This window comes from Halobacillus sp. GSS1 (assembly GCF_017307035.1).
In the GTDB taxonomy this organism is placed as follows: Bacteria; Bacillota; Bacilli; order Bacillales; family Halobacillaceae; genus Halobacillus; species Halobacillus litoralis.
Genome location: NZ_JAFLHE010000001.1, coordinates 629,451 through 744,793, shown reverse-complemented (window position 1 = coordinate 744,793; position 115,343 = coordinate 629,451). Strand labels below are relative to the sequence as shown.

Here is a 115,343-nt window from a genome sequence, read left to right as displayed (position 1 = left end):
TCAAATAACCGGTGTAGGGAGTGCTGTTAATAAAAATCTAGCGTCCTTAGGGCACATAACTCTGAAATTCGATGGCAGCCAAGAACCGGAACTACCTGGAACTTTGTCACTGGAAGATGTAGACGTCCCTGAAATAAGTCAGGGCGATGTATTAGAAATCATGAGATAAGTAGAAGGAGGAGAAAGAAATGGAGAATAAAGTAGCGATTGTAGCCGGTGGAGGACAGAATTTAGGCGAACATCTTTGTTACCGTTTATCAGAAGAGAATTATCAAGTGATCGTCGCAGATATTAATGAAGAAACGGCCTCGAAAGTAGCGGACAAAATTAATAATGATCTAAATGGAGAGGCGAAAGCGATACAGATTAATGTAGCGGACGAAGTAAGTGTGGAAAGCGTGGTGACCTCTGTAAAGGAAACATACGGAAGAATAGATTTGTTAGTCTTCAATGCAGGCGTTGCCAGAAGTACAAAAATAACGAACTTTGAGCTTGAAGATTGGGATGCAATGATGAAAGTGAATCTTACGGGCTATTTCCTTTGTGCTCGAGAAGTCGCAAAGGTCATGATTGACCAAGGAGAAGGGAATATCATTCAGATCAATTCGAAATCAGGGAAAGTGGGCAGTAAGCATAATGCAGGATATTCCTCTTCGAAATTCGGAGGAGTCGGTTTAACTCAAAGTCTTGCCCTGGATTTAGCGGAGCACGGGGTCAGGGTTAACAGCATAATGCCAGGGAATCTATTGAAATCCCCTATGTTTCAGAGTCTGATTCCATCCTATGCGAAGAAATTAGGAATAGCCGAAAATGAAGTGGAACAGGTTTATATCGATAAAGTTCCGATGAAGCGCGGCTGTACCTACGATGATGTTGCCAATGCAGTAGTTTTCTATTCTTCAGAACAAGCTTCATACATGACAGGTCAATCTATCAATGTTACAGGTGGACAAGTGATGCATTAAGACTACCGTTCTCTTATTGGATGCAAAATGAATAAATGAGATGATCTTAGAGTTTACCTAGGATCATCTCTTTTTCATGATAAGGATAAAGGAATCCACCTTTTCTCAGCAGGAGCATGTTTATTGATGTAATTAAACTAGTATTCGATTCTGAATGTAACTCCTTGAATCTTCTCTCCAACCTATTTATGATGAAAGGATGTTGAAATTATTGGAAAGGGAGTATGAAATGAAACGTATCTTTCGTTGAGTAGTTAAGAGAAATCGTGGACAGGGTTTGTATCTCCGGAGCTTGTATTACACGATAGGCATTATGATTCTGACATTGGGTATTGCGTTGACAATCCAGTCAAAGTTAGGGGCTTCTCCTTTTGATGCACTCCTCGTCGGATTATACCGTACGTATGGTCTGACGATCGGGAGCTGGGAGATCGTAGTGGGTTTTTCGATGATCGTATTCAACTCCATTGCGGAAAAACGACGTCCTGATTTGATTGCCTTGTTCACCTCAGCCTTAACAGGGGCAGGCATCGATTTTTGGGTCCATACCATCAAGGGCTGGATAGAGCCGGAGACATGGATTGCCCAATACGCATGTTTACTTCTCGGGTTAGTCATTCTCAGTTTGGGCATTGCCGTAAATCTGCAAGCTGACTTTGCTCCGAACCCGTTTGACCGGATGATGCTAGTTTTGAGAAATCTGACTGGCATGAGTGTGTCCTATTCCAGAGCCGCAATCAGCCTCGTTCTTGTTATCATCGCCGCCTTTTTTGGGGGAGCGATTGGAATGGGGACGTTGATTATCGCGACGGTGAGTGGTTTTGTGATTCACTCTTTCATGAATCATTTAAACCGTTTTGATACATGGCTGTTAGGTGAGGGGAAACTGCATCAGAAATAAGGGGAGGTGGGCAACAATCGCTTTGATTGTTGCCCCTGACTCTATCATTTTTCTTTATTGGAACTGATGAACACTTTGACGGTCTCTTTCACCGTAGCGACTCCGTTCGACGACAGACACATGCAATAAGATGGCACCATCAATTAAAATGAAAACATAAGTTAGAAGTGTACATAGGTTTAGATGGACAAGATTAATGCTTTTTGTTAAGTTACCTTGAAATCGAGTCTTCAACTAATGGGGGCTTTACTTTAATAGGGAATATCATAAGTTAATATTTCTTGTTTACTTGTTTTGGCATAACCCCGATTAAAATAAAGAAAGAGGTGTGACATTGAGAAAGGCTTTAGGATATGGTTTCTTATTATTAATTATATTGTCAATTACAATATTCATTAGCCCGAAAATGTTCATTAGTTTAGTTAATATTATCGGTTTTGGCTCAGCTTTAATTTCTGCTTTCCTTATGAAAACGTTTATTAGAAGGTCTGAATTAAATGTGGCTTCAACAGATAAAGGAGATATAGAAGAAAGAAGGTCAGGAATGATGATTGGCATATTCGGTTCACCATTTCTGATTACTTCAATTATTTTTTTGATAACGAAAATAAAAGCAGTTTAAGTTTTATAAGTAATGGCGAATTATCTCGAAATCAAGTCTTCATGAAACGGGGGCTATTCTATAAAAGAGGATTGCCTCCTTATTTCGGTTTGGGTAGGATACTTGTGATTCAGATTCGGGATAATAAACATTTGAAACCTTATCAAATCTGAATCGTATGTGAAATATGAGAACTTTTGATTTTGTACTTAGTAGGTAACTTTCTTTTTCTAAGGGAGCCTTTATTTAGGCATATATATGCTGCAAATTACACTTTTAACATATAGAGATCGTTTTATTGTTTCTACTATATGTAATCCATAACATGTTCTTAGAAGGGGAGATAGTATGAAAAAACTATTACTAATGATAACTTTACCATTGATTTTAGTGGCGTGTAGTTCGACAAGTGGATTACATAAATTCAATAATGATGAGCTGAGCAAAAAAACGGAAGATTTGGCTTTTAACCCCCAACTTCCGACAGAACTTCCATTTGAATTAGAACGAGCTGAATTTAGTCATCCTCCTAAGGTGCAGCAACCATATAAAACTTTAACTTTTGATTTCTATGGAGAAACTAAGGAGCACCTTAGTTTATTAACTATAAACGGAGGTGAAGTTTCTTCTACTTCTCAAGAAGAATATCAAGATGTTCAAGTAGAGGATAAATATGGAAAATATTTTGTCGATAGTTCAGGAAATAAGACTTTGAGATGGGCAGAAGGAAAGATTCATTATGTTTTAAAATATTTTGCTGAACAGTCGGAAACTAAAGTTGAAAAAAATGATTTAATTGAGGCAGCAGAGTCTTTTCAATAATATCAAGAAGGAAATTATTTTACCTTGGCCTACAAATTATATCTTGAAATTAATTCTTGAAGAATTGGGGGCGATTGCTTAATAAGGTCCTACGTTGTTTAGACAATTTAAAAGTCAGAATTCAGCTTAGTCTTTTAAAGGATATATTTGCTAATAAGAGGTACCTTAGTATTGAGGTGATCAACAAATGATTAAGTCTTTATTAGTACTAAGCTTAGTTCTTACACCACTACATAGTAATGTGGAGAGTGGGAACCCTCAGCCTTCAGATAACTGCATTAATTTAATGAAGGAACGAGATGCGAAATTTAAGGACGGAGTTTTTGAGGACGTATTAAGTTCATATGAGTATTTCAATAACTATGATCACGTACATTATTTTACTTCCGATGATCTTTCCATAATCAATGCATTGTTGGGGAAAGAGAATACTCAAATTGAAAGCTTAAGGAAATATTTTGCGGGTGTAGCCCAGGGAGAGCGCCGGCTTTACTACGTTTTAAACGGTCCAACCCATAGAGTTTTTATGTTATATAAAAATTTTTCTAATGAAAATGTCATGATTGAACTCAAGAGTGGAGAACAGGGGTGGAAGAAGGTCGATAAAACAGTCAGTAAGGGGAAAGAAATTGAAGTGGAAAGTTTAAGGTGTGAAGAGGAATTTCAGTTAGAAAGATTGTTGAATGAATTCTTTTCCCTTTAAAAAATCTGCTGTGTGTATTTTTCTATTCCAGCTAAGGGGAGTTTTGTACTCAATACAAATTAGAATATCTTGAATTAAAGTCTTTACGTATAGGGGAGTTAGTGGAATAAGACAATAATCTAACCGTATCAGTGGAGTTTATTTTTTCTACTACGATCAACTTAAGATTTAACAAAACCAACAAAATAGTAAGCCTTTTGCTATTTTTAATTCTTTGCACAAAAAAAGCGCAGCCCTGATAGGCTGCACTTCTATAAAGTTTACATGGATTGATCCGTTGGTCTTACGACAATCTCATTGATGGTCACTTCAGCAGGTTCTTCCAGTGCATAACGGATTGTTCTTGCAATGCTGTCTGGTGTTATTGCTTGCTCATAAAGCTCATCCACTCCGCCTTTGACATCCTCATCGGTGATCGTAGAGGTTAGTTCAGTAGATACCGCTCCAGGTGAGATGATCGTCGCTCTGATTTTACTTTCAGCGGACTCTTCCATTCTAAGTCCATCGGTAATTGCTCTAACTGCAAATTTCGTACCGCTGTACACCGCACTTCCTGGGAATACAACGTGTCCGGCTACAGATGAAATATTGATGATGTGTCCTTTTTTCCTTTCACGCATATGTGGAAGGACAGCAGATATTCCGTATAGCACACCTTTTATGTTCACATCAATCATTTGATCCCATTCTTTTACCTTTTGTTTATTCAAGAAGGACAAAGGCATCAAACCTGCGTTATTCACAATCGCATCAATTTGACCGAATTCCTTTTGTGCATACTCTGCCAGCTCTTCCATTTCTTCATAAGAGGTCACATCTGTTGATTTATAAATAGCATGGCCTCCGTTGTTATTCACTTTATCGGCTAACTCTTGTAAACGGTCTTCACGTCGAGCAGCCAACACAAGCTTTGCTCCTTTAGAAGATAATTCTTTCGCTGTTTCTTCTCCGATACCACTAGAAGCTCCTGTGATAATAACAACTTGATCTTGTAGATTTGACAAAATATAGCCTCCTATTAATTAATAAGTGATTTCTGCGATTTCAAACTACTAGTTACCGCTCAAACACTTTACTAAACATAGATTGGCCGATCGATAGGTTATTAGCCTATTAAACACTTTTCATAATTATTTTGGGCCGGCAGCATATTTTTGAAAAAGGAATTACCTTATTATGTACTCGCTTCAAATAGATATGAAACGGATGACATTATTGAAATGAACGGCTCTGGTAAAGTTTATATTGAATTATTAAAATTCATCTTATTTGTCTTGAGTTCGAATCTTCAGGTATTGGGGGTTAATGCAAAAAAGATAATTTTACCAAAATAGGACTATCATAGATGTAGCTTTTTTAATTATGGAGCAGGAAAATGGCCTTTTTTTGTCCTTCTCGAGTTTCGGAAACTCACCAATTTAAAGGGATACCTACTTGGCTGGGGCTGCTGAAAAGTGTTTGTAAATGTAAAAAAGGAAGAAATTCACCTTTTTTGTGTGGGTGTATTCCTCCTTTTATATCCATATCTTTTTTCGCCTTGTTAAAATAAAACAATTCCGTTTTTCGGATACACCGTTTCCCCTGCTTCATTCTGCTTACTTCAATTTAATACGCAACGGCTCGCTGTCCTGTGCATCCTGTGTATGAATGGTTTTCCTGTCTTCTTTTTTCAAAGCAGTTCGTTTTATTGAACTGGTTACATCGTGTAACATATCTCCCACATCATGAACGGAATCAATTAAGGGATCAACGGCTTCCATTTTTCCTTTTACATCATCTGAAATTTTGTTGGCTTCATGAATCAGTTCTTCTGCTTCATCTGTAATGCTGTTTACGGATTTCCGGGCATCAGACAGCGTCTCTTTTGTTTCAGATATTGTTTCCGTGAGTTTCCGTAACGTCAAAATCAAAAAAATGACGAGAAAAATAAACGCGATAGCTGCAATGGTAACACTCCATTCAATCATCAAGACCATCTCCCTTCTTCTCTCTAAGTATATGGCGGTGAAGGTTAGGACATTCCTTATCACAACACTTGTTAGTATAAAAATGTTCATTAGTATAGTTAATATTTTCGGTTTGGGACCAGCATTTATTTATGCTTTCTTATGAAAACTTTGATTAGATATACTAGGTTAACTACTTTTAATTGGAAAAGAGGGGACGGTTCTAGCGCTTCCGATAAAGGCATAAGAACCACACCCCTTAGCTTTGATTATATTGGATTCAAGTCTTATAAAACGGGGGCGATTGTTCAAAAGAGCAATAGCCCTTTATAACATAAGTGCAAGGAAACTGACGGAGCAGGATACTTGAAGATGGAATCCAAATAATCGGTATCAAATCATATAATAAATTTCATAAGGAGATAACAAACGATGAAGTTCAATACCGTTCACATTGATAGATTATTTATATAATGTACGAAAGGCTGGAATAAATCATGGCAAAAAAAGAAGCACCAAATATTCAAACAGAACGATTGGTTTTACGTCCGAGAGCTGAAAAAGACATTCCTAATATGCTTAAAATGTTTAACAATGATGAAGTAAGAAAATTTCTTGGAATTAATCCCCCTCGTGATGAACAATCATTGTTAGAAATGGTTAGGAATCGTACTGAAACAAAATGGACGGTCGCATTAAAAGATACAGATGAGTTCATCGGTGATGTAATGATTCCAGAAATAGCAGAAGGTTATCTTGGAGAAATTGGTTTTCGCTTCATGAGGGAGCATTGGGGAGGCGGTTTTGCGTATGAAGCGGTTTCCGCGGTCATTGAGCATAGTAAAAGCACATTAAACCTTAAACGCCTATTTGCTACTATAGATAATAAAAATATGCCATCAAAAAAGTTAATTGAAAAACTAGGATTTACGTTGGTAGCTGTGTTGCCAGAATCACATTTACACGGCAGAGTTGCCGATGTAGCTTACTATTCTCGTATAGTATAAGCATTTTTACGCTCTCCTGAGAGAAATGAACAAACAGGTGAGTGTTTAAATGGGGTGGTATTTTGGATCAGGCGATATGATTTTAGTGAAGAGTATTAGGCGGGAAGTCATTGAAAGAGTGATTATACAACTAATATTAGATGGTGAATTTGAAAGAGTATTTAGTCGTTGTGAATAATAGGCTTATTCCACCAACAGGGGCTTTAGTTGAATAAAACAACGAAAGAAAAAACTCTTAAAATCTGTCGTGTGATTTTAATGGGCGAGAGACAGTTTAATTCCTTAAAGGAGTTAATCAGAGATAGGTGAACAGAAATGGGAAAGGATAATTAAATTGTTTAACATCAAGAATGAGCAATCACCAATAGAATGGATATCCTTAATTTTTTTGATATTGATTGCATTATTTTTCATTTATTCTGGTTTAAAGTACACTCCTGAGAAACACCGACAAACTCAGGAAGAATCACTAGCTAACCTCAGAACTAAAAATAGCTTTGAATACAAATGGTTGGCGAAATTTGTACAAAAGGCCCCCAGGTGGGTAGGTAGAATATTCTTTTTAGCTATTGGCTTAGTAATTATGTTACTTGCAGCATTTGGAAAAAGAATACTTTAATGTCCTGATTGGAAGATATTCTAAAGATAACGGAAGTGTTAGTTTAATATATTCTTAAGAATATCTTGAAACCGAGTCTTAAAGTAACGGGGGCGATTGTTCAACAAGAGCAATTGCTTTTTTACTAACGGGCAGGTTAGTTGAAGACTCAGTTTCGAGTTATCAATCAGAAAAAGGGAACTCGCTGATGAAAAATAATAGGGATACTTGAAATGTATAGTTTCAGACGTCAAGGTGGAGGTACAAAACATAAACTTTCTCTAAATAGTTAAGTTTCTTCTTCAGATCTAATTTCTTTTCAGTATGTACCCTGCATGCTGGTAGTACATATATTGGAAAGTATAGAAAAATTTAAAATACTATCTTTCCTGCAAAAATAACCATATAAAAAAATCTGAAGCTAAATTTGCCGGTGAACTGACAATCATAGTGAAATATAAGGTAACAAAATAAAAGAAAGGGTCCGCGGAATATATCCACGGACCTTTTCCATTGATGCTTAATGCTTATTCTTGCTTTTACCTTTTACCTTTTGCTTTTTCTGTTTTCTTATCATTGTGGAAAAAGATTTTTACTTTCTTCGCTTCATCCACAGGAACATTCACATAGGTTGTTTCGTTTTCTTCATCATAAAAGTATGTGTTTTCGTTTTGTTTCACTTCTTCTGCAGAACCTACTTCTTTGTATTTCGTAGAGGCCGCTTGAACTTTTCGTGGCATGTTTTCGTTGTTTAATTTCAACGTGTATGTTTCAAGGGCAGAATCATAGTTAGAAACCTTCCGATTAGACGTGAACTCAACATGTTTCCCTTTACGATTTAGATTAAAGGTCGTTTCATTATATTCCCCATTCTTATAATCTTCCGTCTCTCCATCGTCTTCAATAAACGTGTAAGAAGACTCGTCTCCCAAGTACGTATCCAGGATCAAATTCTCAAGTGGCTTTTCTCCTGTATATTGCTGTACATTACGGTGAGGAATGATGTCGCCTTTTTTAACATAGAGAGGAAGGGTACCTAAGTCTGCTTCTCTATTGATTGTTTGACCGCCTGTGTGTTCTTCGCCAGTCCAATAATCCACCCACGTTTCCCCTTCTGGAAGATAAACCTCTCTGGAAGTAGCGCCTTCTTCTACGACAGGGGCTACGAGTAGAGAAGATCCAAACATGAATTGCTGATTAATATTATAGGTGTTTTCATCTTCTTGGAACTGGTACACAAGTGGCTGTTGAACTGGAGTGCCGTTTTCACTGGCCTCAATAAATGCGTTGTATAAGTAAGGCATTAACTTGTATCTCTGTTCAATATACTTCTTGCTGATCGCTTCAACTTCTTCCCCGTATTGCCATGGTTCTTGTCCGGGAATGTTTTTCGCGTCTGGGTCAAATGCTACAGTACTTCCGTTATCGGCATGAATACGTGAGAAAGGAACAAATACACCCATTTCAAGCCAACGAGCAAATAGTTCTGGGGATGGACGCTTAGCGAATCCTCCGATATCGTTACCTACAAAAGGAACGCCAGATAATCCAACGTTGTTATTCATAGGTGTAGCTAAACGCATGGATTCCCATGAACTCTCGTTATCACCTGTCCAAAGTGTGCTGTAACGTTGTGAGCCTGCGTACATGTCCCTTGTAAGTACAAATGGACGCTTGTTAGGTTTTAAGATATCAAAGGCTTTGTCAGAGGACATTGCTTCATAATGAGCAAACATGTTGTGGAATTCAGAGTGCAACATATCTCCGTATTGGACATCAAGAGGTTGAGTTTTTGTAGGGGTATCAAAAACTGCAGGTTCATTCATATCGTTCCATATGCCGTCTACCCCAGCATCGAAAATGCGTCTGTGGCTTTCTGCCCACCAATCGCGAACATCTTGTCTTGCAAAGTCGGGGAATACGGATGCTCCAGGCCAAACTTCTCCAACGTAAGGCGTGCCATCAGGATTGGTTGCCCAATAGTTATTGGCTGTCCCTTCATCATACAAGTAATAGCCGGGGTCTTTTTTGACTCCGGGGTCACTTACAGCAACAGAACTAACACCTTTGTCTTCAAGCCACTGGTTAAAGGCAACAGGGTCTTCAGTAAAGTCTTCGCCCCATGTGAAGTTTCGGTAGCCATCCATGTGGTCAATGTCAAGGTGAACACCATCAAGAGGAATATCTTTCTCACGGTATTTTTCTACGATTCCTTTGATTTCATCAGCTGTTTCGTAACCCCATTTACTCTGGTGGAGTCCGATTGCCCATTTCGGAGGACGCTGCATCGTCCCGGTTAATTGACTGTATCGCGTTAGCACATCTTGAATCTCCGGACCATAGGCGAAATAATAGCTCAGTTCCCCATCATTTGCGTAAAAGTAATAGTAGTCGTCACTTTCACTTGCCATTTCATAGTAGGAACGATTACTGTTATCAAAAAAGATTCCATAAGCTTTTTCATCTTTTAGTCCGATGAAAAATGGTATCGTCGTGTAAAGGTATTTTGTATCTTTGTTGTAATTATAAGCATCGTTGTTCCACATGCCCATGCTGTCTCCACGGCGGTTCAAATCGCCTGCTTGTTCACCAAAACCATAAAAAGCTTCATCATTAGACGTGTCCTTAAATACATAAGGCTTCCCATCTTCATACCCAGCACCATAGTCCATGTTATCCTGGTTGATGACATTCCCTTCACTGTCTAGGAACTTGATCCCAAAAGGCTGCTTGTTAATGATAACTGTGATTTCATCGGTAGAAAGGGTAATTGTGGCTTCAGTTTCTTCCATTTCAAAATTTGGCGTATCCCAATTGGTTTCTGTAATGGCAGCTGTTTCCTTTTCTTCTTCTCCTTGCTTCAGAATAGATATTTTAGCAACGTCATCTGTCTTTAGTTTGATGTGAGCTTTGTAGTTGTCAGATAATACAAGCTTCACTCCATCATCTACAGCTTCGATAGACTGAACCATAAGCTTTTGCTGCATAGCAGCTGCTTTGTCCAGTTCTTTTTCCGGATAGGTATCAGCTACAGCCAATACACTAGATTCTGGGATGACAGACGGCAGTAACAGAGTTGACGCTACAGTCATCGTGGCTAAACTTTTGCTAATCTTCTTCGTCCTGTGGTTCTTTTCCAAATTAATCACCTCTCCTTGAAATTTGTATGATATACATATTAAATTACGTTAATTAATGTATTAAATATGTATTCATACATTAATTCTATATGACGATTTAAAGGGTAGCAACAAGTACCACACAATCAAATTTATGGTAATAATGGATTAGATATAGTGTCATAACCACTGGGTTGATTATATTTACAGAAAAATTACATGATTAAATAAATGAATATAAAGTAATGGTTGGTTCGAGCATAATCTATTTGAACTAAGTAAAAATACAGGTGCTTTTATGTCGGTGGGATAATAAAGGCGTATGTCTATAAGGGTGGTTTAAAGGTAAAAAATGTATGTAAATTATATATGGGCTGTTTAACGACAGTATAGAATAAGCTCGTTCTAAAACTATCTCAGTGCTGAGTCTTCAAGTATCGGGGGCAATTCTGATTTAAAAGAATTGCCCCCTTCTTAATGTGATGGATAGGGGAGATAAGGACTCAGTTTCGAAATAATAGAGAACTTGAAACTAAATTGGATTGGTATCGTATGTGTATTAAGAGGAGTGATTTTAGGAGGGGTTAGATGAGAAATGAAAATGAAACTCCTGAAAACAGAAGAGAAAGCCTAAGACAAAAAGAGTTAAGCAATCCTTCAAGTAGTGTCCATGGGAGCAACCTTGCTGATTTAGTTGGTGGTTTAGGCAGGAAGGGTATTGGTATATTTATTCTCCTAATAATAGCTGGGTTAATAATTTATTCATTATTTTTTCAATAATAGTCCCTAAGGTAAATCATAAAGACACATATTTGATTCAAGGCATCAGTTTTCTTATTAGATATTTTATGGAACTAATTGATCGTCCAAACCGAAAACAAATGAAAGGTGGGATTACGTGAAGAGAAAAAGCTTTGGGATTGGCTTGGTTATTACATTGTCTACTCTTATATATGGGTTCTCAAGCAATGATTGGGAAACATCCGTGAAAATTATTGCTTTTTGTGCGCTGATACCACTTCTAGTTACGGGTGTATTATCAGGTGCTTTTGTAAGCGGAGATAGGAATAGAGCCAATTACCATACAAAAGTAGATAGAGATGAGGCCTCTAAAAATAAATGGTCAATATCTCTCTTAATGTTCAGTGCACCTAATGCAATTTCATTATTAGTGATAGTTCTTATAGCTATGAAAGGGTAACAGAAATCGTAAGTGTTTATGATTCACAAGAGTTCTGTTATTGGGGTATAGAACTAAAAATAAGTGGTGAATTAATTGGAGCTATTGATCTCAGTCTCTGGATATAGTTGAAATAATGGAATGATGTACATAGTAACAAAAATATAGGGGGACCTACAGATGGTTAGAAAAGATGATTTCGACATCATTTATCGTGAACGAAATGACTTAACCCCCTTAGTGGTAATGATGTGTGGTGTGGCTGGTTTTGGAAAAACCACATTTTCACAACAATTAGAAATAGAAGGCTTTGTACGTCTTTCTATTGATGAAGAAATATGGGCTACAAAAGGTCGTTATGGGATTGATTTTCCCATTGCAAAATTTGAGGAATACAAGAAAGATGCAGAAAGTAAATTACGTAATCTTTTAATAAAATTAATCCATGATAAACAACAGGTGGTCATTGATTTCAGTTTTTGGGATCGTGTAAGAAGGGACCAATATAAAAAAATAATTGAGGATTCTGGAGGTAAATGGAAACTTATTTATTTAAAAGTTCATCCAGATGATTTACGTGAACGACTTAAGTTACGTAACAAACGTTTTGATGCAAATTCCTTTCCTATTTCCGAAGAATTGTTAACTTCTTACCTTAAAGGCTTCGAAATCCCAAATGGTGAAGGAGAAATTGTTATTGAAAATGAGACCTATTGAATAACACAGGAGTTTTTAAATTCATATTATCTTGAAGCTGAGTCTTCTACTAAAGAGGGGAATAGCTTATCGCTTGTTGTACTAACGGAGGGGTAAAACATAAAAAATAGAAAGGTTGAGATTTATGGAAAACACATGTATTAAATGTGAATCAGTAATGGTAGAAGCTAAGTTAGACAGTCATCCTATAAGGGTTTACAAATCAACTGTGAAGGCAAACTCAAAAACTATGAGTGAGGTTTGTCCCTGTTATGCATGTCCTAACTGTGGCTATATTGAACTTTACGCTTTGAATCCTGAAAAGTTGATTTAAATAAGAAAATGGTGAGGATTGGTTATTCTAGAAACGGAGGCGTTGGCTTAAAAATGTACGCATTTAATATATAAGCTATAGGGAATATGGAAAGTCTATGAATTTATCAAGAACAATAAGAGAATCCTATTCAGTAGTAAAAAAACCAACGCTCTTAGGAGGAACGTCCGTTTTTTATTTAATTTACCGCAAGATCATGAATAGATGTTTTCATGTGTTTGGATAGTTCCTGAAACAAGTCAGCGTTAAATTCCTTCATAGGGAGAACTTTGAAATCCTGGTCATTTTCAAAGTCTACATACGTGAGTTTAAACCGGGGTTCCTTTATATCGATGGATGTTCCTTCCATCCATTTTACTTTTTGTACAGTCACTCCCGCTATCCCACCAATCCTTCGGTACTTTTCTTCCTGGCCTGAGAGAAAATTGCCGAGAGAATAAAAAACGAGGCTTTTAGACCCATCTGTATTTTGAATCCATTCCGGTGGCTGCAGCACGTGCGGGTGATGACCGAGGATAATATCTGCGCCTTGTTCAGCCGCAAAAGCTGCCAATTCCTTCTGATCAGCACTTGGGTGTCTTTCATATTCCTTACCGAAATGTAAACTCATGACGACGACATCAGATTTGCTGGAGGCCCGCTTGATGTCAGAGGCAATCAGATCTTTATCAATCCTGTTCACCAGGTAAGGCTTCCCATCAGGGGTCGATATTCCGTTTGTTCCATAGGTGTATGCCAAAAAGGAGAAAGTGATGTCATTCTTTTTGATCGTTGTAATCGCCTCTCTTTCCTCCGGTGACAAGTAGGAACCTACCGTTTTAATTCCTAGTAAATCCCATTGATTGATCGCGTTTTCAATAGCGTGAACACCCCGGTCGAGGGTGTGATTGTTGCTCATAGAAACAATATCAATCCCGTTAGCTTTTAACGTATTCCCTAATTCAAAGGGCGTGTTGAATGAAGGGTAGGTGGATACGCCGATTGCTGCACCACCCATGATGCTCTCTGAATTCGCAAATGTAATGTCAGCTTTTGAAAGATGGGGAGTGACCTCCTGAAACATAGGATTAAAATCATAGCCCGAAGAAGTCTTCGCATCATTGTATACTTCTTTATGTATTAACAGATCCCCTACGGCTGCGAGTGAAACTTCTGCCACCTCTTTCATTTCTGCCTTCTTTGATGGTTTGTATAGCGTTCTCATATTGGAAGACACGCGTTTTTCCATGTCTGCTTCGTTCGGTTGGGAGAAGATGGTGGAACCGCCAATGAAACTGGAAATCAAAATGATCACTAAAATAATAAGCAGGGTTTTATTTTTCATCATATCCTCCTGGTTTGTAGATATTTTGATTCGTTTATCCTATAAACCACCAGAAATATCCTTGAAACTTATGTTAAAGAGCATTTACAAAACCTATATAGGCAGTCACGCGCGGTTTTTTAAAAGACATAAGCGGAATAGTTTCGACATATTAATATTTTTATTATAAAATAATTGTCAAATTCAGGCAAATCATCCTATTATTATTTATTCTTCCCTAATATCTATGAAAGAATGTAAAAGGAAGAAAGTCAAAAGAACCTTTTCTTTAGCGAAACGATTCTTAAGGGCTCTTCTGTTTGGATACCTTACTTGATGGAGATAGGGATGTTTACCATTAAAAGGAAGAGGTAGGAAAGCAGATATTCCTTTTTTGCTTGCTAGGAGGAAATGCTCTTTAAGATCATCTGCACAAGATCTTAAAGAAAAGAGTGCCTTATTACATAATCATAGGAGTTTATAGTGATATAGATTGAATAACTGATTAAATATTAGTGGAGAACAGATGGGAAATGAAAAACATAATACGGAAACGGCACAAGAAGAGCAATTATTAACGTTATCCGAATGAGGAGACTATCTTGGAGTTACATAAGAGGGAGTTCAAATGTTTGTTAGGGAAGATGTTACAAAAAGCCAAATCCCATATGTGAGGATTGGAAATGAGTTCTATTTCTCTGCTAAAGCAATGGATAAATGGTTAACTGAAGCGGGATCAATGAAAGTCGGACAATGCTAAAACCCTCTCGCTTGGTAATAAGATATTAGTTAGTGTAAAGATTGTACAAAGTTAACTTAAACTAACCGGATTTCATTGTGAAACCCAATAATTATGGTAGAAGAAAAAAGGACCGGGCGTACTTTGTTCGGTTTTTTTTATATTTTTGTAAGATATTTGAGTTTATCGCGTCTTATATGTAAGGAGGTGAGATGGTGACACAGCTTGAGGATATTTATCATACATACTTTAAAGATGTATTTTTATATGTGTATAGTTTATCCGGCGATAAGAATATCTCTGAAGATATCACTTCGGAAACTTTTATGAAGGCATTAAGATCGTTAGACAGTTTCAAAGGGGATAGTGATATCCGTGTTTGGTTATGCCAAATTGCCAAAAACAGTTATTACTCTTATTTGCGTAAGAAAAAAAGCTTTGTAGATCTTGAGTCGGTTCCAGAACCAGCTAGTGAAGACAATGTAGAACAAGAAATAGCCACTTCAGAAGCGTCTGTGAAGGTACATACAGTTATCCAGAATTTAAAAGAGCCTTACAAAAAGGTCTTTACGCTCCGTGTATTTGGAGAACTGTCATTTAAGCAAATTGGCAAATTGTATGCAAAAAGTGATAACTGGGCTTGTGTTACTTATCACCGCGCTAGAGAAAAGATTAAAGCGCGATTGGGGGATTATCGATGAAAATCAGCTGTAATGTGATTAGGGATATACTGCCGCTATATGCCGAGGATATGGCAAGTCAAGATACTAGAGAACTAGTTGAAGAACATATAGCTTCTTGTGAAAGCTGCAAAAAAAGTCTTGAAGAAATGAGGACTTTTGAAGAACCGCCAGTAGATACCGATATAGCTCCCTTAAGAAACATACAAAATACATTGCGAAGGAAAAAGATGCAAACAATTATTTTTTCAGTCATGGTAACGTTGGTTTTCGCATTGGTTGCAATGGCATATCTGACAACGCCTGAATACATCTCTTATAATGAAAATGCGGTTTCAATTATTGAAAGGGATGACGGAACAGTACTTTTGAATTTTAGTGAAGAAGTCTCTGGATTCGATGTAAATCAATATCCAGCAGCAGACAATTCAGGTTATGTCTACGATATAACAACATGGGAAACGATTTGGCACCAGAAAATAAGCAAAAACAACCTGGAAAATACGGTCTTAAACCCGAATGGGGAAACGATCACTTCCATCTATTATTACAATACCGATGGAAGTGAAAATACTTTAATTTATGGAGATCCAATAACGGATGGTTCTGTCATGACGTTACCTCGGCTAGTTTTAAGCTACTATGTGTTGTTTGCTGTAGGATTTTCACTTATTTGTGGAATTGGATTGGTCATATTCCGTAAGAAAGAAAAAATAAGAAATGGACTAGAAAAGATTATTCTATTGCCTATCTCCTACGTGTTCGCTCACTTCCTTATAAAAGGTCTTCACTCTGCCACTTACCTTGCTGGACGAGACTTTTATGCAATAGTACTAGTCACATTTTCTTTATATTTTGCGTTGTTAGCTGGAAGGAACATATTTAAGAAGTTATCATTTAAGAAGCCGAAAAGCACTTTATAATAGTTGTTGCTTTCACTAGTTTATAATAGATTCACCAATCAGCGGTTCTTTTCTTAATTTTAGTTCTATGTTACTTGATACCGAAGGGTCCCTGATGGATTCAGATTTCTAAAACATGGCCAAAAAGTATTCTTTGAATTGGTTGAACCAATAAAATCTACGGATCAGAGTCCATCTTCAACAAAAGGGAGCGTTTGTGGAAGAGCCAGTTGCAGAAAATGATCAAACTTTTTAAGTGAATGCGTAATAATTCACAAAGGATGAAGCCGTTTTGATCAATCTTTTTTCAAAACGGCTTCTTTTGATTTAACGTAAGTTGTGGGTTTGTGAGGTATTTTTGATCAAACTTACTATATAGGACCGTGTGGAGGAATTTTTTACTGCAACAATTTGGAGGACAGTTCTTAATTAGCATAATGTTTGGTGTAGGGATATTCGCAGGGGGCTCTTTACTATGGGCGATTCGGAGCTATAATGGTGAACCGTTAAGAGCTCAGTATATACGATGGAATGATTTTAAGCATCATATCTCTTTATACCAACCTTCTACTTTGATCTCTAAATACTCTATCTTATTCGCACTAGGAATTTTTTATAAACAACATTATTTTTCGAAGAAGGTGCGGGAAAAGTGTGGGCAGTAAGATAACACACAAGCAGTGACCTGCTAATTCTCTACTTTAACAAAAAACACAATTAACTGTTTTTAGTAGAGAAAAAAGAGAAGCGTTATCATTTTTAATCGATATGTCGAATAAGAATTAAAATTTTAAAAGGATTTTTGGGATGGACAACCTTCTTGAAATAAGTTAGATAAATACCGCGTCTTTTCGCAGTTATTTCTAATAGTGAAGTTTCGTTTAACATGTCTTTAGATAAATTCCCCGAATATATATTGGTCAGTAAAAAATGATAAAAACTAATTAACATTTCATTATTAAGTTTATCATAGGAAGAATCGTTCAAATTTAGCCTCCTGGCCTAAGGGGACCACGTTAAAATACTTTCCAGATGACACTCAACTAAGTCCTCGACACTATCTAACCATAACACTGCATCCAATTTATTAATAGAAGAAAAAAATGATTATTTAACGGATACGGATTTTTTTATCTGAATGATTAATAGATGGTTCAACCATTCCCATTATTAACCTCATAAGCATAATCAGATGCTTGGTTTGGTGCGAACAGAGTCAATATCCCCTAGAGAACTGGTATTCACTCCAACTATAGGAAGTACCTTTAGAAAGACCATTTAAGGCTTCTGGAATTCGTCCATCATTATGCAAACTATTCCACAAGTTGGCGTTTTGTGCCCAACTCTAATAGGCAAGCATCATCCCTGGACTAACTTCTCCAATATTGTGACTAGGACTATACGTATATCGGAGTGGTTAATCAGTAATGATATTTCCAATGTTACCAGCTTCCCGAAATTTCAGTTTGAACTCTAATCCAACTTTTACAGATGAAGAAGATTCCACCTGTGATTTTATGAATTTTCAGGTACTTTTTGAAAACTAAGATAAAATGATAGATTCTTAGTTATGATTTAAGAATAGATTAGTGGGGAAGTTTATACATCGATATGTACAACAAAAAAAGTGGGGTTACCCTCACTTTAAAACAGCTCCGTAGATCAAGTTGTTTTACTGATCTCTTCTAATGCTCTTTTATATAAATCAATTTGGTTATTTACCATTGTTTTTTGACATTCAGAAATAGGTGAATCGCAGTATAATCTCCCAAGTATGGCTAATTCTCTTTGAAAAAGTAGCTTTTCGTCATATGACATCTTTTGCTCTCCTAAAGTTAGGACATAGGAGGCGCTTTCCCTTAGTGAGAACATAATAAACTAAGTTTTAAGTACAAAAGAATCTCTTAAATGACATTCAAAGAGGAATTCACCAAGTCTTAGATGGATCTACCGAATTGTCCTGAAGTTGGCTATTCCTATGAAATACTTGAAACTGCCACATTCAGGCACTATTTTCCAGCATTCCATACTCATCGCTCTAAGTTTGACTCGATTTATTGGCATGCATATATGAGAATTCACCTTTGCGTATTTTATTATAAGGCTCTGTTAAAGTTTGTTGTTGATATTTTTTCCTAGACACGGAGTATTCAATAATAGGACTTTTATAAATGTATGTTGAGCGAAGGGTCTACAGTGAATTACTCGATTTCACAGGACCTCACAAGAAGTAGGGTCGTAGAAGCATGAATCTGTGTCATATATATACCAAACCTCCAACCATGGTTTTGTGGTCATCCCTAGGGCGAGTACAGATTTCAACATTCTTGTTGTGTACATCAATGAACCTTCCTTAAGGCAAAAGAGGCTTACAGTATTCTGTTACGATAATTACTGTCATTAAAAATAATATTTTTTAATTCAGTACACTCCGAAACAAATAGCAGGGGCTTTTCGTAAGGAGTAGTAGCCATATTAGTAGGGAGAGGATTATTTTTATGATTTTTATTTTCACACTATTATTCGGGTTCTGTATCTTATTTTTCCCTTTACAAGGAATTAGAGAATTTAAATCTGAAAAATTATCGTACAAAATCATTCGGTTGATTTTCATCGGTTTGGCTCTTTCACTCATTGCAGCAGGTATTATTGATGGTGTAAGCTATGTAAATAACCCTGAAGATGCCTTACCATAAGCCAAACAGAACTTCCTTTTTTATGGGAGTTCTGTTTTTCTATGAATATCAACATTAAACTTTAACAGAGCCTATTATAAAGGGAATATGTTCTTTCTGTCGAATTAGTTCGATAGGAGGGAGGTGATGGAATGCAGCACCCATCATCAAAGCTTGATTATCTTATTGTTTACTTGGAAACCCTTTCAAAAATTAAGAGCGGGGATGAAGAAACGTATCCTGCGTGGGTCAATGAAAAGATGCAACAAACGTGTGAGCAGATTGAAGCCTTAAGCAAACAACTTTACTAAATTATGGCATCCCATAACGGGGTGCTTTTTCATGCGTACCTTTCTTATTAGATCAAGGATGCTATTGGTAAATATAAGAAAGGATATTATATGGACAGAAAGTTGTTGGTGGTATTGCACTCCTTGCTTCTTGTAGCATGCAAACTCTTAATTACTCTGGAAAGACGAAATAGGAGTGCTGACTTAAAAGTAAATCAAACCAGTGATGACTATGAAACCCAAGAGTTAGTACTAAAAAACAAGGGTGAAGATGTGAAAGAAGTTGGCCCCGTTGATTACAATGTAGATAGTCTTGGGAATTTCGTAAGGGAGGCATCACATTAAAAGAAAACGGCACTATAGTTGACAGCACTACCTCTAATCCTGCGAATGCCAAAGTCTCCTAACACACGGAGGTCAATGGGGTTAAAGGAAACATGGTGGGAATCTAAAGACAGTGCTGAGTTAGTAAAAGTAATTATTGATCCTAAGAAGAGTGGAGAAGACACGACAGGATCTACTGAAGATGGAATGGAATCCAACCTGTTTGTTTCTGCTCGTGAATTTGCTCTTTGGGGGAACCTCTTCCTAAATAAAGGGGAAATGAAGGGCAAACAAATTGTCCCTAAAGAAGTAATTGGACTAGCCATTAGCATACATACACCCAAAATTCTTACAAAGGAGTTTGCATGTAACGGATTGTTTTGGTTTGTCCAGGGCATTCCAAGACAATTGAGCGAACTAGGTGATCGAGTACCAAGTGATTCTTTTCAAATTTTAGGAATCACGGGGCCAACTTTGTTAGTTATTCCAAAATACAATGTTGTAGTTGCTAAAATGTACAATAAGAGATATAACTACGGGAATGAAAACTATCTTTATTATCTGAAAGAATTTAGCAACATAGTATCTGATACTTTTATTGGTGAGGGTAGCTTGTAAACAAGTTTAGTTAGAATACGAAATATAAGTGATAAATAACGAATATATCTCGAAATCAAGTCTTCAACTAACGGGGCGATTGTTCAATAGAGCCTTAGCTCTTTATTACATAAGCACAAGGAATATAAGGTCATTAAGCTACTTTACTAACTTAAGATGCTGCTGTGTATTTAATCTCCTGTTACTAAACACCAAATTGTTTTAAATGGTGGTCAAGATGTTTGTAGATTCCTTTTCCCCATTGATCGGAAGTAAGTTTTCCGAAAAAAGGATGTGGATGATCTGTACAAGCTTTTGGTCCATTCTTTTGAAATATGATTATTTTTTGTTTCAGTTTTTCTCGTTCAATATTAAAATCTTTTTTACTTTTAATTAAAATGGTTGGAATAGTCGACATGTTGTGGTCTAAAGGTTTGTCATTATAAAAGATGGGTTTTGCAAATCTACCTACTAATAACCCTAACCAACCTCTTGGGGGGAAAGAGTATCCCATTGCGATGTCTTGGAAAGCTGAGCAATGGGCTAACATTTGAGAGACATCCATTTTCCCCCATTTTGGTTGTGAATCTACACTTAAGTTTTCGATACGATTTAATAACTCATCTGTATACGTGATTTCAAAAATATTATTCATAAGAGAACTCCTTTAGTTTTTTATTTTAACCAAAAGTTGCTCTTCATCATTTAATATATAATTCAATACCAACGTTATTTAATCCTTTCAACTAACGAGTGCTTTAGTTTAAAATCTGCTTCAAGCTATCAAGGATATAAGTCTTCCATAAAATGGGGCGATAGCTGCATAGTGACGATCTCTATTTTGATAACAGAGTAGTTAAGTTAATGATTATGGTCTGATTGCCTTCCAAGAACCAACTTTATTGAATTAAAGAAGGAAATTTTCTGGTGATGTAGAAATTAATGTTTATGTACTTAAATGTATGTAGTTGCAGTATATTGATTGAATCGTTGGCTGATGTAGGTGGGGAAAATTTTGAGGGGAAAGGTGATCTATGAAAACAACCCAATCAAAAGACGGCACAACCTTGGCGTACGATGTCTACGGTAATGGTCCAGCTCTCATTTACATAACGGGAGCAAGCTGCCATCGCTCATTTAAGCCTATAGTGCGAGATGCCAAAATATTTGCCACTGAATTCACTGTTTACAATTACGACCGCCGTGGACGCGGCGATAGTGGTAACACACTGCCTTACACTATAGAACGTGAAATCGAAGATGTCGAAGCTATGATTGATGCGGCAGGTGGCAAGGCACATTTGTATGGTCATTCTTCTGGTGCTGTGATCGCACTTGAGGCAGCACTTCGACTTGGCAACAAAGTGCAAAAAGTAACTCTTTATGATGCGCCATATGTACGTGACGAGAAAGAAAAAGCCGAATACAAACAACTAAGCCAAAAAATACACAAACTTCTCGATAACGAGAAAAATTCTGAAGCAATGCTTACTTTTTTAAAAGGGATTGGGATGCCCAAAGTATTTGTTTTATTGTTGCCGTTATTTCCTGGCTGGAGAACAACGAAAGCTCTAGCTCCAACCCTTACCTATGATATTACTCTAACTCAAGAAAAGCCACCCGTTGAACGAGCTACTCAAATTTCCATACCTATGCAAATAATCGTTGGCGAAAAAAGCCCGGCCTCAATAAATGATGTTGGTCTCCAACTAACACAGGCAATTCCAAACGCAAAGTTTGTACAACTTGCAAAGCAAGACCATATGGTTAACGGAAAAAAATTGCTGCCAATACTTTCGAGCTTTCTCAAGTAATAATGTTTTAACAACTACATTATAAAAGATTATTGAAAAGAGTGGGTGGAATTGTGTTGCTAGACTATATAGGAATCATTAAAGTCTCAAACAATTTTTCAGCTTTCTTTAATGAGAAGGCTTTTTTACCCGCCAGTTCACCTGACTGACCAGATCATGGGCCTAACCTATGATTACCTGGACAGGGCAGAGGAATTATTGCTTCCTGTTATAGCATCCGGCCAAGAAAAAGAAGAAGTGGCTGCTGAGGTTGGAAAAAAGCAGATTGCTTCCGCTTATCTGGCCCTGCTGGATAGTCTTTACGTGGATATGTTGTACGGAGGTCCTCGTCGTTTAGAGAGAAGGCTAGAGGCTTCGTGGTCTATTTATTGGCGCGGAATTTCGCATCCATCTCAATAGAAGGAATAGGTGAAAAGGGTTACTGCAGCTCAGAAGTAAATGAATGTAAATGTTTCCAAAAGAAATGGATGATATTGAATGTGGACCTATGCGAAGCAATTGGTCACTTCTGTCCATTTGGAAAAACACGCGTTAGGCTTTCCCATTTTGAATGGGCGTCAATAGTAATTAAATAGGGGAAAGATAACTACCGAGATCCAGTACCGGAAAAGGTAGATTACTACTATAATTGCCTTCTATATTAGCAAGAATATACCGATAACTAATAGGACTATTTAGCAATAAATATCATTGCTTTTTAAACATTTAGCAACTAATTTGAATAGTATGATCCACTAAAGGGGGGGATTCTTCAATAAGAGGAATCGCCTTCTTTTTATGAAAACAGAAGGAGAATGAGTACACGAAAAGTATTGAAAATTATGTAAGATAGCGATATGATGTCATAATATTTATTTTTGAAAAAATTAATGAATGTATGGAGTGTATTCGTATGGCAATTGAAACATATTTAAGAGACATGCCTGAGTTTAGTACTGATCGATTAACACTAAGGAAGGTGGCTTTTACAGATTTAAAAGATGTGTTTAGTTTCTGTTCTAACCCTAACGTAGCACGGCCAATGACTTGGGAAGTAAATGAGTCAAGAGATGTAACCAAAGAGTTTCTGAATATGGTAATTAAAGGATACGGAAGAGGTGAATCTGGTGAATGGGCCATTGAATGGAATGAAACAGGCCGAGTAATTGGGGTGGCAGCTTTTATTGATTGGAGTAATAAACATAAGTGCGTAGAATTGGGGTACTTTTTATCGGAAGAGTATTGGGGAAAAGGAATTGCTACGGAGGCACTTCAGGAACTTGTTCGCTATGGTTTTAACGAACTACACCTTAACAGAATCGAGGGTAGGTGCGATACAGATAACTTCGGTTCTCAAAAGGTAATGAAAAAGTTAGGCATGAACTATGAAGGCACCTTAAGAAAGAATGAATTTATAAAAGGCGAGTTTAGAGATACAGAAGTGTATTCCATATTGGAAAGTGAGTATTGATCCTATAAAGAGTTTATTAGAAGAACGAATACATTAAGGTGGTAAATAAGAGTGCGTGGACAAACTAAAAAAGGTGAATTTCACAATTTCGAAGAACTTGTTAGGTTAATTTATTCAATGCCAAGAAAACAATCAACCTTATTAATTGGAATAGATGGTTGTGGTGGCTCTGGAAAAAGCACTTTCGCAAAAGAGTTTAAAGAAAAATGCTCTAATGTAACGGTTGTACATATGGATGATTTCTATTTACCCTCCTCACAACTTATGAAAGCAGACCCAAAGCAAAAGCCTATAGGTGCAGACTTTGACTGGAAACGTATCTTAAACCAAGTTCTCGAACCAATTAGTCAAAATCAAGAAGGATACTACCAAAGTTATGATTGGGAAGCTGACGAATTAGCGGGGTGGCAGACGGTTCCTGTAGGAGGAACCGTCATAATCGAAGGTGTTTATTCAATTCGTAACGAATTAGCAAATAAATACGATATTACAATATGGGTGGATTGTCCAAGAGAAACAAGACTATCACGAGGTCTTGAAAGAGATGGGGAAGAGGCGCGGGACATGTGGGAAAATAACTGGATGATTTCAGAAGATCTATATATGGAAGAACAAAAACCATTTGAAAGAGCAGATTTCATTTTTCATGGTACTAAGTGAAGATCCATCCGCAAACATATCAAAAATCAAGGAACGTTAAGAATCTGGGAACATACCTACTTTAAAAAAAGACGTAACAGAAATAGAAAGGAATCCTGCAAAATGGTGCACGAAATGTCGGATGACTAGATTTTACTCCTGTTATTCTATTGGTGAAAGGAGGTCATAGGAATGGATTTGCTCAAGGACATGAATACTGCAATGAAATATATCGATGAAAACCTTACGAACGAAATAGACTACAAAATCGTCGCAAGTTTGGCTTATTGCTCCGAATATCATTTTAAACGAATGTTTTCTTTTCTTGCAGGAATTACGCTATCAGAATATATACGCCGTAGACGACTTAGTTTAGCAGCATTTGAGCTTCAAAATAGTCATGTGAAAGTAATTGATGTTGCGATGAAATATGGATACAACTCCCCGGACTCCTTTACTAGAGCGTTTATCAATTTCCATGGTGTCACACCAACAGAAGCAAGAAACAAAGGTAAGCAATTAAAAGCCTATCCATTTATGACCTTCCAATTATCCATTAGAGGAGGAAGTGAAATGAACTATCGAATCGAACAAAAAGAAGCATTTACCATTGTTGGTATGATGAAACGAGTACCAATTGTTTTTGAAGGGGAAAATCCGGAAATAGCTGCGATGTGGAAATCCTTGACTCAGGATAAGATAGAACGATTGAAAAAACTTTCAAATGTTGATCCTGATGGGATGATTCAAGCATCTAGTAATTTTTCAGAAGGACGCATGGAAGAAAAAGGGGAGCTTGATCAATATATAGGAGTAGCAACTACCCAAGAATGCCCCGAAGACTTTACTAAACTTGAAGTACCTGAATTAACCTGGGCGATCTTCGAATCAATAGGGACATTTCCTGATACTTTACAAGAAACATGGGGAAAGATTTATTCAGAGTGGTTTCCATCTTCCACCTATCAAGTAACAGAAGGACCTGAAATCTTGTCGATTAAAAGTAAAGATTTAACGTCTCCTTCTGTAAAAAGTGAGATTTGGATTCCAGTTATAAAGAATAATAATTGAAAATTTATTTACTGATATCTTTAAATCAACTATTCATCTATTAGGTGCAATTCTACAATGAAGGAATCGCCCTCTTATTAATGTTTAGTCAATTGGAAGTTTCTTTTTGTAGGAGGAGCGACAATCAAACTTAATAAAACACATATTTAGGAAGACTATATAACAACCCCCCTTTCTCCATTAGGGAAGAAGTGTTTTTAGTTCTTCTCTTCTAACAGGTGAATAAGCTTTAAATGGGGAATCTTTGAAAGGGGTGGGTATGATGAACCAATATGGAAATCCGGATATGTTGGCATGGCAGGCTGCTAAATATGATATGCTCGCCAACAACATGTGCACTATTACCACATGCATCTGCAATGTATGCAGCAGTGGTTGATGAGTGAGCGAAGTGATCAGATGATGGGAATGACCGGCTCACCTGCAAAAGTGAGAGTTCTCCACGCTTCTCCAGATGCACCAGCTGTTGATGTGTATGTGAATGGTCAGAAGGTCTTGGAAAACGTTTCTTATAAGCAGCAAAGCGACTATTTAGAAGTTCCAGAAGGACAGTATAAAATCGATATTTATCCAGCTGGGAACACCAATCAGCCCGTACTTTCGCAGAACGTCGGCGTTGAGGGAGGGAACATGTATACCGTTGCCGCTGCTGGAAGACTAAACAACCTCCAACTGATAGCAGTCATGGATAATAACGCAGTGTCTAATGGTAAAGCTAAGGTTCGTTTCTGGCATTTATCCCCGAATGCACCTGCTGTTGACATTGCCGTCAAAGGAGGAGACGTTCTCTTTAGAAACATTCCATTTGGAAAGGCTACCCGCTATTTGACTCTGCCGCCAACCACTGTCGATTTGGAAGTCCGCGTGGCAGGAACCAATCAGAAGGCATTAGAAGTTCCTGGAGTAAGTGTAAGCCCGAATCAGATATATACAGCTGCAGCGTTAGGTTTAGCTGGTGGTCAACCACCGCTGGAAGCTATGTTTCTGCAACCTTAAAAAACAGGCATAGACTATGCCTGTTTTTTCGTTTGAAATCATTTACTATCTTCACCATATTTTACTCGTAGTGATCTTACATGAGGTTCCCAGATTATATGAATTACAAAATATGGATGATGTGGTACGGTTATATTAATAGAGTTCAACGCAATAGGTATATTTTCATGGTTACACGAATTTGCTACATACATGTCTGCCAATTAAAAAGGAGGGAGTAAATGAAAAACATAGTCATGTATTTCATTTTATTTACTGTATTGATTCACGGTGTACTAGATATATTTGATGGAGTTGCTTTAATTTACCGATTAATTAATTTAAGTTTTTTACTGCTTATTGCTGTTGTCGTTCACCTATTATCAACAAAGAGGAAGAATAGTTTAACAAATGCTGAAAACAATCAACTATAGAGACAAGGAAGAGTTTTTTTGTCTATACTGGGTGTTTTCATCAGAGAAATGTACGCTTAAGGGTTTTTCAGATGCGCTGTGTTATGTTCCAATCACTATCTTTACGGACAATCTTATCCTTTGAAAAAGAGTATTATTTTTCACTATCCATACGTCCATCTAAAGGTCAGTGCATAGAGAACTTAGATATAAAGGGGGAGGTATTTTGAAGAAAATAAAGGTTGCCTATGTTCTTAACACGATTTTCAGCGGCTTCATTGCGATTCTTATATCCACTTTTTTTGCTGGTGGCACAATAGCAGAGAACTATACCGACAAGACGTGGGTGGCCCCGGAGTTTTTTGTAATATTACCTATATGGGCTCTGGGGTGTTTACTTGGATTGCTTATTTACAGGAGTAAAGTCCCTGGAATCTATTTGTTTATATCTATTCTTATCACATGGGCTTCAATCCCGGTAGGAATACATTTTGGATTTAATCTAGCTACATAACCTTCATTCCAGGACTGCCTGTAAAGTGAGGTTAGCTTTAAAAAACCTACATAATTATGAAATGGCAAGAGGCCGGTGTTTTATAAAAACTTTAATTCAAAATGGGAGGGGGAATGGACATGATAGGAATAAGTATAGCGACGAAGTGGGAATTTGAAGCTACACTGGAATACTTTAGTATAAAAGATAATGAACGGTTCGGTTATCCTTATGGTGAGTATTTTATGAAGACAATGAATGATACTGATCTTGTTTTTTATAGTACCGGTGTAAGAAAAGTGAATGGTGTTGGTGGGAATCAGTTTATGATTTCTAAATTTGATCTAACTAAAGTCATTGTCGCTGGAACATGTGCGGGAATAGATGATAAGTTCAGTAACCTGGATATTTTTGTACCAGATAAAGCCGTTCAATATGACTGCACGGTAAAGGAGGTCGAGCCTTTTATTAAACAATCCTTCATCGTCGACATCGATCTATCCAAATATGGAAATGATTTTCATGCCGGAACCATTGGCACTGCTGATAAAGCAGTAGTCATGTGGAAGGACTATTTAGAACTTAAAGAGAACGGTATAATCATAGCTGATACAGAAGCAGGTGCCATTGCTTATATCTGTAAGAAGAATGATGTTGAGTGCATTATTATTAAAGGAATATCTGATTTTCCAACAGAAGAAAGTAACTCTGATAGATTCGAGACCAATAGTGAACAAATGAATATTTATATAGAAAACACTCCAAAAGTTATGAACAAAATATTTGGCGAATATTTAAAGAGGTTTTTTTGAAAAATGGAGCTTCCTTTGTTCAACGTTCAATAGCAAGCTTATGAAAAAATGTACTTATGCTAAAACGGTCGATGGAGGAAAATCCACTTCAAGTGTGGAAGAAGGGTTGGTTCCAGTTTCAGTATAAAGAAGAAAACATGTACTAACAGAGAGAGCAGTTTATTTGAAGAATGGTAAAGGAAATGTGGATGCAAAAAACAGACAGAAAAGCCTATTTCTGTCTGTTTCACTATTAGAATGAGTATGCCTCTCCATCATCTGGAACTAGAAGATTCGAGGAGAAACCTTTTTCATTAGAAAAACTCTTTAATTCCTCTCTTGATAATGTCCAGTGATTGACAGCTTCCATATGGACAGCAATAATTTTTGAGCTAGGAGCAGCCTTGTACACTTCATGGACATCATCTTTACCCATGACCAAAGAACCTCCTTCATAGAATTGATTATCTCCAGCATTCACTACAATAATTTCAGGTTCATGTGTTTCTATAGTCGTTTGAACTTCCTCATACCAAACCGTATCTCCAGCAACATATAGGGTTTTCTCCGAGGAATGTTTGAAGACAATACCACAAACAAGACCGGTCATTTTCAAGATTTCGCCTCTTCCATGTTGGCCTTTGGTTTTGATCAATTGAATACCTTCAAACACAGTATCTTCATGTAAAACCTCTACATTTTGGAATCCATCGTTTTGAATTTCAGTCGCATCTTCTTCATTCTGGGAGAATATTTTAATGTCCTTTGGCAATGCTTTTTTAGCAGAATCATCCCAGTGATCGGCATGCAGGTGAGTGACGATCACCGCATCAACATCTTGAATTATACGATCGATGGATGTTGGTAAACTTACCAAAGGATTGTTCTGATCTTGTCGTGGTGCGTTGGGGAAAGGTGGATAAGTCCCTTGCTCTGCAAGCATTGGATCTATTAAAAACTTTTTTCCAGCGTATTCAACCACGATTGTCGCATTTCTGATCTGGTGGATATTCATATCTGATTTCTCCTTTTCTTTTTAAATGAGTAGGTTCAATGTATATTCTATAATAGGACCCATAATGGATATATAGATTTAATAAAGTCTTTTGGACGTTTGACTTTATTTTTGAAAGGAGTTAAGGACATGTTAGATCGAACGGATTTTCTTATCTTAGATGAACTTTCCAAGAACAGTCGGATGACAATGAAGGATTTAGGCGAGAAAGTCCACTTAACAGGACCAGCTGCATCAGCAAGAGTGCTTAAGTTGGAAGAGAGTGGAGTTATTGAGGGTTATACGATTAAAATGAATCAAGCGAAAATGGGATATCCTGTGCACGCGATCATTCATATCTATACCGAGAATCCAAATCACCAACCTTACCTGTCATATGTAAAAAAACAAGATCGGTACGTCGTAAACAATTACAAAGTCAGTGGGGAAAGTTGTTACCTTCTCGAATGCAGATTTCCATCCAACGAGGCTTTGGATAAATTTTTAACAGCCATAAGTAATCTTGTGAGCTATAAATTATCGTTAGTTATTAAATGAAAAATCCGTGTGAAAAAATATACGTATACTAACGGGTGGGAGCGTTCATAAAAAAAGCTGAAATTCAATGGAAACGGAAGTTCAGCTTTTTTATACTGAAAAAATTAACACTAGCATCTACAGAGTCAAATCATTTAAACGCAAACATGGCACGGGCCTCTGTTCTCTTTTCTCATAACTGGAAAAGGTCACTAGAGTTAGAGCGAACATTAAGGAGGGGCGGTAGCTGTAGATGGACTATCCGTAAATGCATCTCGTTACGATGATTACCAAATCGTAAGAAAAATACATATGAGGTATAGTGTGAGATACAAAAATATATGACATTATTATGGTAACGGGTCATTACTTCATTAAGCCCGTGATAAAAGGATGACCCTCTAGAACAATGGAGGGTTCTCTTTTTTTGCTATTATTTGAAATTTCCTTGTTTCACTAAATTTAGAAAAATTTTGTTTTAAATTCCCGCACTTTATGTCACAGTGTGATATAGTCATAGTGTGACATACTTAAAAATGGGAAAAGGGGCTGAATGAATGAGAAAGCCAGAAAAAACATACATACCTATGACCGAAACGGCTTTCTACATCTTGCTTGCATTAACGGAACCCCGCCACGGTTACGGCATCATCAAACATGTTGAGAACCTGACAAATGGAAGAATCAGTTTAGGTTCGGGTACTGTTTATGGCACATTGACGAAGATGCAACGAGATGGTTTGATCGTCAAGTACGCGGATGGTGAGCGGAAAAAAGTATATGAAGTTACAGAAGACGGTAAAAGGATCATGAGAATAGAGATAGAAAGACTGAATGAACTTTACAATAATGCGGTTCGTTATAGGGAGGATTTTTTATGACTACATCAATCTTTCGACCATTTTGGAGTTACGACCCGATTAAAACGGAACAATGGCTTGAGAAGAAAGCGAGTGAAGGGTTAGTTCTGAGCGGCTTCAATCGTTGGTCAAGAAAGTTCCATTTTGAAGAAGATGATCCTAAAAGTTATACATTTAGACTTCATTATGAGAAGGTGGATCACTTCCCGCAGGCTTTAGAAGAGTCAGGATGGGAATCGATTACGAAAGAAGGTCGTTGGAGAATGATTCGCCATGAAGGCGCTGCGAACAGGGAGCCCTCAAGGGATCATGTGGCTTCTAGGAACAAAGTTCATTACTATATATTCCTGGCGGTTTTCATTTATATGCTCCTTTCCGCTGGTTTGGTTGGAATCCTGACACTCTCCGTATTTTTAGGTGGGGGATCTGCGACGTTCGTTCCCAGTCCATATTGGGCCATAACCATTACCGTAGGATTGACACTTTGGACGCTGGTTCCTTACTCGACACTGAAGTTACATAAAGGATTGAAGAAACTTAAAGTGGACCCTTCATTTTCTACTGAAGAGAACTCAAAACCTATTACATTCACAAAATGGCGGTTAGCCTGGGTGTTTGCTCCTGACCGTTTAGAAAATTGGTTGGAGCGTATGGAACAAAAAGGATATCACTTGGAGAAGGTAAGCAGATGGGGGATTCGGTTTTCATTCAGTGAAGGAGAACCAAGAATGGTAAGTTATGCAGCTGATTTTCAAAAATCGATTGAATCGGACTATTTCTATATGCACAGCGACCGAGGGTGGCGTCAATTGTTCCACTCTACCTCTACGTTCATGTCTTGGACGTTATGGGCGAAAACGTATACGAGTGAAGAGGATAAACCCCAGCTGTACAGTGACCCCCATCACAAGTTAAAGCATGCCAAGCGTGTGACTATATGGCAGGGAGGCATTTTCCTGCCATTGACGATTTTATATATAGGATTAATCACGACGAATATCCATACGATTCTTCAGGGAGGCATTTTGGACTCTACCTTTTGGATGGTAGTGGTGCAAACGATCGTCGTCGTCGAATTCGGTTATTTTTCTGTTCGGTCCTTTTTGTATTATTGGCGAGTAAGGAAGAGCATACAGTGAAAGGTACATTATATCTCTAATCCTTTGAATACATAAAATGAGAACTTAAAGAATAGAGAGGATTTTAGACATCTTTAAAAAATTATACGCTTCGTTTTATTTATATCTTCTCATTTTTTATTTGAGAATGAACCTCCTAATAAATAGAAGAGAAAACGTACGAAACATGTTAAAACGCGTAGAAAAGAAACTTATAGATTCCGGTGTAATGAATAAGAATTTTGAACAGGGTGCGGTCAAGCCTGAAAATAAAACCATTGAGCGGCTGCTTCATGCTTTTGTGGGGAACCGATCCTATTCAGAAGAAGAAGAATATTATGGCTGCGTAGCAGATTCATTGATTGAAAAGAAGGACGCTGTTTTCTTGAGGATTTCGCTCTTTTTTGCTTTTGTCTTTGTGTTATTGTGGCTCGGGATCCGAATATATGTGATGTATTTCTATTCCATTTCAGGAATAATCGCAATGGGAATGTTCATTGGCCTGTTTGCGGCGCCGTTCTTGGGTTTATTAAGTGCTCTTTTGGTTCCTGGTTGGAAAAAGTATCCCTTAATACTCTTGAATCTGGGGCTTCTGATTTTCATGAATTTCAGTCTCGTATAAGGTAAGTTGGACTTTTGCTAGTATAGATGTTTCCAATACGAATGGAACTGGTTAAAACCATAAACACTGCAAAAGAAAAGCGTAGGAAACCAAGATTTGAAAATCTGGTTTCCTACGCTTTTTCCTTAGTTAGAAGTCTGGAAAAATAGGGTTATACTTGTATCCAAATTTCTTTTTTACTGAACAGCCGCCTGTACGTCAATCACTCCGTTTCCATAATAGAAGGAATCACCAAGTGGAACAGCTGTGTCAATCAATGTTTGACGAATCTGATCATTCGTCAATGTAGGATCATCTGCTAGTATTAAAGCAGCTGCCCCTGCGACATGCGGGCTTGCCATGGAAGTACCATTGTAGCGGTCGTAATTATTACCTGGGACAGAACTCAAAATATCCACACCAGGAGCCATCACTTCAAGTTCTTCCCCGACACTTGAGAATGAAGCTCTATTGTTAGCACTGTCTACGGCACCAACAGCCATAGCCGCTGTATATTTCGCAGGATAACCGATGGTGTTTTTCTTCCCTTTAGACCCTTCATTACCAGCAGCAGCTACGACTAATACGCCTTGAGCATCAGCATTGTTTACCGCTTGTTCCAGAGTGGCCGATCCACGGCTTCCTCCAAGGCTCATGTTGATAATGTCCATGTCATTGCTGATGGCCCATTCAATTCCTTGAGCAATTCCACTGTAAGAACCGCTGCCTTCACTGCTTAATACTTTAACAGCGTAAAGCTCAGTGGATGGTGCTACACCAAGCACACCTAGTGTGTTATTGACGCCTGCAACCGTGCCAGCTACGTGGGTGCCGTGACCATTTCCATCCACTAAGGCGTTCGGTTCACCACTGACAAAGCTCTCTCCGCCAGCTACGTTCAAGTCTTCATGTGCGCCATCGATCCCAGAGTCCAGGATCGCTACCTTAACACCATTCCCAGTCGTTCCTTGAGCTTGTACATCATCTGCATTAATTTGGGAGATTCCATAGGGCGTCGTCTGACTTGTGGCCTGTGCCGTATGATCTTTTTCAACATAGGCGACATTAGGGTTGTTGGATAAAGCTTTTACTGCTTGTTCCGGCAGCTTGGCATGTACGACATTCATATATTTATATTCATGAAGTACTTTTCCTCCCAAGCCTTTGACAGCATTTTGGTTCACTTTTGATTTAAAACCAATTAAGTATTCTTCGACCTGTGCCTTTTGCTCCGACGCTTTTTCAACCGAAGCTTGGGCTATGTTATTGAATGAAAAGACTAAAGCTAAAGCAAACACTAACATAATCCCGGCTACTCTCCACATGTGTTTACGCATCGTATTCCTCCTTTGATTTCTATTCAGATTGGATTATATTCTGAATAGTATAAATATTATGATAACACGGATGGGAGGACGGATGTTTGGGAAATATGGATGTGAAAACAGCCCCTTAAAGGGGTGTTGAAGGGGCAACTTGGGCAAGTTTACTCAACAGGACGGAAAGTGTTGTAGTTAAAGAATCATGTATGACTCGTAACAGAGTCTTTCAAAAAGGGGACTTTTCTTTATCATCAAGGAAACTCTCTCATCGACCATCTCACTATATAAATCTCTACTGGCATTGGGGGGGCAATCAAGTTGAGAGTACAAAAAATAAAAGCAGAACAAACGTATAAACTTCGTCACAAAATACTGAGACCTCATCAACCATTCGAAGCATGTCAATATGATACAGATCATGACGATGATACATTTCATATGGGTGCGTTTATAAAAAAGGAACTAGTTAGTGTGGCTTCTTTCTATTTAGAATCACACCCTGAATTTCAAAGCTCTATTCAATACAGGTTAAGAGCTATGGCAACTGCAGAAGAATGCAGAGGTAGGGGAGCGGGAAGAGAAGTTGTCCATTTCGCTGAGAGTGAATTGAAAAATCTCAACGCTGACCTCCTTTGGTGTAAAGGAAGAACTTCCGTCCAGCTCTATTATGAAAAGTTGGGTTTTCAACCTTATGGAGATGTTTTTGATTATCCTCCCATTGGACCTCATGTGATTATGTATAAAGAATTAGGGTAGAAGGAAAGAAGTGGAAATGATAACAGACTCGTTTTCTTAAAGGACTTTTACTAAGGAGGGGAGGTGGCATGATGTCGATGAAGTCTCTTTCCATTAGTTCGGCACTTTTGTTTATATTAACTGTGTTTCCTTTATTAGCTGGTCTAACCCGATGGGGTAATGACATATTTACAGCTGTTTTAAATATCAGTATTTTTTTACCTTTAATATTTGGAGTCCTGGGATTAGCCGCTGGTTTATTTGGAATAAAAGGAAGGGTGAAAGTAAGTCTGGTTGTATTCAATCTTATTGGCATATGCCTTTCATCCTTTTTGATATTTGTAGCTGTATTCGGCTTTAAACAACCATAATAAGATCGATCTCAATGAGGAGTTAGCATCCTTATTTAAAAATCAAGAGGGTACTCAAACGTAGGTATTAATGATAAATGGAATGTTAGGACTATTAACTTGCAATGAGGTGTAATTATCAGAGCAGCCATTCATATAACAAATATTCTATTACTTGCTGGATTACTAGTGTTAGGTTTTTTCGCGTTCTTTGGGTTGCATTTCGTTCCTCAAAAGGATCCCTACACGGCTGAACACTTACATCTTACACTTATATACATAATATGGGGGATAGGATATTACCTGCAATTAAGACAATCAACCATACGGAATTTTATTATTATACTGGTTGTCTTCTTAATCGTTCAGGTAGTGAACTTCTTCTTTGGTTATTACGTCATCACGTTTTTGGAGGTCTTTTTAGAATAGTTATGCGTGTTTGGGTAAACCATGCTTCAACAATACCAGCCCAACCCATTCAGAAAAAAGGATAATGAATCTCAATAAAAGCTTGCCGAGAACGCTTACGTTTCTCAGCAGGCTTTTTTTAGATGAAAGACAGGACAGGCAGCAAGGATAGGATGGAACTTTAATGAATTAACGTAGTACTAAAGAACTCCATTTAAACAGTAGAATCTATTCATACAGTTTCTGTTACTAATGGTATAAACTAGTAATTATATCTTTTAGACTAGGGGGTAAAGAATGAAAAAAACAGTCATGACTGGTATGGCAGCCATTACGATGCTTGCAGCGCCTCTTACGGCCGCAGCCGAGGCACCGAAATGGCACAATGTCAATGTGAATGAAACATTGCAGGAGGAAGATGGCAGTCTTTTTAACAGCGAAAACTATGATTTCCTGAAGTACTCGAAGGTCGACGACAAACTACAGGAAATCGCTAAACAAAGCAACCGGATCACAGTGGAAAGTTCGGCGAAATCTTCCGGTGGACACGATCTTTATACGGTAACCATCTCCGATCCAACGGCCAAAGGGAAATATGGGTATCAAAAATCTTTGCGACAGAAGATGTTCAAGAACCCTGAAAAAGCACAGGCATTCCTTGAAAAACACCCTGACTTCAAGGTGCCGGTGATGATTAATGCGTCTATTCATGGGACCGAGTTTGTGGGGTCAGATGCTGCGCTGCAGTTGATTGAGCGTTTTGCGACAGCTGATGACCAGCAAACGAAGGAACTGCTTGAGAATCATATCCTTATTTTTAATGTGGTAGCGAATCCTGATGGCCGGATCGATGCGACACGCTTTAACAGCAATGGCATTGACCTGAACCGGGATTTCATTACACAGTCGCAGGCAGAAACCAAACATACCGTGGATTTGATCAAAGAGTGGAATCCGATGGTGTTCCTTGATTTGCATGGGTATGTGAGAGGCTATGGCGGACCAGATCATCCAGGTTTAATCGAGCCTTGTACACCACCTCACAATCCGAACTACGAATATGATCTATTCTCGAAGTGGGCCCTTGATCAGGCAGAAGCCATGGAGGGAAGCATTGTAGACAACCGTACAGACTATGAAAATACGAATACATCAGGCGTCGATTATCAATCGATGACAGGTACATATATTCCCCAACGGGATGATGAGGCAGGATGGGATGATTATCCACCGATATTCACACCGATGTATGCGATGTACCACGGGGCTTATGGGTATACGCTTGAAGCACCAACGAATGATTGGGACGGGGTCCAATGGCATTATGATGCGGTTATGGGAGCTCTCGAATTTTCCAATGATAACAAAGAACAAATGATCAAAGACCAAATTGAAGTATTCAAACGTGGCATCCAATTTGATCACCCTTATCATACGGAAGGATTCTTCCCGGAAGCGTACATTTTACCCGCAGATGAAACAGACCCGACGGCAACTGAAAAAGCCGTTGAACATTTGATGTTCAATGACATCGATGTTTCTGAGGCGAAGAAAGCATTTGAATATGACGGTGTTTCGTACCCGGCTGGAACGTATATCGTAGACATGAGTCAGGCGAAAGCTGGACTTGCGAACACGATGCTGTGGGATGGAGAAGATATTACCGACATCACACCATCCATGTATGATATCTCAGCCTGGAATTTACCAGAATTATGGGGTTTTGAAGCAGTAGAAGCGGACAGCTCCCTTGATGTGAAGACGAACAACGTGAAGAAAGTAAAAGCGGATGGGGAACTGGCCGGAAACGGTCCCTATGTGATTCCTAACTCTTCTGTAAAAGCGGTTCATCTTGTGAATACCTTGGTGGAGAACGGGTTTGAAGTGACTATGGATGGGGAGCAATTCTTTGTGGATGCCGACAAGTCGCCTGAATTGAGAAAAATTGTGGAAGCGTCCGGTATTACCGTCAAAACGAGCGAGACTGTTGATGGTGAACCATTAACTTCTCAAAAAGTAACGATTCTTAAAGACGGTGGTATGAACAAAGCTCAATCCCATGCAGGCACTCTTTTAGCTTTGGAGCGATTAGGATTTGAAGTTCAGGAAATGACACCAAGAGAATTGGCAGAACAAGGACTAGGGGATACCGATGTCTTTTTCTACAGTGGCACATCTAGCTTGATTTCCTATAACAATTGGAGTCCGAACGCTGAATTCGGGCTCGAAACTGAGGCTCAGTATCAGGCTTTTAAAGAAAAGATCGACTCCTTTGTAGATGAGGGCGGAAAATATATTGCCGTTGGAGCTGGTGCTTCCGACGCCACGAAACAATTGGGGCTGACGGATGCCACCGTTCATAAAGGTGGCTACAATAGTAATGGAATCGTCCAAGTGAATTACGATTCTGGTTCCCTGACTTCTGGTTATGGAGAAACCGATTATGGTTTCGTCTATCGTCCTGTTTGGTATACAGATGTGGAAGAAACAGAGGTCTATGCCACTTTTAAGGACAGTAGTAACTTCTTTATAGCGGGACATTGGGAAGACCGAGCGAATGCGCAAGGGCAGCCGGTCATCGTTAAAGAAAAGGACCAGGATGTAACGCTTATTGGACTTGAAGCAGGCTTCCGTGATCACACGGATTACTTATTCCGCCTGTTCTCCAATGCGATTTATAACAAATAGCCATTCGTTATATTCACCACCTTCCGTCCACCAGATGACGGAAGGTGGTCTTTTTTGGTTGAAGCACGGTGGTGGCCTTTTTGACACAGGGTTTATATTATGCCGATTGGAATAAACTATCTCCATAAAGGAGTTGGTAGCGTGGATGTTAACGGTAAAATCATTCAGGGAGAATTTGATCCTATTAACGACGAATTTGTATTGAATCAAGTGAAGCACTTTACGACTCAATCCACTCTTAATAAAGACCAATTGGATAGCGTCTATGACTATTTGATGAACCATATAGATGAAAAAGATGGTCAGGTCCTTACGTTGAATGAGCAGATGCTTGTACGTTTAAGTCAGGAAGAGTCTAGTCAATTTATAGAAGACTTAAACCAGATTCGTGGATTGTATCAATAAGGGACGGTGGCGCGTGTAATTTTTTCTTTTGCGCGTTTCTTTGTTTGATGTAAATGGCAGAAAATGATCATCTTTCATTTTTCACCTAAGATATGGACGAGGTTCCGACCTTCCTTACAGATTCGCTTAGGTTTTTGCAAGGAAAGGAATAGAACAGGTATCTCCATAAAGGCTGATTATTTATCAAATAATCAGCCTTTTTTACGTTCGTTGTTCATTAATGGAATACGTAGGCGGTAGGACCTCTTCTAAAAGATGAAACGTACATTTAGCTTGTGAAGGGGCAGTTATTTTATTAGAATGGCGGCCTTTTCAAATGATATTAGCAGAATCGCTTGAGAGACAGTTTTGCTTTTTCGTGGGATTAATTTCCATTTGGATAATTCTTTGATAGGATTAAAGTAGTGATTTCTTTTGAATGGACTTCGAGAGGAGAAGGTGTCATGATATCCCGGGGAAAAACCAAGACAGGAAAATGGTTTGTTTACATAGGTATATGGACGTTTGCTTTTGGATTGGCCTTTAGTGAGTGGGTGGGAATGGAAGGCACACCACCTTTACTGGAGGCAGCATCCATTCCAATGATCATCATGGGGTTACTGCTAATCATCTTGTCCAATTTCTTTAGAAAAGACGTTCATGGTTGAGGAAAGCGGATGTCTGAAAAAATATTCTGAGGACATTTAAAACTATACCCAAACATACGTAAAAGAAACGATTATTCCGAGCTATTCCACAAAGAAGGGAGGGGTAGAATGAGGTTAATCTTGTCAGCTTTTGCCGCGCTTTTTTTACTCATTGGTTGTCAACAAGAGGTCAATCATGAGTATAATGAGGTTTCCATTAAGGATGAGGAAAAAAACGTCCTAGTGACATCAGCGGATTTTGAAAAAGCAAGTATTCAGGAAGATTCTGACCGCCTGCGAGTTAAGGTAGACTTTAAAGATAGTAAGCTGCCTGAAGAAATGACGGAGCAGTATTTGAATGAGCAGGTTTATATCTACTTAGGAGATAAGGAAATAGCGTCTCCAATCATTCGAAAAGTGACCAATAATGATTCCATCCAGATCATTGGAGATTATACGAAGGAAGAAGCGGAGCAATTTGTGAGTGTCATTAACCAATAGTCATAGTCTTAAGCTCGAAGGGAATGGGAGGTCATCTATATGACCTCCCATTTTTCAAGGAATGATGTTTACTTGGGTTTTAAGTCATACAACGGGAGCGGGGACGTGTTTGTCCGAATTTTATTATGTCGGGTAGAAATCTTGAAGGTTGAAGCTTTGAAAGATGGGAAAGTCCGGTTCTATTACATGGTTAACAAAGTCGTTTTCAGCAAGGACTTTCCCGAGTAGCTTTCTTGTCATTTTTCCTCTTTTTTCGATTTGTACATGCTGCTATGTTAATGAAAATACTTCCCCTTGAAGTATTTACCAGAAACGAAAGAGACTGGTCCTACTTGGAATTGGCTTTTATCAGGAAAGCCAATTGCTGGTTTTTACTTCTTTTTTTTTCCTACCCCATTTGTCGTCTTTCTTTTCTGAAGATGGTAAGAACATGTTAAAAGCCATTCATCAACTAGAAAGAAAAAGGAGTGGTTCATTATGATACGAAAAGTATCGATTCTAGTCATCGTGTCATTTCTGATGGCACTTTCCGGTTTACTATTGATGGTAAATCTCATCGATTTAAAACCAGGCGAAAAGGTGGGTGAAGGATGGTATCTTCTGAAAGCTTATACGGAACAAGAGATAACGAAAGGAGAAGAGGTCTACATTTCGAAAAAAAAGAGCATGGCGAGGGGATTATTAATCTCTCTGTACTTTTCAGTGTAGGAATGGGTCTTCTCTATTTTACCTATAAATCCATCCTGTCTAAAAGGATTACTAGTGGATAAGCAGGTATGGCCTGACAGGACGGAAATAGCTTAGTATCTATAAAAGTTATCTGCCGGGATTTTCATAGGGATATCTTTTATGGGAATGCAGCAGTCGTAGGCTATGCTTCTCTCAAGACATCTTTACAGGTGTTAAAGGAAAAGAGGAGAAAATAACCCCTGTTTTCAGTCACATACATCATCATTTTCTAGACTAAACAACACCCTGGACTTATAAAGCACGAGGATTGGACCGAAAAGCATGTGTCCATTCATCGTGCTTTTGTTCTATTTATCGTAATGATGTTTGGTCCATACGCCTCCGGGGAAAAAGGGGCGTATTCGGAGGTGCAGCTTATGAAAAAACATCGGAAATGGTGGATCGGACTGCTTGTCCTGGTTGCCATAGGTCTTGGAGTGTTCGGGTTCCAATCATCCATGTCCCATCAACAGGAAGAACAAATCGTCGCGCTCGGCGATTCCTTGACTTATGGAGTGGGGGATGAGAGCGGCCATGGATATGTCGAGAACCTGCAGCAGTGGTTTGATAAAAATCATGACGATCCGGTCACTGTCGATAATTATGCTATTCCCGGCCAGCAAAGTGATGGAATGCTCGGTCAGATGAATGAGGCATCTGTCATGAAGTCGATTGAACATGCGGATTACATTCTATTCTTTATCGGAATGAACGATATCATCAAAAGTAATGGAGGGGATCTTTCTCCATTATATGAAGATAAAATCGCCAGTGGGAAAAAGGATTATGAGAAGAATGTCAAAACGATACTGGATCAAATCCGTGAGGAAAATCCAGAGGCACCGATTTTGTTTCTCGGATTATACAATCCTTATCCGGACAACCCTGAAATCGGTCAAATCATTAAAGGCTGGAACGACACAAGCGAGTCGATCGTTGGCTCATATGAGAATGTCACGTTTATCCCGACGAATGACTTGTATGAAGAGAAGTCCTCGCGTTATTTTAGTGACGAAGTCCATTTGAATGAACAAGGTTATGAGAAGCTGACGATGCGGATCATCAAAGCTTATGATTTCAAATAGGCATGAAAAAAGGGCTTCCTTGTGAGGAAGTCCTTTTTGAAATCTTTTAACTGGGGATGAATCCTCCCAATTGGAGGCCGGTCCATGCTAAGGCAATTCCTAATGTGTAGCTGAGGACAGTGTACAGGATGAATGTTTTCCAGTTCTTTTTGAAATGAAGCTGGACAGACTCCAACTTGAAAGTGGAAAAGGTCGTCAAAGCTCCCAGGACGCCTGTGCCACCAAAGAGTACCCAGAATGTTGAAAGATTAAGTCCAGTGAGCAGGCCCAGGATAAAAGAGCCGAGCAGATTGACAAAAAGGGTGGCGACAGGGAGAGTGGATGCTGTACGTTTTCCGATCCATTGGCTTATTCCATAGCGGAGAACCGCACCGATGAATCCTCCCGCGCCAACGAGGAATAGTTTCAAAAACATCAGGAACCCCACCTTCTGCCGAGGGTGAATCCGAGCAAAGAAAAGGCTAGACCACCGGAAATGCTTAGGGCTATGTAAAGGAAACTGAGGATTACGTCTCCTCGTTCATAGATAGAAACGGCGTCCATACTCAGGGTGGAGAATGTCGTGTACGATCCGACCAGCCCTGTGCCGAGGGCCGCTTTCCATTTTGATGAGAGGGAAAACTTCTCAACGATTCCCATGGTGAACCAGGCAAGGATGAAGCTCCCGGTCAAATTGACGGTCAGTGTGGAATAAGGAAACCACTGGTCAGGGTTCTTCAGCCATTCACCGATCAAAAACCGAAGAGATGCGCCGATCATCCCACCGATTCCGACATAAAAATAAATCATTCCACAAACCTCCTACAAATCTAATCGTTATTATATAGACTTTCGGAGTAATTTGAAAGGAATGCTTTTTTTACACGGCAAGAAGCCTTATAATTTACATAATAGTACCAAACGAAAGAGGGTTACGCATGATACGGAGAATTTTGAAAAACATAGATTTTACCATCCTATTCGCTGTATTGGCATTGTCTGCTTTCGGTACGGTGATGGTGTACAGTGCCAGTATGGTCAGTGGTGTCATGGTTTACGAAGTAACCCCTGATTACTTTTTCAACAGACAGTTGATGTCATGGGGACTTGGCCTGGTCGCCCTATTCCTTGGGATCATTTTTCCTTACAAAAACTATCGACGGTTATTCAAGCTGATTCTGCTTGGGACCGTCATCCTTCTTGCCGCGGTCTTTGTATTCGGACATACGTCCAACAATGCCCAATCATGGCTTCCGATTCCTGGTCTTGGGAAATTCCAGCCGGCTGAATTGGCCAAGATGTCCCTGATCATTTACATGGCCACGATTTTTACGAAAAAGAGCGGGTATATTGAAGATTTCACCAGAGCTCTGCTGCCACCGATCATTTTGATGATGCTGGTCGTCGCGATGATCTTGAAACAGCCGGATTTAGGGACAGCCCTGATTGCCCTCGCGGTATCTGGACTGATCATCATGTCCAGCGGATTAAAGAAGGTCCACCTCTTTTCCATGATCGGGATTGCTCTTGCCGGGGCGATCTTCATGTACAATTTCGGGCTCAGTGAAGAACAGCTTTCCCGTTTCGACGGAGCTTATCAACCGTTTGAATACGCGGATGATGCTGGGTACCAGCTGATCAACTCCTACCTTGCGATACATAATGGAGGGTTGTTCGGCACAGGACTTGGTGCTGGTGTACAAAAACTCGGATACTTACCTGAAGCACACACCGACTTCATCATGGCCGTTATTGCTGAAGAACTAGGCGTCATTGGTGTTAGTGTGGTGTTGTTTTTGCTTGGATTGATCGTGCTGCGCGGATTTTATGTCAGCATGGAGAGCCACGATACCTTTGGCCGCCTGCTTGCGATTGGTGTCTCTGGTTTGATCGGCATTCAGGCCATCATCAACCTGGGTGGTTTGACCGGCCTTCTACCTCTGACCGGAGTTCCACTTCCATTCGTCAGTTATGGGGGAACGTCATTGCTCATGATGATGTTTTCTGCGGGGATTCTTATTAACATCCATGCGATTTCAAAAATTAAAAAAGGGCAGGAACAGAAAGCAGCTGCCTAAACGGAAAAACGTCACCAATGTATGGTGGCGTTTTTTTTGTTTGGTTATGGTGCTTATCTCGAGGAATAGGAATAGGCGGATCGCGCCAAAAGAGGGGTGGATCGCGCCAAAGAGGGTGCGGATCGAGCCAAAGAGGGTGCGGATCGCGCCAAAGGAGGGGTGGATCGCGCCAAAGAGGGTGCGGATCGCGCCAAAGAGGATGCGGATCGCGCCAAAGGAGGAGTGAATCGCACGAAAGAGAGCCCGAGTCGCGCCAAAGAAGGTGTGAATCGCGCAAAAGAAAGGTGGAATGTACAAACTAGCAGCGGGATTCACCAAGAGAGGAAAAGATAATAGAGAGAAAATTCAAAAAAGGTGAAACGTAACCGCACGCTCATTCGTTAGTATAGTAACCGGTGATGGTTGTCACTGCCTAAAGAATTTGGAAGAACCGCAAAAGATAATGGATTGGTTTTTCACTGTAAAGGGAGGGAGAGGTGCTTATGGAGATCTTGATGTTTCTCGTGCTTTTCACTCCATTCTTACTTATTGGATATTTTGCCTACAAATCTTCTGGTTATCAGAAAGGCAATATCGTCATGCACTTGGATGAATGGTACAAAGATCATACGAACTATGTGAAGGCTATTGAGCTGGAATTGAAAAATCAAGGAAGAAAAGTGACGAGCGATGGGAAATACACATTTGAGATTGATGGGAAAACATATACGTTGCACCCACAGATTGTTACTAATGCTCGCGTTCCGACTCAACGAACAGTCCTAATACCTGAAAAATGATTAAACTCACTTTGCTGTAGTGAAAGTTTTTATAAGAGGTTGAATATTAAGGAGGGACCTTATGAATTTCATCAATTTGATCATGGCTATAGCGATGATTGTGGCTCCAGCAATGTTCCTAATTTACTGGGGGAAATCAGGCTTCGATTTTGGTGGGAGAAAAGATGAAGATTAGGTGGGGCTTTTCTCCTTATTTACGTAGCGTTCTACTTTTACCATCATAGAAATCAAACGATAAGGAGGTGAGTCATGAAGATACGAAAAGCTGAACGGGTGGATGTTCCGACCATCGCAAAAATCCATGTTGATGCCTGGCTCGAGACTTATCGAGGACTGGTACCAGACACTTACTTGGATCGTCTCACCTATAAAAAAAGAGAAGCTCTATGGACGGAGAACATCCAATCTTCGAACATCATCTTAGCGGAAGATGAGGAAGGAACGGCCGGCTTTGCTACATGGCACTATTCCTCAACTTACGAGGATTCCAATGCCGAATTAAGTTCGTTATACATACGGCAAAGGTTCCAGCGCCGCGGCGCTGGAAAAGCTTTGCTCTCTTTCATCCTTCGTGATTTGCAGGAAAAGGGTCACCAAAAGATGAGGGTCAAAGTATTATCAGAAAATCCTGCCTGTCAGTTTTACGAAGCGATGGGCGGTGAAAGAGTGGAAGAGGTCACGATTACGATTGATGGGAAAAGCCTTAAGGAAGCGATTTACTTGTGGACTTTAACAGAAGAGAGTATGTCTTGATCGTTCGGATGGATTTATAAGGTTGATAAGAAAAGGGCCCTGAGTAATCACTCAGGGCCCTTTCTTTGAATGTTCCATGACCAGCACCTTGGCTCAACTTGAGTCCTAGAGCATGAATGCAATTTTTCATAGAAAAATGAAAATGGATACGTTTAAAAAATGAGCGAAACAGGTATGGATTCTGTACGAATTCGATGTGTATGGACATTCACAGAAGTGTTTCAGCTCCAAAATGGCTTACATAGTTGGAAGATAACATAGGCAGCTGAATGTGGTCCTGAGTGGACCAAGTTCCTTCGCATTTTAATCAATGAAGGGAGAATGGTGAAAATGAATAAAAGAATGATCCTATATATTCCGCTAATCGTACTTGTGATTCTTTTCACTTGGGGAATGGTGGAGCCCTATACGATAGATGTAGAAGAAGAAAAGGCTGTGATTCCTAATCTCCCTGAAGAATGGGAAGATAAAAAAATCATAGCGATCGGTGATTTTCAGGTAGGGATGTGGCTGGATAACGATGGACAGATTGAAGATGTGGTGGACCGCATCATAGATCGATCCCCGGATGCAGTCGTTCTCCTCGGAGACTATGTCTATCATTCCGTGAATGACCACCAGAATGAAATGGAAAAAGTTCAATCTTATTTAAAGCCTTTAACAGAGGAAGGCATTCCTGTTTATGCTGTGCTTGGGAATCACGATTACAATATGAGCAGCCGTAAGGTAGAGCCGAGCGAGGAGACAGCTGAACGAGTGAGAAGGAAACTGAAGGACATTGATATTGAAATTCTTCACAATCGTTCTGTAGCTCTGGAAAATGAGAGGGCAGATGAACCTCTTTATCTGACAGGAATCGGAGCGCGGTGGCCGGAAAAGGATGAGATTTCCCGCGCGTTTGAAAAAATAGAAGAAGAGGATGCGCGCTTCGTCATGATGCACAATCCTGAATCGTTCGATGAAATTCCAGAGGGAGCTGCATCAACCGCGGTTGCCGGTCACACGCATGGCGGGCAAATAAGGATCCCGTTTACCCCACATTGGTCATGGAAAGACCTTGTTGCTAAAGGGAAGGCCCGTGTAGATGGGTGGATGAAAGAAGAATATGGCAATGATGAAAACAGCCTGTATGTCAACCGTGGCATCGGCTTAAGCTTGATTCCGGTAAGGATGAACAATCCACCGGAAATTACTGAATTCCAATTGACTGGGGCAGAAGAATAAAGAAGCAGTCGCTGAATTGTTCACTCAAATCTATGTATATATTATAGGACTTCTCACTACAGGATACTGTAATTTTATTATGTAAACATAAACCTATGAAAAAAGCGGTACTACGCGATGAGTACTGCTTTTTTCATATTTTCAACGGATGACAATATGAATCTCATCCATATCTGACGTTTTCGCATTATTTTGCAGGACAAGTTTGGTTTGAAGGATATAGGTCGTCTCCGGATCATCCAAACCCAGTGTCTCTGGTAAAATGAAATGAAACGGATATTCACTTTCTTCTTTTGGATCAAGTTCACGGTTCATGAGAACGGTGGTGATCGGCTGTAAGAGGCTCGGTTTGTTTCCTGGACTTCTCTTCATTAAGTCACATTCCAGCCGCTGAATGATTTGCTGATTCGATCCACCGATCAAATGGAAAGATCCGGTCACTTTTTCTCCGGGAGCATATTCTGTCTTGGATAGTACCAAGTCGACCTTGGGCAGGCCTGGTCCGAACCAGTTGAACAGCTTCGCTAACATGATCAAAGCCTCCTTATCTCCATCGTTCAAGATGATGGGAACCTCAAAGCTTGAACTCTATTGATTCGATATATTTGTATCATATTCGACCCTGTACATCCCGTCAATCATTTTTCGAAAATTCAGCAACTGACTATAAATCGCTTCCTGAAAGGTTAATCTTGGAAAAAATCTATGGTAAAGTTATCTAAGAGGAGTCAGATGGATGGTCTCATCCATGTGATTCAATACTACTTATCTAATAAAAAACTCTCATTTATACTACATTCATACAAAAGGAATAGGATGAGACAGCATCCAAATTTTCTGCGGGAGACGTGAAGTGCCGAGTCGCTGCCGTCAGCCATACACCTTCCGTAGGCTCACCTGCATACAGGTATGATTACCGTGTGGAATTCAAATTTTATATAAGAAAAATTGATCGTCACAAAGCGGAAGAAGCGATTCATAGATAGGAGAAAAGTAGAATGGCAAAAAAAGATTGGTCCGGTATTTTATTTTTTATCAGCGGCGTCATTCTTTATGGTTTTACAGCGGTGGGGGCGGTAATTCATCTGTCCTTTATCGAGAGCTGGAACAATCCTCCGGGGATGTATTGGAGTGCGGTGCTGCAGGGGGGCCTCATGTTTCCGATGATTCTCAGTTGGATTCTCATGGTACTCGGCATCCTCTTTATGTTTTCAAAAGAATTGAAGAAGGCGTACCAACGGTTGAGCAATTAAAAAGAGCCGGGAGCGATTCCCGGCCTGCTTTTATTTGAAAATGCCGAACGGTTTCCCGATGGGCAGCGTGACTTTTCCAAAATGGACATTCAAGACGCTGGCGGCTGACCCGTAAAAGCTCATGATCGCAATCATTAATTCAGCTACGGCAGCTACCATATGCGTCGTGTGCGGCGCAATTCCGAGTGTCGACAGGGAAAGGCCGATGAACAGGAAGTCGATCAATACAAAAATGATGAACAACACTTTGTTCGCTTCCATGGCGCCGATCGTCATGAATAATGAAAAAATCAGGTAACCGACATAGGCGATTCCCAATTGATGCGGGTCGACCGCCTGGGCGGCTGCTTCTCCGAAGACACCGAAGTCGATGAGCCAGGACGTTCCGACTCCGAACCAGAAGAGTCCGAAAGCGGCAAATGCCGTCGTCCCGAACGTGTTGTTATGTTTCGCATCCTGAATGGCTGCGAACAGCTGGGCAAGCCCGCCGAGGAAAATCGCCCAAGGCAGAATGAAAGATACCCCGTCCGTCCATCCAAGCTTAGCTGAAGATGCCACAAGTGTAACCATAGCGAGTCCAAAAAGTCCGATCGCGGAAGGGTCTGCGGTGGTCATTTGTACCCGTTGCGTCGTTGTTGATTGATTCATAGATGATCCCTCCTAAAAAACATACTTGTTCAATTTACATAAAAAATAGAGGCCATGCAATGAGTTTTTTCATGTAAGCGAAACTTTCATAGATTTCAAAGCCATGGAGAGGAAGTGGAAGATGTTCCAGCATGTCATTACAGATGAAAAGGAGCTTCGCGAAATGACAGGCGAACCCAGTGAACTGGTGAACAATAAGGTGATCCATCACTTGGATGAAAATGCCCGGCAGTTCATCAGACAATCGCCGTTCCTGATGCTTGCGACTTCCGATTCGGAAGGGAACGGTGATGTGTCCCCCCGGGGGGATGAGAAAGGTTTCGTTCACATCCTGAATGAAAACTACTTGATTATTCCTGAGAGGCCGGGGAACAAGCGTGTGGATTCGATGAGGAATCTGCTCTCCAACCCTCATGCAGGTTTGATTTTTTTCATCCCAGGCGTTGAAGAAACGTTGAGGGTGAATGGACGGGCGTGCATCATAGCTGATAAAGATCTCCTTGAAAAAATGGCACACAAGGGAAAAGTTCCTTCCCTCGGCATTGCCGTTGAAGTCGAGGAATGTTTCATCCATTGTGCCAAAGCATTCAAACGCTCCGGACTATGGAAGCCTGGCACATGGCTTGCAAAAGAAGAGCGGCCGTCTGCTGCGAAGATGCTCGCGGAACACGCCAGACTTCCTGACCTGGATGAGGCGGCGGTCACGGAGCGTTTAAAGGAAAGTTACACAAAACGACTGTATTGAGAGGTGACAGGAACATGGATTTTCAAGAATTAGCAACCGATCGCCTGAAGCTCGTGGAAATCACGGACGATTATATTGACCGCTACTATGCCATCATGTCGAAAGATGAGGTCACCAAGTACTATGGAATGCCTTCTCTCACAGAACGGGAGCAGGCAGAAAACATCGTCCGTTCGTTCCGGGACAATTTTGCAGTGAAAAAGAGCATCCGCTGGGGAATCATTTGGAAAGAGACAGAGGCATTCATCGGAACCGTCGGCCTGAACAATTGGAGCCCCTACAGCCGAAAGGCAGAAGTGGGTTATGAACTCGACCCTTCCTTCTGGAGGAAAGGGATCACATCAGAAGCCGTATCGGCCGTTATCGAATATGCGTTTCATGAGTTGGGGCTTTACCGTTTAGGTGCCGTGACTTTTCCTCAAAATGATGCCTCATCAGGATTGCTGCGGAGATTGGGATTCAGAGAAGAAGGGGTGCTGAGAGGGTATCTCTTCCAAAATGATCAGAATCATGATGCACTCATGTTTTCCCGTTTGCGGAATGAGTTCCTAAAGGAAGAATCCTGATGGAAATCAATCGTTTCTTCCTGATGTTCGCAACGACGATGATGCTGATTTTTGGAGGCGTTTTCTCTATCCGTTACCTTCGTAATGGAGAGTTCCTCACCGCTCATCTCCTGAGCGCGCTGGCAGGTTTCCTTATCCTTATCATCGCTTTCATTTGGAGGCAGAAGCATAAAGGGAGAGGATGAATACATATGTGGAAATTTCTTTTTTGGTTAGTAGGGATTGGTCTGGTCTTCGGCGGTGGGTATTTTGTTGGGATCATCACATCGGATGACCCTTCCTATCAGATCATGATTCAGGAAGAGGGAGGAGAAACTCAGCCTCCCAATGGGGCGGTTCTGACAGAGGTCGACCAGCCGGCAAAGATGGATACCATGCTTGCCATTCTTCTCGGAAAACAGCCTGCTGATGGGGTGACTGTTAAGGAAAATGAACCGGATGCCTCTCTGAAACTGATGAGCCCAAAAAGGTCGGTCGGATTGACGGATCTCAGAATATGGTTCACAGAAGACGGGGCGGTATTGGCAGAGAGACAAAGCGATACATGGGAGGATCCCGCCTTTTTTACGATTTCGGAAAGGGATGCATCATATATCCAATCCGTGATTGGAGAGGAGGATGAATAGTGTGGAGATGGAAAAACTTCGCGGACCTATTTATTTTGTCGGTATCTGTATCCTGTTCGCCGGCTGTGCCGCTTCAAGTGGAATTAGCAGCCCGACCATTCAACAGCAGGATCATTCCTATGAACTGGAGGGCATCCAGCAGGAACTTCAGATGCTGAGGCAGGAAGTCGAGGTCTTGAATGAACAGCTTTCGGATGATGACACTACGGAACGTACGGGTACGAAGCGTACCTATTAAACATGGAGGGATATGTCATGAAGAATGAATTCAAGCGCTATTTCTGGAAGCGGTTCTGGTTGATTTTCGTTCCGCTTTATCTGATGGCGATTGGAAATGAAAGCTATATTGTTTCGAATTCCTTTTCTGAATTCGAGGACTATGGTTCGTTTCTTTATTTCCTGGTTTTCTATTTCCTTGGTTATGGAGCGATTACAGCAGGGATTCTTCACCTTTTATGGCGGGGCGGCAGAAAAATGGGAGTTCTGAATCGTGAAGAGGAGATCAGGGAGTAGATGATTCTTTACAGGTGAGGAAAGCCCACAGCCTTTTCCTCCGCCTGGAACTTTTATATAAATAGAGGAGGGGGAGCTTTGCACTTTCCACCAATGGAAACCGAACGGCTCAATCTGGTAAGCGTGAGTTCCAGGCATACGAACTTCATTTTGAAGCATTTCAGCAACAGCAAAGTCTGTGAGTTTTTATATGATGAAGAAGACTTGGAGAATTATGACCAGGCTCTGGCACTAGTAGAATGGTTTTCAAACCCTGAAGAAAAAGGGTACAATCGCTGGGTCCTCGAGAGTAAAGAGAGGGGCGGAATTCCTGTCGGTACCTGTGGTTTCCATTTATGGGACAGGCAGAATCGAATGGCGGAAATCGGATATGATCTCTATCCCGACTATTGGGGCAAAGGACTGATGAAAGAGGCGCTGGTGGCCTGTATCAACAGCGGCTTTCAAAACATGAATCTGAACCGAATCCACGCTTATGTAGCGGTTGAGAATCAACGTTCCTCTGATCTGTTGAAACGTTTAGGGTTTACGTGCGAAGGTGTGTTCCGGGATAAACATTATTATCAAGGCAGGTATTATGACCATTATACGTATTCTCTGCCCCGTAAAGAATGGTAAACCTATGCTGATGTAAAAAAACATAGATGGAAAAGGGGGAAGCAGGAATGAATGCTTCCCCCTTTACAAATTTCATAACCTGTTATAAGATGTAATTCGTAATCGTTACTATTAATCTAGCCGGGATTCGCTCTTTTAGAATAGAAGCGATCTATTTTTTTATGTGTTTTTAAATCGTAATAATTACTATTAAATGAAAGGAATGAAGATATGGCTAAAAAGTCAAAAGTAGCAAAAGAGAAGAAACGTCAGGCCATGGTTCAAAAATATGCAGCTCTGCGTAAAGAGTTGAAGGAAAAAGGTGACTACGAAGCGTTAAGGAAACTACCCAGAGATTCCTCCCCCACACGCCTGACCGGACGCTGTGAAGTCACCGGAAGGCCGCGAGGGTACATGCGCAAATTCAAAATGTCCCGCATAACCTTCCGACAACACGCCCACAAAGGCCAAATCCCAGGCGTGAAAAAATCCAGTTGGTAATACTCAAAAGCGGAGAGGCCTTGTTCAGCCCCGACAAGCATAAGAGTTTCAGCGGAGTGAAGTGTTCTTTCTTCACGCAGCTGAAACTCTTATGTCCTCGAGGGGCTAGGCCTTGGAGCTGGACGTGGTGGAAGTGTGGAGACACCCTGTTAGATGCGACAAGCATAAGCAAAATCACGGCGTGGCGGTCTTTGCCACAGAGTGAGATTGCTTATGTCTCGAGCGTCTGGGGTCGGAACCAGATAATACTCAAAAGCGGAGAGGCTTTGTTCACCCCCGACAAGCATAAGAGTTTCAGCGGAGTGAAGTTCTCTTTCTTCACGCAGCTGAAACACCTATGACCTCGAGGGGCTAGGCCTATAAACACAAAAAAAGCTTGGGTGATCCCAAGCTTTTTGTCATTGATGGTGATGTTTATTCAATAAAAAATCCCTTCAATCATTCATTTAAACACTTTTTTCATCTGTGTTGGAGCCGTTTCTTTCTTTCATCATTTCTAACTCAATTTGTTTCTCTTTCAAGTCAATTTCTCTTAGTTTTTCCTTATGGTTCAGTTTATTCTTATGAGCATAATAAGCTAGAGAAAATGCAACAATTAACGGTAACCAGAGCCAATCCAACATTATTTCCACCTCTCGTTCGTTAATTATGAATGTAATCCATTTAAACCCGTTTAATTATAAGCATTATAATAACCATTTAGTTCTTTACCATATAATATACCACATAATGGTATTAATCCTTGAATTACTTAAACAAATTAACATCGCATCCCATTTTAAAGGCAACCTGAATAACGCCTTGACCATAGAAAATGTCAAGGCGTTATTCAGGAAGTTATTTACTGTGCTAAAAAGTCATGCGAATTCGTATGCTACTTAAAATGTTTCTCCTCGAAAACAGAACTACTTATCCAGGTTACGAAGTCCCTACTTTTTACATACAGCGACACCTAAAGGATAATAGACGCCTTCACGTGGAGGCTCAATAGTGACGCCGCGCTGATTATAGATTTCTTTTTCAGAAAAGTCTTCGAACAAGTCCTCGAATTCCTTAGGGGTCAGTTGAAAGTAATGGAAAGGCTGACCGCATTCATAATCCCTTCCTTCGCCGAATGGAGTGGACAGAATAAGGGTGCCGCCTGGCTTCAGTAGATCGTACATACGCTGGACGAACAAACGGTCATCCTTGACGTGTTCGATCGTTTCAAAACTGAGAATCGTATCAAAGGTCCCGATCTCCTCCGGCAGAGAAGCATCCATCGCATCTCCCTGCTTGAAGGTGAGCAAAGGGTGATAATAGTTGTGAACCGCGTATTGCAAGGTCTCCTCACAAATATCCATGCCTATGATTTCATCGATCTTCTCTTTTGTATCTTTGGCTATTTTGAGACTTCCATAGCCGGTCCCGCATGCCAGATCCAATACCCTCCCATGGACATAGGGGGTGGAAAACACGTACCGTGCAATGTGCTCAAGGAGCATGTTGTTCATCGGGTCCATTTGTTTCGGTATGACCCGTTCGCCCGTATCTTCTAGCATATCAAGTTCACCGCTTTGTCTGATTTTTCATACTATGGACCAGTATAACATAGTCTGGTTTTACAAATGGATGACCGTACGTGTAGAAAAGAGGCAGCGCTTAGGAGGCGCTGCCTTTGGTTTGCTGCTGACTTTTGAGGTGGCGGATGGCCTTCAACAAATCCGCGGCACAGGCCCTGCCGAAGGGACCGGTCTGTTTTTGTTGATAAAGCAGTTCTCCCTCGTGGTTGATCAGGAAGCAGGCCGGTTCCCCGAATGAACGTATCCCTTCATTGGAAACTTCTCGATGTTGAGTATATACGCCGAATGCTTCGTTGATCGATAGGAATTCATCGGCCAAAAGCGGGAACGTGAATTTTTCTTTGTCCGCCATACGTTTCAACACCGCAGCTTTTTCTGCGGCAATCGCCATGACGGTGACATGCTCCTTGGAAAAGTCGCTGAGATGATCCTCGATCTGTTTCAAAAAGCGGACACATTCCGGTGACCATGATCCTTGGAAGAAAACAATCAAATGCCAACTTTTCTCATGAATCTCCTGATGGGATTCTAACAATAACTGTTCTCCGGTTACGGTGGGCAAGATAAAGTTCGGAACACGATCGCCGAGCCTGAACTCAGACATAACTGCTCCTCCTTTCCTGATGGTTCTTCTTCAAGTTAATCCTGAGGCTTGTTGCTTGTGACTTATATTTTATTGAACGCTTCCATTATACGGTTGAATCTCTTGTAAAAATGGCTTTCTCCTTTAGATTAACCAAATTTTAAGATAATTATAATAATTGGTGGGTGTCTATGAAACTTTTTCCTGTTTCCGACCGTATACACAGAAGAAGAGGAAATAGAAGAGAGGGTTACAAGATGAATAGGGAAAAAGAGTTATATGAGGAAGCCAAAGCACTCGTTGAACATAGATATCCAAGCGGTTGGGGAGGAGCAGCAGCGATCCGGATCGAGGATGGCACCATCCTGACGAGCGTCGCTCCAGATGTCATCAATGATGCTGTGAATCTCTGCATGGAGACAGGGGCGATTCTCGAAGCCCATAAACGGAACCAACGGGTCACGCATTCCCTGTGCATCGCCAGGGACGATGAAAGCTCTTCCTTTCAAGTGTTGTCGCCTTGCGGTGTTTGTCAGGAGCGGTTGTTTTTCTGGGGAGATGATGTGAAAGTCGCAGTGACTCACCCCGGCGATCAGCTCCTGTTCAAGACACTTGCGGAAGTTCAGCCTCATCACTGGTCAAGAGCTTATGAGGAAGAAAATGAAACATCTACTGAGTGAACGAGAGTTGCAGCTGTTGAAGAATTGGACCGGTGAATCCATTCAGGTGTTGCAGTCGGATTTCTTCCAAATGAATAGACAAGATTTTAAGAATGGAGTTTTTTCTACTAGTGAAACACTAGTCATCAATAACACACCAGCCCATTACCTCGTTTTTGAACTGAACACGGATTTAGGACCCGATTTTTAGGATGTCTTCGAAATAACCATCCATGAAAAGCAGACACCAAGCCCGCTCCCTTATGAGGAAGTGGGTGGGTTTGCTCATGCCACGCGTTCTTCAGGCTTATCGTTGTTCCGTACGATTGAAAGGGTCGACGTTTATCAAAAATGCGTAGGAACTTTTTATTACGATTATGCCCTGGTGTTTTCGATGGGTTATGGGGATCAGTTCTGCCTCTCTGGAGACGGTCACATGTTTTGGGTCAGTTTTAATCAGAATCGGATAGGTGAAAAGGTTGCTGGTTGTTCCATTCGCTGGAGAAGTGGAAAATGACATCCGAACATTTTCTAAGTTTGGAAGAATGGTTGGTTTGAAGCTATCCTTACCATCAATTTGGGAGTGTGATTTTTCATGAATGGCATCAACAAGCATGTCGTTCCATCCTTGAAATATGGCGTAGTGGGTTTGATGGTGTTTTTGTATATCAACATCCTCAGTGTGTTGGCAGCAATGATCTGGTCGGACCTCACTTTTGAATTTTCGTTATCCTTTCTGGATCACTCGCTGTACTCCTTCTCTGTCAAAGACACGGGTTTCCAGTGGAGCGGATCTTTTATTGTATTCGTAGTCATTTTCGGGATAGGTCTTCTCGTCTACTTCATCAAGCAGAAAGTGACGAAGGAGCGGAGGTGATTCTATGGGGATGTTGGTTTCTTTAATGATCATCGGGATTCTGATTGGGCTTGGATTCAGGTTCGGCATATTGTCTGTCAATCGAATGAAAGGTGGATTTAAAGGGTTGATTGCTCCCGATTCCTCTTCCATTACCTGCCATCATTGCGGGGAAAAGATGAAAAGGGGAAATGGCCACACCATCTGCCCGAACTGTTATCGACCATTATAATTTGTTCTTTGTTTTCTAATACTTTTCTTATTGCTTTTATTCGCAGGTTTTCCGTTTTTATTAGCGCTTTTGCGGATTTTATCGGCGAGTTTTTAAGTTTTATTAGCGACTTCGTGCCATGGAGCGAATGAGAGTTGCGAACGGAAGGAATCGTGCATCCAGCATCGGAATCGATGAACAAGATTGTGATTCTTAACAAAGTGAATCTAAGTTCCTAGTATTTTTTAACAAATGATGACAATAAACCCATGTCAGTATTTTCAATTTATTCCATACATGGTACGCTTTTATTAACAATACATACGGAGAGCGCTGACGTCGTGTGCTCGAATTTACAGAAAGGTGAGACATCGTGAAGAAATTACTTGTCGTTCTTTTACTCTTAGTCGTAGGATGCAGTGTCGCTGGAAAAGATGTAAGTGCGTTCCAAGGTCAAGTGACAGCAGTCAAAGTCGGCGGTTTAGAAGTCGAGTGCTCCTCGGCCGTGCGCAAGGGGGAAGTGGCTGAGTCGGAAGAGGGATGGCCCTGCCTCGTTCTCGTTCCTCCTGATACCCCGGTTCATACGGATAATGGTGAGGATCTGAAAATGGAAACGTTCAGAGAACAAGCGAGAGAGGAAAAGCTGCTCAAAGTCCGGGTGACGCTCAGTGAAAGTACAGAGATCAATGAAGATCCAGAAAGCAGGAAAGTGACAGCCAAGCAAATCACGGTCCTTGAATAACAGACATACATATAGTTGAGGTGTTGTGATTGAGAAGACTTTTGTTTCATCTGGGATTTGCTGTCTTTCTGATAGCTGCGATGATGGGAATGTTGAGTATCCGTGGAGGACTCGCTGACCGGGCGGAGATGGAATTCAATGTCCTGCCACTGATTATCTTCGATTTGATCTTCCCGGTTGTTTTTGGGATGTTGTTCGCTCTTCCTTTTCTATGGCGCAGATATAGAGAAGCCCGGCTGGAAGGTTTTGCGTGGCCGGAGTTTATCGGAATCGGTATTCCAAGTCTCTTTGTTTCCGTTTCCCACTGGTTGTATTACACAAACTTTCCACTAAATCCGGTGACGAAATTTTTCGCGATGCATGCGATCCAGGGACCCATCCTTTTTGGATTCATTTTTGGCTTTACCCTGATTCATTCGATTAGAAAAAGGGAAGATGCCTTATGAAAAGGATTTTAGCCACGGGGATGGTTGTTATTGTGCTCCTTTCCGCCTGTTCTCCTGGAGCAGGGGAAGGAGGGCAGCTGGACAGAAGGCAGGTGCTCAGCATGAATCCTGATGCGGACTTCGTGGAATTGGAGAACGGAAATGTCTATACCCACGGAACAGAATGGATCAGCGAGAAGCATCTGACCAAAGGTGAAGAAATCGCTATCGTTGAAGAAGGCATGGCGAGCGATCTCCCCTTAGGAACGATCCTATTTGAATCGAAAGAAATCCCAGCCATATTGATTGCTGAATACGACGGAATCACGAAACGTTATCATCTGGCAATGGGAGAGTAGAAGGAGGAGAAACGATGTCTATGGATACAAAAGTGGCACTCGTGACAGGCGCCTCTAAAGGTCTTGGAAAGGAAATCGCCTTTAACCTGGCGGCCTCTGGTGTTACCGTGATCATTAATTATAATCGTAATCAGCAGGCGGCCGATGAGGTCGTTCATCATATCCGGGAAAAGGGAGGACAAGCGCACGCGGTCCAGGCAAATGTGACCGAAGAGGAAGAAGTGGAGCGTCTGGTTCGGGAGGCTGAACAACAAGCAGGACGTCCCGTTACAATCATCGTCAACAACGCCACAGGTCCTCAGCCTGAATATTCCCTTGAAGATGTGACATGGGAGGATTATCTCGATCAGCTGCACTTTACTACAAAGGCTCCGTTACTCCTCACAAAAGCTGTCCTGCCTTCGATGAAGGAGGAAAAATGGGGACGGATCATCAATATCGGGAGTGAGGTCGTCGAACTTGGCAATGCGCATTTTTCCAATTATGTAACGGCGAAATCAGCCGTTGTCGGCATGACGCGTTCGTGGGCCAGTGAACTCGGGGAACATGGTATCACGGTGAATGCGGTCCACCCTGGTTTTACTCCTGTTGAACGGCATGGAGAGGTATCAGAAGAAACAAAATCTTCTTATCTGAGTGATGTTCCTTTGAAAAGAATGGGAGAACCGAAAGATATCGCCAATGCCGTACGGTTCTTAAGCAGTGAGGATGCGTCCTTCATTACAGGTCAGAACATCAGCGTCAACGGAGGGAAAACATTTTAGAGGGGTGTGTGAGTAGGATGAATCGAGAGACAATGACACGGACAAGCAAGTGGATCAAAAGGAACGCACGGCCTTTGGAGGCAGCTCGATGGCATGCCATGATGGAAGGCGGTTTGAAGAGTGAGGTCATTCATTACATACGCGCTTTCCAAAACGAGGATGGCGGTTTCGGCCATGGCATTGAACCGGACTTTTGGCTGCCTGAATCCTCTCCGATGGCGACATGGGCCGCCGGACAGTACTTGTACGAACTGGATGTCGCTTCTAAAGAACGTGTCGTCCTTGATATGCTCTCCTACCTGCTTGATACGTACGATGAAGAGACAGGCATGTGGCCTTCGGTTCTTCCTGAACACAATCATCACCCTCATGCCCCGTGGTGGCATTGGAAAGAAGGCGTCCAGCAAAATTGGATGTTCAACCCCGGCGCAGAACTGGCTGGTTTTCTCATTCACTGGTCGTATGAAGACAGTGAAGGGGCGAAAACGGGGTGGGCGAGTGTAGAAAAAGCCGTCGCCCATTTGATGGCTGTCGATTTGATGGACTTTCATGAAGTCAATTGTTTTCAAAAATTGATGAATGTCCTGTTCCGTCATAAGGACAAGGTCGCTGTTCATACCCCGTTTACATTCGAAGAAGTGAATGCAAAAACCGTGCTGCTTGCGGAACGGTGCATAGAGAAAGACCCGGAGAGTTGGGGCAGCAGCTACAAACCGCTTCCGCTCGATCTCATCCACTCACCGAAACATATCCTTGCTGAAAAGCATCCGGGACTGTTGAAGGAAAACCTGGATTTCTATTTGGAAACAATGAATGAGGATGGTGTCTGGGATCTGACGTGGGATTGGGGAGATGGATCTGAAGCTTTTGCCGTCAGCAAAAGACAGTGGAAGGGAATCCTTGCTGTGGATCGCTATCAGAAATTGAAGGCTTTCAATCGTCTGCCGGATTAACACCGTACCCTGTTCTTTCGGGGTACGTACATAATGGATACAAGGAGAAAAGTCATGAGAATCATAGACTTGAAACACATATCCACCCGGGACAAGGTGGATTTTTTCATACCCATTGGGGTAGCACGAAGATGGTCATCTCGAGCGGGGTTTATGAATGCCCGGATCTTAGCGGATTTGCCGCCTTGGAAGATCAAGAGATCATAGGGTTGATCACTTATGTGAAGAAGGAGGGGACATGTGAAATCATCTCCCTCGACAGTTTAATAGAAAAAAAGGGGATCGGAACATCGCTCATCGATAAGGTGGAAGAGGAAGCCGCACGTCTGGGATGCCGTTCGTTGTTTGTCATTACGACGAATGACAATATACAAGCTCTGTCTTTCTATCAAAAGCGCGGATTCCGTATCATGGAGATCTTTCATGATGCGGTTCAACGAGCACGGGATGTGAAACCGGAAATCCCCGCCATCGGTGATCATGGCATCCCGATCGTAGATGAACTTTTATTGAAAAAGGAGATTTGATGGAATGCGTAAGTGGCATGTCGTGGGTTCGTTTCTTGTTATGGCCGGACCCGTGCTCATCCTCTCCGGGGTGAAGAATACGTGGCTCGTCCTCTTCCTGATGGTGCCGGGAGTGCTGACTCTCATGATCCATGCTCTACTGGAGAAAAATGAGAAGAGCTTACGGTGTCGGCTAGGCCTTCATACCTATGAACGCGTCCGTTGGAATGAGGATGGGCCCGGGGAAATCATCGAATGTCAGCGGTGTGAAAAAAGAAAAGAAGTGATGAGAGGCTTTTAATGGATAAAGAACTACTAATGATTATGATGGAAGGGTCCGATTGAATAAAAGAAACTTCCTTACATTATGGAAGTTTTTTTATTCCCGTTTCAGAATGGAAGAGGTTAACGGATGTATTCTACTGATTTTGATGGCGGATCATCTAAAAATCCGTCTTCATTAAGCTCCACCTTTTCAGAAAAGTGAACCCAGTACTTCAGTTCCACGGAATAATCATCCGTCAGTTCCTGGGTCAGCTGAATCCGCTTGGCATGTTCTCCTAATACTTTTACATCTTTCACATCCGGGGCATCTGAAAATACAACTGTCACAACAGGAGAGACCTCATTTTCTCCTTTATAAACGAAAGATGCCGTTTCTTGAATGGCTTGATCACCTATCAACCATTCCACGGAATCAGAGTTGTGCTTGAGGATAGCCAGGCTCAAGCCGTTGAGTTGAGAGTGCATGAAAACGTAAATATAGTCGTCTTCGATTTCGTAATCCACGATATCTTCCGGCGGGAAGAAGTCATTCTCTTTCATCACTTCAACGATTTGTTCTTCCAATGGTTTGGCATCGTCTTCTTTCGGAGTGGCATCTACGTTTTCGTCATTGGAACAACTGGTAATAAAAAATAGCGCAGCAATAATCATGATCAGTTTCTTCAACGGACATCCTCCCATTATGAATCTCTCTTTTTAAAAATTGGAATTTACATCCAGGCATAGTCCTTTTTCCCTAAAACATAGAACCCTAACCGCCAGGGTCTAAGGGATCGATCATCGAACGATTCCTCCATGCCAGTCATGAAGGAATACAGCAAATTTTGTGTCTATTTAGAAAAGGAGGAAAGGGAATGAAAGGTCTGTTAGTGAAAGAACCGTGGATCGACATGATTTTGAGTGGGGAGAAAACATGGGAAATCCGAGGCACCCACACGAAAAAGCGAGGAACCATAGGCTTGATCAAAAGTGGCACCGGGCAGGTTTTCGGAACGGTGGACGTCGTGGAGAGCAGGGAATTGTCGCAGGAGGAATATAGAAAAAGTACGCATCTGCACGGGATTCCAGAAGAGGATTGTAGACAAATGCCCTACAAACGCACATGTGCATGGGTGCTGCAAAACCCAGTCCTTTATGAAGAACCCTTGGCCTATACCCATCCTGCGGGAGCTGTCATCTGGGTCGACCTGGAGAAAGCACGAAGATAAATCGAAGGCCCGTCCCTCTAAGTCAGGGGCGGGCCTTCGCTTATCTTGGAATCCATATCTTCGAGAAGTCGAAATGACCGAACGACTGAAACCGGACGTCCTGAATCATCGGGTGGAACGTGCGGACTTTCACCGGATGGTATTGGAAAATCAACAGCTGCTGTTGTCGTATGTATGTTTCAATTTCAGCCATCACCCGCTCACGCTCATCCGACGTATCCTGCCTTTTAAAAACCTCAAGTTTGTCATGAATCCACTGCAGGCCCCAATCCGGGAAGAAGCGTTGGAAGAAAAGGTTCTTGTTGTAAAAAGCTCCTAAAAAAGAGAGATGGGGGTCGAGCGAGGACACTTCTCCCATGAAGATCAAATCCACGTCGTTGTCCATCTCTTCCGTATAGAAATTGGAGAAGTTGAAGGGATGACGTTCGAAATGGATGCCATAGGCGGCTCCTCTTTCCTCCAGCCATTCCGCTTCCTTCACTGCACTCGGAAATTCAAGGTGATACAGTTTCAACGGTTCGCCTGCGTAGCCGGATTTTTTCAACAGTTCTGGAATCATCGCGCTCTTTTTCTCCAAGTGTATCGATCTTGACGGGGCGTAACTGCTCGCTTCCACATATTGATTTTCGCCGGGTCTTTCAGCAGGGTCAATGAAGGAGCGCCAGTCGAAATCGTTCGCCATCCTTTCGATATCCAGAAGGTGATAGATGACTTCCCGGAAGTGTGGATCCTGTACGATATTGTTTTTATGAAAATTGAACGTCAGAAAACGGAAGCCGGTTTCGACTTCATGCTTTTGAGCCGGGTTTGCCTCTTCTCCGTCTGCCACCGTGAAATTGATGATGCTCGCAGCTTCCTGGGAAACTTTGAAAAACTGGACCTCATCAAGTAACGGACGTTCTTTGAAATATCCGTCGAAGGCAGAGAGGACGAGCTTGTTCTCTGTGCGCTCCTTCAGATAAAAAGGGCCGGTTCCGATCCACTCGTATTCATTGAAAGGTGTGGCCGATGGGAGAATGCACAAATTCGATGCGGCCATGTATCTCGGAAAAAACGGATTCGGTTTCTCCAAATGGATGATGACTTTATAGCGGCTCGGACAGTCGATGCCCCGAATTCCATCCGTCAGCCAGGACGTAGAGGTTTCCTTATTCCTCGTTCTCGATAACGTGAACCGGACATCCTCACTCGTCAGCTCTTCGTCATTATGAAACCGGACCCCTTTACGCAAATGGAACGTCCAAGTCCTGGACGATTCGTCGACCTCCACGTGATGGGCGATGTGAGGGAGCACTTCATCTCGTTCCGCATCATATTTGAGAAGCGGATCGCCGAGCTGTTCGATCATGTGCGCTTCGAAGGTGATGGACACTTCCAGTGGATCGAGCGTCGTCAGTGATCTAGCCATAAAAGCATGAAGCACATCTTTCGGGCTGCTTTGCTCCCGGTAGCTGAACATTTTGCGGATATCATAGGACGCTTTCGCAATCCAGGACTTCGGGATCGGCAGGCGCAGGAGATGGGCCGCTTCATCCAGCTCGTCCCGCTCAACACAGGCGGTGACGAAATCCTCGACTTCCTTCTGGAACGTTTGTGGAAAGAGGAGGGTGGACGGTTTTCCGCGTCCTTTGCCTGGAATGTAGGTGAGTTTTCCATGAGCTTCCATTTCTTTTAAAATTCTCTTCGCATTCTTCTGAGAACAATACCAAATGGTTTCCAGTTCCTGCAGCTTAAACGAGATCGTTTGGTCCTCTTCCCGTTCATATAAATGAGCGCGCAATGAAAAATACCGTTCGTCGAGCATCGGTGCACCTCCTAAAAGGGGACAGATTTTTCTAAATTGTACCCTTTTTACCCCTTTTTGGAAACCCCATAATAGAGGGAACGAAGGGGGAAATCTTATGTTCAAAGAATTGCATCCCAACATCCGGATCCGGATTTATACATCTTTTCTCAGCCGGGTCGTCGGGGCGGCTGTGTTTCCATTCATGGCCATCTATTTTACAAAAGAAATCAATGCGACGGTCGCAGGAATTTTACTGCTGATCCAAGTCGGTGCCCAGTTTGTGACCGGCCTTTACGGTGGGTACCTGGCGGATATCATCGGCCGGAAACGCTTGATGGTGACAGGAGAGATCCTGAAGCTTGCGGCGTTCATCGGCATGTTCCTTGCCAATTCTCCGTGGTTTCAATCTGCGTGGGTGACGTTTTTCATGCTGTTGCTCATCGGAATTGCCGGAGGACTTGTGAATCCAGCGGCCGAGGCGATGCTGATTGATGTCAGTACAAAAGACTCCCGGGCGTTCATGTATGCGATCAACTACTGGGCGATCAACATGTCGATGATGATCGGGCTCATGATCGGCGGCTGGTTTTTCGAGAGGAACCTGTTCGAATTGATCGCCGTCCTCTTAGGGATCAGCCTGCTGACGCTCTGGATGACGAGCACGAAGATCACCGATACATACATTGTGAGCGAAGAGAAGGTGAGGGAAGGGTACGGACTGAAACCGGTCTTGAAAAATTACAGCCTCGTGATGAGAGACATCCCGTTCCTGGCATTCACGATCGGTGGAATTGCAATTCTGGGCATCGAATTCCAGCGCAACAATTTCATATCCGTCCGTTTAGAGCAGGACATCGCTTCAAACATGATGGATCTTTTCGGCCTGTTTTCATTTGAACTGGACGGCATCCGGCTGCTCAGTCTGCTGACGGTCGCAAACACCTTGTTCATCGTCCTGTTCACATCGCTTTTCTCAAAATGGATCAAGGGGAAAAAAGAAGAACCGATCATGTATGCCGGCTTCGCTTTATTCGGACTTGGTTATGCGTTCCTTGCGTTCAGCAATCACATCCCCGGCCTTTTCATCGCTGTCCTCGTCCTATCCATCGGTGAATTGCTGTATGTTCCGACGAGGCAGTCGCTCCTTGCTGATATCGTCGACGACTCACGGCGCGGAGCGTATATGGCTTTCAACGGACTCGTCTTTCAGTTCGGAAAGATCCTTGGAGCCTTGGGAATCATCATTGGGAATGTGATCGGCGGGTACGGCATGGCCATTCTGTATGTCGGCCTCGTGTTCGCAGGCATCCACTTTTCCAAAATGGCGATCCGTCGCCGGAAATCACCGGAAGAAATCGTCCTTGAGGCGAGTGGTTCATAAGGATAGCAGGACCGATCCCTACCGTCGAGTGGAATGAATTTCTAATATTTTGAAACAAAAGACCCTGCTCTTCCGTATGGAATAAGTAAGAAGAAAAAAACGGAGGGGTCATTTATGGAAACCATCAAAAAATATTTGAAGCCATTATTCCTGGCAGGGATTCTACTATTATCTGTAGGCTGCACCAATTCGGAAGACGCAGAGACCCATGCCGAAGAGAATGGAAGCGAAGAAAACATCCGGACCGTTCTGCAGCATAGCTTTACCGGTCCTGATGAGGAACAGGAAAAGTTAATCGAGGGTCCTGAAGACGATGTGGAAGAGTATGCCAAAGAGCTTGGTGATTATCGTGAGGAAAATTTCAAACCCTATTTGACTGAACGTTTCTTTGAAAATTATCTGGTAAATACGAATAGGGCTTTGATGGCTCAGAGCCTCGCACATCCGAATTATACGTTGAGCGTTGAGAATATAGAGATTGAAGAAGAAGAAGACTATTATACGTTCACTGTGGAAGTGTCTTATAAGGATAACGAAAGCAATGAAAGTAAAACGGTTAACGTTGAAGGACATGCGCAAACGAACGAAGAGGACAAATTAACAAGTATCCAATATAGCAACTTTGAAGACCTTCGTACTGCCTTAGAGTAGTAAATAACCGCCCCCGATTTGGAAAACGGGGGCGGTTTGATGTTATAGCTGTCCATCATACCAGGAAAAGTATCCGAAATAGACGGAGAAGGCAATCGTTATACCAAGCATCCCGAACATCATCACAGGAAAAAGCCAATCCTTCCGCTTTACTTTCATCGGCCGGTAAAACGTACGGGCCTTTGCACCGGTGAACCCTTTCGATTCCATCGCGATCGCCGTCCGTTCCGCTTTCCGTATGGCGCCAGCGAGAAGCGGAATTGCGAACCGCTGGTACTGAAGAAGTTTTTCCTTCCAAGAATCCGGCCGGTTGACGCCGCGGATGCGGTGCGCCGCGCGAATCTGTTGGAATTCCGTCTTCAACATCGGCAAAAAGCGATAGCCGGCAAGCACGCCGTAAGCGATTTTCGGTGGCAGCTTCAACTGCTGGATCAGGCTTAATATGAAATGGACCATGTTCGTCGTGAACAAAAACAAAAGGGACAGCGTGGCGAACGCAAGCACCCTCAGGCCGAGGGCGGCCGCCGTCCAGATGTCTTCCGTCGGAAACTCCATCCCTAAGAATGAAACCGAATCAGAAGTCACGGTGCTGGTATCCGAGAAGACCACCGTCGTCCAGAACATCCCGAAGGCGAACAGCGTGAACGGAATGAAATAATACACGTAGTTTCGTTTCTTGAACGTCCCGAACACGAAGGTGACAATTACTGTCCACACGATGTAAAGCAGAGGGGTGACCGGGTCGAACACGAAGGCGAGGAGGAAGACGGCTCCGATGATCGTCAACGCTTTGACTGTCGGGTTTACGTCATGAAGAAACATACGCAGGCTCCTCTCGTGCTGAACCCGACTGTTTCCACTGTTCTCTCGGAGGCAGCTCCAGGTGATGGTCGGCCAAATCCGGACGAGTCCATAGTTCCTTAGACTGACCATCAAAGCTGAGTTCGCCTTCGTTCATGACAAGCACTCTCGTCGCGTATTTGTCGACGAGCTCCATGTCATGGGTGATCATCACAATCGTCGTCCCGTTTTCATGTTTTTCTTTCAAAAGGGACATCAAATCTGAGGTCGACTTTTCATCCTGTCCGAACGTCGGTTCATCGAGGAAAAGCATTCGCTGGTCCTCGACGATCATCGTGGCGACACTCAAACGCCGCTTCTGTCCCTGGCTGAGAAGGAAGGGATGCTGTTCCTCCAGTCCGTCCAACCGGCAGAACTTCAATGTTTCCTCGACAATCCTTGTCCATTCGGCTTCCTTCATCCCGGCATGCTGGAGACTGAAGGCGACTTCATCATAGACCGTGTCCGTAATGAACTGGTGCTCCGGGTTCTGAAAGACATACCCGACTTCTTTTCGCATTTCACTCTCTTTCCATTTCTTCAGGGCGCGGCCGTGCAGAGCCACGCTCCCTTTGCTTGGAGGCTGGATGCCCGCAAGGATTCTTGATAAGGAAGATTTTCCGTTCCCGTTTTCCCCGACGATCGCCACCCATTCTCCTTCATGAAAAGTGACGTTGATGTTCCGCAAAATCGACTTCCAATGCACAGCCTCTGCTTCCAACAACACCTTCCCAGCAGATAGGACAGGACGGTTTTCTGTGAGAGTGATGGCCGGCATGTCTCCGATGTGAAGCGGATAGGGCGGTGTCCACCCCTGTTCCAGCGCTGTCCTTGTGGCATAAGGAAGCTGGATGCCCATCTCATGAATGTCCCGAGCGTACGTTTTCAAATGATCGTGCAGCGGACCATCGTAGGCAAGTTCTCCTTTTTCATTAATAATAAGGACCCGTACCAACAAATCGAGCCAGCCTTCCAACTTATGCTCGATGACAAGCAGAGTGAAAGAATTCTCCTGTTTCAACCTTTTCAGAAGCTGAATGAATTCCTTCCTCGCCACCGGATCCAGATTCGCCGTCGGTTCATCGAGAATCAATACTTCCGGTTCCATGGCGAGGATGCAGGCAAGGGCGATTTTCTGCTTCTGGCCACCGGAGAGGGAGGAGATGTCCGCTGTTTTGTAGACTTCCATTCCAACCTGACGCAGTGCTTGGTCCACTTTTTCCACCATTGACGCATGAGGTGTATTCAAGTTTTCAAGACCAAAGGCCACTTCATCTTCGACCGTGATCATGCAGAACTGTGTCTCGGGATCCTGAAAAACGACGCCGACGTTCTGCGCCATTTCACCGGCAGGATAGGAGTCGGTCCGCTGACCTTGCACGAGAACTTCTCCATTCATGGCACCATCTAATTCACGAGGATAGAGCCCGTTCAAACAGTGGGTGAGGGAGCTTTTTCCCGAACCGCTCGGACCAAGGATCAGCATGTTTTCTCCTTCCTCGATGGAAAAAGTCAGACGCGACAGCACAGGCTTCTGCCTTTCCTCATAACGGAGGGTAAGGTCCTCGACGCGGATCACTTCCTGACTCATGCCGCATGCTTCCTTCGATGTTCTTTTCCTAGAGCGAAGCTTGAGAGGACACCTGTCTTCGCTAAGGCGTCACTGAGCGCTTTGCCTGCGACACCTGAGATGATCGCACCACTGATGATGCGGGCGATGAACATGGCGACGACGTACCCTGTGCTGAGAGCTGCGTAGCCGGAAAGGAAGTACCCCCAGACGAAGCTGAACACCGCAGCCATCACACCGGCAAGCATAAGGGTGAACAGGTCATAGCGCTTATACCTTGTCATAGCGAACGCCGATTCTGCTCCGAGCCCCTGAATCATCCCTGAAACGAGCAACATCGGACCGACCGCATTGCCGAGCAATACCTCAACGGCTGCCGCAATCGTTTCTGATAAAAACGCGGCGCCAGGTTTACGAATGATGTAAGCCGCAATGATCGACACGATGAACCAGATGCCGAAAATGAGGTCATATCCGATCGGACCGAAAAACCCGACGAGAATTTTCCCGACCGGAAGGAAGGCTAGATACACGACCGCAAAGACGACAGAAAGGACGGACATGACGACGATTTCTTTCAGTTTCCAGCTGTTCATTTGTGATCATCCTTATGGGAAGGGCTGTTGGCAGAGACCGTCACGGTCATCACCGTATGTGAAGAGCCGCTCGCTTCCGTCTCTCTGAACACATCCTCAAGTCCATTGAAAATGTCACGCGTATCTCCGTCGAGACGGGTGGAGTAGTGGGCAGGCGTGACTTCAACGCCTTTTTCTTTCATCGCTTCGATTTGACGGTAGATTGTGTCCATGTAGTCCCCGCCACCCATGGGATACAAAGAGAACTTCGCCGCGATGTGTTGTTCAATTTCTCTGGAGTGAGGCTTGTTCAATCGTTCTTCTGATTCATCCATATGAACATCACCGGCCGAATCGCCCGGACAGCCGATCGAAAAGGTCCCTTGAAAAGCGACATGAACACCCGTTTTCGCGATATGTAACAGAATCGCTTCGGTGACATCAAAGACATGCTCCATCCGGCCGCGCACCGTCGTCGTGACGTCATCCGTCTTCATCCACACTTTCGAGCTGTCCACCTCATTCAGACTAGCCTTGATGTAATCCACGAAGTTGTCGGCCATCGGATGCACGGAAAAAGAGCACCCCGCGATTCTTGAAGTTCCCCAGTTGTTTTCCATTTCTAATTCCTCCTTTTTTTGAGTACAAAAAAAACTGCATCCCACGGGAATGCAGTCTACCAATCATAAAGGAAGAACCAGTCAGGTCCTTGTGAATGTCGACTGCACTTCCCCACGCTAGTATTATCTAGTTCGGGTTCCAAGGGTCGGAATTTTTCCTCTCAGCCGCCTCAAGCAGCTCCCCCAGTGCAACACGCGTATGCAATTCTTGTACGTTGCTTCCATCGTAGCGGAGAGTCATAGATTTGTAAACCACCTTTTTCCTGAAAAAACAAATGGACCGGACCGCCAAACGGCGGATCCGGTCCATTCCTTATGCTTTCGACAAGCGTAACTTCATCACATTCTCATCTATGAAACAATCGATATAGGGTACGCGTTCATAAGGGTAATACGTGAGGGAGGTGGGGATCACTTCCATCATTTGATACAGGTCCTCTGTTGAAGCCACATCATTCAAAACCAATTGGACGTCTTCACCAGTCATCGAGGAGAACTTGGCCGAAGTGTAACCTTCATTTTTCATAAATTGGAGTAGATCCATTGTAGTCTCCTTATTATCTGACCTTGAACCTTACATTTTCCCTAAATAGCAAATTCCGAAACATCGGTCATGACATTTCCTTCACGACATCTCTCTAACTGTTATTCTACTATAATAAGACAAAAGAAGGAAGCAAAGAGTTTCGACAAAAAAACAGGAGCTGCATCGCTTCTTGTCGTCCATCAGTAATAAGGGGAAATCATCAAGTAGACGATGACTCCAGTGAGACTGACGTACAGCCATAACGGCATCGTCCAACGCGCGATTTTCCTGTGCTTATCGACCTTCATCGCAAGTCCGCGGAACAAAGTGAGTAGCGCAAGTGGTACGATGAGGGCTGCCAGTACGATATGGGTGATCAAAATGAAATAATAGATGCCGGCAACGATCCCTTCGCCGCCGAAGGACGTCGACTCTGCCATCGAATGGTACGTCAGGTACGAAACGAGGAAAAGAGCCGTCGATGTGAAGGCAGCGAAAATGAAGCGCTTGTGCCACTTCACGTTTTTCCTGATGATCATGAACAAGGCAGCAACCAGGAACACGAACGTAAAGGAATTCAAGACCGCATTCAGAAGGGGGAGGAGTTTAATATTGAAACCGAGATCCCCGTCGACTTTAGGTAAGAACAATAAGGCCACAACAATAAGGTTGATGGCGATGGAAAGCCCCACGACCCATGGGACGTAATTGAATTTTTTCATGGTATCGATCCTTTCTCAATCTCTTTATATAGAATCCTAGTCAAGTATAAAGAAAGAGAGAGGAGAATGCTATGACAGAAAACGCACAATTTGTCGAGGGAACACATTTTAATTGAAAACAGGACGCACGCAGGCCTTCGAAACATGAAAAAAGGCATGTCATGAATAAAGAGATGGGGCAAAAGCTCCATCTCTTTTTCTTCGTTCTGGGTGAATGGGCAAACCGATGACGACGAAAACCCATAGGATACTACACAGAAAGGAGGGACTTCGATGTCCGAAAGAAACTTGTTCCTCAGATTCATAGGCACAGGACTCGAATTCATTGTATCCGGCTTCCTCGCCATTCTCTACACAGCAACGCAGGACACTGGGCGCGGCTTCGATCCGAACCCCGTCTTTTGGAAAGCCTTCATCATCATCCATGTCTCGCTTCTCCTCGTCATTCCGCTGCTTGCGAAAGGAAGGACGCTCGGCATGCTGTTGATGCATCTCACCATTGAAACGAATGCAGGAAAGCCGCCGAACTTCATGCAGATTCTCATCCGTGTGATCCTCGGGTTCGGCCCGGTCATCCTTACCCAGGGAATGTGGTATTGGATTTCCTTCGTTACCGGTTTGATGGATCCGAAAGGGAGAGGGTGGAGTGAGATGATCTCTTTTACGACGATAAAATGGAAAGAGCCTCCACCGGAATAGGAGACTCAGGACGCAGTTGGTTTCCGGTATCGGAACAAGCTTGCACTTATTAAAATGAATGTGATCAACACAAGGATCCACATCGCATCCCGGTAAGCAGAAAATGATAGGGACTGGATCCAGTCGTGATAAAGTTCGATCGCGAGCCAGCCGATCGGGAAAATCGGCGCCGCTTTTGCATAGGAAGCATTCAGGGCTGCCTTTCCTTCCTCCGTTTTTCCCTTCTTCCCCCAAGTAAAGCGTAAGAGATAAACGAGCGCTATTAGAAAGATTGGTGTCAACAAAAGTCCTACGAACATCATTTTTCTTCCTCCTTTCTAATCTGTTCACTAATGGTTTGATCCAAGTACTCATCCATGGGATCTCTCTGTCCGATTTTTTTTAGTCCGTCTCCGATGAAGTAGCCGGCTAAGGCGATTCCTGCTGCCAGGATGACAGCATCGAGTGAAAATTCCATTGGTTAGAACCTCCGTCCTGTTCTTTCTCTCTATTCTTATACGCAAGGCAAAGAGAAAGGTTTCAGGGAAGGGGACCTCATTCTCTGATTTCTCATCAAAATAAAAAGACAGAAAATTCCCTCACTTCATTTACGAGCTAAGTGTAAGGTGGTAAAATTTATCATTGTAATGAAGTAAAGAATACAAAGGAGAGAGGGCAATGGGAAACGATCTACTCTATGCAAAATCATATTTTGAGAGACTGCCGGAACTTGGAGATTTGGCACCAGAAGCGTTCAAGGCTTTTGTAGCTTTCGATAAAAAAGCACTTGAACCAGGAAAGCTGGACGGGAAATTAAAGGAATTGATCGCTGTAGCGGTTGCTCACGTGACGGGCTGCCCTTACTGCATCGATGTGCATGTGAAAAATGTGAAGAAGCAGGAAGCCACGAAAGAAGAAGTGTCAGAAGCGATTCTTGTAGCAACAGCACTGAAGGCAGGTTCTTCGATCTCACACAGTGTCAATGCATTGAATACATACGATGAAAAAGGCGACGATGCTTTGTATAAAGCTTCTTACTTCGGCCGTCTGAAAGAGCTCTCCAATCTTAATGGGGATGCGTTTCATGCGTTTGTCGATTTTGATCAGCAATCCATGAAAGACGGATCGATTTCCGCTAAAGATAAAGAGCTCATTGCCGTAGCGGCGGCGCATACAACAGGCTGTCCTTACTGCATCGATGTTCATACGAAAGGTGCGAAAAAGCAGGGTGCTGCAAAAGAGGAGGTAGCGGAAGCGATATTTGTTGCTACGGCATTGAAAGCAGGTTCTGCTTTAGCTCATAGTGTAAATGCGTTGAATGCATATGATGACGAATAAAGTAATGAGAAACCATTCTGGTTAATTTGAAAATTATAAAGTAGGAATGCCAAAATAATTAATGCTGAATTTATAACAAAATGCACTGTTGATTCAAATGAAAAAATTCGCTTACGAGTGTTTATGCAGAGCAATCCCCACCTTCTTAGATGGTGGGGATTTTTTTATTCCATAATTATTTAAAGTGTGTTTGTAAAAAAGAGTACACGGATATTTTGCCACGATAAAAGTGTTTTTATGACTTATTTCATGGTTTTTAGCAAATATTAGAGGTTGAAACAGGAGGTGAATGCATGAAAATCAAAGGACCGATTTTATTAGGCATATTAATTGCAGCTATTTTGAACGGTTGCGCAGGCAACGAACCAAATGAACCGGAAGATGTAAATTACCAACCAACACGATATGACCAGGACGATCAGAGAAACCGCTTGGAGAGAGATAACGGAGAGGATACAAGGCCTGATGTTGATTATCCGATTATCGATCATGAGGATCAGGAGGTCGATTTTGGTAACCGGGAGATTGACCTTGAGGAACCTTTTGATAGGAAAAACAATCATGACGATAACCGGGAAATGGATGAATAACTGATACAATACCTCGTTGTACATCAGAAAAGCCCTGGCCTCTGCCAGGGACTATCTTTTCCTGTCGACTTTTTTAAAAGTAATGTTCGTTGTCATTTTTGAGCTCGAAAAACTTTAAATTTATCATATCAGCCACTTCATTTCATCTACTTTAGGAGAGGGTATGCTTTAGCATACTTACCCTTCCGTTCGCTTCTCTCCAGAATTTTATCCTTAGTTTTACGCAGGATTAAAGACCTTCATTTACCAGTTTACTTCTAATGCGCGTGTGGTAACATATACATAATTAGAACAAACGTTCGCATTTATATTAAGGAAGTGATCATCAATGAATGGAGTATTGAGAAGAGGTTTAGAGGAGAAGCAACAACTGGAACTCATCTACATGGCTGACAAAGGGAAGATCTCACAGCGGGTCATCCGCGTAGTATCCATCAAAGAGGAGGCCGTCCTTGCTTATTGTTACACCCGTAAGACGGTTCGCTCATTCAAGCTTGCCAATATTTTGTCGGTAACCCCTTATAAAAAGAGGGAGCGCTATAAAAAGACACCTTGAAATCCAGTCATCGAAATATGGTGAATGTACGGTTGCTCTTGCGGAAACTAGAGGAGGTACATTAGGCTGATTGAGATTTGCAAGAAAGTGAGTATGTAAAAAAGAACCACAAAATAGTGGTTCTTTAGTCTTTCATGGATCCTGCCTCACGCGATGTCATGGCGCCTATCCCTGCGCTTACATCCTTTTGAATTTCCTGCTTTACTTTATTTGGATCTGTTCCGGAACGTCCTGGCTTTAATGATTTCGGCTCCTCTATTCTTCCTTGTCCGACTTCGGTTCCTGCCTTTATCTGGTTCTTTGCCACTACCCATCACCTCCATACTTGTAGGTTTAACAACAACTCAAAAAATAATCGGGTTTATAGACCTTGTCTCTATAGCGCAACCCCGGAAAGTTGATCAACCATCCCTTCGTTAGAGTGTAAACGAGTGAAAATGTATTCCGGGGAACTTGAGCTTCGGAAAATGATTCGGAAGGGTATTCTTCGAAAATCACAAATTTGAAGTTTATGGGATTTGTCCTCCATGCCATTGAAGTGGTAGGTTGCTCACATTAAAAGTAATGATTACTATTTACAAATCGTAATCATTACTATAAAATTAATTTTGCAATTAAAGGAGGAAAGTAAATGTTTAAGAAATTTTTAGGAATTTGGAGTTTATGTTTGGTTATCTTTACACTTGCTGCATGTAATGGGGAAGAGGCAAGCAGTGAAGGTAGTGAAAAGGAATTTGAGGGTTCAACAGAAGAGATGAAGGTGTTCACAACGGTTTATCCGCTACAGTATTTCACAGAACAAATCGCTGGCGAATTAGCTTCAGTAGAAACAATTCTGCCACCGGGAACCGATCCGCATACATATGAACCAACGACGAAAGAAATGATAGAAATCGCTGAATCGGATGCTTTCATCTATAACGGTGCAGGATTAGAGCCTTACGCGAAGAAAATCTCTGATTCTATCGAGTCGGAAGAGGTTCAAATTCTCGAAGCATCCAAAGGCATAGATTTAAAAGATCACAGTCATAACCACGGCGAAGAAGGTAGCCATGACGACCATGCTGACGAAGAAGGCAGTCATGATGAACATGAGGACGAAGGTAGTCATGAAGGGGAGCATGAGGGGCATTATCATGGCGACCAGGACCCTCACGTTTGGCTAGATCCGATTCGTTCCATTGAAATGGCCGAACATATTAAAGATACATTAGTTGAAATAAACCCTGAACAGGAAGACGTATTCCAAGAAAACTTTGAGACGTTGAAAGAAGATCTTGAACGTTTAGACGAAGAGTTCCATACGAAAATGGAAAGCCTGCCTGGGAATAAGATTATCGTATCCCATGCCGCTTATGGTTATTGGGAAGAAAATTACGGAATAGAGCAGGTGGCGGTGTCTGGACTAAGCCCTGCGAATGAACCTTCACAGAAGGACCTGGAAAATATCGTGAAAACGGCTGAAGAAAATGGCTTGAATCACGTACTTTTCGAACAGAATGTAACCCCTAAAGTAGCAGAAGTTGTACGCCAGGAAATCGACGCCGAGACGTTACGCATCCATAACTTATCTGTCTTAACAGAAGAAGATCTTGAAAATGATGAGGATTACTTCAGCCTCATGAAGCGTAACTTAGAAGTCCTTTCAACCGCTTTAGCGAATCCTTCGGCAGCTTCAGACAACACTGAAGAATCTGAGGAGCACGATCATGACCACAGCCATGAACATGGGCATGACGAGGAAGCGCAGAAAATTTATGAGGGCTATTTTGAAGACAGCCAAGTGGAGGACCGAAAACTTTCCGATTGGGAAGGAGACTGGCAGTCGGTGTACCCACACCATAAAGACGGAACGCTTGATGAAGTCTATGCTCATAAAGCAGAAGAAGGGGACAAGACAGCGGAAGAATACAAGGAATATTATGAGCAGGGGTATAAGACAGATGTGAATCGTATTGATATTCACGGAAAGACCGTCACTTTTTATGAAGATGGAAAAGAACGATCCGGGGAATATGTCTCGGATGGGTACGAAATCTTGACTTACGATAAAGGCAATAGAGGGGTAAGATACATCTTCAAACTGGAGGAAGAAGCGGAAGGCCTTCCAACGTATATTCAGTTCAGTGACCACAGTATCTATCCAACCAAAGCGGACCACTATCATCTTTACTGGGGCGATGACCGTGAGGCTTTGCTTGAGGAAGTGAGTCACTGGCCGACCTACTATCCATTAGATATGGATGGACAGGAGATCGCCCATGAAATGATGGCCCATTAGAAGGCTATTTTGTTTAGAGTGACTGTTCCAGCTGATTTAAAGAGGAATGGGGAGAGCTGAAGACTGATTCTGTTCTTCAGCTTTTCTAGTAATCGTGCATCCATATCTATGGGTGTTCAATGATTTATTCTACACAAAACACTTCCATTTGGAGTGTGGAGAGGAATAAGTATGAAACAGACTCGTAAGACGATTGATTTCACACGCAAAAATGATTTCATTATTCCTGTCGTATGGAGAAGGAAATTAAAAATTGAAGAAGGCATGACCGTGATGTTTAACGTTGAGAATCATCGGATTGTGATTAAGCCCGCTTATCACAAAACCCTCGACGTGATGAGCACGGTAGGAAGGAAGGGACTAATTTATGTTCCGAAAGAAATCCGTACGTATTTTGAACAGAAAGGCTTCAAACGTTTCCAAATGGATATAGAAGAAGGAGAGAAGGCTGTAATCATGAAGCCTTTGCAGGAAGAAGAAACGGTTCTCACACATCTTAACAAATAGTATATTAATGTCAGAGACTACCTAAAATGTTATGCCTTAGAACATTGTCATCACGAAAAGAGCGAACCACTATCATGTGGTTCGCTCTTTTCGTGATCCATACTCTATTAATAGAACGATCTCATGGTCGAATGACTCACTATTAATAATCACTCTAGATCAATGATTGGATCGAATCCACCAATGACCAAGCGACCTATGATCATCGTATTGAAGAATACCAACCTACCTACTCGGTGTGCTCCGAACAATTGAGGTCTATGAATTACATTCAGGAAAGAAGTTGGTCGATACGCATATTTTTCCTCCTTCAATAGTAGATTGTATTAAATAGTAACAGTTACTATTTATCAAATGGAGGAGGATGCTGCTCGTGCCCACACCGACTTATATGATTAGTGGCTTTTTAGGTAGTGGAAAAACCACCGTCTTATTAAAAATGATAGAAGAATGCGAGAGGAAGAACCGACGGGTAGGCGTGATTTTAAATGAACTGGGAGAAGTAAATATAGAAAAACCTCTCTTTCAGAAACAAAACGTGAAAGAACTATTAAACGGCTGCATATGCTGTACTATCAAAAAGGATTTAGAGACGACGTTGAATGAATTTATACTAGAGGCGCAAAAGAATGAACTGGATCTTTTGATCATTGAAGGAACAGGCGTTTCCAACCCTCTCGAAGTAAAGAAAGTATTAGAGAATCCTATGTATTCGTCTCATTTTCGTTTGTATTCGATGATTAGTTTGATAGATTCAAGTACCTTTTTAGAGTATCAGAGTGTGTTTTCAAGTACGGCGGACATACGGAAACTGCTGGAAGAACAGATCACCAGCGCCGATCTCATTCTATTGAATAAACAGGACCTGACCAAAGGGAAGACATTAAATAAAACCATCAGGAAAATCAAAAGTCTTACAGGGGAGTCCGTCCCGATCTTTCAGACATCCTATGGGCGTGTCCCATCACTCGAGTTATGGAAGAAGCGAATACAACCTTCTATCCAGTCTTCAGCGGAAAGGAGAGAAGAGGAAGGTCATTCCCATCACCACTCCGGGTTGCGTGCCGTGAAGCTCGTGCCCGTAACAAAGATGAAGAAACGAGAGTTGGAGAGTTGGTTGAGCGACTTACCTGAAACCATCTTAAGAGGAAAAGGAGTCGTGAATCTTGAAGGTCATGAAGGCCTTTATTCCTTTCAATTTTCCTCCAACATGCTCGAGTTTGAGAAGATTAAACATCCAGCAGGCATACATCCGGCAATTATTTTGATTGGTGATCAGCTCCAGCGAACAGAACTCATGCACAGCTTCAGCCGGTTAGGGAAGGTCTGAAATTGGTGAAGCAGCTAAGACGATGCAGAATGGACGCTCGAAGATAACAGTAGAACGAGAAAAAGTACGGGATAGGAGGAAGCTATGACTTTTAGGCTTTACAACACAGTATTGGATGTGACAGCCGTTTTAGCTTTTGTTATGGTTGCTTATTTTGTTACTTATAGTCAATGGCTTGGAAAGAATGCTTCAATGATCCTGCCCGATTCCTTCAACCAGCTGAACACGATCTTCCTCAGCCTCATCATTGAGGCCATACCTTTTGTACTCATTGGCGTTCTCATTGCCGGATGTATTCAAATGTTTATTACAGAAGAACATGTGAAGCGGTGGATCCCGCAAAATAAGTACCGGGCGATCCTGATGGGCTGTCTGGTGGGATCTGTTTTTCCCGCCTGTGAATGTGGCATCGTCCCCATTGTCAGGCGGCTGGTAGCAAAAGGAGTGCCCTTGCCCGCGAGTATTGGATTTCTTCTGACGGGACCATTGATCAACCCGATTGTCATTTTATCTACGTATATGGCCTTTGGGAATGATATGAGAATGGCAGGGTTACGGATGGGTGTGGGTTTTGTTGCGGCGCTGCTGATCGCCCTCTTCATCAGCACTTTATTCAAGACCAACCAGCTCAAACACTCGGTTTCCGGTTTGTATGGCTCTGAAGGGTCCCCGCAAATAGAGGTATCGTTCATGAAAAAACTAAAAGGAATGTGTGTCCATTCGATTGACGAATTTTTCGATATGGGGAAGTACTTAATCATTGGTGCTTTCGTTGCTGCCTTTGTTCAGACGTATGTACAAGCCCAGTCCCTCTTTTTGTTCGGCGAAGGATTGATGGGGGCGACGGTCGTCATGATGGGGCTTGCCTTCGTGTTGTCCTTATGTTCAGAGGCGGACGCTTTTATCGGAGCTTCCTTTAGCAGTTTGTTCCCTTCCGGCGCTGTTTTAGCTTTCTTAATCTATGGACCTATGATCGATTTGAAAAATACGATCATGCTGTTGAGTGTGTTCAAGTCCAGGTTCGTGTTCACATTGTTCCTTTCTATCACGGTCATTGTATTCATATGTACGATCACTATATCTATGGTGGGAAGGTGAATAGGCGGTGCGCTTTCACTTTTATCAATTCATGAAACTGATCCTATTAGCCGCCTTCGCTTTTTTCCTTATCCAATTGCACCATACCGGGGATATTGTGAAATTGATCAACCCCAAATATGTCCTGATGAGTCAGGTGGCCGCAGGTGTGATCGTTCTTCTGTTCTTCGTCCAGCTGGGGAGAGTATGGCAGGGGAATAGCAATGAACATGACTTCTGCGCTCCGGGGTGCACGGAGGACCATGATCACAAGCAGTCGTATGTGAAAAGGTGGGTGAGTTACTTGGTTCTCCTTTTTCCTTTATGTACAGGATTTGGACTGGAGCTCACCTCCCTGGATGCTACGATTGCCAAAAATAAAGGTTCCCTTCTCCCCCAAGGAGGAAATGCTTATCAAGAGGAAGCATCATCGAAACCACCGACTCTCGATGAGAACAAGCCGATCCCCAACAACAACTATTTGACGGATGAAGAATATGAACAGAAAATGGGCCTTCTCAACGATGAAGTGATTGAAATGAACGAGGATATTTTCGCTTCGTATTATCATGAAATAGAAGAAAATCTCCATCAATATAAAGGGAAAACGATTCAAATGAAAGGTTTTGTGTACAAAGAGGAAGGATTGGATCCCAATCAGCTCGTTGTGGCAAGGTTTCTGATCACCCACTGCGTCGCCGATGCCAGGGTCATTGGATGGTTGAGTGAATCGGACGAGGCCGTTAACTTTGGTGTAGATACGTGGGTGGAAGTGCGTGGTGTGATTGATGTTGGTGAGTATAATGGTGTCGAACTTCCAATCATCCAGATAAAAGAAATCACCCCTATTCCTGAGCCGACCAATCCTTACATTTTCCCTATTTTGACGAAGGTTCTTTAAAGTCCGTCTTAATTAAGGGACATACCTTTTCGAAAAAAATAAAAAACTTTCAATTTCATAGACACCAAACACACACTTCCTTCGATTATAGAATTGAGGAAGTGTTTTTTCTATGCACAAATCCTCCATCTTTCCATAAGAATAGGAGAATCCAAATGAACTATATCAAAGCGATCAACGCCTTCTACGATCACCAGGAATTCAACCCGCTAACTTCTGCCGCCATCAACCTTTGGCACAGCCTCATGCATGTGAACAACAAATCCCGTTGGAAAAAAGAATTCACGGCTTCGATGACCGTCCTTTGTCTGAAATCCAACTTGAGCGAGAGCAGTATTAGGAAAGCGCGCAAGGAACTCGCGGAGAAAGGGTATGTGACGTTCACTTCGAGACCAGGCAACCAAGCTCCTATCTATCGGATTATCCCTTTATATGAAGAAATGGACAGCGAGAACGACAGTGTGGAGGAGAACAGTGGCGACAAGTCGAACGGCAGCGATACCGGCAAGTCGAACACATTAAATAAACAAAACGAAACGAAAGAAAAAGAAGCAGTAGTAGAAACGCCAGCTGAGAATCCCCACCATTTTTACGAAAACAACATCGGGACATTGTCGCCGTTCATCGCAGAAAAAATTACTCAGTGGTGTGAAGAGATGTCTGATGAACTCGTCATCCAATCGATGAAGCTTGCGGTCGAGAGCAATAAGCCTTTCTTCAGCTATTGTGAAGGCATTCTGAAACAGTGGCAGCAAGCAGGCGTCCGCACCCTGAGAGGAGCGGAACGAGCGCAGGAGGCTCACAAGAAAAAGAGGACGACGTCGAAGCATGGGAAAAATAAATCCGTGTTCGATAAGTTGAGAGAGGAGGACCAGGTATGAAGAGAGAAGAAGCCATCGAGGTGCTCGAGACGATCAGTGAATTGTATCCGCAGAAATTCGATATCACCGAGCGTGTCGCGAATATGCTGATTCCGAAGCTGTTGGAAATGGATTATCAAGGGGTGATGGCCAAGCTTTCCGATTTCGCCGTCCGCAGTCCGTTCCCACCGACCCTCGGAGAAATCGCTGTTTATCAACCTGAGGATAATCCTCACTTGGAGCAGATGAAAGTGTGGGAGGCGGAAGCAGCCGAAGTATCTGATGAGATCCGCCAGCGGTTCATGGACAAGCTCCGTTCACTGGCAGAGGAGAAGTCTCATGAGTCATAATGTACAGACAGAACAGGCCGTGTTAGGTATTTTTCTCGTAGACGGGGAGAAAATCAAGCAGACAACGCTCGCCCCTGAGCATTTCTCCCGACATGATCATCGACGCATTTTCCTAGCGATGCAGCAGGTGGAAAACAACGGAACACCCGTGGATATGGTGACGGTCACAATGAGTCTCGGAGATGAAATCGCCCAGGTGGGAGGCGTGAGCTACTTGCTCGGGCTGGCTGAATCCGTCCCGACGACCGAGAACTTCCACTTCTATGAAAAACTCCTCGTCGAATCCTACACCAACCAACAAATGAGGCAGTCGGCGATCAAGTACATAGAGAACCCGAGTGCTGATGCACTGCTCGGCTTGAAGCAACAGCTACACCTGATGGATCAGAACCCGGAAGCGGATGAGCAGACGGTGAAAGAGCAGCTCAGTGACATAGCTATGGAGATGATCTCCTCACCTGTACAGACGGGTTTAGCCACCGGATTCGAAGACTATGACAAAATGACCGGAGGCGCGCAGCGTGGTGATTTGATCATCGTTGCTGCCCGACCTTCGATGGGGAAGACCGCCTTCGCCTTGAATATCGCCATGAACCATTGCAAGAACGGAGGAGCCGTCGACTTGTTCAGTCTGGAAATGGGATCCAAGCAGCTGCTACAGCGGATGATTTCTTCAGAAGCACGCATCGACGGCCAGAAGTGGCGCAGTATGTGTTTCTCCGCCGAAGACTACAAACGTTCTTTCCACGCCATCGGGGAAATCGCCGAGTGGAACCTGTCCATCCACGAGCGCCAGCAAACCGTCCAGGACATCACGACGAAAATCAGAGCCTCCGTAGCTTCCGACCCCGACCATGATCACATCACCATCATCGATTACCTGCAACTGATGAACGTCAATGGCCGCTATGAACGACGCGACCTCGAAGTCGGCGCCATCACCCGCGAATTGAAGCTCCTCGCCCGTGAACTCAACATCCCGATCATTCTTCTCTCCCAACTCTCCCGAAGCGTCGAACAACGACAGGAGAAACGCCCGATGATGTCGGACTTGAGGGAATCAGGCAACATCGAACAGGATGCTGATGTCATCAGCTTCTTGTACCGCGATGACTACTATTCTCAGGAAGGCAGTGATGTGGTGGAGGTAATTTTGAGGAAGCAGAGAAATGGTCCGGTGGGGACGGTGATGTTGGGATTTGAAAAAGAGATTGGGCGTTTTGCTTGACCTAGGTTTAATGAGAAAAAATATATAGAAATTCTTTAAGTATATTTTGAGTATTCAAAAGCAAGAAAAGCCTATTTTGTCGATTGCGATTGACTATGATGTTATAGTAAAATGGATAACTCCATAATAATGCTTTAACACAAATAACTATTTATTAAATATAACATTTTATATCGTAGTTGATATTGAAGGTAGGTGGGCATTGTGACAAATGCTATTAGAACATTAATCATTACATCTTGTACTGGTGAAAAGAAATTCAAACCAGACAACCAATTATTACAGGACGATTTTATGTCTAATTCAAAGCTTGCAACAAGAGAGAAAGAATTAAAAGAATACCAAACAAACGCAGGTGATTTATATACTGGAATGCAGCACTTGAGGTTAATGGAAGGGATAGAAAATCTTAGGAACACATTGGGGAAAAACATTGTTGATTTATCCATTGTCTCAGCAGGCTACGGATTAATTGATGAAACGAAAAAAATAGTTCCATATGAGGTTACCTTTAATACCATGAATAGTAAAGAAATAATAGATTGGTCAAATCATTTAGAAGTTAATTCTTCTTTAGAGCATAAAATAAAAGATTATGATTTGGTAATCTTTTTATTAGGTGACAAATACATTAAATCTTTACAGTTACCAATTGACAAGGTTAAACCTGAACAAAAATTAGTCTTTATAGCTAGTAAGACTAGTAAGAAACTAATTCCTAATAATAGTCAATATTACTTTTTAGAGGTAGGCCAAAATGATGCTAAGGAATTTAGTTATGGTTTAGTGGGGCTGAAAGGGTTATTGTTTAAACTACTGTCTGATGAAATGGTTAATAAAGGTGAAGTAACTTTTAAAGATATTTATAACAATCCTAACTTAATAATGGATTTATTAAATAGTTATAGAGTAAAGAAACCAACGGTTGACCAACTAACATTTTTTGATGAGGAAGATAATCAAAGAAACAAAAAGAATAACAATGATATACAACCTTCTGGTAGTAAATTAGCTAAGAAAAAAAATGATAATCAACTTGTCCAAGTTGATGTTAATATTCCAGAATCGCAGCATGCACGGAACTATGGAAAGCATTCACTGAAATTCTTTATGCCAGAAAACGATGATCGTGTTGATCCAAAATTTAATTTTATTAGTGAGGAACATACAAAGGATAGAAATCCAGTTTTAGATGATGTTTATGCTCATGAAATATATAACAAACCTAATTGTGATGGGGTTCTTATTTCAAAAATTAATATCGATCAATCAACAAAAAGAAAAGACCAAATCTTAAATGCAGGAGGTTTGCATAAGTTTCTAAGACTCCCATTAGATATTCCATTATATGGAGATTGTGGGGCGTTTAGTTATATTCAAGATACAGTTCCTCCTTATGAGACAGATGAAATCCTTGAATATTATCAACAACTGGACTTTGATATAGGTACAAGTATTGATCATTTAATTATAGGTAAAATGGCTGAAGATGAAGAGTTGCGAAATTTCAGATATAATTTAACTTTAAGGAATGCAAGGGATTTTATCGAAAAGCATAAACAAGGTAATTATACATTCACTCCATCTGGTGTTGCCCAAGGCTGGGATGCTGATTCGTACTATAATTCAGTAAAAGAACTCATAGATATGGGTTACAGTCATATTTCACTTGGCGGTCTTGCCAGAACACCATCTGGGGTATTATTAGAAATTTTACAAACAATAGCACCAATTATACCAGATTACCTAGAAGTTCATTTATTAGGAGCTGCGAGGTTAGAATATCTTGATGTTTTTCATAAGCTAGGTGTGACGTCATTTGACTCCACAACATTCCTTAAAAAAGCTTGGGCCTCTGCCAGTGGTGGAAATTACTTTACTAAAAATAGGAAGAAATATGCTGCAATTCGGATACCACAAGCTGATGTTAAAAAGAATGCTAGAGCCAAGGAAATCATTAATCGTGGTGTAATAACAATTGATGAATTAGTACAACTAGAACAGAACTCTTTACAGTTTGTTAGAGATTTTGATAAAGGGAATTCAAATTTGGAAGATGCAGTTGAGACTGTACTAAAATATGATTCATACTTTGAAACTTTAAAGGATTATAAACAGAAGTATAAAAAGATGAAAGAAGTAAGAGACAGATATGTAAGCGGAAAGTTAAATATAGATATGCAGGAACTAACTAATATTGAAAAAGGTATCATGAAAGAGATGAAAGACGTTGCTAAACTACATGACATACTAGAATTCGATAATCTTCAAGTTGGAGATATAGGTTTTAATTCGTTTGTAAATATAAATAAAAGTGTCATAAAATCAAACCTCGACGAAGAGGCTTGCAATTTTATAAATAAGGTAGCTCTATATGAAAAAGAAATTATTGAAGCAGAAAATTTATTTATATTAGATTCAACTTTAAAAGATTATTTTAAAGAGAACTATGATCGTGTATTTAATGAGAATAAACTTAGACCTCTTTATCAACAAGTATTGTTAGATAAACCCTGGAAGAATTGCGATTGCACGATATGTGATGGAATAGGAGTAGAAGTAATTATTTTTCGTGGAAATAACAGAAATAGACGAAGAGGTTTCCACAATACCTTTGTATTTTATAATCAATTACAGGAAATAGTGAATTAAAGTGAATTAAAGAAGATCAGGTACTGATCTTCTTTAATTTTTATGTTTTATTTAAAAAGGTATTAATAAAATTATCCAAAAAGTAACTATTGCAAAAACATGGGGTATAGTTCTTGCTTAGGAATGTAAATAACTAAAAATGGTGATTAATTTGAGTACATTAAATATCGATAATGTAATGAAAATCCAAAGGGAAAATAGCAGAGTGATTTACTATACAGTTAAGACTACTGAACAAATATTACAGTGGAAGGTACAGGCGATAAATACAGCAACTTTATCTTTTGAAGGGGTGGTGGTTATTTCGTGTGAAGATATAAGTGAAAATTTAAAAGATGATTCCTTAAATCTTAAATTAGCGAGCCCACGTCTCCTTAACAGGTTAGAAAATAGTGAAGACGAACACTTAGTGATCTTTAAAATAGAGAATACACCTGAATTTTTACTTAATACATTTATGAGTAGTAATGTTTTAAGTAATTTGGTTGAAGTAAGCAACGCAAAATTAAGCAAAAACACTTTAAAATTAATTACTTATTCAGCATTAGAAAAGTTGCTTTATGAAGTTTTTGATTTTCGTTCAAATATAGAAATGGATGTAGAAAAACTCGGAGATGATTTTAAGTATTATTTTGAAGAATTGGTTAACCGAAATGCTGTTTATTTCCCGGATACGTTACGGGAGATACAAGCTGTTAGAGACAAAACAGTAGTACAAACTTTGAATTCTTGGTATATATTTATACGTTTTTACAGAGAAACGGTAGAAGAAGGAAAAGAAATCATAGTTCCTGATTTAACAAAAAAAATTAATTATAAAAATTGGAAAGGTTCCTTTTTTGATAGAGACAATCCTATATGGGAAGAAATATTTGAATCTTCTAGACTGCACTACCCATCTCCAAAGAATAAAGCGAAAATATACAAATATTGGTTGAATCTAACGCAATGAAAAAACCTCCTTATTAGGAGGTTTTTTTATAGGAAATATATTTCAATTAAATAGATTATAATGTATAATCTATTTATCACGTATCTTCACGTATCGAAATAAGCCGATTAGTTTATATGAAGAAGGAGGGCCTTGATTTGGATTTTTATATTAGTTGGTCACATAGTGATGCACGATTCAGTGATTATTTTGAATATTGCCCTACGTTAGTTTCTGCTGTGAATAGAAATAAAAATGTATTTAAAAAATTAACCAACTATCCAAGTAAGTTAATAATTGACTCTGGAGCAGTATACTATTCTAGAAAAGGAAGAAATAAGCTTAAGGAGATTTTTGAAATGCAATTGTCTTTAATAGAGTCGATGCCTGAAACAACACCTATAAAGATTGTTCATTTGGACGAACCATTGCTAAATAGAAATACATTATCGGAAAGGTATGAGTCCGTAGAGAGAACTCTTTTTAATGCTTTAGAACATATGAATTTGTTTGAACGGAATGGATTGGATAAGAATGTTTCGCTAATGGGGGTTATCCAAGGTTTTGATTTTCCGAGTATTAAATACTCTATACATGAACTTAAAAAAATGGGGTATAAGCACTTTGGATTAGGGTCCATGTTAGATAAAAGTCCCAAAGAACAAATTGAATATATAACTTACGTTTCGAATATTGTAGGGCCTGAAAACCTACATATCTTTGGAGTTACAGGATTGGAACAAATTAAGGAAATGGCATCACTTGGTGTTGAGTCATTTGATTCCAGTAGGCCTTCGATGGCTGCGGTGTATTTCCAAATCATGTATAGTGAACCATTTCGAACATATTTGATTTCTTCAACAAGAGTAAATAAAACACAAGAAAAAATAGATAAACCTCTTAGTTGTGATTGCCCAATCTGTATTGTAAATCCTGATGAAATAATAAACACAACTCACAGAAGCTTTACGAAAAAACGTTCTATTCACAATTATTATCATCTGGTTAAAGAAATAGAAAAAATAAAATCTAGCGTAGAGATCTGTTAGGAAAACGTCTGCAATCAAAATGAACTAGGAGGTTTGTTGAGAAATGTCATTGTTCCAATTATGTTATGGCCCGGAAATTCATTCTATATTTCATACCATTCAGTCGTATCCTAATATCAGAAAAGAAGAATTAGTTAATAAGTTTCAGTATAAGCAGGATGGGAATATTGATTCTTTAATTGAAGAAACACTTCAATTTCTTGACTCTTTAAAAGTTATTAATATAAATGAAAATAAAGAAATAAAAGCTTGTGAAACCAATCTAGATGTAGTCGATATCTTGAAAAAGCTTAATTTAATATCTGAAAGGTCAAATAATCCTGGTGATCCTAATTATGTGTTCACTAATATATATATTGATCTTTTTGTGAAACCAAATCAATTGTTTATAGGAGACCTACATTATGAAATTAACAAGCATTATGAACTAGTTTCAATTAGTAAGGAAAAAGTTAACGCTTGGAAAAGAATGATGGAGTATTTTGGTTTGGGTTATCGATATAACGGTGGATTTTATGCTTTACCTAATTATAATTTGTTAAAAAGTATTATACGTAGAATAGGGAAATGGGATGGACCATTACAACAGTTTTTCGAAAGAGTTATTTATCCTATTATTCCTTGTCTTTATAAGGGAGACATTTATCGTGGTATAGTATTCGGGTTATTATACCTTAATAAAGTGGGGCTTGTTCAATTATCGCGTAAACAAGATATTCCATTCGGAAGTTTCGGAGGAAATAATGAATGGAACTGGATAACAGTAAGGAGTGAGGGTGAATGATACCTTGTCTAAATAAAAAGTCTATAAATAATTTATTTAACACTGCAGACCAGAGATATAACTTTTCTCCTGAATTTTTCCGTGACACTCACCATCCACAAATAATGAATGTATATAATAATAACGAATTAATTGAAAAAATAACCGATACACAATTATTAAAAGAAATAGAAGAGGATCAATTAAGTGGTAACAGAATATATATTCTGTACGGATCTACTGGTTCTGGTAAATCAGAATTGTTATGTTGGATGAGAGATCAGTGGGAAGTTAGAAATCAGAAGAGACCCATTATAAGAATATCCCGAAATGAATTAAACCCACAATTATTAGTTAAAAAATGTTGCGAATCCTTAGGTGTAAAACAAGAAGATGTAGTTATAGATGAGAGTAAATGGGAGTTGTTAGTAAATAAGCCAATCACTATTATCAACCAAATGGTATGGTCAGCAATGTCAGAAATGTATCAGTCAGATGAGGAGATCGTTCCGGCAACCATGCTTCTAAGGCCGATAATTGAAAAGAATGTATTAGAATTTGGTAAGCAAATTAAAAAAGGAAAAATACAAAAACCGTTGGAAGTTATATCTGAAAAAGACTTTTTGGAAATCTTAGATAGTACATCACTTTCGGTTGAATTAAGTTACCATAAATTTAGAAGTTTACTTATTAAGAAACTTGATGAATTTTTATTCCAAGGAACTAATATGAGCTCCATTTTTAAACAGTTATCTGCAATGCTTGCTAAAAATGAGGTTCGACCAGTGATTCTAATTGATGACTTAGTTCAGTCTATGAATCTTTATTCTGCTGAAATACTTGACTATTTCATTACATTGGAGGATGGGAATTGGGATGTAGTTATTGGTTTAACTCCAGGTGTTGTTGTAGATGATGATAACAATACCGAATTAAAGAATAGAATCAGAAATCTCGATACTATTAATGACCGTGTAAAAAAACTTTGGTTATCAGACGAGTCAGGGAAAAATTTTTTCACAATAGACAGTGAACAATCTGTTAAATATTTGGGTAATTATATAACTGCTATAAAAAAATCTAACGGATATGCATGTTCAAATAGTTGTCCACATGCTAATTCTTGTAAAGAACTGTTAGTAGGTTCAAACGATACTTTGGAAGAGTTTCCTCTAAACAAGGGGCTTATTAGTCATATATATGAATCCGTTCCTGAAGGGAAAGGATTGCTTAGACACATGATTATGAATTTAAAGGAAATACTTACCTTTATTAATGACGGAAATACAAATAAAGTATCTAAAGTTGAAAAGTTTTTTGAAAGAAATATATATGCTGAACATAGTAATCCTTTAATTAAGACACTTGCTGAAATGTATGGCGATAATAGTTTTGAAGAAATTACCATTCCTCAGAAGATGCTTCATCATTTTGATTTAGAAAGCGACAGTGTCACGGTTAGAATTCGCAACTTATCTGGATTAATTCAGACAGAATCAATAAAAGAAGACTTTATTTCAAAAAATGATAATTTATCGAAATACGTAAGGGACTGGTTGGAAGGGAGGAAGGTTAACGCCCAACTATTGGAACCGTTAAGAGCAAGTGTGTCTGGCATTGTGAATGAATTAGTTAATGGAACTTCAATTGGTAAAGAACATACACCCAGAATGGTAAAATCAAATTCTGTTGTGCGACGAACTGAGGTAATAAATAGGCACAAATACCCTATCTCTATTGCGGAGAGTGACAAGTCACAAATAACGATTGTTAAAGATGTTAACCTGTTTAAAGTAATCAACTTCCATGATTTGAAAACTAAAGATAAACCGTTACTATTCAACGAGATTTCTAATGATTACAATGTATCTGAATGGATTTATGAGGGAGAAAAACTAAAAGAAGAATGGCGAGCGGATTTAAAAAGTCAACTTGGTTTAGAACTGGACTTCTTTGCTTATCAGTTAAGATCTTATGTTCAAAAACTTAAAAAACTATCCAAAGATGAAGCTTTTATACAAATTGTCTCACCAGTTACTTTTGAATTAACTGAGACCATAGAGGAGTTATTCTTAGATTGGTTTTCATTACGTGACAATATGCTTGACTATAATAAATTAGATACCATGTCTGAAGATCAACATTTTGAGAAATGGTTATTGACTATTAACCCACCTAAATCGTTAAATAAATATAGTATCAAGGGGACTCCATTGCAAACGTTTCTTTTGAATTTGCAGTCTGATATAAAATTGTACTACTTAGAATTAACACCTTTTGTCAAAGAAAAGGTTTCAGAACTAGAGTCAGTTAAACCATTTATAAAATTACACTCACCAGATACTTATCAAGAACTACAGACACTATCCCAGAATATTAAGAGAAAGATATCGCTTAATAGCGTCTTAGAATTATTGAAAATGGAAAAATGGTTTATAAAAAATTATAGCGATTATTATGTGCAATGGAAGAAACAGCAGAAAATAATGACTAATATGAAACAAATTCTTCCTTATGTGGGTAAGGATGAAGTCATACCAAAAGATGTTAATACTATTGAGACTCTACAAAGTTACATGTTAGACAATTTAAAAATTCGCAAACAAGTTTCTCACCATTTAATAAAACTGCTTGAGGATGGTAAAACTGAATTACCAAAAAAGCAATGGAAGGGTATCTTGCGTGATTTGGATAGTTTATCACCTGAGTTATTTGAAAAAATAATTATTCATATGTCTGTAAGAAACTAAAATAGTAATTTTGCAAAAGAGTTTGGAGTAATCCTTGCTCTTTTTTTGTATTTATTATTTGGTGTCACATGACAAAAAATGAATAGTATCCCCTATTATGACTAATGATAACAATTTTTTAGGATAAATGACATATGTCACTGTAATCTAGTATAATAAAATAAAAGATTATTATTGTACGGTGGGGGACTATATATGGATAACTTAAAAACCGGAATGTACATAAGATGTTCTATTGATCAAGAATTTCCTGATGAACCGCGTCGGTTTGCTATGGGACAAATTACAAATATTGATCCAATATACAATGAAATATCCGTTTGTTTCTATGGTGAAAAAGGGTTATTAAAAGCATATGAAATAGATACTAACAAAAAATACTTTGCAGAAGAAGTAATAAGATCTGAAATAAAACAAAACACTGTCGTACAAGTTGGTCAAGAGGAAGCAGAAATCATTGGCTCTTTAGCTGATACCAAGGATGGGTATTATCAATATTTCATATCAACTAAGCAGAAAGAACAACAAAAGGTTTTGGTTATTTCTGAACAACACATCACCGCTCCATTTTCAGCACAAGATATATCACCTATGAAACAATTCCAAAACTACGAATTTCACAATCCTATATGGTATCAACATAGGCAGATTGTAATGAACTCAATTCAATCGCTTCGCAACGCGACATTTGGATTTGAGACCTTAATAGGTTCTCGAGTCTTTTTAATGCCACACCAAGTGGATACGATTATTCGAGTGCTTTCTGAGAAACAATGTCGCTTTATGCTTGCAGATGAGGTTGGATTAGGAAAGACAATCGAAGCTGCCGTAATTAAAAAAGGACTACAACAACGGATTTATCAGTTAAAAGTTATTATATTAGCACCAGAATCACTCACTTATCAATGGCGTAACGAATTATCTTACAAATTCTGGGAAGATATTCCGGTTTGGGAAGATGAAACAACAACATACGACGATCAAATAATCTTTCCAATCGAAAAGGTGAATACACCTGAAGGAAGAAGAATCTTAAACGAGAATTGGGATTTGAGTATTGTAGATGAGACACACCGCTTATTAAAAGCACCTGCAATATATGAAACGCTGTTAGCTTTTAGTAGACGTGTGCCGCATCTATTACTATTAACAGCTACCCCAATTCAATACAGAAGACTGGAATATTTAAAACTACTTGCTCTATTAGAGCCTACGAAATATATACAGATGAGTGAAACGGAGTTTGAACAATTATTAGATAAGCAAAGTTTTATTTCGCTAAAAATTCATGCTCTTGTTCGTGATTTGGATGATTATTATCGGGATGAATTAGCTGAAGACTATGTTGATGACTTAGAGGAAATTGCCGAAGAATTAAGCGATCCAATTCTCGATGATTTAGTAGAAAACATTGATATAGAATCCGATGATGAAGGATACTTAGATGTTCAACTTGCGATGGCATATATTGCGGAGCATTACCAGATTGAACGAAAAATCATTCGACATCGCCGTAAAGAATTAGAAAATCAACTACAACCGCGCGAGTTAGATACAATACCATATACATTCAGTGGTTCAAATCAAGGTTTTTATGAATTAGAAACCTATGAAACCTTGTTAAATTACTTGGAAATGATTACGGAACAATCAAATGAGGATACTGCTATTGGCGAGTACATTCAACTTTATCTATCTGCAATGTTTAGTTCAGCATTTGCATTATCCTCTGTCATAGAAAAGCGAATGCATTTCTTATCAGGTGATAGACAAGTAGAGAGGACTGGTATCGATCATGTGATCCAGACGATTCCTAGTTTTGATGAGGAAGGTTCTTTGTTAGAGGGTTTACATACGGTAACAAACCAATGGGTTAAAGCTAGCCGTTCGGAGTTCAATCGATTAGAGGAATTGTATGATGACCCAGATTTAATTAATGGTAGATTAATGAAGGTAATTGATTATTTGTCAGAATCGATGTCAAATAAATTTATTATTTTCACGAGCTGGACTGAGACATTACATCCTTTAAAACAAGTACTAATTAAGAAATTTGGCGAAGATAGTGTGCGTTCTTTCCACAAAGGATTGGATGAAACTACACTACAACAAAATGCAAGTGACTTTCAAAGCATGTCACAAGTTCGGTTTATGATCTGTGATGAACTGGGTGGTGAAGGTCGTAATTTCCAAATGGCAGACGAAGTTATCCATATTGATTTACCCTGGTCCCCGTCTCAGTTAGAACAACGGATTGGACGGTTAGACCGTATTGGTAGATCAAAAGAAGTGGTGTCTGTTGTTCCATATGCGATGGATTGCTTAGACGAAGATTTATTTAAGTTATGGGAGAGTGGCCTGAATATTTTCCATGAATCATTAAGTGGTCTCGAGATTGCTTTAGGTGATATCAAGGAAAACATCCAAGAAGCTTTAGTGCAAAACTTGCGTTATGGAATGGAATCAATTATTGAAAAAATGCATGAATCTTTGCAAGGTATGCGAAAACGTGTCGAACAAGAGCGCTATTTTGATATGGCAAGACAACTTGATCAAACGGTGGAAGAACATTTGCTCACCTTGATCGATAATTTTGATGGCGCTAATGGTAAAAAGCTAGGCGATACGATGATGGCCTGGTCCTCGCTAGCAGGATTGCGAGGTAAATATGGTGAAGATGGCAATATAACAGTTTTCGATTCGGGTAATGTAAGTATAAAGTCAATGAAAAACACGTTATTTGTTCCACCTGATATGAAAGAAGCACATAAACGAGCGAAACGTACCGGTGAGATTCGTGGGACATTTGACCGGAACTATGCAATTAAACGGGAAGATTTAGTGTTTTATGCACCGGGTGACCCTTTCTTTGATGCGATTATTAATAATGCATCGCAGTCAGAATTAGGCAGATCTTGTGCATTTATAAAAACTGATTCTGAATTGGATTGGAAAGGTATGCTTTTAACATGGTCAGTACAAATCGATCCTGTTCCACTATTTAACCTTGGAGAATCATCGGAAAATTTAATGGCAGCCCAAGGTTATTTACCACTGGAGCCAATTACACATGCCATAGGCTATGATGAAGAAGATAATGCTCCAGAAGAATTGGTGAGAGAAGTAATTTGTAATACACACGAAAACGGCAAGTCATTGCACCATTTAGGAAAACGTGGCAATGGCCAAGTTGATGTGTTTAAAGAGCGTTTTGATAAAGAAGAATGGCTGATTCAAACAAATCGTGCTTATGAGGAAAGCTATCAAAAACTTAAACAGCAACTCAAACAGTTGATTGACATAGATCGAGCGAAGATGGATTTCCAACAAAAAATCCATGGATTGCAAGCTTCCAACTTGTACTACAACCGGACGAACCAAGAAAACTCTCAAGAGTTAAAGCGTCTGGAATTAATCTATGGTGCAATTATGCAAGGGTTAGAGAATCCGAAGATTACACTCGAATCAATTGCATTTGCTTGGTTGAAAAAATAATCGTGACGATAATAACGAGGTGATAAATTGGAACAGTACATAGACATTGTTGAGCTAGTAGTCTTGAAGTCTATCGATACTGCTAGAGCAAAGCAGCAAATCGATCGTCTAGTAAACGATCTAACGACTGCTCGTGAACAATCAAAAGCAACATGTGCTTCTCGACTTGTTCGGTCCTTGCATAATATTGAAATGCAAAATGGAAATGATACTTGGTTTGACTTTGCTGTCCATTTGCGACAGTTTATCTTGATGCATCAGTATCGCTTGCAACTTCATGCTGATCTTGCAGAGCAGTTAAGACCGATTGCCTCTGAGATGTTGTTGTCCATTGATAGTCTGCATGAAGTAAATGCAGTGGAACAGGCGCCAAGTTGGTTTACGGATGCTGGTCAACTTCGATCTGTGTATCAGTTAGAAAAGCGTCGTGAACAGCGTCCTCAAATTGGTGATAGCGTTTTGTATCAAGCAACAGGTTATTATGAATACTCATCCCCTGAGCAGAAAGCATTGATTCGTGCTAGTTTTAACATGAATGAGGGGGAGACACTGTTAGCTTGTTTACCTACAGGAGGTGGCAAGAGCCTTATTTCCCAACTCCCTGCTCATTTTAATACAGGTGGTGGAACAACACATGGTAGTATTGTTGGATCTGGTACTACTATTGTTATCGTTCCAACGGTTGCTTTATCAATTGATCAGGAGCGCGCCTCTCGGCGTTATTTCACCAATGCTATTAGTGAAGAATATATGCCACAGGCTTATTATGGTGGGATTAGTGATGACAAACGCAAGATCATTAAAGAGGGCCTGTTAAATGGTACGTTACCATTATTGTACACTTCACCAGAGGCTGTATTTAATAGTAGTCTATATCAAATCATCTTGGATGCTGGACGACATAACCGGATTTCTCGTCTCGTTATAGATGAGGCCCATATTGTGGTTGACTGGGGCGGAGGGTTCCGTACAGATTTTCAACTGCTTACCTTGTTTCGAAGAAAGTTATTAGCTGCAACAAACGGCAAATTACGTACATTATTGTTTTCAGCAACATTGACAGATTATGCGACCAGGACACTTCGTAAACTATTTTCCGAGGACGAAAAAATAACTGAAATTCGCAGTGATTCATTGCGTTTTGAACCAATATATTTAGTCGATCGCCCGAAAAATGAACTAGAACGTGAAGAACGTGTGTTAGAAGCACTCCCACTTTTACCACGGCCGATCATTTTATACGTGACAAGTCGTAAAAGTGCAAGTGAATGGGAACGACTCATTAAACAAAATGGTTATCGTTCTGTAAAGACATTTACTGGGGAAACAGGAAGTAGTGAGCGGGAGTCGATTCTTCGGCAATGGAATGACAATGAGTTAGATATTATTGTTGCAACCTCTGCCTTCGGAATGGGGGTAGATAAGCCTGATGTACGTTCTATTGTGCACTGTTGTATCCCAGAAAGTATTAATCGTTATTTCCAAGAAGTGGGTCGTGGTGGTCGTGATGGTTATGCTTCTATTAGTCTAATAAGTTATATTGAAGATGATAAGCAAGAGGCTGCGTCATTAACGAAGAGTTCGGTTCTAAAAACAGAAAAGTTAGCAAAACGATGGAAAGCTCTAAGGTCTACTTCTTACGATCAAGTTGCAGGAGACAAATTGTGGCTAAACATGAGTGCTCGTCCAAACTATTTAGTAGACCAAGAAACTGGAAATCAAAATGTGAATTGGAATGAAACAGTGATCCTATTTTTATACCGCTGGGGTCTAATCGACATTTTAGATGTAAGGAAAGATGATCAAACAAATAAAAGACAGTTGTTGATTCATTTGCTTGATTTAGAAGTATTACTAGATAGTGAGCAGTTAATAGCTAAAATAGATCCATTACGTAAGAAGGAACGTATGAGATTGAACTATGAATTTAAGCAAATGATCGACATGATTGATGATGCCACTGATCAGTGCTTTGGTGAAACCTTTCAAGAAGTCTATCCGCATACACAGGAAAGTTGTGGGGGGTGTCCTGCTTGCTTTGCAAAAGGTAATGCCCCTTTTTACCGTGGGACTTTAACTGAACGGATCAATGCTTTGAACCGAGAGGATATGCCGCTAATCACAGGTAAGGTAGGTCAATTTCTAGGTGCATACAATGAATTGTTTGTGACTAACCAAGCCAACATAGTGCAAGAAAATAATCTGGATACAGTAACAAATTATCTGAACGAAATGGTTGCGTCGCGTATAACTACTATTGTGATTCCTGACTTTTTCTATGAGAAACGGAAAGAAATTATTAAGAACCTGCTTGAAGAAGCACCAATTAACTATATTGTCATTACATTGAGCGAGTTGTTCCAACACGAACATTTATATGATATTGCTGGAGTAGTGGCTATCTTATATCCAGTAGATGAAGTACAAGTAACGGAAATATATAAATGGACACAAGCTTATGTGAATAAAACAGAACATAATAAAATCATCCATATCGCACCGAAAGATACGTTCATTTTTGGTGAACGAAAAAAACTAGGAGAATTAGTAGATGGAAATGAATTTAATGGTGAGTTGCTAATCCAAGCAGAACTGGGAGAAGAAGAATTTATTTAGGTGGTGTGAACATGCCTTTTATTGAACGATTAACCAATGAAACCACCCCGAAACGGGTGTATGCTTATTTAAAGTTAGTAGATGAAAAAACGATGAGGAAAGAAGAAGTAGTCAATTACTTGCAACCGAAATTTGTGGATAATACTAGCTTTATTGCAAATAAGGTTTACTCTTTTGTTAACAACGCCCAGTTAATCTCAGAATCAAGTGATGGCAACATCAAGTTGGATATTGATCGAAAAGAAATTGCTACAATGAAAGCTTTTCGTAAAATAATTGCCAAACGTGTGTTTCAACACGAAGACTATATGTTTAGCCGGTTTACGAGTTGGTACCTGATGCGAGGAGAAAAAGTCTTTGAGGAAAATGCAGAAGCGTTAGAAATTGCATTTAATCAGGAATTGAATGCCGACCGTACTTTACCTAATGAATACAATAAAACGAATATTACGGGTTGGCGGACATGGGCAGCCTTTCTAGGGTTTGGTTATATTCACAATAAAGTACTGATCCCGAACACAGCAGTAAGGTTACACGATTTACTAATCGATGCAAATATTCCTAAAGATAAAAGTATGCCGTTAAAGCAATTCATGGACTGGCTTCACCTTGCTGCACCTGAACTAGACGGCGGAAAAATAAATGAAGTAAATCAAGGTGATTCACCGTACACCAAACAAACATTATCGCTGGGTTTATCTAGTGGATTGCGTGCCTTACATGATCAAGGTCTGCTTGAATTGAAATATGTGTCCGATGCAATTGATACATGGTACTTACAAAAGGCATCGCATGATATTACTGATAAAGTATCTGAAATAACGATAAGGGGTGTGGAGATATGAGAGAACTACTAAATAATTCTTCTAAATATCTGTCTCGTATTTCAGATATTATTCGCACAGATGCCACTTATATTTCAAAAGAAAACTTTCTTGCTACACATACACCGTTTACAAATCTTGGTTATGTTAATAGTGGCATTATCGATTCTCGGTTAATGCATATGAGTGAAGAATCTTTCATGGATAAGCAAGTACTACAAGCAAGAGAGGACCACCAATTCATCATTGTTCAAGGTCATAATGGTTCAGGGAAATCACACTTTATTCGTTGGATTAAAGAACGTTATGAAAATGAAGTATCGCCAGATGAGGAAGCGACCTTGTTTATTTCTAGATGGCAAAGTACGCTTCGCGGTGCACTCGAACAAATTATCGAGTCCGATATTTTTAAAGGTAGTGAAACAGCAGATCAAATAAAAAAGTTAATTCAAGCGAGTGAGCATTTAAGTGATGATAACTTAAAGCGAAACATTATTCACCAATTTGCGATAGCTGTTCAAGATGATGAAGAAAACCAGCAAGTCAAGATCTCATCAAAAGACAAGCGAAGACTGTATGCTTTTTTAGTTGATTCGGAAATTCAAGAGTTTATGTTTAGAGAAAAAGGTCCGATTGATCGAATCAAACTGAAACTTTCTGCTGAGGCGAGTAATCAAAAGTTAGTAGATGTGACACCACGGTTTCTCCCCGAGGATTTTAAGGTGAATCAAGAACAATTAGAAGCGATCAAACGAGCTAACCCTTCTAAAAAAGCGTTAAAATTGTTAGAAACTCTTCATCTCTATGATGAGAAGAATGACTTAAAGCAACAACTTGCATCTTACCTAAATCAGTTTCTTGATGAAGTTGTTCAAAAATGTACAAACTTACGTGGGTCTGATCTAAAAGATGTATTCTTGCGCTTACGGGAAGAGTTAAAAGAACAAGGGAAAAAATTGACATTGTTCATTGAAGATATTACCTCATTTACCGGGATTGACCGAGCACTTGTTGAAGTATTGGTCACCGAGCATCAAGGAAATGACGGGGGAAATCGTTTTTGTCGTATTTTTTCCGTCGTCGGGATTACAAATGAATATTATAAAAACTCATTTCCTGATAATTTAAAAGAACGTGTTACCGGTCGTGTGTTTATTGATGAGGCAACCTTTACTGATAAAGATAAAATTGTTGAAATGGCTGCACGCTATATTAATGCGATCTATGTGGACAAAGAAGAGATTGAGCGTTGGGCTAGAGACGGTGGACAAGAAGAGAATTTACCTGTTGCAACCCCGTTTACCCAACAGCAATGGGCAAACTTTGAATTGCAAGACGGAAGAGTATTACCGTTATATCCCTTTAATAAGAACGTGTTACTGAAAATTTTCCATGGGTTAGAAAACAAAAATAATCGAACACCAAGAATGTTTTTAAAAGATGTTTCTTATGTGCTTCATGAATATTTTAACCAAGCGCCACAAAAGCAGTTTCCATCGGGGATTACCGATTTCTCGAAAAAATTTCAAATTCCTAGTTGGAAAGATCCACTTAATGCACCGCGTTTTATTGAGCGCAAGTCTCCAAGACACCAAGAGCGATTGGCAACATTTTTGCGATTGTGGGGAGATCAATCGATAGAAACACGGCAAGAAAACGGGGACAAAACAGTAGGGGGACTACCAAAAGAGGCGTTTGACGCGTTCAGTTTACCTTTTCTTGCAGGTGAAGTGACAGAGGTTAAATCCGGTGGTGATGATGCAAAGAAAAATAAAAGTCCCGGTTCAGGTGGTAAACCTCCTACAGGTAATAGTCATATGGGCAATGAAAAAAAGACTGAGCATCCTGTTCCACCTGTGCAGAAGCCACAAGCAGAGGCAAAGTCAAAAGAGCAACAAGAGTTTGAAAAGTTACAAAAAGAACTGGAAAATTGGATGAATGGAACAGGTCAACTAACAAGTATCCGCCTATTTCGGGAAGTAGTGTATCGAGCTATTATCGACTTTATAGACTGGGAAGCAGAGGAAGTGGCAGTTCCGCTTGTCAAGCATCACCTGAAGACTACTATGTTTAATTTTGAAGCGCAAAGTGCCCAACCATCGACGAAAAATTATCTGTTGATACCGAGAAACAGAGATGCGTATTATGCGCTATTAGGTCTTGCTGCATTTACTAAATTAGGAAAGCGGTCATGGGCATTTGAAAATGCGACTGATTTTATTCTGCCATTATATAATTGGCTTCAATCCTTTCAAGAAGAAGTGATTGCGTTTGTGTCTAGGCCTGAGGAAGTATCACATGATGAATGGACGCTTCGGAAATGGGGGATTTTAACAAGATATTACTTGGAGTCTGTTGGTGGAAACATACCTCCCCATGCATCAACGAAAGTAATTTATGAAGCCATTATGAATCCTAGACTCCCTGAAATTACTGAAGAACCTCATCGATCAAAAGAATGGTCTCTGCTGCAAAAAAAATTAAAAGGTGCAAACAAGCACTTTACGATTTATCTCGACTTCTTTACACAATTTGATAGCTGCCCTCAAGGAGAAATCACAGCAGATACAAAATCAAATTACTTTGATGCAGCCGAAATACTATCTGTAATCAATGAGTTAGACGAGCAGGATTGGGAAATGGGCTATTTACCGGAGCCGGAAATTACCACAGAAAGTGAAAATTCAGCACGAATGCGGTATTTGCATATGCTGGATTTGCTTAAAAGAGCGATTCCAACAGCATATGATGCGGAAAAACAGACCCTCAATCAACTGCTCACATCTACCGAAGAATATATCGGCACACCAGCAGATGCCCAAGCATTAAAACAAACCTTTACTGAAATGAGAAGCATGTTAGCCTACCTAAATCAAAAAAATGAAAGATATGCTTCCGGTGAATTTGCAGGTTTAGAAAATGGCAACTTAGATGCGAGTAAATTATCTGAGATCCTGTCACGAAATGCTACATTAGATAATGCTAAATTACATGAAGGCGTACTTCTTTTGGCTCAAAATCCATTATTACAATTACAACCATTTGTGGCGACATTTTTGAATATGGACAAATTACTCGATCGTATGCATGACAAGTATGAGAAGAAACGAACAAAAGCAGAAGAAGAATTAAAACAGCAAAAAACTGAAGTTGTAATTAAAAATTCTAAGCAAGTTTTGGCCGACCTTCACAAAGCACTTACTGCACTTCATCGGGAGGAGGATGTCCGTGTTAACCGATAAAATTGCAACAACAAAAGATGTGATGGAGCAAGCAAAGGTTTTGGATGACAAAATCCAACAGCATCAAAAGTTTGTCGAATTTGATCAGGCTGTCACAAATCTTAACCAAAAGGTTTTACCAATTATTGATGCAATCTCAACATTACATCAATATGACCATATATACTTTACGAAGCTTGATCTTGGACTTGTGATTTCCAAGTTGGAAAACACTCTGGAAACTTTTGAATCAGAACCGAAGAAAGGTCAGTTAATTGGGATAGGAAAAGAGATCGAAGAAAAAGGAAATACCTATAAAGAAAAGTGGCATGCGTTTTCGACGAGAGAGATGGAAGATGCAACAAGAACACTAAAATCAATTCGTGGTTTAGTCGAGGACAAGAAAGAAATCGATGATATTATCACATCCCTAAGAAAAATTGCTCAGCGATGGCCCGTGACAGAAAAAAATGTAACGTATTTTGATCGCCTTTTACAAGATGTAAAATCAAAAATAAACAATTTGCAAGTTAGTCCATCGATTCAAGCGTTTTTAGAAAAGGTGATGAACGAACAAGCAAGTTTATCCGATATCACGCCAGAAATAGCTGACTGGCTTCAAGAACAAGACTTCTCGAATAACCTTATAATAAGTTTCAAGAGGGGATAGCATGGATAAAAATAAGATTGACCTATTATCTGAAGAAGTGTTGACACAATTAGAGATGAAAGAAAACCATTTGTTAAATTGGGGGTTTCTCGGTGGTAGTTTAGATGCGATAGAGAAACTGGAGGACGTACTTTACAATCCTCCAACCGCACGGATAGAAGAACTTTGGGAGGAACTACATGACACTGTTAGTATAGAAATGATCGTGGAAAACTTACATGATCGTCGTCTTTTATTTAAGACAGGTGAAGGATATCGCACTCGTTTCGCAGAGACAGTGCGACTTCTTCATTTACTGAAACAACGGTTTTCCTTTAAAGATTGGTTATCTGGCCGAAATCTCGTTAGTAATATTAAAGGATTATTATCGTATCGAAAATACCCAAAACGTGATCAATCATGGGATGTTGTCATGGCAAACGTGAATAGTGAGACAAATGCAAGTGATTTTGTCATACATACCTTGCAAATCTTATTAGGGAACGGAGAACTAAAATTGTCCAAGTTCCAAATCCGTTCCTTGCTGCATTTGTTAAATTTAACAGTATATAAAGATAGCGGAACAATTATCGGGGCAGGAACCGGTTCAGGTAAAACTAAAGCCTTTTATTTACCTGCCTTTGTTAAAATAGTCACCTCTCTTAAAAATGATCCAAGTAGTTGGTCACGGATTCTGGGCATTTATCCTAGAAATGAATTACTGAAAGACCAATATAAAGAAGCACTCAGTGAAATTCTGAAGTTGAATCAGTTTTTGAAATCTAATCGAATTCGTCCAATTACGATTGGAAGTTATTTTGGAGACACACCGGATAAAGTCGAGGATGTCGAATCACACAATTACCGCGCATGGGAAAAAAATGACGATGGATATATTTGTCCGTTTTTCACTTGTCCAAATTGTGGATCTGCAATGGTCTGGCATGAAGCAGATTATCAACGGGAGAAACTGGACAAAAACGGCAACTATGAACGTGTGATTTGTGCGAATGAGGCACCTGATCATGATTGTGGATTAGTAGTGGAATCTGAAAATGTTGTGTTAACTAGAAAAAGGATGAAAAAAAACCCACCAGATATTTTGTTTACAACCACAGAAATGTTAAACAGAAAGATTTCCAGTGCACCGGAACAACATATTTTTGGTATCGACAGTAAATACCCACCGCTTTACGTATTATTTGATGAGGTACATATTTATGAAGGAGTTACAGGTGGCCATATTGGTTATGTGATTCGAAGATGGAGAAATTTAGTGAATTATTTCTCAAACAAGAATCGCGGAATACAATTTGTTGGCCTGTCCGCAACACTCCCGAACCCGGAAACTTTCTTTTCCCAGTTAGTTGGTATATCGGCAAAACACAGCTATTATATCACACCAAAAGATGAAGAGTTGGAAAGTGAAGGAGTCGAGTACAATCTTGTTGTGCGTGGTGACCCATTCTCTGCGACTGCGCTTTTGTCTACATCGGTTCAAACGGCAATGTTGTTCGGTCGAATGCTTGACCCGATCGGAATGGACGTTTCTAAAGGTGCAATTGGTTCCAAAACATTTGGTTTTACCGATAAATTAGATGTCATTAATCGCTGGTATCATATCGAACGGGATGCGGAAGGGAAACAAGTATTAAGTAGTTTCCGAGACAAAAAACTGCTAGAAAAGGAAGCACCTCATTTAGGTCGTACAACGGTTGAGCAACGCAGAATTGGCCAACTGTGGGATGCAGCAAAATTAATTGATAATAAGAGTTTAAGAAATCCATTAAAACTTGATATTACCTCGTCCCAACAAAAGGGTGTTGATCCACTAGCCCGACTTGTTATTGCGACAAGTACATTAGAAGTTGGATTCAATGATCCTGAAGTCGGTGCTGTAATCCAACATAAAGCACCACGGAACTTGGCATCGTTTATGCAAAGAAAAGGACGAGCTGGTAGAACAAGGGGAATGCGCCCTTGGACAGTAATTGTTGCTTCTGCGTATGGTCGTGATCGCTTTGTGTATGATTATCCAGAACAAATCTATAGTCCAACATTACCAGAACTTTCATTACCAATTAAAAATGCGTATATCCAACGGATTCAAGCAGCATTTATTGTGATGGACTATTTAGCAATTAAATTAAAAGAAAGCAATCGCAATGTACAAATTTGGAACTTGATGTCGCGACCTAAGCAAAAGGATTACTATTATTCAGACAGAAGACTACTAGTACATTTTATTGAAGATATTATTAATGGTACAGATAGTCGTTTTATTCCATTTGTTCGTGATTCATTAAATATTTCTGGTGCGGAACTCGATCGGGTGTTGTGGACTCCACCACGTTCGATCATGATGCATGTATTACCATCTATCCATGCTCATTTGCAGACAAACTGGGGCGCAACATTAACTGAATTTCCAACAGATTCAATTATTTATGATTACCCGATGCATGGATATGTTCCTAGAAATTTATTTACATCTTTAGAAGTGCATGAGTTACAAATTATTCACCCAAGTGGAAAAAAGAACTACCAAGGACTTCAATCTGGCATCAGAGAATTTGCTCCAGGTAATGTAACGAAACGGTATGTAAATGTTAATAACACATGGGAAGCACATTGGATAAATCCTGGTGAAGGGGACCAGTTTGATTTAGCAGATGGCCCAATTAAAGGTGTACAACTACACACTACAGAAACAGATCAAGGGAACGTTTCAATTTTTCAGCCGGTAAACTATGAGCTGGAACAAATCCCAAGTGATGTCACTGACCGGTCGAGTGGGTTCTTACAATGGGAACTTGATTTGCAAACAATTAATCAATCAGACGAACAAGCAAAAGGACTAGGTCTGCCATTATTACCTCATTCGTCCTTACATGATTTTTTTTCTAATGTGAATTTATTTACAGTCAATGAGAATGAGTATGTACGAGTCACAAGATATTCTCCGGTTGTTAACTTAGAAAGAAAGATGAGAAATGGAGACACAATGAGAAAAGACGTGTCGTTTCTTTATCATCAGGAACCGGCAGCAATTGGATTTCAGGTAGATGTCGATGCGATTTCGTTTCAATTGAAAGATATAACTTTTGACGATTTAACATCCCTACCAAATTGGGATCAGTTGAAAATCGAACTTCGACCATATTTCTATTTTCATCAATTACAAGAGGATGACCAACTCTCATCTCACTTAACATATTTTGAGATTGAATGGCTATGGCAAGTATGTATGTCATCTGTTGTGGCGATTTCAATTAGTCAACAAGTTTCATTGGAACAGGCTGCCAATCAGTATAGAAAAAGTGCTGTTGAAGTATCGAAACGTACATTACATGCTATTTTTAATACAACAACTGTTTCGACTGAAGTAGCAGATCAAGAAAATGAAGAATCTAAGTTAGTGCAACGGTTACTGGATCACATACAGAATGAACAGATAATGGAAATCTTAATGGATCAAGTTTCGGTCTTGTATGATGATTTAACAACTTATAACAATTTTATCCCTTGGGTTAAAGAACGAACGATTGCAACACTTGCCGCATCTATCCAGGAAGCCTTTAGTAAATTAGTTCCGGATGTCAACACCGAAGATATTCACCTCGACATTATTGGCAGTCAAATATGGTTTTCTGAACAGGAGTCAGGTGGCTTGGGGATTATTGCAGCCATTGCTTCTGAATTACAAAACTCTCCCTCGCGGTTTGAATCATTCATTCATCATTCAATTCAACATTGCTCGAGGGATGACATTTCCAGAGGGTTAACCGAAGTAACGAGTCTATTAAGTGAAGATGATATGCAAGATATCTTTTTCGATATTAGAAAGATTGTAACCATTGATGACCAGAAGGAACAATTGGATGTGTTACAACGAAAATTAGTGCAATACGGGATTACACCTAAGAAGGAATTGATAGTAAGTATGACCTCGAAGTTGCTTTACGAAGGATCGAGTGAAAAAACAGACGACTTGGTAGCAACACTGCACAATTTATGGAAGCAGGAAGAGGTACGCCTTGGATGTAAGATAGATTCACGTGTATTCACAGTCGCTTGTCTTAGACTAGAAAACATTCGTGAACAGTTAACGGAGATTCTAATGGACTTAAATGGTGGGATGGATATTGATGAAAAACAATTGTTTATCTTTGTTGAATCTTTGCTATGGAGCGACTGCAAAGATTCTTGTCCAGAGTGTTTAACTATGTATAGCCCATATCAATCGTTTGCCAAGCCATCACGAATATTACTACAAAGTTATTTACAACCCAATTACCGGGCGGTTGATGCAACGAATGAGGACTGGAAAGAGCAAGTGATAGCATCCTTACAACAAGGAATTCATGTTCGGGTGATATGTCCTTTTGAAAAAATGAATGAATGTCAAAAAGAATTAATCTATTTTATTCAAAATCCAATTGATTATCATTTTGAAATGTACCACCCATATATACATCAAGTAACAAACAAAGGTACAGAATGGTATATCGATTTAAGTGTGAGGGAAATAAGCCATGAATAATCGTGTTATCAGGTCCCATGGAGGATCACAATCATTAAAAGATTGTCTCATCTCATTATTTGTAGCAGAAACGATGATCCCGAGTAGGGAAATTTATTTGATTTCTCCTTACTTAAGTGATTCTCCGATTATGAACAATGATTTTGGCGAATATACGGACATCTTCCCATTACTAGAGGGAAAAGTCGTACATCTCTCTGACATTTTTAAAACGTTAGTGTGGAAAGGTGCAAAAGTGAGAATTATCTGTGATCCGGATCGTGAAGAAACGAAACGATTCCTTCAAACGATGGATGGGGTTGTAGAATGCAAAAGGTTAGTAAATAACCATGAAAAAGGTTTAGTGACATCCAATTTTTATATTCATGGTTCGATGAACTTTACTTACAGTGGAATTAACATAAATGGTGAGAAAATTAATATAACATCTGATACGTCACAAGTGAATCAGGCGATGATGTCCACCCAAGCGCGCTGGGAGGAGGCTGAACGTATTGAATATTAAGATGGAAAATGATGTATTGGCTCAATTTTTAACTGGATTATTGAAAGTTAATCAATCCAATCCCTATGACATTCAAATTGAAGATAATGTCTGGACAGCAGATTATCTCATCATCTTAAAGTTAGTGGAACGAGCAAATCAAGGAAAACCAACATTGTTGCCATTTTATAGAGGAAAAAAAGTCAATTGGCTCATCCTAGCAAACAATGAACAAAAGCTTTTACGAACGATTGGTGAGATTAATCATTTGTTATTACCCTATTTTTCGAAACAGTCTACCGACTCGAAGCAATATTTTGACCCCGAGTCAGCACTAGGAAAATACGGCAGTCAGTTGTATCCAGATGGTTATTATATGTTGGAAAGCAGTGCCACACAACAGGAAACCATCTTCGAAAGACTAGGTATGTGGTTGCACCTTGATGAACAGCGACCACTGATCGCATACGAGGAACTAGAAGTGAATGCATTTCGGTTAAGAAGTAAATTTAAGCAAGCCATTTCCTTGAAAAAATGGGATGAAGCATATCAAATATTAATCGAACTGCAAAAGGGTCACTTTTTGACAGATGAAAACATCAAGTTCTTATCCATCCAACTGTACAGTAGTCAAAGCAAATGGGGGAAAATTTGGGATTCTAACGATTTTGAACTTTTAGCAGGGTTGTCGAAAATTCCCAGACGGGTTCATTCTGCCTTATTACATGCCTTCTATCAACGTGTACTGGTAGATACAGATATTATTAAGGATTTTGAACAAACCTATACTGTTTTTAAGCAAACGAGACAACGACTTGGTGGATTGTTACGTTCCCAGTTAGGACTTGATGAAGAATATCTGTTACGCGTTTTCGCATATGAAGCAGCATTTACGAATCAGTTGGAAAAGTTGGAACGTTACCAACAAAAGGCGGAAGATGAGTTAACCAAGAAGTTAATTGACTTTTTAATCAAGAAAGTAAACGGATCTGAACAACCACAACAACCAGAAGAAGATAAACCGCTAATAGAAAAAGCGATGGAAAACTATCAAGTTGAGCAATATGAAGATGCGTATATAACGTTACTAGACTGTGAAACAACCCCTGAAAAAGTGGCATTACTAGCTGGCATCGCAACGATGTTGGAATTAGATGATATCTCAGCCTATGCTTATGCACAATTTGAACAGTTAAAGAAACAGGATCAGGAATTGCTTTGTAACCAGCATGCAACAAAAGGCAATATGATGTATGTTTTACTGTGGAAAAAAGGTACTTCGGCAAGTTCCGCAGAGCAAGAACAGGTACAAAGATTATCTTGGGGCCAATGGTTTAAGTTTTTACTGAGCGAGGATGCAGATGTGGATGTGCTTGAACAACAACTCCATCAATTGGATGAACAATCTGATTCGTTTTTATTCACCTTAAAAACATTAGAGGATTTGTCAAATTGTATTATGGAATTAGCGGTGGAACAATTTTCCCATCATCAGAAGCTTTTACTGAACACTGCAATTCCAATGTTTGTCAGCCATTTAATGTTAGATAAACAATTTCCGAACTACAAGGCTATTACGGTCTATGAATATACGATTGAATTGTTGTTAATCCATGCGAAAAAAAATTCCGACAATACTTCTTTTATTCTTAACTTAATGGAAGCAGTTTTAACATTAGATCTCGAGTATGCGGATAAATTCTGGAATAATACAAAAGAATGGTTCAATATTTCACCAGTGGAACGTTTATCCCAGAAGTTATTAGAAACAATTGAACTGTTTAAAGACTTTGGTATTTCCAATCATGAGCTACTTCCATTGTGGAGTAACTGGGCAACAGGCTTAATGGAGCGTTTTGTTGATGAGAAAACGACAGTTATTCAATCATGGGTGAAAATCGGCAAGGAAATTGGTGGAGATACCTATTTGATTAAATCAATTGAAGATAGCATCATGAATACAGAATATGTCGATCCTATTTCAACACTAGACAATGAAACAATTACGATATACTCCTTAAGGGAGAAAGCAGCAGTTCGGGCAGTTGATCGTATTAAAAAGCGCAATAAAAATATTAAAGTACGTATTTGTACAGATAGTAAACTCACTAATGAAGCGAAATCTTACGCGCGTAATTCGGATTTGGTGATCATTGTCACGACTTGTCTGTCCCATGCGTTGTTTTATGGCATTTCACCATTTATTAAAGATAACCCTATTTATCCGAGAAGTGCAGGGGAAACAGCGATTGTGGAAGCACTTGAATCGTATTTGGAAAATAGATATGATATGTATGGAGTTTCCTAGGGAAATCTCCAATTATCCAAGTGTGGTATTTACTTATTTCCAATTAAGGTTTTCATCTTATTTTGTGTCGAAATTTGTGTTAACATAAAAATTAATCAAGTTATTAGAGGTTCTAGCACCCCTCTTTAAAAAAATAAGGAGAAGCAGTACTTCATCTTGGGGTACTGTTTTTTCATTTGAAGGGAGTCTTATTAAATGTTAAAGGATGAAAAAGCAGTTGTCGTTTTTAGTGGAGGTCAAGATAGTACAACATGTTTATTTTGGGCTCTAGAAACTTTCAAAGAAGTAGAGGTTGTTACTTTTAATTATAATCAAAGGCACAAGGAAGAAATTGAGTGTGCAAAAAATATCGCGAAAGAGTTAAATGTTAAACACCATTTATTAGATATGCAACTTTTAAATCAACTCGCTCCTAATGCATTAACAAGAGATGATATTGAAATAAAAGAAGGAGAAGGTAAAGATTTACCCTCTACTTTCGTTCCGGGACGAAATTTGATCTTCTTATCGTTTGCTGCTGTTTTAGCAAGTCAAGTTGATGCTAAGCACGTAATAACTGGTGTGTGTGAAACGGACTTTAGTGGATACCCTGATTGTAGAGATTCTTTCATTAAATCTCTAAACGTATCCATAAACCTGTCAATGGATAAACAGTTTGTAATTCATACCCCATTAATGTGGTTAGATAAAGCAGATACATGGAAGCTTGCTGATGAATTAAAGGCACTAGATTACGTTCGTGAAAAAACCTTAACTTGTTATGAAGGTGTAATAGGTGATGGATGTGGTGAGTGCCCAGCGTGTAAGTTAAGAAAGAAGGGGCTAGAAAGATATCTTAGCTCAATAGAAGGAGCTGAGGGATAATGGGAAATGACTTTTTTGGTTTTAAAATAGTAGAAAATCTTCAAAAAATAGACCAAGATATAAAAAAGAAAGAGCTTCAATATCATACCAAACGCGTGCTTGTTAGTAAGGAATTCACCTTTGATGCAGCTCATCATCTTCATTGTTACGAAGGGAAGTGTAAAAATCTACACGGGCATACCTATAAAGTTGTGTTTGGTATTAGTGGGTTTGTTGATGAAATCGGTCTTGTAATAGATTTTGGTGATATCAAACAAATTTGGAAAGAGGACATTGAAATTTATCTTGATCATCGTTATCTTAATGAAACATTACCAAAAATGAATACAACAGCAGAAAACATGGTAGTTTGGATTTATGAAAAAATGAGTGAGTCCTTGAATAATAGCTCTGAAATATATAATGATGCTAGAGTAGAATTTGTTCGTTTATATGAAACACCTACTAGTTTTGCAGAGGTGAAAAGGGAGTGGATGGAATCTTGAGCAAGGTACCAGTAATGGAAATTTTCGGTCCTACTATACAAGGGGAAGGTATGGTTATTGGCCAGAAAACCATGTTTGTTAGAACGGCAGGTTGTGATTATTCTTGTGCATGGTGTGATTCTGCTTTTACTTGGGACGGTTCAGGAAAATCTTTGATTAACCAAATGGATGCAGAAGAGATCTGGCAAGAGCTTAAATCACTCGGTGGCGAAGGGTTTTCATTTGTGACAATATCTGGAGGTAACCCTGCATTATTAAAAAACCTTCGTTACTTAATCGATTTATTAAAAGCAAACAATATAAAAGTTGCTTTAGAAACACAAGGAAGTATATGGCAAGATTGGTTCTTGGATATTGATGAACTAACGATTTCCCCTAAGCCACCTAGCTCTGGTATGAACACAAATTTTGATGCTCTCGATATGATTATCAAAAATTTAAATGGACCCACCACGGGTCAAAATGCCAGTTTGAAAGTAGTTGTCTTTGATGATCAAGACTACAACTATGCGAAAAAAATTCATCATCGTTATCCAGAACTTCCATTCTTTCTACAAGTAGGTAATAACGATAGTCAAACCACTGATAATTCACAGTTAGTAAACCATTTACTTCAAAAATATGAATGGTTAATAGACAAGGCCATGGCAGACAATGAATTTAAAGATGTGAAAGTACTCCCACAACTCCATACTTATGTTTGGGGAAACAAGCGTGGTGTTTAGCAAGACTTAAATAAATGAGTTACACAATCAAATTGTTTTACAAATTCATCATAAAAGTTTATCATATAATAGAACGTATGTTCCTTTTTTGGTCTAACGTTATTTATTACCTACAGTTTGAGGTGACTATATGAGGTTATTATTTTATTTATTATCAATTGTTACTGCAAACGTAGTAACGGCTGCCTTTGCTCCATTTGATCTTGGAATATTTATTGTGCCAATGGGGACATTCTTAATTGGTGCTACATTTATTTTTCGGGATTTGGTGCAGAATAAGTACGGGAGAAAGAAAACCTATTTCTTTATTGCAACGGCACTAGTTTTATCTGCTATAGTATCATTTCTTTTGGGAGATACAATGTTAATTGTTATAGCATCAGCACTATCATTTGCTATTGCTGAAACTACTGATACCGAAATTTATACACGTCTAAAATTACCTATGAGCTGGAGAGTATTTTATAGTGGTTTAGTCGGTGGATTACTAGATTCAGTTGTGTTTGTAATAATTGGATTAAGTCCGCTAGGTGCTGAATTTTTACCATGGGAGGCTGTTCCCGCAGCTATTTTAGGGCAAGTTATTGTTAAAACAGTCATTCAATCGATAGGCGCACTGCTATTAAATCCAATTAATTATCTATTAAAAGCTAATGCTAGTACTAATTAATATCGTATCTAGAGTAACTTTTTTATTCTCTATTAGGAAATAATTTCATATAGTTTAGTATAATTTTCAATGAAATACTCAAGTTGATTAGCACGCTATTTGTTATAAATCATATAACAGTTTAGCGTGCTTTTTTGAAAGTGCGCGCCCCCACTACGTTAACATTTTAGTGAAGCAGGGAGACGGTCACAATAAGGGAATGGACAACTAGATGCCTATTAAGAAAAGACAAATTTCCAACTAGCAAGATTGATGTGAGTATTCACTAAAATATTTAGCGTGGGGGATTCCTTTGTAGGAAATATATTACATGTGACTCTCCGTACGTGGTGCTCTTTTCCATACCATTAGAAGATTTATGTATGAAAAAAGATTATGATTTAGAAGTAAGAAAAGCTATCGGAAAACAAATTAAGCATTTACGTGAAGAAAGAGGAATATCACAGGAAGAATTTGCATTTTTAGTTGGTATTGATCGGACATATGTTAGTTTCATCGAGCGAGGGGAAAGATCCCCGAGACTACCTATACTTTATAGAATGGCAAATGTCCTTGAAGTCCATCCAGGGGCGCTATTAGTAGAAATCGATGAAACACTGGAATAATCTATAAAAATATAGGGAGGGAACATACATATTTTATAAAGAGTATTTGTACCTTGAGGTTAAGCGTTTTCCGTTATTTATTGAGATTTATCAAGCTGATCAATGTATTGCTATGACCAAATTATATAACCGACATTATAAAGTGGAGGCTGCAAGTAAAAATGAAGCGATAAAGGAAATTCTGTCATCAATTAAAGATTGTGATTTAAACGGATAATAGAGTAGAGACCTATGCTGAAAGAAGGGATGCCAGACTTCTTTCAGCATAGGTCTTTTTGTGAACATTGTTATCTAGTTGGCAAAACATTGAGAGGTATGTTTATATAAGAATATTTTATAGCATTCATTTACTTTATTGTACAAATGATGGGAAGTTACAATCTCGATTCAAACTTTCGTATTTCTCCATTATCTATTGTCTTCGCTCAATTAGAAATGCATAAAAGTAATTGGCAGTTATAAAAAATGATTAAGGAAAGCAGTTCATCCTCATATTGTCTTTTAGTTACGTAATTCATTAATTTCTCCATTTGCAAATGCAACTCCTGTAATTTGTTTCTAGTAACCACCGTGTATTTTCCGGTACCTGAGCTTCTAATAGCTAAGTTAACCGCCTGTTTCCATGAGGGAAATGGATGTGTCTGATACAGACTGCTCTAAAAATGTTAACTTGGGTCGAGGCACTTTTTATAGGATACTAATTCATGAAGTAAAGTAATTGAAAAAAATAAGTTTGAAAATTAATTCTTATATGACAAAGATGTAGATTAAAATATAAAAATTGACAATGAAAATAGTCATTCGTTACTATATAGAGAGATGTTTTGGCAATTTTGTGATATCAAAGGAGATAGATTACCATAGGGGAGAGAGAGTAAATGGGCACTTTATACCATTATAATGGGTTGCGACCTGAAGATGATTTAGTAAAGGAAACCCTGAAGCTAGATAATAGCGATTATGTGTACATCACTGCCACAGGGAATATGGCAAAAGAGAGAGAAGACCTAATTCCTGATGGCCAAAAATTTAATTTTAATCATAAGGGTGAAGAGAAAAAGGCACTTTTCGATAATGTGTTAAAAGGGTGGATCCAGGAAGCATACCCAGGTAAATTGGCGGGGGCATTAGAGGAAAGAACCTTCCTATTAAGAGCAATCGGGGAAGTTGCTTCCAATGAGAAAGAAAGGCAATTAATGAGGAAGGACTACTCGTCAATTTTAAAAGCTCTAAAGGAACTTGAAGAAAAAAAAATCCGCCTTACATATGGAATCCCTCACCAATTACAAGATGAACTTCTCGATCCTTTATTAGGAAGTCTTTTACCAAGTATTCAAAAGCAGTTTTATCATGAGTTGAAATCCGAAGGCAAATTTATGTACGAGCAACTTGCTTTGTATTTTATTAATAATACGTTTATTCATAAGTTTGGAAAGGAAATTAAAGTGGTTATGGAAGGATTTACTTTTTTGAAACCACTACAACAAGAGTTAATAGATGTATGCCTGAAAAACAACATTAATATATCATTGATTGTCCCTTTTAACGATAATCAAAAAGGATTTGATATCATAAAAAGGACATATAGCTGTATTCCAGGGTTGGATGTTAAGTGGATTAGTAGTGATGATAATAATCCGATATCTACATATAAAGACCTTCGATATTTACAAAAAGAAATTTTCAAAAAAGTAAGCACTCCTTATGCGCATAAAACGGAAAATATATTTATAAAACAATACATGAACCGGGATTATGAATTGTTTGACATCCTCAAACAGATCGAAGAATTAATAAAGGAAGGATACTCCCCTACAGATATTGCTATCGTTTTTAGGAGGAGAAATGAATTTATTTATAGGCTAAGTGATCTGTTAGAACTTCATCCTATTCAATATAAAGGTGAAAACATCTCTTTACCAGTTTCACCTAGGATGCTATTGCTTACTCCTGTAGGTCGGTTTATTCTCACTTTGTATGACATCTGGGAAGATAATGAATTAAAAATTGATGCAGATCAGTTAGAAACTTTATTAGGCTCAGGATGGTTAGGAGCAAAAAAGCAAAGTCTCACACCGAAATTCCGGGCTGTCAAATACCAAGTTTTTTCAAATTGTTCAACTAAGGGTGAGTGGATAGGAGAAATAAACTCCTTATATAAGTTTTGTCGCACGAATACCCTCTCTGATAGAATTTCTATAAAAACTCTAGATAACAGGGTTCTAGATGCTTGGAAAGAAGTGATAGAATTATTAGAAAAAATTTGCTCAAAACTGTTTGACGCTGGAAGTGGATCAATTGGTGAGCATATTGAAAGATTAAGAGACCAACTATTCGAGGTTATTCCCAAAGATCTGAGACGAACAGAGAGAGCAATTTTAGATAAGATTATGGAAGTGTTTGAAGAATTAGAAGAAGAATATTCAATTGATTTGGATACAGAGGAATTCAGCGAAATTCTTCATGCTCTAGTTTCTAATAAAGATGAAAATGATGAAGGTGATGAAGATGGTGAAGACTCGGAAGGGGAATCAGAATTAAAAGTATATAGTCCAGAAACTATAGACAATATTCATAAGCCAGTGGTGATTTTTGCTTCAGTAGATAATCAACATGTTCCATCACAGTATATGGAAGGATGGCCTTTTTATAAAGATGAGCGTAATGAGCATTTAGAAAAAGAAAGGTATATGTTTTTAACTGCTATAAGGGCTGCGCAGGATCGTTTAATTTTCTCCTACTCTTTACAAGATTCAGATCGTTCTTATCAACCAAGTGCTTATGTGAGATTAGTAGCGGAAAATTTAAATGTCCATATAACAAAATTTGAAACTAAAGATATCGTAGACATGGAGAGTGCTCCTCATATACCAACTTTCCCAGAACCAAATTCAGCAGATAGAAGAACATATGAGTTAAGCGAACTAGCACACTATGGACTATGTCCTGCAAGGTATCGGCTTGAATTATTGCATCCAGAAGCTAGATCCTATCGTATGGAATGGCAACTTCAATATGTTGCCCAATCAGAATGGGTTAATCAAGTTCTGCAAAAGATGTTAAATGAAAGAGAGAGTATCCCATATGTAAAAAAAGAAGATAATAAGGAAGAAAAAAAAGAAGAATTAAAAAAGTACTTTCTCGAATCAATTAATTCAGTAGAAGAGAACGTTAGAAAAATGTTTTCTGCTTTATCCCCAACAACCTGGCATGGAATCAAAAATCAAGTTAATAGTGGTTTAATTAATTACCACTATTCTAAAAGGTGGATGTGGTTGAATGATGTGCTTGGTGAATCTCAAGAAACCATTGAAGTCTATGACGAAAAGGAAGACGAAGTTATTGATATCAAGTTTACTATCCCTTATTTTTGGAAAACTTACAAATTTGATGTCCCTATTTTGGACCATGAATTAAATAAAGAATGGTTGCTTCCTGCAGATTCAAACTCTTCTACAGATCTAACTACAGTAAATGGTGTGCAACACTTCTCTTCATTAAAGGAAGCAGTAAGTTGGTGGCGAAATACCATTGTAGGATTCTTTTATGAGAACAAAGGAAGTGAGAGTAGATCCTATAATAAAAAAGCGCAAAGTATATACCGAAATTCACCAGATTTAATTCTTGAGTGGATATCCGCGATCCAAAGCAATAAATTCTCTAAAAACCCGGGAGATCATTGTAAAAAATGTCCAGTGCGTCTTGAGTGTTTGGGAATTGCAACAGAAAGTGAGGAAACTTAAATGATTTCACGTGGTGGGATACCATTATCTCATGAACAAGCAGATATAGTGGACCATGTCATACAAAATAGTTATGCGAAACCTACAGTTGCTTCAGCAGGAGCAGGATCAGGAAAGACTAGAACCATGGTAGCGGCCGTCCTTCATTTAATTAAAGAAAAAGAAGATGTTAACGTTGATGACTTTGCTCTTATAACGTTTACGAATAAGGCAGCTGATGAAATGAGGGAGAGGCTGGAAGAAGCTTTAGATAAACACATACAAAAAACAACGGATCAGCAAGAAGCAGAAATGTGGTTTGAACAAACAGAACGTTTAGCTAATTGCTTTATAGGCACTATTCATCGATTTTGTACAATGATACTTAAACAACACGGCTACGATGAAGGGGTTCCTCATGAAACAGAAATGATGCTATCCAAAGTACAATTTAACGATGCATTAAATGAAGCTATGGACTGGGCGGTGGACAATCCAGATACTAATATTCTATTTAATTATGAGAATATCCCTTGGGAACCTTATGAATGGGAAAAGTTTTTTGCAAGTGCATATGAACATGTTCGTAACAATGGGCGTAGTATTAATCATGTAGTACATAAAACATTAGAGCAGCCTGAAGATAAAAATTCTGATAATTTATGTTATAGAATAGCTGTTGCGAATGTTTTGCAAAAGGTAGATGAGATTTATACAAAGATTAAAGAAGAACAAGGGTCTCAAGATTCCAATGATTTATTAAGGAAATGTGCAGACTTACTGGGAAAGCATAAAAGTCAAATAGGAAAAATTATGAAGAGAAAATACAAATATTTATTTGTTGATGAATTTCAAGACACAGACCGGACCCAATTACAAATTGTAAAAACTCTAATCCCATACTTAGCACATGTTTTAGTAGTTGGAGATCGAAAACAATCAATTTATGGTTTTAGAGGAGCACAGCCTTCGGTGCTTCTAGAGTTAGCTAATGATTTTGGTATGGAACCCTTACCTTTATTGGCATCTAGAAGACCTACAAAAAACCTATTTCGCGTACAAGATACCCTATTTTCAAATATGAGTAATAGGTACACATTTTTAAAGGAAAAATTAAAAGAACCTGAGGATGCCTATGAACCAAATGATGATATTATTCCAATGGAATATATTCACATAGAAGAAACAGCAAATGATGAAACATTAATTCTTAAAACGATTGAAAAAGTTCATTCTTACTTAGATAAACAGATCGACC

General features: G+C 40.0%; 121 protein-coding genes, 2 pseudogenes and 1 riboswitch (2 of these 124 cut by a window edge). Of the genes and pseudogenes, 96 read left to right on the top strand and 27 right to left on the bottom strand.

Going from position 1 to position 115,343, the window contains the following annotated elements; translation table 11 throughout:
* From J0K78_RS03875 to J0K78_RS03850, 6 genes are all read left to right on the top strand, one after another.
* A protein-coding gene (locus tag J0K78_RS03875; protein ID WP_206945475.1) for a PTS glucitol/sorbitol transporter subunit IIA crosses the window boundary here: on the top strand, window positions 1-169 show its 3' portion. The gene continues 194 nt to the left of window position 1, outside the view; only the last 169 of its 363 coding nucleotides appear in the window; the start codon falls outside the window, past its left edge; the stop codon is at window positions 167-169.
* A gap of 19 nt (window positions 170-188) precedes the next feature.
* Window positions 189-965, top strand: a complete 777-nt coding sequence (gene srlD, locus J0K78_RS03870) for a sorbitol-6-phosphate dehydrogenase (RefSeq protein WP_206945474.1) — start codon at window positions 189-191, stop codon at window positions 963-965.
* A 277-nt stretch (window positions 966-1,242) separates the two neighbouring features.
* Window positions 1,243-1,866, top strand: coding sequence for a YczE/YyaS/YitT family protein (locus tag J0K78_RS03865; protein ID WP_483299993.1), 624 nt, complete (start codon window positions 1,243-1,245; stop codon window positions 1,864-1,866).
* 334 nt (window positions 1,867-2,200) lie between these two features.
* Window positions 2,201-2,488, top strand: a complete 288-nt coding sequence (locus J0K78_RS03860) for a hypothetical protein (RefSeq protein WP_206945472.1) — start codon at window positions 2,201-2,203, stop codon at window positions 2,486-2,488.
* Window positions 2,489-2,815: 327 nt separating this feature from the next.
* The gene (locus tag J0K78_RS03855) at window positions 2,816-3,289 is read left to right on the top strand and encodes a hypothetical protein (RefSeq protein ID WP_206945471.1); all 474 of its coding nucleotides are present in this window, start codon (window positions 2,816-2,818) and stop codon (window positions 3,287-3,289) included.
* Window positions 3,290-3,476: 187 nt separating this feature from the next.
* Window positions 3,477-3,992, top strand: coding sequence for a hypothetical protein (locus J0K78_RS03850; protein WP_206945470.1), 516 nt, complete (start codon window positions 3,477-3,479; stop codon window positions 3,990-3,992).
* Window positions 3,993-4,252: 260 nt separating this feature from the next.
* Here J0K78_RS03850 and J0K78_RS03845 read toward each other — a convergent pair whose 3' ends face one another.
* Complete coding sequence (locus J0K78_RS03845) at window positions 4,253-4,996, bottom strand: SDR family oxidoreductase (RefSeq protein ID WP_206945469.1); 744 nt, start codon at window positions 4,994-4,996, stop codon at window positions 4,253-4,255.
* 591 nt (window positions 4,997-5,587) lie between these two features.
* Entirely contained in the window at window positions 5,588-5,959 is a 372-nt protein-coding gene (locus tag J0K78_RS03840) for a DUF948 domain-containing protein (protein ID WP_206945468.1), read from the bottom strand.
* Between the two features lie 476 nt (window positions 5,960-6,435).
* Between J0K78_RS03840 and J0K78_RS03835 the strand changes: the two genes are divergently transcribed.
* Window positions 6,436-6,945: a GNAT family N-acetyltransferase gene (locus J0K78_RS03835; protein WP_206945467.1), complete on the top strand. Its 510-nt coding sequence runs from the start codon at window positions 6,436-6,438 to the stop codon at window positions 6,943-6,945.
* A gap of 1,137 nt (window positions 6,946-8,082) precedes the next feature.
* Here the strand turns inward: J0K78_RS03835 and J0K78_RS03830 are convergent.
* Window positions 8,083-10,683: a glycoside hydrolase family 31 protein gene (locus J0K78_RS03830; protein WP_242517686.1), complete on the bottom strand. Its 2,601-nt coding sequence runs from the start codon at window positions 10,681-10,683 to the stop codon at window positions 8,083-8,085.
* A gap of 567 nt (window positions 10,684-11,250) precedes the next feature.
* On the opposite strand from J0K78_RS03830, the gene J0K78_RS03825 reads away from it, so the two are divergent.
* The 3 genes from J0K78_RS03825 to J0K78_RS03815 all read left to right on the top strand — a co-directional run bounded on the left by J0K78_RS03825 (window position 11,251) and on the right by J0K78_RS03815 (window position 12,559).
* Complete coding sequence (locus J0K78_RS03825) at window positions 11,251-11,442, top strand: DUF6366 family protein (protein ID WP_206945466.1); 192 nt, start codon at window positions 11,251-11,253, stop codon at window positions 11,440-11,442.
* 118 nt (window positions 11,443-11,560) lie between these two features.
* Window positions 11,561-11,863, top strand: coding sequence for a DUF5316 domain-containing protein (locus tag J0K78_RS03820; protein WP_206945465.1), 303 nt, complete (start codon window positions 11,561-11,563; stop codon window positions 11,861-11,863).
* Between the two features lie 159 nt (window positions 11,864-12,022).
* A complete protein-coding gene (locus J0K78_RS03815) occupies window positions 12,023-12,559 on the top strand; it encodes a P-loop nucleotide/nucleoside kinase family protein (protein ID WP_206945464.1) in 537 nt (178 codons plus the stop codon).
* A 491-nt stretch (window positions 12,560-13,050) separates the two neighbouring features.
* On the opposite strand, the gene J0K78_RS03810 is transcribed toward J0K78_RS03815, so the two are convergent.
* On the bottom strand, window positions 13,051-14,196 hold the full coding sequence (locus J0K78_RS03810; protein ID WP_206945463.1) for a CapA family protein: 1,146 nt from the start codon (window positions 14,194-14,196) through the stop codon (window positions 13,051-13,053).
* Window positions 14,197-15,126: 930 nt separating this feature from the next.
* On the opposite strand from J0K78_RS03810, the gene J0K78_RS03805 reads away from it, so the two are divergent.
* Complete coding sequence (locus J0K78_RS03805; RefSeq protein ID WP_206945462.1) at window positions 15,127-15,615, top strand: RNA polymerase sigma factor; 489 nt, start codon at window positions 15,127-15,129, stop codon at window positions 15,613-15,615.
* A complete protein-coding gene (locus J0K78_RS03800) occupies window positions 15,612-16,517 on the top strand; it encodes a zf-HC2 domain-containing protein (RefSeq protein ID WP_206945461.1) in 906 nt (301 codons plus the stop codon). The genes J0K78_RS03805 and J0K78_RS03800 overlap by 4 nt, the downstream gene beginning before the upstream one ends.
* 1,641 nt (window positions 16,518-18,158) lie before the next feature.
* On the opposite strand, the gene J0K78_RS03795 is transcribed toward J0K78_RS03800, so the two are convergent.
* On the bottom strand, window positions 18,159-18,314 hold the full coding sequence (locus tag J0K78_RS03795; protein ID WP_206945460.1) for a hypothetical protein: 156 nt from the start codon (window positions 18,312-18,314) through the stop codon (window positions 18,159-18,161).
* 680 nt (window positions 18,315-18,994) lie between these two features.
* On the opposite strand from J0K78_RS03795, the gene J0K78_RS03790 reads away from it, so the two are divergent.
* From J0K78_RS03790 to J0K78_RS03780, 3 genes and pseudogenes are all read left to right on the top strand, one after another.
* Complete coding sequence (locus J0K78_RS03790) at window positions 18,995-19,192, top strand: hypothetical protein (RefSeq protein ID WP_206945459.1); 198 nt, start codon at window positions 18,995-18,997, stop codon at window positions 19,190-19,192.
* A gap of 131 nt (window positions 19,193-19,323) precedes the next feature.
* Complete coding sequence (locus J0K78_RS03785) at window positions 19,324-19,482, top strand: hypothetical protein (RefSeq protein WP_157130870.1); 159 nt, start codon at window positions 19,324-19,326, stop codon at window positions 19,480-19,482.
* 408 nt (window positions 19,483-19,890) lie between these two features.
* Window positions 19,891-20,403, top strand: a pseudogene (locus J0K78_RS03780) (penicillin-binding protein); the annotation flags it as partial.
* A gap of 184 nt (window positions 20,404-20,587) precedes the next feature.
* Here J0K78_RS03780 and J0K78_RS03775 read toward each other — a convergent pair.
* The gene (locus tag J0K78_RS03775; RefSeq protein ID WP_206945457.1) at window positions 20,588-21,037 is read right to left on the bottom strand and encodes a DUF1569 domain-containing protein; all 450 of its coding nucleotides are present in this window, start codon (window positions 21,035-21,037) and stop codon (window positions 20,588-20,590) included.
* Between the two features lie 379 nt (window positions 21,038-21,416).
* Here J0K78_RS03775 and J0K78_RS03770 point away from each other — a divergent pair, with 379 nt between their 5' ends.
* The 9 genes from J0K78_RS03770 (at window position 21,417) to J0K78_RS03730 (ending at window position 28,049) form a co-directional block, all read left to right on the top strand.
* Entirely contained in the window at window positions 21,417-22,196 is a 780-nt protein-coding gene (locus J0K78_RS03770) for an alpha/beta fold hydrolase (protein WP_206945456.1), read from the top strand.
* A gap of 156 nt (window positions 22,197-22,352) precedes the next feature.
* Window positions 22,353-22,595 (top strand): hypothetical protein, encoded by a 243-nt coding sequence (locus J0K78_RS03765; protein WP_206945455.1) that lies wholly within the window; start codon window positions 22,353-22,355, stop codon window positions 22,593-22,595.
* 493 nt (window positions 22,596-23,088) lie between these two features.
* Window positions 23,089-23,646, top strand: a complete 558-nt coding sequence (locus tag J0K78_RS03760; RefSeq protein WP_206945454.1) for a GNAT family N-acetyltransferase — start codon at window positions 23,089-23,091, stop codon at window positions 23,644-23,646.
* 117 nt (window positions 23,647-23,763) lie between these two features.
* Complete coding sequence (locus tag J0K78_RS03755) at window positions 23,764-24,306, top strand: uridine kinase family protein (RefSeq protein WP_206945903.1); 543 nt, start codon at window positions 23,764-23,766, stop codon at window positions 24,304-24,306.
* Window positions 24,307-24,477: 171 nt separating this feature from the next.
* Complete coding sequence (locus tag J0K78_RS03750; RefSeq protein ID WP_206945453.1) at window positions 24,478-25,356, top strand: AraC family transcriptional regulator; 879 nt, start codon at window positions 24,478-24,480, stop codon at window positions 25,354-25,356.
* A 378-nt stretch (window positions 25,357-25,734) separates the two neighbouring features.
* A complete protein-coding gene (locus J0K78_RS03745; RefSeq protein WP_242517685.1) occupies window positions 25,735-26,352 on the top strand; it encodes a DUF4397 domain-containing protein in 618 nt (205 codons plus the stop codon).
* Window positions 26,353-26,573: 221 nt separating this feature from the next.
* A complete protein-coding gene (locus J0K78_RS03740) occupies window positions 26,574-26,765 on the top strand; it encodes a hypothetical protein (RefSeq protein ID WP_206945451.1) in 192 nt (63 codons plus the stop codon).
* A gap of 205 nt (window positions 26,766-26,970) precedes the next feature.
* Window positions 26,971-27,258 carry a hypothetical protein gene (locus J0K78_RS03735; RefSeq protein ID WP_242517684.1) on the top strand — a complete coding sequence of 96 codons (288 nt, stop codon included), beginning with the start codon at window positions 26,971-26,973 and terminating at the stop codon, window positions 27,256-27,258.
* 119 nt (window positions 27,259-27,377) lie between these two features.
* A complete protein-coding gene (locus J0K78_RS03730; RefSeq protein ID WP_206945450.1) occupies window positions 27,378-28,049 on the top strand; it encodes a 5'-methylthioadenosine/S-adenosylhomocysteine nucleosidase family protein in 672 nt (223 codons plus the stop codon).
* A gap of 232 nt (window positions 28,050-28,281) precedes the next feature.
* On the opposite strand, the gene J0K78_RS03725 is transcribed toward J0K78_RS03730, so the two are convergent.
* A complete protein-coding gene (locus J0K78_RS03725; protein WP_206945449.1) occupies window positions 28,282-29,043 on the bottom strand; it encodes an MBL fold metallo-hydrolase in 762 nt (253 codons plus the stop codon).
* A 129-nt stretch (window positions 29,044-29,172) separates the two neighbouring features.
* Between J0K78_RS03725 and J0K78_RS03720 the strand changes: the two genes are divergently transcribed.
* From J0K78_RS03720 to J0K78_RS03705, 4 genes are all read left to right on the top strand, one after another.
* A complete protein-coding gene (locus J0K78_RS03720) occupies window positions 29,173-29,580 on the top strand; it encodes an Lrp/AsnC family transcriptional regulator (RefSeq protein ID WP_206945448.1) in 408 nt (135 codons plus the stop codon).
* Between the two features lie 536 nt (window positions 29,581-30,116).
* Window positions 30,117-30,440 carry a PadR family transcriptional regulator gene (locus tag J0K78_RS03715; RefSeq protein ID WP_206945447.1) on the top strand — a complete coding sequence of 108 codons (324 nt, stop codon included), beginning with the start codon at window positions 30,117-30,119 and terminating at the stop codon, window positions 30,438-30,440.
* Window positions 30,437-31,558 carry a DUF2812 domain-containing protein gene (locus tag J0K78_RS03710; protein ID WP_206945446.1) on the top strand — a complete coding sequence of 374 codons (1,122 nt, stop codon included), beginning with the start codon at window positions 30,437-30,439 and terminating at the stop codon, window positions 31,556-31,558. The genes J0K78_RS03715 and J0K78_RS03710 overlap by 4 nt, the downstream gene beginning before the upstream one ends.
* 166 nt (window positions 31,559-31,724) lie before the next feature.
* A complete protein-coding gene (locus J0K78_RS03705; RefSeq protein WP_206945445.1) occupies window positions 31,725-32,159 on the top strand; it encodes a hypothetical protein in 435 nt (144 codons plus the stop codon).
* 176 nt (window positions 32,160-32,335) lie between these two features.
* Here J0K78_RS03705 and J0K78_RS03700 read toward each other — a convergent pair whose 3' ends face one another.
* Window positions 32,336-33,475: a S8 family peptidase gene (locus J0K78_RS03700; RefSeq protein WP_206945444.1), complete on the bottom strand. Its 1,140-nt coding sequence runs from the start codon at window positions 33,473-33,475 to the stop codon at window positions 32,336-32,338.
* A gap of 303 nt (window positions 33,476-33,778) precedes the next feature.
* Here J0K78_RS03700 and J0K78_RS03695 point away from each other — a divergent pair, with 303 nt between their 5' ends.
* The 8 genes from J0K78_RS03695 to J0K78_RS03660 all read left to right on the top strand — a co-directional run bounded on the left by J0K78_RS03695 (window position 33,779) and on the right by J0K78_RS03660 (window position 40,987).
* Entirely contained in the window at window positions 33,779-34,216 is a 438-nt protein-coding gene (locus J0K78_RS03695; protein WP_206945443.1) for a GNAT family N-acetyltransferase, read from the top strand.
* Between the two features lie 68 nt (window positions 34,217-34,284).
* Window positions 34,285-34,566 (top strand): hypothetical protein, encoded by a 282-nt coding sequence (locus J0K78_RS03690; protein WP_206945442.1) that lies wholly within the window; start codon window positions 34,285-34,287, stop codon window positions 34,564-34,566.
* Window positions 34,567-35,250: 684 nt separating this feature from the next.
* Entirely contained in the window at window positions 35,251-37,641 is a 2,391-nt protein-coding gene (locus J0K78_RS03685; protein ID WP_206945441.1) for a M14 family zinc carboxypeptidase, read from the top strand.
* 141 nt (window positions 37,642-37,782) lie between these two features.
* Window positions 37,783-38,046 carry a hypothetical protein gene (locus J0K78_RS03680; protein ID WP_206945440.1) on the top strand — a complete coding sequence of 88 codons (264 nt, stop codon included), beginning with the start codon at window positions 37,783-37,785 and terminating at the stop codon, window positions 38,044-38,046.
* A 443-nt stretch (window positions 38,047-38,489) separates the two neighbouring features.
* Window positions 38,490-38,693 (top strand): hypothetical protein, encoded by a 204-nt coding sequence (locus J0K78_RS03675; protein WP_206945439.1) that lies wholly within the window; start codon window positions 38,490-38,492, stop codon window positions 38,691-38,693.
* Window positions 38,694-38,801: 108 nt separating this feature from the next.
* Window positions 38,802-39,173: a SecDF P1 head subdomain-containing protein gene (locus J0K78_RS03670; protein ID WP_206945438.1), complete on the top strand. Its 372-nt coding sequence runs from the start codon at window positions 38,802-38,804 to the stop codon at window positions 39,171-39,173.
* Between the two features lie 477 nt (window positions 39,174-39,650).
* The gene (locus J0K78_RS03665; protein WP_206945437.1) at window positions 39,651-39,881 is read left to right on the top strand and encodes a hypothetical protein; all 231 of its coding nucleotides are present in this window, start codon (window positions 39,651-39,653) and stop codon (window positions 39,879-39,881) included.
* A 398-nt stretch (window positions 39,882-40,279) separates the two neighbouring features.
* Complete coding sequence (locus tag J0K78_RS03660) at window positions 40,280-40,987, top strand: GDSL-type esterase/lipase family protein (RefSeq protein WP_206945436.1); 708 nt, start codon at window positions 40,280-40,282, stop codon at window positions 40,985-40,987.
* Between the two features lie 46 nt (window positions 40,988-41,033).
* On the opposite strand, the gene crcB (J0K78_RS03655) is transcribed toward J0K78_RS03660, so the two are convergent.
* Together crcB (J0K78_RS03655) and crcB (J0K78_RS03650) are read right to left on the bottom strand one after the other, a co-directional pair.
* Window positions 41,034-41,402, bottom strand: a complete 369-nt coding sequence (gene crcB, locus J0K78_RS03655; protein WP_206945435.1) for a fluoride efflux transporter CrcB — start codon at window positions 41,400-41,402, stop codon at window positions 41,034-41,036.
* Window positions 41,402-41,776, bottom strand: a complete 375-nt coding sequence (gene crcB, locus J0K78_RS03650) for a fluoride efflux transporter CrcB (protein ID WP_206945434.1) — start codon at window positions 41,774-41,776, stop codon at window positions 41,402-41,404. Before crcB (J0K78_RS03650) ends, crcB (J0K78_RS03655) begins: the two co-directional genes overlap by 1 nt.
* A gap of 128 nt (window positions 41,777-41,904) precedes the next feature.
* Here crcB (J0K78_RS03650) and J0K78_RS03645 point away from each other — a divergent pair, with 128 nt between their 5' ends.
* The 5 genes and pseudogenes from J0K78_RS03645 (at window position 41,905) to J0K78_RS03625 (ending at window position 45,800) form a co-directional block, all read left to right on the top strand.
* Window positions 41,905-43,044 (top strand): FtsW/RodA/SpoVE family cell cycle protein, encoded by a 1,140-nt coding sequence (locus tag J0K78_RS03645; RefSeq protein WP_206945433.1) that lies wholly within the window; start codon window positions 41,905-41,907, stop codon window positions 43,042-43,044.
* 87 nt (window positions 43,045-43,131) lie between these two features.
* Window positions 43,132-43,377 (top strand): annotated as a pseudogene (locus J0K78_RS03640) (hypothetical protein); the annotation flags it as partial.
* A gap of 149 nt (window positions 43,378-43,526) precedes the next feature.
* A complete protein-coding gene (locus J0K78_RS03635; protein ID WP_206945431.1) occupies window positions 43,527-43,823 on the top strand; it encodes a hypothetical protein in 297 nt (98 codons plus the stop codon).
* A gap of 249 nt (window positions 43,824-44,072) precedes the next feature.
* Window positions 44,073-44,576, top strand: coding sequence for a GNAT family N-acetyltransferase (locus J0K78_RS03630; protein ID WP_206945430.1), 504 nt, complete (start codon window positions 44,073-44,075; stop codon window positions 44,574-44,576).
* 330 nt (window positions 44,577-44,906) lie between these two features.
* The gene (locus tag J0K78_RS03625) at window positions 44,907-45,800 is read left to right on the top strand and encodes a metallophosphoesterase (protein WP_206945429.1); all 894 of its coding nucleotides are present in this window, start codon (window positions 44,907-44,909) and stop codon (window positions 45,798-45,800) included.
* Window positions 45,801-45,941: 141 nt separating this feature from the next.
* On the opposite strand, the gene J0K78_RS03620 is transcribed toward J0K78_RS03625, so the two are convergent.
* Window positions 45,942-46,331, bottom strand: coding sequence for a sporulation protein (locus J0K78_RS03620; protein ID WP_206945428.1), 390 nt, complete (start codon window positions 46,329-46,331; stop codon window positions 45,942-45,944).
* Between the two features lie 467 nt (window positions 46,332-46,798).
* Between J0K78_RS03620 and J0K78_RS03615 the strand changes: the two genes are divergently transcribed.
* Window positions 46,799-47,053, top strand: a complete 255-nt coding sequence (locus tag J0K78_RS03615) for a hypothetical protein (RefSeq protein WP_206945427.1) — start codon at window positions 46,799-46,801, stop codon at window positions 47,051-47,053.
* A 30-nt stretch (window positions 47,054-47,083) separates the two neighbouring features.
* Here J0K78_RS03615 and J0K78_RS03610 read toward each other — a convergent pair whose 3' ends face one another.
* Window positions 47,084-47,701 carry an acetate uptake transporter gene (locus J0K78_RS03610; protein WP_206945426.1) on the bottom strand — a complete coding sequence of 206 codons (618 nt, stop codon included), beginning with the start codon at window positions 47,699-47,701 and terminating at the stop codon, window positions 47,084-47,086.
* A gap of 121 nt (window positions 47,702-47,822) precedes the next feature.
* Between J0K78_RS03610 and J0K78_RS03605 the strand changes: the two genes are divergently transcribed.
* The 8 genes from J0K78_RS03605 (at window position 47,823) to rpsN (ending at window position 51,249) form a co-directional block, all read left to right on the top strand.
* Entirely contained in the window at window positions 47,823-48,446 is a 624-nt protein-coding gene (locus J0K78_RS03605; RefSeq protein ID WP_242517683.1) for a pyridoxamine 5'-phosphate oxidase family protein, read from the top strand.
* Between the two features lie 14 nt (window positions 48,447-48,460).
* Window positions 48,461-49,012: a GNAT family N-acetyltransferase gene (locus J0K78_RS03600; protein ID WP_206945424.1), complete on the top strand. Its 552-nt coding sequence runs from the start codon at window positions 48,461-48,463 to the stop codon at window positions 49,010-49,012.
* Entirely contained in the window at window positions 49,012-49,197 is a 186-nt protein-coding gene (locus J0K78_RS03595; protein WP_206945423.1) for a hypothetical protein, read from the top strand. Before J0K78_RS03600 ends, J0K78_RS03595 begins: the two co-directional genes overlap by 1 nt.
* Before the next feature lie 6 nt (window positions 49,198-49,203).
* Window positions 49,204-49,638: a hypothetical protein gene (locus tag J0K78_RS03590; protein WP_206945422.1), complete on the top strand. Its 435-nt coding sequence runs from the start codon at window positions 49,204-49,206 to the stop codon at window positions 49,636-49,638.
* Between the two features lies 1 nt (window position 49,639).
* On the top strand, window positions 49,640-49,876 hold the full coding sequence (locus J0K78_RS03585; RefSeq protein WP_206945421.1) for a hypothetical protein: 237 nt from the start codon (window positions 49,640-49,642) through the stop codon (window positions 49,874-49,876).
* Window positions 49,877-49,893: 17 nt separating this feature from the next.
* Window positions 49,894-50,151 carry a hypothetical protein gene (locus J0K78_RS03580; RefSeq protein WP_206945420.1) on the top strand — a complete coding sequence of 86 codons (258 nt, stop codon included), beginning with the start codon at window positions 49,894-49,896 and terminating at the stop codon, window positions 50,149-50,151.
* Between the two features lie 78 nt (window positions 50,152-50,229).
* Window positions 50,230-50,769, top strand: coding sequence for a GNAT family N-acetyltransferase (locus tag J0K78_RS03575; protein ID WP_242517682.1), 540 nt, complete (start codon window positions 50,230-50,232; stop codon window positions 50,767-50,769).
* Between the two features lie 210 nt (window positions 50,770-50,979).
* Window positions 50,980-51,249 (top strand): 30S ribosomal protein S14, encoded by a 270-nt coding sequence (rpsN, locus tag J0K78_RS03570; RefSeq protein ID WP_206945419.1) that lies wholly within the window; start codon window positions 50,980-50,982, stop codon window positions 51,247-51,249.
* A gap of 446 nt (window positions 51,250-51,695) precedes the next feature.
* Here rpsN and J0K78_RS03565 read toward each other — a convergent pair whose 3' ends face one another.
* The 3 genes from J0K78_RS03565 to J0K78_RS03555 all read right to left on the bottom strand — a co-directional run bounded on the left by J0K78_RS03565 (window position 51,696) and on the right by J0K78_RS03555 (window position 53,415).
* Window positions 51,696-51,872 carry a hypothetical protein gene (locus tag J0K78_RS03565; protein WP_206945418.1) on the bottom strand — a complete coding sequence of 59 codons (177 nt, stop codon included), beginning with the start codon at window positions 51,870-51,872 and terminating at the stop codon, window positions 51,696-51,698.
* A 306-nt stretch (window positions 51,873-52,178) separates the two neighbouring features.
* Complete coding sequence (locus J0K78_RS03560) at window positions 52,179-52,790, bottom strand: class I SAM-dependent methyltransferase (protein ID WP_206945417.1); 612 nt, start codon at window positions 52,788-52,790, stop codon at window positions 52,179-52,181.
* 100 nt (window positions 52,791-52,890) lie between these two features.
* The gene (locus J0K78_RS03555; RefSeq protein WP_206945416.1) at window positions 52,891-53,415 is read right to left on the bottom strand and encodes a peroxiredoxin family protein; all 525 of its coding nucleotides are present in this window, start codon (window positions 53,413-53,415) and stop codon (window positions 52,891-52,893) included.
* A 236-nt stretch (window positions 53,416-53,651) separates the two neighbouring features.
* On the opposite strand from J0K78_RS03555, the gene J0K78_RS03550 reads away from it, so the two are divergent.
* Both J0K78_RS03550 and J0K78_RS03545 read left to right on the top strand, forming a co-directional pair.
* A complete protein-coding gene (locus tag J0K78_RS03550) occupies window positions 53,652-54,074 on the top strand; it encodes a cytidine deaminase (protein WP_206945415.1) in 423 nt (140 codons plus the stop codon).
* Entirely contained in the window at window positions 54,055-54,264 is a 210-nt protein-coding gene (locus J0K78_RS03545; RefSeq protein ID WP_206945414.1) for a hypothetical protein, read from the top strand. Before J0K78_RS03550 ends, J0K78_RS03545 begins: the two co-directional genes overlap by 20 nt.
* Window positions 54,265-54,360: 96 nt before the next feature.
* On the opposite strand, the gene J0K78_RS03540 is transcribed toward J0K78_RS03545, so the two are convergent.
* Complete coding sequence (locus tag J0K78_RS03540; RefSeq protein ID WP_206945413.1) at window positions 54,361-54,669, bottom strand: hypothetical protein; 309 nt, start codon at window positions 54,667-54,669, stop codon at window positions 54,361-54,363.
* Between J0K78_RS03540 and J0K78_RS03535 the strand changes: the two genes are divergently transcribed.
* The 9 genes from J0K78_RS03535 to J0K78_RS03495 all read left to right on the top strand — a co-directional run bounded on the left by J0K78_RS03535 (window position 54,649) and on the right by J0K78_RS03495 (window position 59,170).
* The gene (locus J0K78_RS03535; RefSeq protein ID WP_206945412.1) at window positions 54,649-54,930 is read left to right on the top strand and encodes a hypothetical protein; all 282 of its coding nucleotides are present in this window, start codon (window positions 54,649-54,651) and stop codon (window positions 54,928-54,930) included. The two genes, J0K78_RS03540 and J0K78_RS03535, sit on opposite strands and share 21 nt — an antisense overlap.
* Before the next feature lie 4 nt (window positions 54,931-54,934).
* Window positions 54,935-55,141, top strand: coding sequence for a hypothetical protein (locus J0K78_RS03530; protein ID WP_206945411.1), 207 nt, complete (start codon window positions 54,935-54,937; stop codon window positions 55,139-55,141).
* Window positions 55,142-55,493: 352 nt separating this feature from the next.
* Window positions 55,494-55,862: a hypothetical protein gene (locus J0K78_RS03525; RefSeq protein WP_206945410.1), complete on the top strand. Its 369-nt coding sequence runs from the start codon at window positions 55,494-55,496 to the stop codon at window positions 55,860-55,862.
* 29 nt (window positions 55,863-55,891) lie between these two features.
* Window positions 55,892-56,308: a hypothetical protein gene (locus J0K78_RS03520; protein WP_206945409.1), complete on the top strand. Its 417-nt coding sequence runs from the start codon at window positions 55,892-55,894 to the stop codon at window positions 56,306-56,308.
* Window positions 56,305-56,646: a hypothetical protein gene (locus J0K78_RS03515; protein WP_206945408.1), complete on the top strand. Its 342-nt coding sequence runs from the start codon at window positions 56,305-56,307 to the stop codon at window positions 56,644-56,646. The genes J0K78_RS03520 and J0K78_RS03515 overlap by 4 nt, the downstream gene beginning before the upstream one ends.
* A 14-nt stretch (window positions 56,647-56,660) precedes the next feature.
* Window positions 56,661-57,410, top strand: coding sequence for an SDR family NAD(P)-dependent oxidoreductase (locus tag J0K78_RS03510; RefSeq protein WP_206945407.1), 750 nt, complete (start codon window positions 56,661-56,663; stop codon window positions 57,408-57,410).
* A 17-nt stretch (window positions 57,411-57,427) separates the two neighbouring features.
* Window positions 57,428-58,363, top strand: a complete 936-nt coding sequence (locus J0K78_RS03505; RefSeq protein WP_206945406.1) for a hypothetical protein — start codon at window positions 57,428-57,430, stop codon at window positions 58,361-58,363.
* 131 nt (window positions 58,364-58,494) lie between these two features.
* The gene (locus J0K78_RS03500) at window positions 58,495-58,890 is read left to right on the top strand and encodes a GNAT family N-acetyltransferase (protein WP_206945405.1); all 396 of its coding nucleotides are present in this window, start codon (window positions 58,495-58,497) and stop codon (window positions 58,888-58,890) included.
* 4 nt (window positions 58,891-58,894) lie between these two features.
* Window positions 58,895-59,170, top strand: coding sequence for a hypothetical protein (locus J0K78_RS03495; RefSeq protein ID WP_206945404.1), 276 nt, complete (start codon window positions 58,895-58,897; stop codon window positions 59,168-59,170).
* A gap of 104 nt (window positions 59,171-59,274) precedes the next feature.
* Here the strand turns inward: J0K78_RS03495 and J0K78_RS03490 are convergent, their stop codons facing one another.
* The gene (locus J0K78_RS03490; RefSeq protein WP_206945403.1) at window positions 59,275-59,820 is read right to left on the bottom strand and encodes a hypothetical protein; all 546 of its coding nucleotides are present in this window, start codon (window positions 59,818-59,820) and stop codon (window positions 59,275-59,277) included.
* Window positions 59,821-60,008: 188 nt separating this feature from the next.
* Between J0K78_RS03490 and J0K78_RS03485 the strand changes: the two genes are divergently transcribed.
* Entirely contained in the window at window positions 60,009-60,362 is a 354-nt protein-coding gene (locus J0K78_RS03485; RefSeq protein ID WP_206945402.1) for an ASCH domain-containing protein, read from the top strand.
* A gap of 40 nt (window positions 60,363-60,402) precedes the next feature.
* Here the strand turns inward: J0K78_RS03485 and J0K78_RS03480 are convergent, their stop codons facing one another.
* Window positions 60,403-62,166, bottom strand: a complete 1,764-nt coding sequence (locus J0K78_RS03480; protein WP_206945401.1) for an ABC transporter substrate-binding protein — start codon at window positions 62,164-62,166, stop codon at window positions 60,403-60,405.
* A 97-nt stretch (window positions 62,167-62,263) separates the two neighbouring features.
* On the opposite strand from J0K78_RS03480, the gene J0K78_RS03475 reads away from it, so the two are divergent.
* Both J0K78_RS03475 and J0K78_RS03470 read left to right on the top strand, forming a co-directional pair.
* Window positions 62,264-63,529 carry an MDR family MFS transporter gene (locus J0K78_RS03475; RefSeq protein ID WP_206945400.1) on the top strand — a complete coding sequence of 422 codons (1,266 nt, stop codon included), beginning with the start codon at window positions 62,264-62,266 and terminating at the stop codon, window positions 63,527-63,529.
* Window positions 63,530-63,643: 114 nt separating this feature from the next.
* Window positions 63,644-64,180 carry a hypothetical protein gene (locus J0K78_RS03470; RefSeq protein ID WP_206945399.1) on the top strand — a complete coding sequence of 179 codons (537 nt, stop codon included), beginning with the start codon at window positions 63,644-63,646 and terminating at the stop codon, window positions 64,178-64,180.
* Window positions 64,181-64,222: 42 nt separating this feature from the next.
* Here J0K78_RS03470 and J0K78_RS03465 read toward each other — a convergent pair whose 3' ends face one another.
* From J0K78_RS03465 to J0K78_RS03440, 6 genes are all read right to left on the bottom strand, one after another.
* A complete protein-coding gene (locus tag J0K78_RS03465; protein ID WP_206945900.1) occupies window positions 64,223-65,002 on the bottom strand; it encodes an energy-coupling factor transporter transmembrane component T family protein in 780 nt (259 codons plus the stop codon).
* Entirely contained in the window at window positions 64,989-66,611 is a 1,623-nt protein-coding gene (locus J0K78_RS03460; RefSeq protein ID WP_206945398.1) for an ABC transporter ATP-binding protein, read from the bottom strand. The genes J0K78_RS03465 and J0K78_RS03460 overlap by 14 nt, the downstream gene beginning before the upstream one ends.
* A complete protein-coding gene (locus J0K78_RS03455) occupies window positions 66,608-67,186 on the bottom strand; it encodes an ECF transporter S component (protein WP_206945397.1) in 579 nt (192 codons plus the stop codon). Before J0K78_RS03455 ends, J0K78_RS03460 begins: the two co-directional genes overlap by 4 nt.
* On the bottom strand, window positions 67,183-67,785 hold the full coding sequence (locus J0K78_RS03450; protein ID WP_206945396.1) for a YkoF family thiamine/hydroxymethylpyrimidine-binding protein: 603 nt from the start codon (window positions 67,783-67,785) through the stop codon (window positions 67,183-67,185). Before J0K78_RS03450 ends, J0K78_RS03455 begins: the two co-directional genes overlap by 4 nt.
* A gap of 92 nt (window positions 67,786-67,877) precedes the next feature.
* Window positions 67,878-67,980, bottom strand: a riboswitch (TPP riboswitch).
* A gap of 118 nt (window positions 67,981-68,098) precedes the next feature.
* Window positions 68,099-68,329: a hypothetical protein gene (locus J0K78_RS03445; RefSeq protein ID WP_206945395.1), complete on the bottom strand. Its 231-nt coding sequence runs from the start codon at window positions 68,327-68,329 to the stop codon at window positions 68,099-68,101.
* Window positions 68,330-68,511: 182 nt separating this feature from the next.
* A complete protein-coding gene (locus J0K78_RS03440; protein WP_160914531.1) occupies window positions 68,512-69,033 on the bottom strand; it encodes a DUF420 domain-containing protein in 522 nt (173 codons plus the stop codon).
* A gap of 273 nt (window positions 69,034-69,306) precedes the next feature.
* Here J0K78_RS03440 and J0K78_RS03435 point away from each other — a divergent pair, with 273 nt between their 5' ends.
* The gene (locus tag J0K78_RS03435; protein WP_206945394.1) at window positions 69,307-69,732 is read left to right on the top strand and encodes an RDD family protein; all 426 of its coding nucleotides are present in this window, start codon (window positions 69,307-69,309) and stop codon (window positions 69,730-69,732) included.
* 5 nt (window positions 69,733-69,737) lie between these two features.
* On the opposite strand, the gene J0K78_RS03430 is transcribed toward J0K78_RS03435, so the two are convergent.
* Window positions 69,738-70,034 (bottom strand): hypothetical protein, encoded by a 297-nt coding sequence (locus J0K78_RS03430; protein ID WP_206945393.1) that lies wholly within the window; start codon window positions 70,032-70,034, stop codon window positions 69,738-69,740.
* Window positions 70,031-70,189, bottom strand: a complete 159-nt coding sequence (locus tag J0K78_RS03425) for a hypothetical protein (RefSeq protein ID WP_206945392.1) — start codon at window positions 70,187-70,189, stop codon at window positions 70,031-70,033. The genes J0K78_RS03430 and J0K78_RS03425 overlap by 4 nt, the downstream gene beginning before the upstream one ends.
* Window positions 70,190-70,389: 200 nt before the next feature.
* Here J0K78_RS03425 and J0K78_RS03420 point away from each other — a divergent pair, with 200 nt between their 5' ends.
* The 3 genes from J0K78_RS03420 to J0K78_RS03410 all read left to right on the top strand — a co-directional run bounded on the left by J0K78_RS03420 (window position 70,390) and on the right by J0K78_RS03410 (window position 72,195).
* A complete protein-coding gene (locus tag J0K78_RS03420) occupies window positions 70,390-71,049 on the top strand; it encodes a carboxymuconolactone decarboxylase family protein (protein WP_206945391.1) in 660 nt (219 codons plus the stop codon).
* A gap of 293 nt (window positions 71,050-71,342) precedes the next feature.
* Window positions 71,343-71,639 (top strand): hypothetical protein, encoded by a 297-nt coding sequence (locus tag J0K78_RS03415; RefSeq protein ID WP_206945390.1) that lies wholly within the window; start codon window positions 71,343-71,345, stop codon window positions 71,637-71,639.
* Between the two features lie 328 nt (window positions 71,640-71,967).
* Window positions 71,968-72,195: a WYL domain-containing protein gene (locus tag J0K78_RS03410; protein WP_206945389.1), complete on the top strand. Its 228-nt coding sequence runs from the start codon at window positions 71,968-71,970 to the stop codon at window positions 72,193-72,195.
* A 124-nt stretch (window positions 72,196-72,319) separates the two neighbouring features.
* Here J0K78_RS03410 and J0K78_RS03405 read toward each other — a convergent pair whose 3' ends face one another.
* Window positions 72,320-72,502: a hypothetical protein gene (locus tag J0K78_RS03405; RefSeq protein WP_206945928.1), complete on the bottom strand. Its 183-nt coding sequence runs from the start codon at window positions 72,500-72,502 to the stop codon at window positions 72,320-72,322.
* Window positions 72,503-72,826: 324 nt separating this feature from the next.
* Here J0K78_RS03405 and J0K78_RS03400 point away from each other — a divergent pair, with 324 nt between their 5' ends.
* The 28 genes from J0K78_RS03400 to J0K78_RS03265 all read left to right on the top strand — a co-directional run.
* Entirely contained in the window at window positions 72,827-74,476 is a 1,650-nt protein-coding gene (locus tag J0K78_RS03400; RefSeq protein ID WP_206945388.1) for a metal ABC transporter solute-binding protein, Zn/Mn family, read from the top strand.
* Between the two features lie 171 nt (window positions 74,477-74,647).
* Entirely contained in the window at window positions 74,648-74,983 is a 336-nt protein-coding gene (locus J0K78_RS03395) for an AbrB/MazE/SpoVT family DNA-binding domain-containing protein (RefSeq protein WP_206945387.1), read from the top strand.
* A 373-nt stretch (window positions 74,984-75,356) separates the two neighbouring features.
* Window positions 75,357-76,313, top strand: a complete 957-nt coding sequence (locus J0K78_RS03390; RefSeq protein WP_206945386.1) for a CobW family GTP-binding protein — start codon at window positions 75,357-75,359, stop codon at window positions 76,311-76,313.
* A gap of 84 nt (window positions 76,314-76,397) precedes the next feature.
* Window positions 76,398-77,411: a permease gene (locus J0K78_RS03385; protein WP_206945385.1), complete on the top strand. Its 1,014-nt coding sequence runs from the start codon at window positions 76,398-76,400 to the stop codon at window positions 77,409-77,411.
* Between the two features lie 7 nt (window positions 77,412-77,418).
* Window positions 77,419-78,291 carry a TIGR03943 family putative permease subunit gene (locus J0K78_RS03380; RefSeq protein ID WP_206945384.1) on the top strand — a complete coding sequence of 291 codons (873 nt, stop codon included), beginning with the start codon at window positions 77,419-77,421 and terminating at the stop codon, window positions 78,289-78,291.
* 155 nt (window positions 78,292-78,446) lie between these two features.
* On the top strand, window positions 78,447-79,172 hold the full coding sequence (locus J0K78_RS03375; RefSeq protein WP_206945383.1) for a DnaD domain protein: 726 nt from the start codon (window positions 78,447-78,449) through the stop codon (window positions 79,170-79,172).
* Window positions 79,169-79,501 carry a hypothetical protein gene (locus tag J0K78_RS03370; protein ID WP_206945382.1) on the top strand — a complete coding sequence of 111 codons (333 nt, stop codon included), beginning with the start codon at window positions 79,169-79,171 and terminating at the stop codon, window positions 79,499-79,501. The genes J0K78_RS03375 and J0K78_RS03370 overlap by 4 nt, the downstream gene beginning before the upstream one ends.
* Window positions 79,434-80,729 (top strand): replicative DNA helicase, encoded by a 1,296-nt coding sequence (dnaB, locus tag J0K78_RS03365; protein WP_242517681.1) that lies wholly within the window; start codon window positions 79,434-79,436, stop codon window positions 80,727-80,729. The genes J0K78_RS03370 and dnaB overlap by 68 nt, the downstream gene beginning before the upstream one ends.
* 204 nt (window positions 80,730-80,933) lie before the next feature.
* The gene (gene dpdA / locus J0K78_RS20235) at window positions 80,934-83,381 is read left to right on the top strand and encodes a tRNA-guanine transglycosylase DpdA (protein WP_206945381.1); all 2,448 of its coding nucleotides are present in this window, start codon (window positions 80,934-80,936) and stop codon (window positions 83,379-83,381) included.
* A gap of 151 nt (window positions 83,382-83,532) precedes the next feature.
* Complete coding sequence (locus tag J0K78_RS03355; protein WP_206945380.1) at window positions 83,533-84,333, top strand: hypothetical protein; 801 nt, start codon at window positions 83,533-83,535, stop codon at window positions 84,331-84,333.
* Between the two features lie 137 nt (window positions 84,334-84,470).
* Entirely contained in the window at window positions 84,471-85,361 is an 891-nt protein-coding gene (locus tag J0K78_RS03350) for a tRNA-guanine transglycosylase (protein WP_206945379.1), read from the top strand.
* Between the two features lie 43 nt (window positions 85,362-85,404).
* Entirely contained in the window at window positions 85,405-86,145 is a 741-nt protein-coding gene (locus tag J0K78_RS03345; RefSeq protein WP_206945378.1) for a hypothetical protein, read from the top strand.
* The gene (locus J0K78_RS03340; protein WP_206945377.1) at window positions 86,142-88,874 is read left to right on the top strand and encodes a hypothetical protein; all 2,733 of its coding nucleotides are present in this window, start codon (window positions 86,142-86,144) and stop codon (window positions 88,872-88,874) included. Before J0K78_RS03345 ends, J0K78_RS03340 begins: the two co-directional genes overlap by 4 nt.
* Before the next feature lie 195 nt (window positions 88,875-89,069).
* Window positions 89,070-92,369: an SNF2-related protein gene (locus J0K78_RS03335; protein WP_206945376.1), complete on the top strand. Its 3,300-nt coding sequence runs from the start codon at window positions 89,070-89,072 to the stop codon at window positions 92,367-92,369.
* Between the two features lie 27 nt (window positions 92,370-92,396).
* Complete coding sequence (gene dpdF, locus J0K78_RS03330; protein WP_206945375.1) at window positions 92,397-94,985, top strand: protein DpdF; 2,589 nt, start codon at window positions 92,397-92,399, stop codon at window positions 94,983-94,985.
* 11 nt (window positions 94,986-94,996) lie between these two features.
* Window positions 94,997-95,830, top strand: a complete 834-nt coding sequence (locus tag J0K78_RS03325; protein ID WP_206945374.1) for a hypothetical protein — start codon at window positions 94,997-94,999, stop codon at window positions 95,828-95,830.
* Window positions 95,827-99,051: a hypothetical protein gene (locus tag J0K78_RS03320; protein WP_206945373.1), complete on the top strand. Its 3,225-nt coding sequence runs from the start codon at window positions 95,827-95,829 to the stop codon at window positions 99,049-99,051. The genes J0K78_RS03325 and J0K78_RS03320 overlap by 4 nt, the downstream gene beginning before the upstream one ends.
* Window positions 99,038-99,700, top strand: coding sequence for a hypothetical protein (locus J0K78_RS03315; protein ID WP_206945372.1), 663 nt, complete (start codon window positions 99,038-99,040; stop codon window positions 99,698-99,700). Before J0K78_RS03320 ends, J0K78_RS03315 begins: the two co-directional genes overlap by 14 nt.
* Window position 99,701: 1 nt before the next feature.
* Complete coding sequence (gene dpdJ, locus J0K78_RS03310) at window positions 99,702-104,222, top strand: protein DpdJ (protein ID WP_206945371.1); 4,521 nt, start codon at window positions 99,702-99,704, stop codon at window positions 104,220-104,222.
* Window positions 104,215-104,727: a phospholipase D-like domain-containing protein DpdK gene (dpdK, locus tag J0K78_RS03305; RefSeq protein WP_206945370.1), complete on the top strand. Its 513-nt coding sequence runs from the start codon at window positions 104,215-104,217 to the stop codon at window positions 104,725-104,727. Before dpdJ ends, dpdK begins: the two co-directional genes overlap by 8 nt.
* Window positions 104,717-107,014 (top strand): protein DpdD, encoded by a 2,298-nt coding sequence (gene dpdD / locus J0K78_RS03300; RefSeq protein ID WP_206945369.1) that lies wholly within the window; start codon window positions 104,717-104,719, stop codon window positions 107,012-107,014. Before dpdK ends, dpdD begins: the two co-directional genes overlap by 11 nt.
* Before the next feature lie 195 nt (window positions 107,015-107,209).
* Complete coding sequence (gene queC / locus J0K78_RS03295) at window positions 107,210-107,878, top strand: 7-cyano-7-deazaguanine synthase QueC (RefSeq protein ID WP_206945368.1); 669 nt, start codon at window positions 107,210-107,212, stop codon at window positions 107,876-107,878.
* The gene (queD, locus tag J0K78_RS03290; RefSeq protein ID WP_206945367.1) at window positions 107,878-108,363 is read left to right on the top strand and encodes a 6-carboxytetrahydropterin synthase QueD; all 486 of its coding nucleotides are present in this window, start codon (window positions 107,878-107,880) and stop codon (window positions 108,361-108,363) included. Before queC ends, queD begins: the two co-directional genes overlap by 1 nt.
* Complete coding sequence (queE, locus tag J0K78_RS03285) at window positions 108,360-109,088, top strand: 7-carboxy-7-deazaguanine synthase QueE (RefSeq protein ID WP_206945898.1); 729 nt, start codon at window positions 108,360-108,362, stop codon at window positions 109,086-109,088. Before queD ends, queE begins: the two co-directional genes overlap by 4 nt.
* A gap of 130 nt (window positions 109,089-109,218) precedes the next feature.
* A complete protein-coding gene (locus J0K78_RS03280) occupies window positions 109,219-109,758 on the top strand; it encodes a VUT family protein (RefSeq protein ID WP_206945366.1) in 540 nt (179 codons plus the stop codon).
* 362 nt (window positions 109,759-110,120) lie between these two features.
* Window positions 110,121-110,363 (top strand): helix-turn-helix domain-containing protein, encoded by a 243-nt coding sequence (locus J0K78_RS03275; protein ID WP_206945365.1) that lies wholly within the window; start codon window positions 110,121-110,123, stop codon window positions 110,361-110,363.
* Window positions 110,364-111,241: 878 nt separating this feature from the next.
* The gene (locus tag J0K78_RS03270; protein ID WP_206945364.1) at window positions 111,242-114,106 is read left to right on the top strand and encodes a PD-(D/E)XK nuclease family protein; all 2,865 of its coding nucleotides are present in this window, start codon (window positions 111,242-111,244) and stop codon (window positions 114,104-114,106) included.
* A protein-coding gene (locus J0K78_RS03265) for a UvrD-helicase domain-containing protein (protein WP_206945363.1) crosses the window boundary here: on the top strand, window positions 114,107-115,343 show its 5' portion. 1,022 nt of this gene lie beyond the right edge of the window; 1,237 of the gene's 2,259 nt are visible here — the first part of the coding sequence; it begins with the start codon at window positions 114,107-114,109; the stop codon falls past the right edge of the window.

Excerpts from the sequence above, each read along its gene's own strand:
- srlD (WP_206945474.1), top strand. The coding sequence starts at position 189 with ATGGAGAATAAAGTAGCGATTGTAGCCGGTGGAGGACAGAATTTAGGC.
- J0K78_RS03855 (WP_206945471.1), top strand. The coding sequence starts at position 2,816 with ATGAAAAAACTATTACTAATGATAACTTTACCATTGATTTTAGTGGCG.
- J0K78_RS03850 (WP_206945470.1), top strand. The coding sequence starts at position 3,477 with ATGATTAAGTCTTTATTAGTACTAAGCTTAGTTCTTACACCACTACAT.
- J0K78_RS03840 (WP_206945468.1), bottom strand. The coding sequence starts at position 5,959 with ATGATTGAATGGAGTGTTACCATTGCAGCTATCGCGTTTATTTTTCTC.
- J0K78_RS03835 (WP_206945467.1), top strand. The coding sequence starts at position 6,436 with ATGGCAAAAAAAGAAGCACCAAATATTCAAACAGAACGATTGGTTTTA.
- J0K78_RS03825 (WP_206945466.1), top strand. The coding sequence starts at position 11,251 with ATGAGAAATGAAAATGAAACTCCTGAAAACAGAAGAGAAAGCCTAAGA.
- J0K78_RS03815 (WP_206945464.1), top strand. The coding sequence starts at position 12,023 with ATGGTTAGAAAAGATGATTTCGACATCATTTATCGTGAACGAAATGAC.
- J0K78_RS03810 (WP_206945463.1), bottom strand. The coding sequence starts at position 14,196 with ATGAAAAATAAAACCCTGCTTATTATTTTAGTGATCATTTTGATTTCC.
- J0K78_RS03805 (WP_206945462.1), top strand. The coding sequence starts at position 15,127 with ATGGTGACACAGCTTGAGGATATTTATCATACATACTTTAAAGATGTA.
- J0K78_RS03800 (WP_206945461.1), top strand. The coding sequence starts at position 15,612 with ATGAAAATCAGCTGTAATGTGATTAGGGATATACTGCCGCTATATGCC.
- J0K78_RS03795 (WP_206945460.1), bottom strand. The coding sequence starts at position 18,314 with ATGTCATATGACGAAAAGCTACTTTTTCAAAGAGAATTAGCCATACTT.
- J0K78_RS03790 (WP_206945459.1), top strand. The coding sequence starts at position 18,995 with ATGATTTTTATTTTCACACTATTATTCGGGTTCTGTATCTTATTTTTC.
- J0K78_RS03785 (WP_157130870.1), top strand. The coding sequence starts at position 19,324 with ATGCAGCACCCATCATCAAAGCTTGATTATCTTATTGTTTACTTGGAA.
- J0K78_RS03775 (WP_206945457.1), bottom strand. The coding sequence starts at position 21,037 with ATGAATAATATTTTTGAAATCACGTATACAGATGAGTTATTAAATCGT.
- J0K78_RS03770 (WP_206945456.1), top strand. The coding sequence starts at position 21,417 with ATGAAAACAACCCAATCAAAAGACGGCACAACCTTGGCGTACGATGTC.
- J0K78_RS03765 (WP_206945455.1), top strand. The coding sequence starts at position 22,353 with ATGGGCCTAACCTATGATTACCTGGACAGGGCAGAGGAATTATTGCTT.
- J0K78_RS03760 (WP_206945454.1), top strand. The coding sequence starts at position 23,089 with ATGGCAATTGAAACATATTTAAGAGACATGCCTGAGTTTAGTACTGAT.
- J0K78_RS03755 (WP_206945903.1), top strand. The coding sequence starts at position 23,764 with ATGCCAAGAAAACAATCAACCTTATTAATTGGAATAGATGGTTGTGGT.
- J0K78_RS03750 (WP_206945453.1), top strand. The coding sequence starts at position 24,478 with ATGGATTTGCTCAAGGACATGAATACTGCAATGAAATATATCGATGAA.
- J0K78_RS03745 (WP_242517685.1), top strand. The coding sequence starts at position 25,735 with ATGAGTGAGCGAAGTGATCAGATGATGGGAATGACCGGCTCACCTGCA.
- J0K78_RS03740 (WP_206945451.1), top strand. The coding sequence starts at position 26,574 with ATGAAAAACATAGTCATGTATTTCATTTTATTTACTGTATTGATTCAC.
- J0K78_RS03730 (WP_206945450.1), top strand. The coding sequence starts at position 27,378 with ATGATAGGAATAAGTATAGCGACGAAGTGGGAATTTGAAGCTACACTG.
- J0K78_RS03725 (WP_206945449.1), bottom strand. The coding sequence starts at position 29,043 with ATGAATATCCACCAGATCAGAAATGCGACAATCGTGGTTGAATACGCT.
- J0K78_RS03720 (WP_206945448.1), top strand. The coding sequence starts at position 29,173 with ATGTTAGATCGAACGGATTTTCTTATCTTAGATGAACTTTCCAAGAAC.
- J0K78_RS03715 (WP_206945447.1), top strand. The coding sequence starts at position 30,117 with ATGAGAAAGCCAGAAAAAACATACATACCTATGACCGAAACGGCTTTC.
- J0K78_RS03710 (WP_206945446.1), top strand. The coding sequence starts at position 30,437 with ATGACTACATCAATCTTTCGACCATTTTGGAGTTACGACCCGATTAAA.
- J0K78_RS03705 (WP_206945445.1), top strand. The coding sequence starts at position 31,725 with ATGTTAAAACGCGTAGAAAAGAAACTTATAGATTCCGGTGTAATGAAT.
- J0K78_RS03700 (WP_206945444.1), bottom strand. The coding sequence starts at position 33,475 with ATGCGTAAACACATGTGGAGAGTAGCCGGGATTATGTTAGTGTTTGCT.
- J0K78_RS03690 (WP_206945442.1), top strand. The coding sequence starts at position 34,285 with ATGATGTCGATGAAGTCTCTTTCCATTAGTTCGGCACTTTTGTTTATA.
- J0K78_RS03685 (WP_206945441.1), top strand. The coding sequence starts at position 35,251 with ATGAAAAAAACAGTCATGACTGGTATGGCAGCCATTACGATGCTTGCA.
- J0K78_RS03675 (WP_206945439.1), top strand. The coding sequence starts at position 38,490 with ATGATATCCCGGGGAAAAACCAAGACAGGAAAATGGTTTGTTTACATA.
- J0K78_RS03670 (WP_206945438.1), top strand. The coding sequence starts at position 38,802 with ATGAGGTTAATCTTGTCAGCTTTTGCCGCGCTTTTTTTACTCATTGGT.
- J0K78_RS03665 (WP_206945437.1), top strand. The coding sequence starts at position 39,651 with ATGATACGAAAAGTATCGATTCTAGTCATCGTGTCATTTCTGATGGCA.
- J0K78_RS03660 (WP_206945436.1), top strand. The coding sequence starts at position 40,280 with ATGAAAAAACATCGGAAATGGTGGATCGGACTGCTTGTCCTGGTTGCC.
- crcB (WP_206945435.1), bottom strand. The coding sequence starts at position 41,402 with ATGTTTTTGAAACTATTCCTCGTTGGCGCGGGAGGATTCATCGGTGCG.
- crcB (WP_206945434.1), bottom strand. The coding sequence starts at position 41,776 with ATGATTTATTTTTATGTCGGAATCGGTGGGATGATCGGCGCATCTCTT.
- J0K78_RS03645 (WP_206945433.1), top strand. The coding sequence starts at position 41,905 with ATGATACGGAGAATTTTGAAAAACATAGATTTTACCATCCTATTCGCT.
- J0K78_RS03635 (WP_206945431.1), top strand. The coding sequence starts at position 43,527 with ATGGAGATCTTGATGTTTCTCGTGCTTTTCACTCCATTCTTACTTATT.
- J0K78_RS03630 (WP_206945430.1), top strand. The coding sequence starts at position 44,073 with ATGAAGATACGAAAAGCTGAACGGGTGGATGTTCCGACCATCGCAAAA.
- J0K78_RS03625 (WP_206945429.1), top strand. The coding sequence starts at position 44,907 with ATGAATAAAAGAATGATCCTATATATTCCGCTAATCGTACTTGTGATT.
- J0K78_RS03620 (WP_206945428.1), bottom strand. The coding sequence starts at position 46,331 with ATGTTAGCGAAGCTGTTCAACTGGTTCGGACCAGGCCTGCCCAAGGTC.
- J0K78_RS03615 (WP_206945427.1), top strand. The coding sequence starts at position 46,799 with ATGGCAAAAAAAGATTGGTCCGGTATTTTATTTTTTATCAGCGGCGTC.
- J0K78_RS03610 (WP_206945426.1), bottom strand. The coding sequence starts at position 47,701 with ATGAATCAATCAACAACGACGCAACGGGTACAAATGACCACCGCAGAC.
- J0K78_RS03605 (WP_242517683.1), top strand. The coding sequence starts at position 47,823 with ATGTTCCAGCATGTCATTACAGATGAAAAGGAGCTTCGCGAAATGACA.
- J0K78_RS03600 (WP_206945424.1), top strand. The coding sequence starts at position 48,461 with ATGGATTTTCAAGAATTAGCAACCGATCGCCTGAAGCTCGTGGAAATC.
- J0K78_RS03595 (WP_206945423.1), top strand. The coding sequence starts at position 49,012 with ATGGAAATCAATCGTTTCTTCCTGATGTTCGCAACGACGATGATGCTG.
- J0K78_RS03590 (WP_206945422.1), top strand. The coding sequence starts at position 49,204 with ATGTGGAAATTTCTTTTTTGGTTAGTAGGGATTGGTCTGGTCTTCGGC.
- J0K78_RS03580 (WP_206945420.1), top strand. The coding sequence starts at position 49,894 with ATGAAGAATGAATTCAAGCGCTATTTCTGGAAGCGGTTCTGGTTGATT.
- rpsN (WP_206945419.1), top strand. The coding sequence starts at position 50,980 with ATGGCTAAAAAGTCAAAAGTAGCAAAAGAGAAGAAACGTCAGGCCATG.
- J0K78_RS03565 (WP_206945418.1), bottom strand. The coding sequence starts at position 51,872 with ATGTTGGATTGGCTCTGGTTACCGTTAATTGTTGCATTTTCTCTAGCT.
- J0K78_RS03560 (WP_206945417.1), bottom strand. The coding sequence starts at position 52,790 with ATGCTAGAAGATACGGGCGAACGGGTCATACCGAAACAAATGGACCCG.
- J0K78_RS03555 (WP_206945416.1), bottom strand. The coding sequence starts at position 53,415 with ATGTCTGAGTTCAGGCTCGGCGATCGTGTTCCGAACTTTATCTTGCCC.
- J0K78_RS03550 (WP_206945415.1), top strand. The coding sequence starts at position 53,652 with ATGAATAGGGAAAAAGAGTTATATGAGGAAGCCAAAGCACTCGTTGAA.
- J0K78_RS03545 (WP_206945414.1), top strand. The coding sequence starts at position 54,055 with ATGAAACATCTACTGAGTGAACGAGAGTTGCAGCTGTTGAAGAATTGG.
- J0K78_RS03535 (WP_206945412.1), top strand. The coding sequence starts at position 54,649 with ATGAATGGCATCAACAAGCATGTCGTTCCATCCTTGAAATATGGCGTA.
- J0K78_RS03540 (WP_206945413.1), bottom strand. The coding sequence starts at position 54,669 with ATGCTTGTTGATGCCATTCATGAAAAATCACACTCCCAAATTGATGGT.
- J0K78_RS03530 (WP_206945411.1), top strand. The coding sequence starts at position 54,935 with ATGGGGATGTTGGTTTCTTTAATGATCATCGGGATTCTGATTGGGCTT.
- J0K78_RS03515 (WP_206945408.1), top strand. The coding sequence starts at position 56,305 with ATGAAAAGGATTTTAGCCACGGGGATGGTTGTTATTGTGCTCCTTTCC.
- J0K78_RS03510 (WP_206945407.1), top strand. The coding sequence starts at position 56,661 with ATGTCTATGGATACAAAAGTGGCACTCGTGACAGGCGCCTCTAAAGGT.
- J0K78_RS03505 (WP_206945406.1), top strand. The coding sequence starts at position 57,428 with ATGAATCGAGAGACAATGACACGGACAAGCAAGTGGATCAAAAGGAAC.
- J0K78_RS03500 (WP_206945405.1), top strand. The coding sequence starts at position 58,495 with ATGGTCATCTCGAGCGGGGTTTATGAATGCCCGGATCTTAGCGGATTT.
- J0K78_RS03495 (WP_206945404.1), top strand. The coding sequence starts at position 58,895 with ATGCGTAAGTGGCATGTCGTGGGTTCGTTTCTTGTTATGGCCGGACCC.
- J0K78_RS03485 (WP_206945402.1), top strand. The coding sequence starts at position 60,009 with ATGAAAGGTCTGTTAGTGAAAGAACCGTGGATCGACATGATTTTGAGT.
- J0K78_RS03480 (WP_206945401.1), bottom strand. The coding sequence starts at position 62,166 with ATGCTCGACGAACGGTATTTTTCATTGCGCGCTCATTTATATGAACGG.
- J0K78_RS03475 (WP_206945400.1), top strand. The coding sequence starts at position 62,264 with ATGTTCAAAGAATTGCATCCCAACATCCGGATCCGGATTTATACATCT.
- J0K78_RS03470 (WP_206945399.1), top strand. The coding sequence starts at position 63,644 with ATGGAAACCATCAAAAAATATTTGAAGCCATTATTCCTGGCAGGGATT.
- J0K78_RS03465 (WP_206945900.1), bottom strand. The coding sequence starts at position 65,002 with ATGTTTCTTCATGACGTAAACCCGACAGTCAAAGCGTTGACGATCATC.
- J0K78_RS03460 (WP_206945398.1), bottom strand. The coding sequence starts at position 66,611 with ATGAGTCAGGAAGTGATCCGCGTCGAGGACCTTACCCTCCGTTATGAG.
- J0K78_RS03455 (WP_206945397.1), bottom strand. The coding sequence starts at position 67,186 with ATGAACAGCTGGAAACTGAAAGAAATCGTCGTCATGTCCGTCCTTTCT.
- J0K78_RS03450 (WP_206945396.1), bottom strand. The coding sequence starts at position 67,785 with ATGGAAAACAACTGGGGAACTTCAAGAATCGCGGGGTGCTCTTTTTCC.
- J0K78_RS03445 (WP_206945395.1), bottom strand. The coding sequence starts at position 68,329 with ATGGATCTACTCCAATTTATGAAAAATGAAGGTTACACTTCGGCCAAG.
- J0K78_RS03440 (WP_160914531.1), bottom strand. The coding sequence starts at position 69,033 with ATGAAAAAATTCAATTACGTCCCATGGGTCGTGGGGCTTTCCATCGCC.
- J0K78_RS03435 (WP_206945394.1), top strand. The coding sequence starts at position 69,307 with ATGTCCGAAAGAAACTTGTTCCTCAGATTCATAGGCACAGGACTCGAA.
- J0K78_RS03430 (WP_206945393.1), bottom strand. The coding sequence starts at position 70,034 with ATGATGTTCGTAGGACTTTTGTTGACACCAATCTTTCTAATAGCGCTC.
- J0K78_RS03425 (WP_206945392.1), bottom strand. The coding sequence starts at position 70,189 with ATGGAATTTTCACTCGATGCTGTCATCCTGGCAGCAGGAATCGCCTTA.
- J0K78_RS03420 (WP_206945391.1), top strand. The coding sequence starts at position 70,390 with ATGGGAAACGATCTACTCTATGCAAAATCATATTTTGAGAGACTGCCG.
- J0K78_RS03415 (WP_206945390.1), top strand. The coding sequence starts at position 71,343 with ATGAAAATCAAAGGACCGATTTTATTAGGCATATTAATTGCAGCTATT.
- J0K78_RS03410 (WP_206945389.1), top strand. The coding sequence starts at position 71,968 with ATGAATGGAGTATTGAGAAGAGGTTTAGAGGAGAAGCAACAACTGGAA.
- J0K78_RS03400 (WP_206945388.1), top strand. The coding sequence starts at position 72,827 with ATGTTTAAGAAATTTTTAGGAATTTGGAGTTTATGTTTGGTTATCTTT.
- J0K78_RS03395 (WP_206945387.1), top strand. The coding sequence starts at position 74,648 with ATGAAACAGACTCGTAAGACGATTGATTTCACACGCAAAAATGATTTC.
- J0K78_RS03385 (WP_206945385.1), top strand. The coding sequence starts at position 76,398 with ATGACTTTTAGGCTTTACAACACAGTATTGGATGTGACAGCCGTTTTA.
- J0K78_RS03375 (WP_206945383.1), top strand. The coding sequence starts at position 78,447 with ATGAACTATATCAAAGCGATCAACGCCTTCTACGATCACCAGGAATTC.
- J0K78_RS03370 (WP_206945382.1), top strand. The coding sequence starts at position 79,169 with ATGAAGAGAGAAGAAGCCATCGAGGTGCTCGAGACGATCAGTGAATTG.
- dnaB (WP_242517681.1), top strand. The coding sequence starts at position 79,434 with ATGAGATCCGCCAGCGGTTCATGGACAAGCTCCGTTCACTGGCAGAGG.
- J0K78_RS03345 (WP_206945378.1), top strand. The coding sequence starts at position 85,405 with ATGTCATTGTTCCAATTATGTTATGGCCCGGAAATTCATTCTATATTT.
- J0K78_RS03340 (WP_206945377.1), top strand. The coding sequence starts at position 86,142 with ATGATACCTTGTCTAAATAAAAAGTCTATAAATAATTTATTTAACACT.
- J0K78_RS03335 (WP_206945376.1), top strand. The coding sequence starts at position 89,070 with ATGGATAACTTAAAAACCGGAATGTACATAAGATGTTCTATTGATCAA.
- J0K78_RS03325 (WP_206945374.1), top strand. The coding sequence starts at position 94,997 with ATGCCTTTTATTGAACGATTAACCAATGAAACCACCCCGAAACGGGTG.
- J0K78_RS03320 (WP_206945373.1), top strand. The coding sequence starts at position 95,827 with ATGAGAGAACTACTAAATAATTCTTCTAAATATCTGTCTCGTATTTCA.
- dpdJ (WP_206945371.1), top strand. The coding sequence starts at position 99,702 with ATGGATAAAAATAAGATTGACCTATTATCTGAAGAAGTGTTGACACAA.
- dpdK (WP_206945370.1), top strand. The coding sequence starts at position 104,215 with ATGAATAATCGTGTTATCAGGTCCCATGGAGGATCACAATCATTAAAA.
- queC (WP_206945368.1), top strand. The coding sequence starts at position 107,210 with ATGTTAAAGGATGAAAAAGCAGTTGTCGTTTTTAGTGGAGGTCAAGAT.
- queD (WP_206945367.1), top strand. The coding sequence starts at position 107,878 with ATGGGAAATGACTTTTTTGGTTTTAAAATAGTAGAAAATCTTCAAAAA.
- J0K78_RS03280 (WP_206945366.1), top strand. The coding sequence starts at position 109,219 with ATGAGGTTATTATTTTATTTATTATCAATTGTTACTGCAAACGTAGTA.
- J0K78_RS03275 (WP_206945365.1), top strand. The coding sequence starts at position 110,121 with ATGAAAAAAGATTATGATTTAGAAGTAAGAAAAGCTATCGGAAAACAA.
- J0K78_RS03270 (WP_206945364.1), top strand. The coding sequence starts at position 111,242 with ATGGGCACTTTATACCATTATAATGGGTTGCGACCTGAAGATGATTTA.